This is a genomic window from Lapidilactobacillus dextrinicus DSM 20335 (genome assembly GCF_001436095.1).
GTDB lineage: Bacteria > Bacillota > Bacilli > Lactobacillales > Lactobacillaceae > Lapidilactobacillus > Lapidilactobacillus dextrinicus.
The window spans coordinates 115,637-230,979 of the sequence record NZ_AYYK01000008.1; the positions used below are offsets into that span (position 1 = coordinate 115,637).

Consider the following 115,343-nt stretch of genomic DNA (forward strand, 5'->3'; position numbering starts at 1 on the left):
TAAATAAGCAATCTTAATCGGTTCTGACATAATTAACTCCTTAATAAGTGTTCCATGAATTTACGCTAGTCTATTAATACTACTTTGTTTAAAATTATTCAACGATATTTGCTTAACGCGTGACGCATTAACAGGGAATTCCTGCATGAAGTCGGTTAAGTTAGCCAGACCGAAGTTATAGAAGTTACGACCGTGAATGTCTTTAATATAACCAATGAATTCATCGCGAAGCGTGCGGCTAGTTGCTAGATAATGTTTACCTTTAAAAATAAAAGGAAAAACAGTGTAGGCATTGTGATCGCGACAAGTTGACAGATCACGGTTAATAAAAATCACATCTTTTGAATGGTGATGTTTGCGAGCAAAGTCATGATTGTAACTAATATAAAATTCGTGTGGCTTTAAGGTCCCTTTAAAATTAGCCTCCTCGCCAATAATAGCGATACTACGATAAGTTGAAAGATCAGTTTCTCCTATATATAAAGTATTGGCAAATTGATTAGGGGTAACTTGATGAACCCAACGTGGTAAGCGGGGATGACTTTTAGCAAATTTGTAAATCTTTTTAATAACCTCAGGATCAACCCAGCGAAAATCAACCCGGGTTAAATTACGTTTCAATAACTCATTGAGATTAATCTCCTTAGTAAAGTCGATACAAATCATTTCATAATGATATTTCTCTACATATTCGCGATAGGCTTCAAAGGCATTGGGATAAAGATGAGTGGCATCGACGAAAATAGTTTCACCACGTTGCATCTTGTTATCGATTAAACTATATAGTAGATTAAAAGTCTGTTCATTGTATTCCTGGGGAATAACTTGTCGCGTTTTTCCCTGTTTTTCGTCGTAAATATATTTTAGATTCCCATAAAGTAAACGTAAATTATCTGTGGAAATCGTATAGGGTTCTAGATGATGGTGGCGAATAAAGGTTGATTTGCCACAACCAGGAACCCCACGTAATACGTATATTTTTTTCAAAATCAAAACTCCTACATAAAAGTTGTGCGTTTTAAATTGATCAAATTATTGATCAATGACGCAAAAGTGTCGTGATATAAACTCATTCCTATTTTACACAAATTAGCAGTCAGAATATATAGGCAAGTCTGCAAAAGAGGGATAATGGCTACTGACGTTAATGAAAGTAAGATAAAACATCGTCAAAGATAATGATTTAAACAAATAAAACCCGTCTAACTAAAGTTAAGTAGTTAGGCGGGTTTTAAAATTCTAACATTAATTACGCATATCTAATTCGGTATAGCCGCGTTTATCAAAGCGATTGCGGCTATGTGAATATTCGAAAGGTCGTCCGTTTTTTAGGTAAGCAACTTGCTCAACCTCTAAAACAGGGTCGGTTGGTTGACACTGCAAATATTTAATATCGAATTCGTCAGCACGAGTGGCCTGAATATTACGATAAGCACCAGCAATCTGTAAGCCTAAATCGAATTGAATATAATGATAGATAGATTCTTTTAAAATATCATCAGTTAAATTGGGGATCAAATCGACTGGCATAATGGTATGCTCGAGAATGAAAGGATCATCATCAACGATTCTTAAACGTACAATTTGATAGACAGGTTGCTGTGGGGTTAGCATTAAACGTTCTTGGATTTTTTTCTCAGGGAAGGCAACTTCAAAGGAAATAATCTGACTTTTAATCTGGCGATGTTGTTCAGCCATCTGAAATGAAAGACCCCGGTATTCATTAACCGGTGAAACATCTTTATTCCATAGAGGATGGTTTAAAATTTTGGTACCAAAACCACGTTGCGATGACACAAAACCTTCCATTGTTAAGATATTAATCGCCTTATTAATTGTCATACGACTAACACCAAACTCTGAAGCTAAATCAGATTGATTTGGGAGTAAGGTTCCGGTTTGATAGACATTGTCTTGAATGCGTTGTTTAATAACAGCAGCAATTGACTCGTATTTTGTCATAATAATTTCCTTAAAATTAATTTTACCTGATTATTATACCCCAGAACTAGCGCCTAGTTCTAGCAAGAATCCGATTAAATAGGCTATTCTGCGGTCATGATGGCTTGTTTATCTAATGACTTCATGAATGGGAACCATAGTAGTCCTACGATTATCACATCAACTAATTGTAAAACACCGCCCCAGATGGAATTGGTTGCTAACATACCACTGGCAAACACTGGCACAGTCCAGGGCACAGAAACACCTGTTGGTGCGGGAACTAAGCCCATTGCCATAACAGCGTAGTTTAGCGATGTGACAATTAATGGCGTAATAATCCAAGGAATAAAGATTGAAGCATTAAGAACAATTGGTAAACCAAAGATGACGGGTTCATTAACGTTAAAAATCCCAGGTGCTAAGGCTAAACGACCGATATCACGATATTGCTTACTCTTTAGCATGAATACCATAATTAAAACAACAGCTAAAGTCATGCCGGAGCCGCCAAGACCAACTGTGAAAGTTTCCATAAATGGTTTGGTAATAATGTGAGGTAAATGTTTGCCAGCTTTATAAGCGTCTAGATTATCTAACATTAATGTATTCCAAATCGGATCCATCACGGAGTTAACGATAATTTGGCCATGTAAACCAAAGAACCAAAGTAACTGAACAAAGAATAAAGCAATTAAAGTTGCTGGTAAACTTGCACCTAAACCAGTTAATGGTTTTTGGATAACTTCATAAATAACATCATTTAAATTGGTATTAAAGATACCAGTCATAATGGCATTAACAATTAAAAATACAGATAAAGTAATAATAGCAGGTATCATTGCAGCAAACGATTTAGCAACTGCTGGCGGTACACCATCTGGCATCTTAATTTGCCAACCTTTTTTAGTGATTCGGCAATAAATTTCGGCTGCAACAAAAGCAGCTAACATACCAACGAACATGCCTTTGGCGCCTAAGCGATCTAGACTCAAAACACCACTAACTTCAACACCCTTATCTGTTGTAGCGGTAAAGGGTGTCAATAATAAGAAACTGGCAAATGAAATAGCGCCACCAAAAATTGCTTCAACATCATAAGACTTCGATAAATAATAGCCAATACCAAATGTAACAAAGACAGTCATAATACTCATGGTTGCGTTTTGACCATTACCAAATAATTGGCTTAAAGTTCCTTGAGTATTCTTACTAAAGAATGGTAAATTATTGATGACGACAATTATTGAACCAAACATCGTCAAAGGAAATGAAAGCATGAATGCATCACGTAAAACTGTTAAATAACGATTGCTGCCAAGCTTACTGGCAATCGGCATGATTTTTTCATTGAGAAAATCAATAAATTTATTCAAGGATGTTCAACACCTTTCTAATTTTTGTAACCGGTTAACAAATAAAAGGTTAGCATTTTAAAATAGAAAAGTCTATACTTTTAATTGTAAAAGATTGATTTTATTTTTAAAGCTAATCAGCTATAATGAAATCATTAATTATTGCGGAGGTCTATATGTCAAACACAACATTAAGAAAAGATTTTTTATGGGGTAACTCTGTTTCTAGTATGCAAACTGAAGGCGCCTACAATGAGGGTGGTAAGGGTCCATCTGTTTATGATCTAATCGAACCAGGTGAGCATCGTTCTGATTGGAAAGTAGCGACTGACGATTATCATCGATATGCCGAAGACTTCGATCTAATGAAAGACTTAGGAATGAATTGTTACCGCTTTCAAATTTCTTGGAGCCGTGTGCAACCAGATGGCGAAGGCGAATTTAATGAAGAGGGTATTCAATTTTATAGTGATTTTATCGATGGTTTAATTGAACGTGGAATTGAACCTATGATTTGTTTGTATCATTTTGATATGCCGTTAGCTTTAGCGCAAAAATATCATGGTTTTATGGATCGTCATGTTGTTGATGCGTTTGTTCGTTACGGTCAAGAAATGATCGACCGTTTTGGTGATAAGGTGAAGTACTGGTTAACCTTTAACGAACAAAATCTTTATTCAACACCAACCGCGCCAACTTACGCTGGAGCATTGGATACGCCGGGAACTTTGGAAAATATTTTAACGATTACCCATCATGTCATGTTGGCTCATGCTCGTGTTGCCAAGTATTTACATGAACAAACGAGCAATGAAATTGGTGGTATGTTAGCTTATACAGAAATTTATCCGGCAACTTCAAAACCAGAAGATAATTTCTATACAGAACAAATTAATCAATTTTATAACTATAACTTGTTAGATGCTTTTACTGGTCGAGGCTATGTGCCAGCTTTCTTAAATATCATTGCGCAAAACAATTTTGATATCATTAAACCTGGTGATTTGGCGATTGTTCAAGATCAATACAATGACTTTATGCCATTTAGTTATTACCGCTCAACCACTTTAAGTGCTGAAAAAGTCCAAGATTTAGCCGATTTATTAACGAATGCTGATGATTATTTCCAAGATAATCCGAACTTAAAAACAACTGAATGGAATTGGCAAATTGATCCATTAGGATTCCGTAATATCATTGTTAAAATTTGGAATCGTTATCGTAAACCAATTTTCCCAATTGAAAACGGAATTGGTGTTATTGAAGAATGGAACGGTAAAGATGAGATTCAAGATGATTATCGTATCAAGTATCATCGTGACCATTTACAAGCATTAAAAGACGCCGTTGCTATTGATGGCGTTGATGTTATTGGCTATCTCGGCTGGGGTTTGATTGATATCTTGAGTTCGCAAGGTGACATGCGCAAGCGTTATGGCGTGGTTTATGTTAATCGAACGAACCACGATTTACGTGATTTAAAGCGGATGCCAAAGAAGAGCTACCACTGGTTGCAAAAAGTTATTGCTAGCAATGGTGAAATTCTCTAAATTTTTTACAGTAAAACTTTAATATTAAGATTGTTAACTGGACTAAGTTGTTTAATAATTGAATTAATGAAGCGGTTTTATTTTGAGAGGAGTGTCATTCTTGGAACCTTTATTTCTAGATCCATATTTTCAAGAAAAAATTTGGGGCGGACGCAAGTTAGCAACTGATTGGGGTTATCAAATTCCTGATGGTGACATTGGTGAGTGTTGGGCAATTTCTGCTCATCCTCATGGTCCCAGTACTGTTAAAAATGGTCCCTATAAAGGATTGAATGTTGCTGAACTTTGGGAACAACATCGTGAACTTTTCGGTAATGCTAAAGGCGATGTTTTTCCATTATTGACTAAAATTTTGGATGCTGAAGATAGTTTATCTGTTCAAGTTCATCCTGATGATGCTTATGCAGAAGAACATGAACATGAATTAGGTAAGACTGAATGCTGGTATGTTTTAAGTGCGGAGCCAGATTCTTATTTAATCTATGGTCATCATGCTCAAACTCGCGAACAATTAAAAGAAATGATTGATAACGGTGACTGGAAAGATTTATTACGTCATTATCCAGTTAAAAAAGGTGACTTCGTTTATGTTCCTAGTGGTACGATCCACGCTTTAAATAAGGGCATTGTCGTTTTAGAAACACAACAAAGTAGTGATACGACTTATCGTCTATATGATTACGACCGTGTTGATGCAAAAACTGGTCAAAAGCGTGATTTACATTTACAACAATCAATTGACGTTACCACCGTACCCCATGTTGATCCTAAATTGAATATCACTGAAAAAGATTACGGCGATTCTTATGTTAAAACATTCGTTACAGCGCCGTTATCACCATTCTTTAGTGTTTATGAATGGCGCGTAAACGGTGAACTTGATTTACAACGTGAAGCTGCACCATATACGTTAGTTTCAGTTGTTGATGGTAAAGGCTCAATAACTTGTGACGGCCAAACTTTCAACCTTGCTAAGGGCGATCATTTTATCTTGCCATTTGCCATTAAATCATGGCAATTAAAAGGCAATATGCAAATTATTGCCAGTGAAGCTGGTCTAACAGACTAAGAAAAAGAGATTAAGATAATGTCTTAATCTCTTTTTTGTTGACAGTAGTGATGTTAGTTTTGGGTAAACTGAACAATGCTATCGTGTAAAATTTGTGTCGCGCCATTACCGGCCTGCTGATCATAATAATTTGTAAAACGCTGATCGGCTAAATATAATTCAACTAAGCCGCGGTGAGCTTCGGCTGAATAGGTTGGCCAGGTATAACTCAACCAATGACGATGGAGTTGATAAATTTTCTGGGCTTGTTCAGTTGTAACGTTATGCTGCGTAGTTGCTTGTTTAAGCAAACTAATTAAATTATTTTCAGTTACCTGCATGTCATGAAATTGTGCTGCGGTTAAATTGGCGTATTGTTGATTGGTCTGGTCGATTTCTTCTTTACTATATTTTGTACGAATTTCTGCACCAAATTGGGCTTCGTTATCCGCTATTTTTTGTTGTTTAAAAATTTCGAATTGTTCTTGATCGGTCATTTTGTCTACTCCTTGATTGATTGCTAGTTGCTGTTGAACAGCCTTTATGGTTAAGGCTAGTTCGTTTTGTTGTTGCTCTAGTTTTGCTAATTGTTGTTTTAAATCGTTATCACGCTCTGTAGGGGGCTTTTTAAGCAGCTGCTTAATTTCTTCTAATGTAAATGATAGTGAGCGATATGTCATAATTTCGTGTAATCGCTGGACTTGTTTGCGATCATAAAGACGATAATTTGCATCGTTAGTAGTAGCAGGTTTAAGTAAATTAATTTGGTCATAATAACGTAGTGTTCGTGTACTGATACCGACTAATTCAGCTAACGCTTTAATTGTATAAGCCATCTTGTCAGCTCCTTTCATAAATAGCATAGTGGTTAACGTAACGTAAAGGTCAAGGATAATTTATTAATAAATATTAGCACGAAAAATAAAAACATCGTTTCAACTGTTAATTAACAGTGAAGCGATGTTTTTTTGACAACTGATTACCAGTTTAAATGGGACCGAACTTTAGCTAATGTAACATCAGCCGTACTAGGGAAATTAATTTTAGCTTCATGAAGTAAACCTTTATCACCAATACCAACAGAAATTTCATCAGCGGCATTGATACTTGCAATACCAGCGGCAGAATCTTCAAGACCGATTACAGTCGTTGGATCAGCATTAAGAATTTTAGCAGCTTCAGCAAAAATATCAGGTGCTGGTTTGCCTTCTTTTACTTTACTTGGGTCAACAACACCAACAAAGTAATCAGAGATTGCTAATTTTTCTAAGATGAAAGGCGCATTTTTTGAAGCAGAAGCAATACTCATACTTAAATGATTAGCTTTCAATTCATCTAAAAACTTACGCATACCAGGTAAAACATCATCTGGCGTTAAGGTGCCAATTAATTCTTGATAGTGGTCGTTTTTACGCTTTGCTAGCGCTTCTTTTTGTTCTTCAGTGTAATTGTCTGCAACACCTGCAGAATTCAAGATAAGCATTAAACTGCTCATTCTATCGATACCCTTAATTCCTGATTCTAATTCTGGTGTCCAAGGAATTTTCAATTCTTCAGCAATTTGTTGCCATGCCTGCGAATGGAATTTGGCTGTATCTGCTAAAACACCGTCCAAATCAAATGCAAATCCTTTAATGTCGTCAAAATGTTTCATTTATTTATTCCTCTCCGCCAACTCAACTGTTTGTGATTGACCTTGTTTTAATTTAATCTCGTTTCCCTGAATATTTATTTTTGTATCTTGATCCGCTTTAATGATAACGCTTTTACGAGTTAAATTAAAGTTAAAAAGCACACCACGAAAATGTTGAGTAAAACATAAACGTTGCCAAGACTTTGGAAGTTGAGGATTAATCGTGATTTGATTACCACGTAAATCAACGCCAGCAAAGTTTGTTTGAATGGTAGCTAAGGTCTCGCCCATAACCCCGATATGAATTCCCTCGGCAGTAGTGCCACCTTGAATGTCGTCATAATCGGATTTAATAGCTGTTTCTAAAAATTCAGTTGCCCTTTGATTATCACCAAGAATTACATCAATTCCAGAAAAAACAGGACGAGATGTTGTAGATCCGTGAACCGTTCGTGCTAAGTAGTAGTCGCGATTAGCAGTTAACCAATTTGAGGGTAGTTGATAACCAAGTTGATTAATTAAATTTTTGGTCGCCTTGACACCGAGGTTATAAATTAACATTAGGAAATCAGCTTGTTTATTAGCCTGATAGTCGTTTGAGCTTTTACCTTCAGCCTTCAATAAGCGATCAATTCGATGGATATCACCGTATTTTTTGATATATGCGGCGAAATCTATTTCTTTCAAATCAAAGTAACCAGCGTATTGCTCCACAACACCTTGTTGATTTACATATAAGGCGAGATTATTTGCGACATTGTAGGCCTTTTGAAGTAGGGCGGCATCAAATTGAGTTTTTGTTGCTATTTCATTAAAGTTAACCTGTGGGTTATTCTTTAGGCTTAATAGCCAGTTTAAGGACCAGGTTAGCATAATATTAGTATATGCATTATCACGAATACCAGCAGTGTTAGCGTTTGGATAAGCTTCGTGAAATTCATCGGGACCCATTATACCGGTTAAATGATATTTACCATCTTCTAGATGAACTTTGTTAAGCCAGAATTTAGAAGTCTCCATTAACACATTTAGTCCACCGTTATTCAGCAAACGATAATCATTAGTTAAGTGTGTGTAAATCCATAGATTATAAATAATTGCTAGGGAAACGTGACGTTGTAATCGTGAATTATCAGGAATCCAAGAATTATCAACGGGGTTTAAGTGAATTATTTGAGCTTGTTCGTCACCATACATACCTGATTGCCAAGGGTACATCGCACCAGCTTCGTTTTCTAAAGCAGCATTATTCTTAGCAGCTGTCAGACGCTTAAGGCGATACTGTAAGATGTCATAAGCGGTTTCTGGTTCATTTGCGGTGTAATAAGGAATAACGAATAATTCATCCCAAAAAATATGACCGCGGTAACCTTCACCGGTTAACGCTCGGGAGCCAACTGAGGCATCAAGATATTGATTGGCATTATGTTGGGCTGCTTGATGAAGATGAAAAATATTTAAACGAATTAACTTTTGCAAATCCTTAGTGGTACTTTTAACTTGAATATCATTAGTAGACCAAATTTTTTGCCAATAACTTTGACTTGTATTCAGAATCTTATTATAGTTTGCGCGATTTAATGATTGGAGTACGGTTGCAATTGGGTTATTATTCTCATAGCTAGTTGCTACGGCCATTACTCGATCCATAATTAAGGGTTCACCGGGAATCATTGCAGCTGTAATCGTATCGACAACTTTTTGATGTTGATAATTAGTTTGGGTCGAAAAATGATTGGAGTGCAATGTTGCACCAACAACTAAATCGATTTTTGAAGTTAATGTTCGGGCATGCAAATAATGATTATTTGTTTCAATTACTTGAAATTCTTGAGAATTAAAGTCACGATATCGTTTGACGTTTTGATTAGTGATCGTACCGTCGATAATTGCTGATGCCTTAAGAGAGGCGTGAAAATCTGTTATTACTTCAATATGTTCTACAAATTGATGATAATGAATAGGATCCACAGCTTTTGTTGTAGTTACCTGTACATTACCTTGAACGAGTTGGAAGATGCATTTCTCAGTTAAAGTGCCATCTTTCATATTTAAGATAGAATCACGAATTATGGGATTGAAGTCGATCTTTTGATCATCAATTTCTAGTTCAAGTAATTGGGGATTAGGTAAGTTTACTAGGTCTTCATTGATAATGTTCTTCCCGGCCAGTGGTGTTGTTGTTTGATTAAAAACGCCTGCAACGTATAATCCGGGATAATGATTTTCATTGAATGTTGACATAATTGGTGCTCCACGCCATCCTAAATAACCATTACCTAGAGTTAACAATGATTCTTGACCGTAAGATTCAGCATCACTGGATTGAGTATTTTTATATTCGATTTGCCAATCGTTGGTCATTTTTTAGCCTCCTAATAATTGCGTATTAAAGAAACATAATTTCAAGCATAAGCAGGAAAATCTGAATGATTAAAAAAGCGTCATTCAGATTTTCTAAATTATACGAATGAAATTTTAATTTGTAGAGAATTTAAAATATTAATAAATTAACCGTTGACGGCTTCCTTAAAAACATTTTTCTTTTGTGCATCTCTTGCCTTGTCGACATCGGCATCAGTGAAGCCCCAAAGATAGACACAAGTAAAGGAAATGATTAGGGTAATGGCACTGGCAATAACGAAAGCCCAAATGTTGTTGGGATTTGTCTTGGAGAAGAATGAAGGGAAACCGATTAAAGAACCGGTAAAACCGAACATATCTATTTTCATTAATCCGGCCACTAAACCACCAATAGCACCACCAATATTAGACATCCAGAAGACGCGACCATATTTCAAGTTAATACCATACATAGCAGGCTCTGTAACACCTGCAAAACCTGATAAGGCACCGGCTAATGCTAACCCTTTAATATTGGCACGTTTTGATTTGGCCCAGACTGCCAATGCGCCAGCACCTTGGGCGATCATTGTAAAGTTGACTAAAGCGTTTAAGACAGAATGACCAGTTGATGCGATATCGTTAGAAATTAGTGGTACAACCATCCAATGTAATCCAAAGATAACTAAACATTGATATAAACCACCAATAATGAATCCAGCAACGGCCTCGTTAGTAGTAACTAAGAAATTAATAATTGTTGCTAATCCGGCAGAAACTAATGAAATAACTGGTCCGAAGATAACCAAAACGGCTGCAGAAACAATGAATACAGTGAAAAGTGGCTGAAAAATTGAGCGTAAACTTAATGGCAATACCTTCTTAAACCAATTACCAACCGGACGGGCCAGCCAAGCAGCAAAAATAATTGGAAAAATTGAATAAGTATATTGGGGAATATGGACAGGGATACCGAAGAAATTTGCATTAATTGGTAAGCCTAGTAATGTTTGCATTCCTTTTGTTGAAGCGGATTGTAATGCGACAATACTTGGATGGATTAAAACGCCGGCAATTGCAGCTACAATAATAGGATCTGATTTTAGTTGCTTAGCTGCTGTATAGCCAACTAAGATTGGCAAGAAATAAAATGCTGAATCACCCATAGCGTTAATTATGATATAAGTGGTTGACTTAGGATCAATCCAATTTAAGTTAAAGGTAAATAAGGTTAAAAATCCTTTTAAAATACCGGAAGCTGCTAATAAACCAATAATAGGAATCATTGAACCGGTAATTGTACCAATTAATAATTGAAAGCCACGTGTAATCCAACCCCACAGATTGTTTGGCTTTTCAGATTGAGCAGCCTTTGTTGCGGCAACAGCTGCTTCTGTTGCTTTTTGATCCACAACACCAGCGCCTAGTTGTTTAATAACAGCATCATAGACATCAGGAACCGCTGGACCAATAACCACTTGATATTGGCCTAAACCGGCGTTATATAATGCACCCGCAACGCCATCTAGGGCTTGAATTTTGTCTGTTTGAGCCTTTTTTTCATCTTTTAAGTAAAAACGCAAACGAGAAATGCAATGAATAACTTTATCAACGTTATCTTGACCACCGACATATTCGATGATTTGTGAAGCTAGCTGTGTATAATCTTTTTGTGCCATAATATTTTCCTCCAATCAAAAACTACTTTGCTGTAGCCTTACCTAAAATTTCACCAGATTGGCAAGCCCCATAATTAATATTTAAACTAGCCAAAGCATCTTTAGTATTTGTGACTAGAACTAAAATAGTATTGTCTAGATTTGCAGTTTTAATTTTATGCCAATCAACATCGACTAAGGGATCGCCTCCCCTAACTAATTTTCCTGGTTTTATTTTTAATTCAAATGGTTCACCGTTTAATGAAACTGTATCGATACCTAAATGAATTAAAATCTCTAGGCCATCATGGCGTTTGATACCAACCGCATGGCCTTGTGCTAAAATGATTTCGCCAGCAACAGGGGCGTTAACGGTTACCTCGGACGTATTAGGAATAACACCAAAACCGTCACCCATCATTTTTTTGGCAAAGACAGGATCAGAAACGGTCTCAAGTTTAACGACTTCACCTGTTATTGGTGCATAAATTTGATTATCATTGGTAGTTTTTTTACCAAAACCAAACATATTATCAGTCCTTTCATTCATGACGACGAGCAAATTCAACACTGCTGAATTTATCAGCTCGATGTCGTGATTCTGTATAGGATAAAATATGATTATCTGCAAGCCGTGTCTCACTACGCACGACAACAATGGGAATGTGTTTGTCGATTTCTAAAAAATGTAAGTCATCATAGTCAGCAAGTTCTACTGTAATGTGTTTAATGGCGTAATTAATTTTTAGTCCCAGGTCATGTTCGAAATAAAAGAATAATGAATTTAAGGCCGCTTGCTTGGGAACAATACCAGTGACGTCGGTATTAATATAGTCATAATCGAGAACAGTAGGAAGATCATTAACAATTCGTTTGCGAACAATCAATTGTGTTGCAATATTCGGCGCACCGAATAATAAATTTTTTGGTACGTCAGTTGGTTCTTCGATTTTAATGATCTTGTTTTCTGAGTGAAGATGGTTACTCGTAACGAGTTCTTTATAACTTTCTATTTTTGAGAAGGGGAACATAACCCGATCCGAATTTAGAACAATACTTCCTTTGCCACGAATTGTTTGGATATAACCTTCATCAAAAAGTAACTTAATTGCGCGACGAACAGTTTCACGAGATACACCGTATTTCATGACTAATTTAGTATCACTAGGTAAAAGATCACCTTCTTTAAATTTCTTAGCTTGAATATCATTTAATAAATCATGATATATTTGTAAATATTTTTTCATACACCTGCTCCCCTAAAAGCTATCCTAGCGCATAATGATAAGGCTTACAATAAACGACTCCTTGCTTTTGTTGTTAAAAAATAGACAAGTTGGTCACGGAGAGGTGTAACTCAAGGAACTAAACTAGACAAGTTTTTTTAATAAAAATGAATTTGGAATATAAAAAAAGCGTTTCAAACAAATTTGTTTGAAACGCCTTAGACATTAAAAATTAATTTAAAATAATCGTTGATAAAGTTCTGTAATCGGATTTTCGTTATTAGTTGCATCTAAAATTAAATTAGCGTGTTTTTTTACTTCAGGAATACCGTTTTGTACACTGACGCCTAAACCAGCTGCTTTAATCATACTAAGGTCATTACTGTTATCACCAATTGCGATCACTTCTTCAGGTTTAATTTGTAATTTTGCAGCCAGTTCTAAAGCTGCGCGACCTTTGTCAATGCCGGCAGGATTAAATTCAACATAGCGATTTGATGAAAAAGTAACCGTTAATGGTGTTTCAACTTTTGCTAGAGCGCGTGTTTTGAAGTCCGCTAACTGCGTCTGGTCTGTGTTTTCCATAATGATCTTAACAATCGGTGTTTCTTTGAACTGATTTAAGTTTGGCTCATCAAAATCATGATATTGGACTTGACGTGTCTTTAAGTAATTCAGTTCATCTGCTGATGGTTTATAAATGTAAACATCATTTAGTGTATAAACATGGATACCTAAGTTTGGTTGTTGCAGCGCAAGCAGATAGAGTTGATTAGCAATTGACCAATCTAAGTAATGATTAACCAAGACTTGGTTCTGGTAATTATTGACGATAACACCACCATTATAAGAAATAACATATTGGCCATCTTGGTTAACGGTACCTATTTTTTGTAATAAGTTTTGCATTGAAGCAAAACCGCGCCCACTATTGGGAACAAATTTTACTCCTTGGGCTGTTAATTTTTGGATGCTTTGAAGGTCCTGTTGCGAGACACTACCATCATCACGTAATAATGTTTCATCTAGATCACTAACAATTAATTTATACATAGCATATGCTCCAATTTAATTTATTAATTACAACGATAATGCATTAGTCGTGAAGGTTTGAGTTTGGGTGTTAAAGAGCCAATTAATTAGTTGCTGACCAACAATAGGGGTTCTTTCAATAATGAATTGGGCAATAACTGAATTGGTGTATTGTTCACTAAACCAGTTTGGTTGAATAACTAGAAGAATTGTCAACGCTAAAAAAATAATGAAGTAGGTGACAATTACAGCAATCAACGCACCGCCTAAACCATTAGCCTGTTTGATGACAGGCAGCCAAGTAATGGCTTGAGACAGACGAGCAATCCAACCAATAATAATTCGGCCAGTAATAATGATCATTGCAAAAGCAATAGTTTGCGCAATGAAATGGGCGAAGGGATCGGTTGGATCTCCTTGCTTAGAGACTGTTAACAACCAATCACCTAAACTTGAGTCATAATAAAGGCCCAACAAGAAAACAAAGAAGGTACCAATCGTAAATAGAATTTCTTTGACGAGTCCGCGTTGATAGCCTCTAACGAGGGCCAGTAATAATAGAATTGCAATAATAATTGAAAGTATCATTGTTTACTCACTATCCTTATTTTATACCCTTTAGTTTAACAGTGATTACTTTTTTTGTAATCAAGCCAGAGACTTATTTTTAGTAGCATGCCGCATAAAATTGAATTTTTCAAAAATGAAGTAACGAACTTATTTAAGCACGAGATAATTTTATCTCGTGCTTTTTTAAAACGGTTGGTGATTTAGTTAGTTTATGGTATTTTAAAAAGATTATTAGGGTAATTTTTGTAGGTAAAAGTTGTGAAGTAGGGGGAGGTTCATATTATGGAACAAACATCAAGTTATCAAAATTGGCAACGCCGTATCGGCTTATTGTTATCTAGTCAAACCGTGTCAATGTTTGGCTCAATGGTTAGTGGCTTTGCGGTAGTTTGGTACATTACATTGCGGACGGGATCAGGACTATGGGTAACGTATGCAACTTTAGCCAATACGATCCCTTCTGTCATTATTTCACTTTGGGCAGGTGTTTGGGCAGATCGCTACAACCGGAAATATTTGGCGATGTTAGCAGATTTTGGTATTGCTCTAGTGACATTATTAATGGCAATCTTGTTTGCCATGGGTATTCGTGACTTGTGGTTATTGTTGCTTTTGTTAGCGGCCAGGTCCGCAGGTAATGGGATTCAATCGCCGTCGGTCAATGCTTTGATTGCTGATATTGTTCCTGAGGGTCACCTTAGTCGCATTAACGGAATTTATAATACTCTGAGTTCTTTTTCGCAATTAATGGCACCAGCCATGGGCGGCGTGATCTTAGCAAATTTTGATTTACGGTTTGCTTTTGGGTTGGATGTTGTCACGGCTATTATTGGAATTTCAATGATGAGTTTAATTAAATTGCAGCAGCGAAAAGATACGCGCGTTCAAGCGAGTGTTTTAACGGAAATGTTGGCTGGTTTACATTATATTAAGATGAAACCCATGATTTTAGGATTAATGGTGGCGTATTTTATCTTTTTCATCTTATTAGCGCCAGCAAGTGTGCTTTCGCCAGTTTTTGTGGAACGTGCCTATGGGAATAATGTGATGTTTTTAACCTGGTCGGAAGTTGCTTGGTCATTAGGTACGGTAATAGGTGGCGTTTTAGTAGCTTTGAAGAAAGTTATTAAGGATAAAATTGGTGCGATTGCTTTTGTGATGATTATTTGCGGTATTGTCTTTGGTTTAATTGGTTTTGCACCAACAATTTGGTGGTATTGTGTGATTATGGCCTTAGGTGGATTGGCCTTTCCATTGTTACCAACTGCGGATACTACACTGATCCAGGAAAATGTTGAAAATAATTATATGGGACGCGTATTTTCCGTATTTGGGATTTTTGTTGGTGCAACCACGCCAATTGGTACACTCTTTTTTGGTCCGTTAGCAGATGCTATTAATATAAAATGGATCTTTTTAGGAACGGGAATCTTAAATATCATCGTTGGTGTTATCTTTTTAACGGCGATGTCGAAGTATCGCCACCAAGAGTTACAAAAGTATCAGCAATAGTCTTTTTAGTGCGCATTAAAAAAATAATCATTTTCGAGTGCTTCACATATGTAAAACATACACAGATGCGTTATACTGTTTTTTGTAGGAGGTTGCATGTGATGAAAATAGATGTCAAAGCCTATTTAAAAGTGAATGGGTTGACAATTTATGAAGTTGCAAAGCGCAGCGGTTATGGCTATACCACATTACACAAATCATTTAATAAATCGCAAAGTAGTGCGACACCAATTAATATTCGTGATTTGGATGCCTTAGCACAAGCACAGCATCAAGCAATGTGGGAAGTGCTGAAAGAACTGGAAACCCATTACATGGATTAATCTCTTGACTAAAATTTAAGGCGTTATTAAGTATACGGGGGGTATTCTTATGGCTAATTCATTTTATTCAAATTCAAATGATCCATTCGATCGCGATATGGATGATATTTTTAATCAACTGATGGGAAGACTAAATGGTCTTAATTCGGAGTCTCATTATTTAGTTAATGGTCGTGAAATGACACCGGAAGAATTTGCACAATATCGTGCTACTGGTCAATTACCAGCAAGCAAACAGAATCAAGTTCCTATTACAACAACACAACAACATAAACAAAAGAAAGATGGAATTCTCGATAAACTCGGTCGTAATCTAACCGAAGAAGCTCACGAAGGTCAATTAGATCCCGTTATTGGTCGGAATAAAGAAATTCAAGAAACAGCTGAGATTTTAAGTCGTCGTACTAAGAATAATCCAATTTTAGTCGGTGATGCTGGTGTAGGTAAAACGGCTGTTGTTGAAGGCTTAGCACAAGCGATTGTGAGTGGTGATGTACCTGCTGCTATTAAAGACAAGGAAATTATTTCAATTGATATTTCCGGTCTTGAAGCAGGTACTCAATATCGAGGCTCATTTGAAGAAAATATCCAAAATCTTATTAAAGAAGTTAAAGAACAAGGCAATATTATCTTATTCTTTGACGAAATTCATCAAATTTTAGGTGCAGGATCTGCTGGTGATGGTGAAGGCAGTAAAGGTTTGGCCGATATTATTAAACCAGCATTAAGCCGTGGTGAGTTAACGGTTATTGGTGCAACGACGCAGGATGAATATCGTAACACGATTATGAAGAATGCAGCTTTAGCTCGTCGTTTCAATGATGTGACAGTTAATGCGCCAAGTCCTGAAGATACGTTAGCGATCTTAAAGGGAATTCGAAGTTTGTATGAAAAACATCATCATGTTGAATTACCAGATGATGTTTTAAAGGCTTGCGTTGATTATTCAATTCAATATATTCCACAACGTTCATTACCTGATAAGGCAATTGACTTGTTGGATATGACAGCTGCTCATTTGGCAGCTAAGCATCCAGTTACAGATAAAGTTCAATTAGAAAAACAATTGCAAGAACAAGAAGCTAAGAAGCAAAAAGCTGCAGATAATGAAGATTTTGAAGCAGCTGCCAATGCTAAAGAAGAAATTGAAAAAATTCAAAAGAAATTAGCCGATGAAGATAGCACAGAAGAGGTTGTTGCTAAACCTAATGATGTTGCTGCAGCAGTTGAAAGATTAACTGGAATTCCAGTTTCTAAAATGGGTGCAAGTGATATCGAACGTTTAAAGAGTATTAACGAACGTTTGAAAGGTAAAGTTATTGGCCAAGATGAAGCCGTCGATATGGTTGCTAAAGCAATTCGTCGTAATCGAGCTGGATTTGACGAAGGCAACCGACCAATTGGTAGTTTCCTCTTCGTTGGACCAACTGGTGTAGGTAAAACAGAATTGGCTAAGCAATTAGCATTAGATATGTTTGGTAGTAAAGATGCGATTACCCGTTTGGATATGAGCGAATATTCTGACCAAACTGCGGTTTCTAAGTTGATTGGGACAACAGCGGGTTATGTTGGTTATGACGATAATGCTAATACCTTAACCGAAAAAGTTCGGCGTAATCCTTACTCAATCGTTTTATTAGACGAAATTGAAAAAGCTAATCCACAAGTTTTAACATTGTTATTACAAGTTATGGACGATGGTCGTTTGACTGATGGTCAAGGTAACGTCGTTGACTTCAAGAATACCATTATCATTGCTACTTCTAATGCAGGGTTCGGCAATGAGAGTTTAACTGCTGATAAAACGAAAGATGAAGATTTGATGACTCGTTTGGCACCATTCTTCCGTCCAGAATTCTTGAACAGATTTAACGGTATTGTTGAATTCAGTCACCTGAACAAGGAAGATTTACACCAAATTGTTGATTTAATGATTAGTGATGTTAATAAAACTTTAGCTAAGAAAGATATTACGTTAACAGTTAGTGAAGCTGCCAAAGATTGGTTAGTCGAAAAAGGTTACGATGAAGCTATGGGAGCTCGGCCATTACGGCGAGTAATTGAACAACAAATTCGTGATAAGGTGACAGACTTCTATCTCGATCATTTAGACGCTAAAGGATTACAAGCAGACGTTGAAGATGATACGATTGTAATTACGGCTAAGTCAGAAACTGAAGCTAAGTAAAAATAATTTGCTAAAGAGATTTGTTGTTTAAACTATCAAACCATTTAAAAAAGCTACGAACAATATTATTGTTCGTAGCTTTTTTAGCAATCGTTAAGTCTTTTCTAAAAATAACGTAGGTAATCGCTAAGATAATTTTTATATTGGGTAATTTATTTTAGTTACTATTTAGAAAAATAAATAATAAAGACCGCTCAAACCAATAAATCCGTAAATAAAGGGTTTAAGTGTTGTTAGATCCCAGCGAGTAGATAACCTCGTAGCAATAATAGTACCAACAGCTGCCGCAATCATTCCCACAATAATATAAGGGATGTCGGGTGCCGTTAAAATTCCTCCGGCAATACGAATGCCAGTGATATAAAAAGCATCAATTAAGAAAAATCCCTGAATATTGCCAATATAATCCGGCATTGAACTTGATAATGATAAGAAGTATAACGCCATTAATGGACCACCAATACCAAATAAGCCATTGAAAAATCCAGAAATAATCATGAAGCACCCTGCAATATACCAAGGATATTTAGCACTACCTGCGCTTTTAGAAAGAATAAAATAAAGACTAAGTGAAACTAATAGTCCGCCTAACATAAGTCGCAAAACGTGTGTATCTAGTACACTGCTTAAATGTACTGACCAAGTTGCAACTGATGCATAAATGATAAAAGGAATTAAAACGCGCTTCCATTTAAATTCATGACGATAACGAATTGTAAGGGCTAAAACACTGCTTAACATAATAATGCCACCAATTCCGGCCGCTTTGTCCATGGGAAGAATTGAAGGGAAGAAGATCATCATAATAATGACAGCACCAAATCCGGTTAGTCCTTGAACCAATCCGGCAATTAATGCTGGGAAAATAATTAAGAGCCAAATCATCAAGCTTTACCTCCTTTCTGTTTATTAAATGTTCTCTATCTAGTCTGAACATTTAACGGAATCGTGTCAATGGTTATTCCAGAATAGCGAGTCAGTCCTGGTAAGTACTAAAATTCTTGTTATAACGTGGCTATTGTTAGCCTTAAAAAAGTTTGATGATTCAGGAGATTAAAATGTCAGAAAAATTGATTCAACACTTATCATCCGCCAGTTGGCCTCATTATCAGGAAAGTTCCAATTCTGCGGCATGGGGTATTTTTGAACAACAGCGCTTAGTAGCAGTTATTGAAACATTACCTGACGAAATTAAAAATTGTGACATTTCAAGCCGATGCTGAAAGTGATGCTCAAGCATTCATTGAGTTAGCAAAAGAGCAAGCGCAACTAGAAAATCGTCAATTTATTACCATTGCAGCAACAACTTAGCTGAAGTTATTTTTGAAAAATGGATTTAGTCAAGATGCCGGAACATTAACCTGGTTACGATCAAAACCAGAACCAATCAAGACACTAGAGATTCGTCCGGAACTGGAAACGGATTTTAATGATGTTGAAACGATGATTAATCAAGCTTTTTGGAATAAATTTCAACCAAGTAGTATCGAAGCTTATTTATTGCAACAATTAAGAAAGAGCGCTATCTATTTGCCAGAACTTAGCCGCATTACTATTGTGAACGGTGAAGTTGGTGGCGGGATTTTTTATTCTAAGGCTGAGATCCAAACTAAAAATCAAAAAGTGTCAATTTTAACTTTTGGGCCTTTAGGTGTTGCGCCAAGGTGGCAAGGGACTGGGATTGGGATTGGGACGCAACTATTAAAAACAACGTTGGCACTAGCTAAACAGGCTGATTATCAAGGTGTAGTGATTACCGGCGTGCCTAATTATTATCGACAACATGGTTTTCAACCGACAGTTAATTTTGGAATTACCCTTCCAGATGGAACAACGCCAGATTTTTTAATGGGTTATGAATTGCAGCAAGGTGGTTTAAGGACAATTCCGGGAATTTACCAAGAAAATGAGTTTTTCGAAAAGTTATCACTAACTAAAAATGATCATTATAACGAGCGTTTTAACCAGCGACCAGCACAATGGTTTCCTCAACAACTATAAAAAGCCTAAGGTACAACAAAATAAGTTGTATCTTAGGCTTTTTTTACTGTTAATTGATCACTGCTTAAAGCAACCAATCTTCAGGATGATCCAATGAAGATTGAAGGCGTTGAAAGAAATGACTAACATGATACGCATCAGCAACGGCGTGATGAATAGTAAAGGATAGCGGCATGATTCTTTTTCCTGCTTGAACGACATATTTGCCAGCTTCAATAACCGGTAAATAATTAGGGAGGCCATTAAAAGTTAAAGGCGTATAACTATTAAAGTGTAGCCAGGGATTCATATTAATCATATAGGCATTTTCAGGTTGGTCAGCCTTAATCATAGCACCATGTTGAGCTTGGTATTGCTTAAGATCGGTTAAATAATTTTCGTGAAAGTTTGATAGATTAGCATCGTAAGTAGTCCACATACCAGAAATAGTCTGGTTATCTTCATGAAAAATTAAATAGGACGGTGTTAGGTTGGTGTAATGACCTAACTGTCCATCGCGTTGAGCAATCATGAATTCAGGCTGTTCACTAATTAAATGAGTAATCAAATATAAGTAAACTGCAAAAAAATGATAGTGATGTTGCTTAGCGGCCAAATAAGTAGCCGTAATATTCACGTCCATGTTAATGGTAAAGCCAGTCGGCATCATTTTAGTAAAGTAATAAAAATAGTCACGTCTAGACCAAGTTTGTAAATCAATTGGGGTAAATTCTAATGTCGTTAGTTATTTTCTCGTAATGGTTTATTATAACCGCGTTCTCCAAAGGGCTGTAATTTTGTTAACCATTCTTTCTTTAAATTTTTTAATTCTAGCCGAAGATTTTCTACATCGTCTGTTTTTTCTTGCCATAAAACTTCTAAATTAAAAGCGGTTTCGCCGTATTGATCCCAAGCATGTTGTAAATCGGAGTCTCGGTAAGCATGATTGTTTAAATTCATTTTGTAATAGTCCCAGCGATTTTTAGTATTGGGAACAGCCTCGATATAGATTTTGTGATTGATTTGATTGGTTAATTGAATAACGCCATAATAGGTTGATTGTAATTTGTAGGATTGAATAATTGCTTTTCGATCTTCTTTTTTCATTTTTTTCTCCATATTAAAAAGTTCGCCAGTAGCGGCGGTTGTCGGTGGAACTGGTAATAATTCGGCATCTTGATCCGAGCCAAAAACGGCCTGATATTGAGCAAGATATAATTGGGCTTGCTTGGCTTTTTCTCTAAACGTAAATTTTTGGTGGCGAATTGTTGAAGGACTAACTTGTAATTGTTTGGCGATATTACTATCTTTAATCGGTTGCTTGAAAACAGTCAGTAACTGTTGTTGATTTTGAGTGAGGGTATTATATTTTTCTGGTACGGATAACAATGCTGACAAGGCACCATTATGTTGCTCAGCTAGATGGTTATTAATTTGCTCCTGCTTAAAAAAAGTCGCAGAACAATAATTGCAACTGTAAATCTTGCGGATTTGACGGTAGCCTTGAACTAGTTCATCAATAGTAAAATCTGTTGGATTCATTTACTCACCTCAATTCAAATTATTATGTATTGTTTATTAATAATGTCAACATTTATCCAAAAATATATTTATCCAAAAGATTAACTAAATTTCGTTAAGGCATTTAATTGGGGTAACACTATTTTGTAAAATAAGTTACAATTAGGGCGTACAGGTCAAAATAAAACGTTAATAATAAATGAGACCTTGTTAAAATAAATTTAATCTGCTTGGAGGCATTAATTAATGACACAATTAGTTAATAATGATTTTGCTGATGTGATGTTAAATCGTCACTCTGTTCGTAAATTTGATCCTAGCGTTAAAATTTCTCGGGATGAGCTACAAGAAATAATTGCTCAGGCAACCACAGCACCTTCAGCTTGTAATTTACAGTCATGGCATTTTGTTGTAATTGATACACCTGAAGCTAAAGCACAATTAAAAAAAGCAGCACTGAAATTCAATTATCCACAAATTGATACAAGCTCTGCTATTATTTTTGTGGCCGGTGATACACAATCACATAAAGTTTATCGCGACGTTTGGACGAAAGTTTATGAGGCAGGTAAAATTGATAAAGCTAAACTTGATTCAATTTTTAATACCTTCTTGCCAATGTATGAAAATGCAACACCAGAATTTTTGAAACTTGATGCTACTATTGACAGCTCAATGGTAGCCATGCAGTTACTATTAGCTGTTCGTGCTCATGGCTATGAAGCTAATGCTTGGTCAGGCTATGATTTCAAAACGATTATTCCTACGCTTGGTTTAGATGAGCAGCGGTTTGTACCAATTATGGCAATTTCAATTGGTAAACCAGCAACAGATGAAAAAATTTTAAAGACTGATCGTTATGATGCTAAAACATTGACGGAGTTTTTATAATATAACAAAGCACCATTAAAATAAGCCACCAAATTCGAATTACACGTTCGAGTTTGGTGGCTTATTTTAATGGTAAGGATCGAGAAAACTGTCATAAACGTCGTTATAACGGATTAAAAATTTTAAACGTGTGCGAGACGTAACCAAGCTAAGAGCAAAATGGCAACCGGAATTAAGATTGAGCTAGTTCCCAAATAAGGAATCACAACGGCAACAATTACAGCACCAATGGTAAATGAAATAAAGATGAGTAAGGTTGTAATCAGGCGATGCTTGGCAGCTACTTCACGATAAGCTAGTGTATCCCATGAGGTTTCCGCTAAAGTACGCAAATTACCGGTCATCATTAATGGTGTAAAGGGAACGCCATCTAGTTGGTGAAATGCTTGTAATTCTGCGGCAGCGGCAATTGATAAAATAATAGTTGCAGTAAAATTTGAAATATGAGTTCCTAAAAGAGCCACTAAAATTAATAGCAAGGCTTGGTATAGCAGAATAGCTTGGCGACCTTTTGTTCCATGGGTCTTAAAAAGGTGATTCCGCTGAAAGATACGAACTAGCAGTGTACCGGCAAAAAAGGCCAGTAATGAAATTGCATAACGCCAACATAAGTTGAGTTGTCGTTCACCTAAGCGAATTCCTAGCAGAATTAAATTACCTGTTTGCATACCAGCAAAGACTTTTCCATGTAGCAAGTATGAGTAAGCATCCATACCACCAGCCGTCATGGTTAGTAATGCGCCAAACAGTGGTTGTTCATATGCCGGAATTTTTTTTTTCATGAGACAATATACTCCAATTATTTTTAATGAAAGATCAATTTCTATCGTATCATGAATTTAGCAATTTTTAATAAATTATTGAGAGTTTTTATTTCCGCGAAATGTATCCGGTTGCCTAGAAAAATAGCGGTATCATAGGCTGCGCCTTAATTGCTTTTTAACAAGATCTTCAGTATTATGATAATTGTTATAAGAAATATAGACAATCAAACAATAACTTTTTAATTATAAGTTAGCGTTGATCAAGGAGCTGCTATTATGTCGAAAATACTTGCTATTAACGCCGGAAGTTCATCATTAAAATGGCGTCTAATTGAAATGCCAACTGAAAAAGTTATTGCCAAAGGTTCTGCTGAACGAATTGGACAAAAACTTGGCAAAATTAAAGTCGTTGCCAATGGCGAAAAAACTGAACGCGAATCACCGGTGCCAACACATCATGATGCTGTTGAAATGCTACTTAAAATGTTAACTGAAAGTAAGATCATTAACGATTTCTCAGAAATTACTGGTGTGGGTCATCGGGTGGTTGCTGGTGGTGAGATTTTCCATCAGTCAACGTTAATCGATGAAAGGGTATTAACTCAAATCGAATCTTTAGCCGAATATGCACCGTTGCATAATCCAGCTGAAGCTGAGGGTATTCGTGCTTTCATGGCCGCTTTACCTGGCGTTCCAGAAGTAGCCGTTTTTGACACCTCTTTCCACCAAACGTTACCTGCAGTTAACTACCTATATAGTATTCCGTATGATTACTACAAACAATTTGGCGCTCGTAAATACGGTGCCCATGGGACTAGTTATCGATATGTTTCTCAACGAGCTGCAGAATTAGTTGACCAGCCATTGGCTGACTTAAAAATGATCGTCGCTCACTTAGGTAACGGCGTTTCACTAGACGCTATTAAAGATGGTCAATCTTACAACACGAGTATGGGTTTTACCCCACTAGCAGGTGTAACAATGGGAACTCGTTCAGGTGATATTGATGCTTCGTTAGTGGCTTTCTTAGAGGAAAAATTAGATTTATCAGTTGAACAAATGACTGATATTTTAAATACAAAATCTGGCTTACTAGGATTATCGGGTATTTCTTCCGACATGCGTGATTTGTTGGCTAAAGAGACAACTAACGAACGGGCTAAAATTGCTATGGACATTTTTATTGATCGAATTGTTCAATACATCGGTGCCTATACTGCCCAGTTGAACGGATTAGATACTTTAGTTTTCACAGCTGGTATTGGTGAGAATGAAGCACCAATTCGCAGTCGCGTTTGCCGATCTTTAGGCTATCTTGATGTCGAAATAGATGAAAATCTTAATAAGGCAGCTCGTGGAACAGAGCAATTGATTAGCACACCACAATCTAAAGTCAAAGTTTTGGTTGTTCCGACAGATGAAGAGCTGATGATTGCACGAGACGTTGTTGAATTAGGCAAAATTAAATAATATTAGCAAAAAGATCAGATAAATTTTATCTGATCTTTTTTCACGTATTAGTTCTTACAGCAGTTCAAATTATAAATTTCTACACTGTAAGCGCTTGACGAAATATTACAGGCTGGTACAATTTGACTGTTGCGTTTTAGTGATATCAGAGCTTATTAAAAAATAGGAGTGTCAAAATGACTGCAAGAATCATTGAGGGTGAGCACTACCGCTTTACGATTATTACTGATTATTTATTAAGAATTGAGTGGTCAGATAATAATCAATTTGAAACTCGACCAACTTATTTTGCTCGGAACCGTAACTTTGCTACACCAACAACGGTTCAGGTTTTTCATGGTCGACAAAATCACGAATTAGAAATCGAAACGGCCGGTTTTCATTTGTATTATGAAGGCGGAGCTTTTTCAGCAAAAACATTGTGGATTGATGCCAAGTATAAGTATGAGACACATTTCAGTCGGTGGTTATACGGCCGAGAACCAGTTGGCGGTAATTTGTTTGGAACCGCGCGAACTTTGGACGAAGCTGATGGTGAAATTCCCCTGGAAAATGGTGTTATTTCTCGTCATGGATATGCTTTAATTGATGATTCGGATAATAATGTTATTTTGTCCAACCAAGAATTAGGTCCGCAAAATCATGACCAAACTGATTTATATTATTTTGCTTACGGTCGGCGTTATCAGGCCGAAATTCGTGATTATTTCAAATTGTCAGGTGTACCGCCAATCTTGCCGCGTTATGCATTAGGAAATTGGTGGAGTCGCTTCTATCCTTATACGCAAGAGAGTTATCAGGCCCTCTTTAATCGTTTTGAAGCAGAAAAGATTCCTTTCTCAGTGGCCGTTTTAGATATGGATTGGCATAAGACAGAGGTTCCTGAAGATCAAGGCAGTGGCTGGACTGGATATACATGGAATCAGGACAAGTTTCCTGATCATCAGGAATTACTTAACTGGTTGCATCAACGTGGTCTGAAAGTTACGTTAAACGTTCATCCAGCGGCAGGTATTCGTTCGTTTGAACAAGGTTATTCTGACGTTGCTCAACATTTAGGTTTAGATGCTGATACAAAAGAGCCTGCTGTTTTTAACATTAAAAATTCCTCATTTCGTAAAAGTTATTTCGAAGATATTCATCATCCTTTAGAAACTGAAGGTGTTGATTTTTGGTGGTTAGATTGGCAGCAAGATCGCTATTTTGATACTGAAGGTTACGACGTTTTAAAGGCATTAAATCATTATCATTACTTAGATAATGAAGCTCGTCATCCCGGTGAGGGCTTAATTTTATCTCGTTATGCTGGTCCGGGTAGCCAACGTTATCCAATTGGCTTTTCTGGCGACACTTGGATTAGTTGGGAAACATTAAAGTTCCAACCATACTTTACTGCCACGGCAAGTAATATTGGTTACACTTGGTGGAGTCATGATATTGGTGGTCATATGATTGGTAGCTATGATCCAGAATTGCAGACGCGGTGGCTACAATATGGTGTTTTTAGCCCGATTAACCGACTGCATAGTTCAGACAACCCTTTTTCTGGTAAAGAACCTTGGAATTATCCAATTGAAAATCGCCAAGTAATGGATCACTTCTTGAGATTGCGCCACCAATTAATTCCGTATTTGGACAGCGAGAATATTAAGACCCATCTTGAAGGAACGCCGTTAGTCCAACCAATCTATTATTTATATCCAGAGATGGACACTTATTATTATTATCGAGATGAGTATTTCTTTGGTAGCCAATTATTAGTCTCTGCAATGGTCGAACCACTTCATCAACAGTTACAGCAAGCTAAGGCTAGAACTTGGCTTCCTGAGGGAACTTGGTATGATTTCTTCACGCATCAAGTTTATCAAGGTGAACAAGAAGTTAACTTATATCGTTCGTTAGCACAATATCCGGTGTTGGTTAAACAAGGCGGTATTTTACCACTAACACCAACTGTAATGGATAATTTACAAATTTTACCTGAGCAGTTATCCGTTCAAATTTTTGGTCAGGCGGATAATGAATATGTGATGTATGAACATGTCGGCACTGAAATTGCAAAAACAATTTTTACATTGACTGCAAATGGTGAACTAACCGTTCAAATTGATGATCCGGAACAGATTATTCCCCACCAACGTAAAATTAATCTAGCCATATTGGCTATTGCTGATCTAAAAATAATTAATCAAACTAAGCTAAATATTACGACTACACAATTAACGCCAGCACTAAGCTTAGTCGATCAAACGACTGCAGCACTGCAAATGATGAAGATCCCTTATGAATTAAAGCGTCAGATTTATAATTTTGTTAAAGCAAATGAAAGTAAACCACTTAAGATTCTTAATTTTATTAGTACGCAAAATGATGCAGCATTAGTGGATTTCTTTACAGGTTTATTAGCGCAAAAGTTTTAAGCGTTTCATTGTACTTTGTGACAGCCTTCTTTTATCATAAGATATGTAAGATCAATTATTAGGAGGTCGCAAAATGAAGTATGCGAAAACAAAAGAGGTTTTAAATCAGCTTGTAGCTGATTTGAGTCAAATGTCAATGGTTATTCACCAAACGCACTGGTATATGCGAGGTGAAGGTTTCTTAACACTACATCCAATGATGGACGATTTCATGGATGACGTTAATGATCAGCTCGATGTTGTTTCAGAACGCCTGATTACTTTAGATGGCGCGCCTTACTCCACCTTGCAAGAGATGGCCGATCATACAGAAATTACCGATGAGCCTGGGAACTGGGATCATAGTATGCAAGAGCGTCTAGCTATCCTAGTTAAAGATTATCGCTATTTGGCTGACCTTTATCAAAAAGGAATCGAGGTTTCAGGTGAAGAGGGTGATGACGCCACTCAAGATATCTTTATCGGGTTCAAGGCGGCGACTGAAAAACGAATCTGGATGATTCAAGCCCATTTAGGCAAAGCGCCTGAAATTGATGCTTAGATACTAAAATAATAGTTTTAAATCATAATGATAATATAACAGTCTGATAAGAGGAAATAGTTCTCTTGTTAGGCTGTTTTTTAGTTGAAGATTATGGATTATAGCTAAATAATAAATCTTCAAGAAAGTTCATATTAGTATTCCTGAGTAATGTGGGATAATTAATAGATGTAATAAGAAAGGAATTGCAACCATGAAAGAAATTGTTGCGGGAATCGTCGCTCATGTTGATGCTGGTAAAACCACACTATCAGAAGCAATGCTCTATCAATCAGGTGCTTTACGCAAGTTGGGACGTGTTGATAACGGGGATGCTTTTTTAGATCCAAATGACTTGGAAAAAAAGCGAGGCATTACCATTTTTTCACATCAAGCCAGTATGCAGTTTAACGAACTAAAACTAACATTGCTAGATACGCCGGGACATGTTGATTTTGCAGCACAAACTGAACAAGTTCTAAGTGTTCTGGATTATGCAATTTTAGTGATTTCAGCAACAGATGGCATCCAGGGTTATACACGAACATTGTGGGAACTGTTGGCGCATTATCAAGTGCCGACATTTATTTTCGTGAATAAATTGGATGCGCTTGGTGCTGATCAACAGCAAGTTTTAACTGAACTGCAAAATGAGCTATCAACCAATTGTGTAGCTCTAGATCTCGATTTGCAAAACGACGTTACAACGGGTGAGCTAACGGCTGAAACATACGAAGAAATAGCATTGTGTGACGAAAGTGCACTAGATGAATTAATGAACACTGGAAAAATATCTGACGAAAAGATTCAGCAACTAATTGCCCAACGTCAATTATTTCCAGTTTATTTTGGAGCTGCTTTAAAGTTAACTGGCGTTAGCAATCTATTGGCAGGTCTTGAACATTGGAGTAAAGACAAAGCGGCGAATGCTGATTTTGCAGCACGAGTTTTTAAAATCTCGCATACTGATAAAGGTGAACGTTTAACTTGGCTACGGGTTATGGGTGGCACGTTGCGAAATAAGACTGTACTACTGGATGAACAAAAGGTTAATGAGATTCGTATTTATAATGGTGTTAAATTTACTTCAGTTCCAGAAATTCGTGCTGGTGAAGTTGCGGCAGTTACTGGGCTTACTGCAACTTATCCTGGCCAAGGTCTAGGCGCGCTGGTCGATAATAGTCATCCTGTGATTCAGCCAGTGTTGAATTATGCCTTAGAACCACAGGAAGAAGATATTCAGGCTTGCCTTGAAGCACTGCAACAATTAGAAGATGAAGATCCGCAATTACATGTAACTTGGTCGAAGAATTTACAAGAAGTTCATGTGCAAATTATGGGCCAAGTTCAACTGGAAATTTTGCGACAGCTATTATTAGATCGTTATCAACTTAATGTTAGTTTTGGAAAGGGTCATGTGCTCTATAAAGAAACAATTACGGCTCAAGTTGAGGGTGTGGGTCACTTTGAACCATTGCGCCATTATTCGGAGGTTCATTTATTAATGACGCCAGCACCAGCTAATAGTGGCTTACAGTTCGCAACAGAATGTTCGCTAGAAATGCTAAGCAAAAATTGGCAACATCAAATTTTAACCAGTTTACAAGCTAAGGAACATCTAGGCGTATTGATTGGTGCGCCAATTACAGATATGAAAATAACACTTATTTCCGGCCGTGCTAGCAATGTTCATACGGTTGGCGGTGATTTTCGTGAGGCAACTTGGCGAGCAGTGCGTCAAGGATTAATGATGTTAAAAGCGACAAACCAATGTCAATTGCTAGAACCGTGGTATCGTTTCCGCTTAACAATTGATCAAAGTCAAGTCGGTCGTGCTATGAACGATATTCAACGCATGCATGGTGAGTTAGATTTATCGACCAGCGAAATGCGGACTAAACAAGCATCAACAATGACGACGTTAACTGGAACAGCTCCAGTTGAACAAATGCAGGCATATGCGCAAGACGTTCAGGCTTATACCCACGGACTGGGACAACTGGAATGCTTTGTAGAGGGCTATCGGCCGTGCCACAATGCTGATGAAGCAATCGAGCTGGCGCAATATGATCCAGTAACAGATTTAGATAATGTGCCGGGTTCTGTTTTTTGCGCTCATGGTGCCGGTTATCCAGTGCAGTGGGATCAGGTTCCCCAAGCCGCTCATGTGCCTTACACATATTCTCATAAATAACTACTTAAACTAACATAAAAATCTTTTGATTAAAATCTTATTACCTTTAATAGCAACGTTTAGAATAAAGTTGTATAATAATTTTATTCTAATAAAAGTAGGGGTAAAAGTATGGCTGAATTTACGCATTTTTATGAAACTTTCCAACCATCGCATTATAATCTTTACATCGATATTAATCGCGAGACGAAATTAATTAGTGGTCTAAGCACTATTATTGGTGAAGCAAAGACAACTGAAATTGCTATTCATCAAAAATATTTGACGATCAATTCAGTAAAAGTTGCTGATCAGGATGTTCCTTTTACAGTAAATAATGATCAGGATGCCATTAAGATTACTTTGCCAACGACTGGTGAGATAACAGTGGCTATTGACTATACGGCGCCATTAACAGATACGATGATGGGAATTTATCCATCATATTATGAATTAGATGGTGTTAAAAAGCAGTTAATCGGAACGCAATTTGAAACTAATGCTGCTCGTCAGGCTTTTCCATGTGTGGATGAACCTGAAGCAAAAGCGACTTTTGATGTGGCCATTAAGTTTGATGAACACGAAGGTGAAACTGTTTTAGGCAATATGCCTGAGATCAAGACAGAAAACGGCGTTCATTATTTTGACACAACTGTGCGAATGTCGACCTATTTGATTGCCTTTGCTTTTGGTGACATGCAGGCCAAAGAGACAACAACAAAGAGCGGTGTCAAAGTTGGTGTTTTTGCAACTAAAGCTCATAAGGCTAACGAATTAGATTTTGCTCTGGACATTGCGAAACGTTCCATTGAATTCTATGAAGATTTCTATCAAACGCCATATCCGTTGCCACATTCTTGGCAATTAGCGCTTCCCGATTTTTCTGCTGGTGCGATGGAAAACTGGGGCTTAGTAACTTATCGTGAGGCTTATTTATTGATTGATCCTGATAACACGTCATTAGATACTAAGCAAGTTGTCGCCACTGTCATTGCTCATGAATTAGCTCACCAATGGTTCGGCGATTTAGTTACGATGAAGTGGTGGGATGATCTATGGTTGAACGAAAGTTTTGCCAACATGATGGAATATGTTGCAGTTGATGCTTTAGAACCTGACTGGCATATTTGGGAAGTTTTCCAAACTTCTGAAGCAGCGGCAGCATTACAACGCGATGCAACCGATGGTGTTCAATCTGTCCATGTTCAAGTCGAAGATCCCGCAGAGATTGATTCACTTTTTGATGGCGCGATTGTGTATGCTAAGGGTGCGCGTCTGTTAGTTATGGTTCGTGCTTTAATTGGCGATGAAGCTTTACGCCAAGGTTTGAAAAATTACTTTATGGCGCATCAATACGGCAACGCCACTGGGGCCGATTTATGGTCCGCTTTAGGCGAGGCTGCTCATCTTGATGTAGGGGCAATTATGAACTCATGGTTGGAGCAACCTGGGTATCCAGTTGTCACTGTTGCTGTGGTTGATGGACAATTAACCTTATCTCAAGATCAATTCTTTATTGGTGAAGGTCAGGATATTGGTCGTCAATGGCAGATTCCATTGAACAGCAATTATGCGATTGCCCCACAAATTTTCTCAGATAAAACGATTGTATTAGGTGACTACCACCAATTACGTCAAGAAAATGGCATGCCATTCCGTGTTAATGTTGGTAATGACTCACACTTTATCGTGAAATATGATGCTGATCTAATGCACGATATTTTACAACACGCTGATGAATTAACAGCTATTGATCAATTACAAATTTTACAAGATCAACGTTTATTAGCCGAAGGTCGCCAAGTTAGCTATGCTAGCGTCGTGCCGTTGTTGTTACGTTTTGCAGATAATCAATCGAATATTGTTAATGCGGCGTTATATCGATTGGCTAATGATCTGAAGAAGTTTGTTGAACCGGATTCCGCTGAAGAAAAAGCGTTGAAAGCATTCTTTAACAAGTTAAGTGTTAACCAAATTGCCCGTTTAGGGTGGTTACCAAAAACTGGTGAATCTAATGATGACCAGCTAACACGACCATATATTTTAGCGGCAACACTTTATGCTGAGAATCCTGATTCAATTGCTGCTGCTCACCAATTGTTTGTGGATAATCAAAATAGTTTAGAGACTTTACCAGCTGATATTCGGCCATATATTTTGCGCAATGAAGTACAACACTTTGGCAATGCTGAGTTGTTTACGCAACTATTAACCGCTTATCGAACAGCAACGGACAGTAGTTATAAAGCTGGTTTAAGCGCAGCTATTACCAGTACAAGTGATCAAACTCAGATTGCTGACTTAATTGAAAAATTTGAAGATGCTGATACGATTAAGCCGCAAGATTTACGTGGTTGGTTCCGTTATGTTTTAGCCAACAAAGATGCCCAACAAGCAGCCTGGGACTGGATTCGTGATCAATGGGGTTGGCTTGAGGAAACTGTTGGTGGTGATATGGAATTCACGACTTATATCACAGTAATCGCAGGAATTTTCCATACGCCACAACGATTAGCTGAGTTCAAAGCATTCTTTGAACCCAAACTTGAGGCGCCAGGTTTAACGCGTGAAATTACCATGGATACTAAGGTGATCGAGACGCGTGTTAACTTAGTTGAAAGCGAAAAAGGTGAAGTCAATGCGGCGATTGCTAAATTAAGTTAATCTATTTTTGATTAGAATGGAGTTCGAGGCGTAATAATGCTTCGAACTCTTTCTATTATTTTGATGAACAAAATTTATCTAGACGAATTTTTAATAATTTGATCACAGATACTAATAAAAATCTAATAAAAGTTCTATAATAATAGAGAACGATAATCCCAAGGAGGACAATTATGGCAGAAATGACGCATTTTTATGAACTATTTAAGCCTGAACACTATGATTTGAAGATTAATATTAATCGCACTAAGAAATTAATTACGGGAACATCAACGATTACTGGTAATGCCACTCAAGCAAAAGTTGCAGTTCATCAAAAATTTATGACAATTGAAGCTGTTAAGGTTGCCGATCAAGAGGTACCTTTTGAGCTTAATGATGATGCCGATGCAATTTGGATTGATTTACCAAAAAGCGGTGACGTTACAATGACGATCACTTATTCAGCACCGTTAACAGATACCATGATGGGCATCTACCCATCTTATTACGAACTTAACGGTGAAAAACAAGAAATTATTGGTACGCAATTTGAAGCTGCTGCTGCCCGTCAAGCTTTTCCATGTATTGACGAACCAGAAGCTAAAGCAACTTTTGATTTGGCAATTAAATATGATGAAAAACCTGGCGAAACGATTTTAGCTAATATGCCAGAAAATCGTTTTGAAGATGGCTATCATTATTTTGATACGACTATGCGTATGTCAACTTACTTAATTGCCTTTGCCTTTGGTGACTTACAAAGCAAGCAAACTGAAACTAAGAGTGGTGTTAAGATCGGCGTTTTCACTACTAAGGCACACGCCATGAACGAATTGGATTTCCCATTAGATATTGCTAAACGGGCAATTGAATTCTTTGAAGATTTTTATCAAACACCATATCCGCTGCCACATTCATGGCAACTAGCACTACCAGACTTTTCTGCTGGTGCGATGGAAAACTGGGGCTTAGTAACTTATCGTGAATCTTATTTACTGTTTGATCCTGATAATGCTTCAATGTCAACTAAGCAACATGTGGCCACTACTGTTACCCATGAACTTGCACACCAATGGTTTGGTGATTTAGTCACGATGAAGTGGTGGGATGATCTTTGGTTAAATGAAAGTTTTGCCAATATGATGGAATATGTGGCCGTTGATGCATTAGAACCAACTTGGCATGCTTGGGAAACTTTCCAAACACTTGAAGTACCACGGGCATTGCAACGTGATGCGACTGATGGTGTTCAATCTGTCCATGTTCATGTAGAAAATCCAGCAGAAATTGCCGCTATTTTTGATAGCGCAATTGTTTATGCAAAGGGTTCACGGATGTTAGTTATGGTGCGTTCATTAATTGGCGATGATGCTTTACGTAAGGGTCTGAAGAATTATTTTGCTAAACATCATTACGGTAATGCAACTGGTGCTGATTTATGGCAAGCATTAGAAGATGTCTCTGGACAAAAAATTGGCTCAATTATGGATTCATGGTTGGAACAACCTGGTTATCCAGTTGTGACTGCTGCTGTTGTTGACGGTCAATTAACCTTGAGTCAAAAACAATTCTTTATCGGTGAGGGTAAAGATGAAGGTCGTTTGTGGCAAATTCCTTTACAAGGCAACTATGAAGAAACACCAACAATTATGAATGAAGCAACTATTCAATTAGGTGATTACCAAACACTACGTCAAAATAATAGCAAAGCTTTCCGTTTAAATGTTGGTAACAACTCACACTTCATCGTGAAATATGATGATACTTTGATGGCTGACTTGTTAAGTGAGGTAGATTCTTACGATGCCATTTCGCAATTACAAATTATCCAAGATATGCGTTTATTAGCGGAAGGCCGGCAAATTTCCTTTGCAGAGGTATTACCGTTATTACGTCGTTTTGCTAATAGCCAATCTGCCATTGTTATCTCTGGCTTGTATCGTTTGGCAAATGATCTACAACAATTTGTCAGTGCCGATAGTACAGAAGAAAAGAACTTGCAAACATTCTTTGGCGAATTAAGTGCTGAACAGGTTGAACGTTTAGGCTTTGCTAATCGTGCCAGTGATACAGCTGATGATTTAGTAATTCGTCCAGAAGTATTGAAGGCTGCTTTGTATGCTCAAAATAAAGCTGCACTCGCCGGTGTTCATGAGTTGTTTGTAGCCAATCAAGCTAATTTAGCTGCTTTACCAGCGGAAGTTCGGGCGTTAGTTTTAACAAATGAAGTGAAGAACTTTGGTAATGCTGAACTATTTGACCAATTATTGACAACTTACGCTAAATCTAGCGATGCTAGCTTTAAGGCAGATATCCAAGTAGCATTAACAAGTACAACTGATGAGCAATTCATCGGTCAAATTATTGTTGCTTTAGAAAATGCCGATATCATTAAGCCGCAAGATTTACGTGCTTGGGTGCCAGCATTGCTCAATAATGATGCTAGTCAACAAGCAACTTGGGATTGGTTACAAAGTGATTGGAGCTGGCTCGAAAAGACTGTCGGTGGCGGCATGGGCTTTACAACCTATGTTAATGCTGTTGGTCAAGCCTTTAAGACACAAGCTCGGTTAGTTGAATATCAACAATTCTTTGGCCCTAAGATTAACACGCCTGGTTTAACGCGTGAGATTTTAATGGATAAGAAAGTCATTGAAGCACAAGTTGATTTAATTGAAAGTGAAAAAGCTGCAGTTAATACAGCCGTAGCAAAAGAGCTTTAATAGCATAATAAAAAGGACCTGGGATTATCCCAAGTCCTTTTTATATGTTGTCATTTAGTCAGTTATTGGCTGATCAATAATTTGTTGATTTTGATCGAGTAAGTTACGTACTTCATCTGTTGATTTCGTCTCCATTAATTGGGCGCGCAAATCAGCTGAATGAGGAATACGTTTCACATAAATTTTGAAGAATCGTTTCAGCGATGGGAAGCGTGGTGAATCATAGCGGGTAGCAAAATCATCGAATAAATCTAATTGCAGCCGTAATAGATTAACTAATTCTGCCGGCGTATGTTGATGAGGATGTTCTTCAAAAGCAAATGGATTGTTGAAGATGCCGCGGCCAATCATGACGCCATCAACGCCAGGGTGTTCGGCAGCCAGTTGATTAGCAGCATCGCGGTCGCTGACATCGCCGTTAATGGCTAACAAGGTATTTGGTGCAATTTCATCACGCATTTTAACTAATTCGTCAATGAATTCATAATGTGCAGGAACTTTACTCATTTCCTGGCGGGTTCGAACATGGACAGTTAGAACTTGAACATCTTGTTGTAATAAGAAAGGAATCCAAGTTTTAAATTCGCTGGTTTCACTATAACCTAAACGCGTTTTTACGCTAACAGGTAGACCAGCCTCTTTAGTTGCCGCAATGACTGCTGCAGCATCATCGGGATGGCGAATAAGATCACTTCCACCGTGATTTTTAATAACGGTAGCGTCTGGGCAGCCCATATTGATATCAATTGCTGGATATCCCATATCTTTAACAGCAAAAGCAGCTTTGCGGAAAGCTTCGGCTTGATTACCCCACAGTTGAATCACTGGTTTTATTTTTTCTTGATCAGAAATATAAAGACGTCCTTGCGCTGAAAATTTAGCAAGTGGGTGAGTGACGCTTAAGGCGTTAACAAATTCAGTATTAATAATATCAGGTGCGGCGGCAGTTTCAACAACTTGGCGAAAGACAGCATTAGTGACAGCTTCCATTGGTGCGAGGCTTAAAAATGGTCGCTGTTCTTGGTGGGCCTTGTCGGCAATTGCCTGCCAATATGGAGATAATTCCACGGTAAAAAACTCCTTACTAATTAAAAGTCATCAATCAATTTTAACACGAAAGTAAGGTTGGGCAAGTAAGGCGACTTTTTAAAGTCGGGGTTAATTAATCTAGCTGATTGTCATAACCAGTGACGTGCTCAACAATAGTTTGAATACCTTCCATCAGAGGGCTATTAGCATCAATTCCAGTTTCGGCAAATTTATCGGTCCACCATTGTTGACGAATATGGCGTAGTTGGGGCATTAAACTGCGGCCTAAGTCGGTTAAATTGATCGTAACAGATTTACCTTTGCCATTACCCTTATCTAAATAATTCAGTTTTTGCATTCGATTAATTTCGCGTGCGGTTAAACTTTTATCAATAACTAACCGCTCAGAAATTTCTTGTTGATTAATATTAGGATGATCGTTAACTGTTAATAGAATACAAGTTGCGGTTGGATTTAAGTCTAATTTTTTGAAATCATTGCCAGTATCCTTGTAATATTGACGATGTAGTATTGAAATGTCTTGAGCAAGGTTGCCTAGATTATCCATATAAAAAGCCTCCACGAAATAGTCACTTATCTTAAAGACGTGTTCTTAAAAATAACTACCAATAGCGTAACGTATTTTAGTTGACAATTCAACATACACGCGATATTCTGTTTTTAAGTTGATAATTCAACATGACAATGCAACATATAAAATTTTAACGTATTATCTACGGATTTGGGGGATTTTTCATGACAGAAATGAACGGCGCAAAAGCCATTACACAATCATTAATTAATCATGATGTTCAATATGTATTTGGTATTCCTGGTGCTAAAGTTGATCAACTATTCGATGATTTACAATATAGTAAAGATCCTAAGACACCTAAATTAATTATTGCGCGTCACGAACAAAACGCAGCTTTTATGGCTAGCGGTATTGGTCGATTAACTGGTAAACCAGGAATTGTAGCTGTCACTTCTGGACCAGGCGTGACGAATTTAGCAACCGGACTTGTAACAGCAACTGCAGAAAATGATCCAATTGTAGCCATTGGTGGTCAAGTTAAGCGCGATGATTTAGCGCGTCTAACACATCAGAGTATTGCCAGCACGGCATTAATGGCACCAACAACTAAATTTACGGCTGAAATTCAAGATGCTAATAATTTATCTGAGGCATTTTCCAATGCTTATCAAATTTCAATGCAAGCCAAAAAAGGCGCTACTTTCTTATCGGTTCCACAAAATGTTTTGAGTGATACTGTAACCAGACCGGTGATGAAAGCACCTAAGCCAGTTCGCCAAGGTATTCCTGATCCAATAGATTTGAAAAAATTAGCCGACGCAATTCGCTCTGCCAAATTACCGGTTATTTTAACCGGAATGCGGGCGTCTGATGATGAAACTGCTGCTGGCATTCGTCACTTCCTAAAGAAAGTACCATTACCAGTTGTTGAAACTTATCAAAGTGCAGGCGTTATTTCTCATGATTTAGAAGATTCTTATTTTGGTCGAGTAGGTTTATTCCGTAACCAACCAGGTGATTTACTTTTGAAGAAGAGTGACTTGGTGATTGCAGTTGGCTATGATCCGATCGAATATGAAGCACGGAACTGGAATCATGATCGTAAGGGACAAATTATTAATTTGGATAGCGTCTTGCCAGAATTGACGGCTGATTACCAACCTGATTTGATTTTGCAAGGTAATATTGCGGCTTCACTAGAAGCAGTTAGCGATGCCTTTGCTTTAGGATTTACACTTTCCGCTGAAACAAACACATATTTAGATAGTTTACGTCATAAGCTTGAAAAGCGCGATGTACCACCAGTATCAGATAATAAAGATTTGGTTCATCCATTAAGTATTGTTCAAGAGCTACAAAAACGAGTTGATGATTCGATGACTGTAACCGTTGATGTCGGTAGTCATTATATTTGGATGGCGCGTCATTTTCGTAGCTATGAACCACGTCATTTGCTGTTTAGTAACGGGATGCAGACACTTGGTGTAGCGTTACCTTGGGCTATTTCAGCGGCATTGGTTCGACCCAATACTCAGATTGTATCTGTTTCTGGTGATGGTGGTTTCTTGTTCTCCGGTCAAGAATTAGAGACAGCTGTTCGCGAGCACTTAAATATTGTGCATTTAATTTGGGATGACGGTTATTATGATATGGTCCGTTTCCAAGAAAAAGCTAAATATGGTCGTGAATCTGGTGTTAAATTTGGCCCGGTTGATTTTGCTAAATATGCTGAAAGTTTTGGCGCAACTGGTTTACGAGTTGATCGCGATCATTCACTGAGCGAAGTTTTAGATCAAGCTTTTGCAACGGATGGTCCAGTGGTTGTTGATATTCCGGTTGATTATGCTGATAATGCTGAATTAGCTAAAGAAATGTTACCTGATAAGTTTAATTAAGGTTAATCAAGGAGTGATAAATGTGAAGGATCAACATGTTTTATATCAACACAGTACCTTAGCAACATTAGTTCCAGGTCTATTAAAGGGTACTTTGACGATGAAAGAACTGTTACAGCATGGCGATACCGGTATTGGAACTGGCGAAGGGTTAGACGGTGAACTAATAATTTTAGACGGTCAGCCTTATCAAGTTCGCAGTACAGGTGAGGTTAATCTCGTGGCCGCTGATTTTAAGCTTCCTTTTGCCAATGCGCACTTTGCCCACTTTGAACCATTAATGACGGTTAAAAATTTAACAGGTGTTCAATTAGAAAAGCGAGTTTTCGCGGCGACACATTATCAAAATATTTTTTTCGCACTGAAAGTTAGCGGTCACTTCAAACAAATTAAAACTCGAGCAGTGGCTAAATCAGAACCGCCTTATCCAACTTTATTAGCAACGGCTCAGGCACAACAAGTTTTCAACGCTGATGGTATTGCAGGAACTTTAATTAGTTATTATGCGCCGCAGTTATTCAATGGTGTTGCCGTTGGTGGCTACCATAGCCATTTTTTGGCAGCTAACCACGATTTTGGTGGTCATGTGTTGAATTACACCGTCGATAGTGCAGACGTGCAAATACAAGCTTTTACGAGCTTAGAACAACATTTTCCAGTGGATGATCCAGATTTTATGGCTCATGATTTTGCGGCTGATAATATTGCTGACGATATTGAGCAATCAGAAAAATAATTTTTCACTGGGGAAATGTGTTGGCTTTAATAACTTATTAAAGCCATTTAAAGAGCATCAACAAAATATTTTTTGTTGATGCTCTTTTTATCCGCACAAGTCTATTTTTTTTGATACACTTTGAGTTAGAAATATATCGTTTAATTTAATATAGAATAAAAAGTGAGGGTTGTGCGGTGAGAGATGCGCGAACAATGGTAGCAGAAATGGCATCGGAACGAAACCGGCTGGTCATTGATACTTGTCTATTAGCCGGTCGGATTATGATTGAGAGTGGTTCGGAAATGTACCGTGTTGAAGATACTATTACCAGGATTGCGCGCAATGCTGGTATTGATAATAGTGTTGTTTATACAACGCCGACTGGTTTATTCTTCAGTATTAAAGGAGCGGCAGTATCAGAATTGCGGCAGATTACTTCCCGCACAATTAATCTGGAAAAAGTTCAGCAAGTGAACACGTTGTCGCGTCAATTTGCCGACAAAAAAATTAGTCTACGAAAATTACATGATACACTTGAACATATTGATCAAAACACTCTTTCTTTTCCAATATGGCTACAATGGATAGCTGCTATGGTAGTTAGTGCGATGATGATGATTCTTTTTGTTGGTGTGTATGATTGGGCTGATTTCGTGATTACAGGAATTATTGGTGGTTGCGGCTTCTTAGCTAATTATTATATTAATATTTGGACGCGGGTTAAATTTTTGAGTGAGTTGATCGCATCGCTAATTGTGGGCACTTTGGCCGTGTTGGCTGTTCGCTTTCATCTCGGATTAGACATGAACAATGTTCTAATCGGGGGAATTATGCCTTTAGTTCCAGGTGTGCCGTTGACAAATTCGTTACGTGATATGTTTGCTGGACATTTGCTAACAGGCTCGATGCGAGCGCTGGAAGCGATTTTAACAGCTTGTGCAATTGGTGCGGGAATTGGTTTAGTCTTTCGGATTTTCTTTTAGGTGAAAATATGACAATTTGGATGGAATTGGTGGTACAAACCGCCTTTAGTTATATAGGAACAATTGCTTTTGCAATTATGATTAATATTCCTCGTCGAGCATTAAATGCTTGTGGTATCTGTGGAATGATGGGATGGCTGACTTTCTGGCTGTTGTATCGTGTCGGGAGTGGGCGCATGGTTGCTAACGTGCTGGGATCGTTAATTTTAGGAATTATGGGATTATATTTTGCTCGCAAGAAAAAAATGCCGGCTATCTTATTTAATATTCCAGGAATTGTACCGCTAGTCCCTGGTGCAACAGCTTATCAAGCAGTTTATGAGATGGTCTTGGGCAGTGTCAATAAGGCTATCATTTACAGCGTTAGAATATTACTAGTAGCAGGCGGTATTGCGGTTGGCTTCATGTTGACATCACTTCTCAGCGAAATTATGACGAAGATTAGGCAGCATCGCATGACTATTAAATAGTTTTGAGTTGTGGTAAACTAAAAACATGCGATGAGTCGTATACCTCGTTTTACGAGATGAGTGGGATATCTTCTGCTATTAGCAGCTCGCCGGATATGCGAGTTGATATGTTTGGGGAATGTTGTGGAGCAGAACCCGAATGCTTGATCGATGATTAAGTATCACGCAAAAAGGCTAGAACATTATGTTCTAGCCTTTTTTGTGTGGTTTAAAAATAATTATTTATTGGTATTTAAGAAGTAGCGTTTTAATCGTTGAGCAGCCGGTTGTGGGGTGGTATTAGGTAAGACGACTTTTAAGTCACTGGTGAAAGTTTGCTTGAGATTTAAAAGTCGAGTGTGCTCGTTTAAAAATGGGGTGACACTTTTTTTAAACAATAAAGAGACTTGTTGGGCATCTTGGATAATTGAAATTAAGGTTTCAATATGGGTGCTAACAAAACGAACATTGGGTGTAAAACCGGCTTGTTGACATAGAGGTAAAACGGCGCTATGCAAGCCAGAATCTTCAGGCAGCATTACAAATTCAGCAGTACTTAGAGCTGCTAAATCAAGTGGGTCAGCTTGCCAACGTGAATTTGCTGGCACAACGGCAACTAATTCATCTGAAGTAATTAAAGCCTGCTGTTTAAAAGTGTTAATAGCTGGACTATCACGCACAATCGCGATGTCAGCTTGATTATGCTGTAATTTATCAAGGATGACATCATTTTCGCCTTCGTACAATTGTAAATCGATTTGTGGGTGATCTGCCATAAAACTTGCTAAGACGGCAGTCATATTATATTGAGCTAAAACGGGAACAGCCGCGATTTTAAGTGTACCACGCTCCAAGTTTTGAAATTCATTTACTGTGTTAAGTAATAATTGCTGTTGAGTAAGAATGGTTGCCGCATAATGTTGAATTTGTTTGCCAGCGTCGGTTAACTTAATACGCCGTCTATTTTCTCGATTAATTAATTGGAGATTCAATTCTTTTTCTAAATTAATAATTTGTTTAGATAATGCTGATTGCGTGATATTTAATAAGACGGCCGCTTGAGAGAAGCTTTTCACTTCGGCAACTTTACTAAAAGCCGCTAATTGTTCGAAATTCATTTATTGACCTCCACGTGGAATAATCTATTCCTAATTGGCATAATACGCTACCTAGATAGAATTGTACCGCCTTAAATCGGCAACTACAATAAAGTTAACATGTTTGAACTGACTTTTGGTGGAGGTACTGTTATGAAAAAAATTATTGTCGGTATCACAGGCGCGTCAGGTACAACTTATGCCATTTCACTTTTAAAAGCATTACATGATTTGCCGGATATTGAAACGCATTTAGTCATGAGTAAATGGGCTGTGAAAAATTTAGAGTTGGAAACTGACTTAACTTTAACCCAAGTTAAAAATTTAGCCGACCAAATTTATAACATTAATGATCAAGGCGCAGCGATTGCCTCTGGTTCGTTTTTAACTACAGGGATGGTTATTCTACCGGCTAGTATGAAAACCATTGCTGGTGTTGCCTATGGCTTTGCCGATAACTTAATTGGTCGTGCTGCCGATGTTTGTTTAAAAGAACGTCGCAAATTAATCATTGTCCCTCGTGAATCTCCGTTGAGCACACTACATTTGGAAAATATGTTGAAATTATCGCAAATGGGCGTGGAAATTATCCCGCCGATTCCTGCCTTTTATAACCATCCGCAAACAATTGCCGACCTCGTTAATCACAACACGATGAAATTGTTAGATGCATTAGGCGTACGTAACGAATTCAGTCCTCGGTGGCAAGGTGATCAAAATGAGCGTTAACGAAATTAAAACTTTTGCAGTTAAGCAAGCTGGATTTGAAATTGTTGCCGAATTGCATCGGGCCAGTCAGGATATTACGATTTTATTTACTGGCGGTGATGTACCTCACTATGGGGTTGCCACGGTGGTTTCAGCTAACCAAGTACTTCAGAGTTATCGATTTGCTAGCCGGCCAGGTCATCATCATGAGGAATATGTTTTAACCGAGCGTTTAGGTAAGATTATTCAACCAGCTTTACAGGGGAATGGCGTTATTATTGCTGGTGTGCATGTTAATGATATTACGTCAGAACAGATGCAAGCTACGTTTAAAATGACTGATGAATTAGGGCAACAAATAAAAAAATGGTTATTAACTCATCCAGTTGCCAAACCTCATGAAACCTTTGCTAAATAAAAAGACGTTACCAACTTGAATAGCTGGTAACGTCTTTTTGAACAATAATCATTCAGTGATTAGTTAATTTGTTCTGTTGGAATTACATTTTCATGCCCATTTTTTCGTAAGAATCCATTCCGGCCATCCACAAATCTTTAACATCAATACCACGTTCTTTGGCGAAGGCTTTGGCTAAAGTATCCATATCCATCAAATCATAAGTTTTAGGATGTTCAGGATCAAAGGCCTCGATTTGGGCCATCATGCCGCCATCTTCATGCTCAATAATATGACAGTGATACATGTAAACGCCAGGTAAATTGAACCAAACTTTAATCCGAACCGTTTCGCCGGGGTTAACGCCAACCGTGTCTTTGAAGCCATGCTCGTTAGGATAAGGCTCATGTCCGTTTCGTGATAGAACTAAAAATTGACAACCATGCATATGGAAGGGATGAACCATACCCCCGGTCATATCATTGGTATTGGTAATATCCCAAATTGCCACATCGCCGACTTTTTGTTTAGCATCGATCCGTTGCATGTCGAATTTTTTACCGTCTAGCATTACTTCCTCATCCATTCCAGACATGACGACTTTTTTAATTGGCAAATTAGGAGTGGGTTCAGGATTAGGAATATCAACTAAATGATCTGGAATAACGGTATTATCTGGTTGATAATCACCAATTCGGAAATGAACAATTGGCACATCGTCCGAATACAAAGTGACGACGTCGCCATTATGATAATTGCCAAAATCAACAATGATTTCAGCTCGCTCAGCACAGGTCAACATTAATTTTGTTAATTTAACTGGTGCTGGTAAAATGCCACCATCAGAAGCAATTTGGGTGAAAGTTAAATCATCACTAAAATGTAACCGCCATTCACGTCGATTGGCACCATCTAAAATACGTAGTCGTACTTTTTGGGTTGTGACATCGAAGTAAGGATTAACAGTGCCGTCGATTAAAGCCGTTGGTCCTTGAACGCCATCGGGATCATAATCGGCACGATAATCCCATTGATTATTTTCGTGAAAGCGGCGATCTTGAAGAACTAGCGGAATATCATCAACACCATAATGACGAGGGAATGGTAATTTAGCTTCAACGTCATCTTGGATAATAGTCATGGCAGCTAAACCATGCCAAACTTGCTCAGCAGTTGATGGACATGGGTGAGCATGTAACCAAGTTGTTGCCGCTGGCTGATCCAAAGTGAAGTCGATTTGTTTAGTTTCGCCTGGATAAACTGGTGCATGACAGCCACCGTCGACAATTGGACCAGAAACATTTAAGCCGTGCCAATGGAAAGTTGTTAATTCGGGTAATTCATTTTTTAAGGTGATATGAATGTGTTTGCCTTTTTTAAAAACGGGTGTTTTACCTAAGAGACTCGTATTATAACCCCAAGTTTTAGTTGGCAAACCGGGTAATAATTGGGTTTCACCAGCTTTAGCAACTAAAGTGTAATAAATATCAGTTTCAGTTTCGCGATCAGGCTTTAATAATGGCGGCACATTTAAACGTTGCTCAGGAACTTTCATTCGTTCCAATGGAACATAACCACCATCATGCGTATTATAAGCAGGTTCATCAAAGAAATAATCAGTGTAAACTTTTTCGGTTTCTTCAGACATTGTGATTCCTCCTATTATTAGCAAATACTTAGAATGATTCTAAATTGTCTGTGCCTCTTGATTATAACGCAAGAAATTTTAGATGGCAGGTTGAACGATTTTGAAAAATGAGGTTTTAATAATCAGTGCAATTTAGTCAGCTTTTGTTTCAAAGATCTGAATTAATTGTTGTTGTGTATCAGTTAATAAGGTTGAATTCCGATAAACCAACGAAATAACAAATTGCGGTAAGTGATCGTCTAATAGATCCAAGGCAACTAGCTCGTCGCGATCGGTAATGGCGGTTTCGGTTAATAAGCTGATGCCCATTCCTTGAGCAACTAAACGTTTTAATAATTCAACGTCGTTAGCCTGATAAACAATGGTTGGTGAAATGTGATGAGTTGCTGTTAATTGATCAAAAACTTGGTGATGAACGAAACCGTCACCTAAGACTAAGAAGGGTTCATTTTGCAAATCAGCAAAATGAACTTTTTTTCGTGCTGCCAAAGGAGCGTTTTTAGCAACAATAATTTTAAAGTCGTCTTGCGCCAAAACTTGTGATTGCAGTTGGGCTGTTTGAATGGGGGCTAGGGATCCTAGTAATGATAAATCTAATTGGCCTTTTTTTAATTGTTGAAGAAGATCGTTAGAGCCTGCTTCGACAGTTTTTAAGCCGGTTAATAATTGTTTATTAATCAGATGGTCAACAAATTTTAGAAAATAATAGTTGGCAATAATAGGCGGCAAACCAAATTTTGTAACTTTTTCGCGGGCGTTGGCCAAATCTAGTTTAGCAATATTTAATTCATTAATGACGACTTTAATATGGCGATCAAACTGTAAACCGCTGGGCGTTATGATGATTTGCTGATGAATATTGCGGTCAACAAGCGAAACAGCAAATTCTTCTTCTAGACGTTTAATAGCGTAAGAGATAGTAGGCTGACTAACTTGGAAATATTCAGCCACATTACTGTAACTTTTTAAGGCCACCAGTTTATCGAAGTAAATCATATCTTGTAGTTTCATTGCCAAACTCCTTTAAAAATAAAATAAAAAAATATTACCGCAGAAAAATTATTTATTGCCACATTGGTAAGAACCTTATTATAACGCATTTTTAAAACTCGTTATAAGTATTATTTATAACTACTGTTGCTTTTGACTATAAATATTTACGGGTTCTACAATGACCTTGCAAAATGAAATCAACAGATTAACCAAAATAAAATTGAGGAGATTATCAAAATGAAACAATCAGCTCAAGAAATTATTAATAACCCATTTTTGAATAAGGGAACGGCTTTTACTCAAGCAGAACGAGATAACTTAGGTTTAGCTGGCTTAGTACCAAGCTACATTCAAACAATTGATGAGCAAGCACAACAAGCTTATGCTCAATATCAAAGTAAAACATCAATGTTAGAACAACGTATCTTTTTAATGTCAATTTTCAATGAAAATCGCGTGCTATTCTACCATTTATTTGGTCAACATATTGCCGAATTCATGCCTGTTGTTTATGATCCAACAATTGCAGATACGATTGAAAATTACAGCGAACTTTTTGTACAATCACAAAATGCTGCCTTCTTATCAATTGATGAACCTGATAAAGTTGAATCAATTTTAAAGAATGCCGCTGGTGATCGTAAAATTCGTTTGATTGTTGTTACTGATGGTGAAGGAATTTTAGGCATTGGTGATTGGGGCGTTCAAGGTGTTGATATTTCAGTTGGTAAATTAATGGTTTACACAGCCGCTGCTGGAATTGATCCTAGTGAAGTGTTGCCTGTTTCACTTGACGTTGGGACAAATCGTCAAAGTCTATTAGACAATCCTTTATATTTAGGTAACCGTCATGAACGGGTTCGTGGTCAACGCTATGAAGAATTTGTTGATCAATTTGTTCGTTCTGCTGAAAAACTATTCCCTAATGTTTATTTGCATTTTGAAGATTTTGGTCGTAGTACAGCTGCTAAAATTCTTAAGAAGTATCAACAAGATAATGTTGTTTTCAACGACGATATTCAGGGTACAGGTATTATTGTGCTTGCTTCTGTCCTAGGTGCCTTAAACATTTCTAAACAAAAAATTACTGATCAAGTTTATCTTTGCTTTGGTGCTGGTAGCGCTGGTGCTGGTATTACTTCGCGCGTAATGGCAGAAATGATGCAAGCTGGTTTATCTGAAGAAGAAGCACGTTCACATTTTTATATGGTTGATAAACAAGGTCTCTTGTTTGATGATATGACTGATTTAACGCCTGAACAAAAACCATTTGCACGCAAACGAAGCGAATTTGCCAATGCCAATGAATTAACTAATCTTGAGGCTGTTGTCAAAGCTATTCATCCAACTATTCTGGTTGGTACATCAACTCAACCAGGAACATTTACAGAAGAGATTGTTAAAGAAATGGCAGCTCATACAGAGCGTCCAATTATTTTACCATTATCTAATCCAACGAAATTAGCTGAAGCTAAAGCTGCTGATTTAATTAAATGGACTGATGGTCGTGCGTTAGTTGCAACAGGTATTCCAACTGATCCTGTTGAATATAACGGCGTTACGTACGAAATTGGCCAGGCAAACAACGCACTTGTTTATCCAGGATTGGGCTTAGGTGTGATTGCTTCAACAGCTAAAGTGCTTAATGATCAAACCATTAGCAAGGCTGCTCATTCATTAGGCGGCATCGTTGATCCTGACCAACATGGCGCTGCTATTTTGCCACCAGTTTCTAAGCTAGATGCTTTCTCACAAACTGTTGCACAGGCTGTCGCTCAAGATGTTCTTGATCAAAATTTAAATCGCGAACCAATTGCGGATGCTAAGTTTGCGGTTGCCAATGAAAAATGGGTACCAGAATATTCAAACTTAGACTAAATTGATTTAAAAATAACGGATAATTAAAGGGGTATTATTATGACTGCGTTTTTAACTTCATTATCAAGCGTTGGCGAGATTGTCTTAGTCATCGCATTAGGTTACTGGTTACGGACTTCCGGCAAGTTGGATGAAAAATTTAAAGGTAGTATTTCATATTTAATTATGAACATTGCTTTGCCAGCTTCAATCTTCACATCAGTTTTGGAAAACTTAACTCGGGGTAAATTATTTAGTTTAGCTTCTGGTTTGGAATATACGTTTACTAGCTTCTTATTAGGTTATGTTATTGCTATTCTGGCTGCAAAATTACTTAAAATTCGCCCTGGTCGTCGCGGCACGTTCATCAACATGTTCGTTAACGCTAATACAATATTTATTGGCTTACCATTAAATATTGCGATGTTTGGTAAGGTTAGTATGCCTTATTTCTTGATTTACTACGTGATGAACACCATTTCAACTTGGGCAATTGGGGTCTTCTTTATTTCTAATGATGATCCAACAGTTGCTAAGGGTGAAAAGAAGGGTAAAAAAGAATTTAACTGGAAAAAACTTTTACCAGCACCATTGATGGGCTTCTTAGTTGCTTTAGTTTGGTTACTGTTGGATTTACCATTCCCAGCATTCTTCCAAAGTACGTTCTCAATGGTAGGCAGTATCGTTACGCCAATGTCACTAATCTATATTGGTATTGTCTTAGCTGATGCTGGATTAAAGTCAATTCACTTTGATAAAGATACAATTGGGGCGTTGGCTGGCCGTTTTGTGATTGCACCAATTATTATGATTTGTGTGATGTTAGCTTTTAAGAATATGGGCCAATCAATTCCAGCGCTAGAACAAAACACCTTGATTATTCAATCTGCTGCACCTGGCTTAGCCGTTTTACCAATTTTGGTTGGCCAAGCACATGGTGATGTCGAATATGCGACTAATGTGGTTACAACAAGTACTATTCTATTCGTTATTGTAATGCCAATTTTGATGCAAATCATTCAATTCATCTAATTGATTTTTAACGCATTTTATAGCGATTGATTTAATGAACAAGCTGAATTAAAAACTAAAAAAAGAGCAACAACTTAACCACGTTAATCAAGTGGTTAAGTTGTTGCTCTTTTCAATTAGGCGCGGGTTTTATCACCAGGCAATAATTCGTGAGTGGGAATGTTACGAAAAGGATCTTGATGCCGATAGCGAGGGATGATGTGCAAATGACAGTGCATGATGGCTTGCCCACCAGCAGGATTAATATTAACGTCAAGGTTATAGCCATCAGGATGATATTTACGATCAATAAAATCCTTAGCAGCAATGACGAGCGCGTACATGTCTGCCATCACGTCTTTAGGAACATCAAAGAAAGTCGGATAGTGTTGTTTACAAATAACTAAGGCATGTCCTTTTGAAACAGGGCGTGTATCAAAAAGCAAACCAGCAGATTTGTTTTCAAGTAAATAATGGCGATTTTCAGGTTGACAGAAGGTACAATTTGGATCAAGCAAATAGTTCACCTCAAATGGTTTAATTCAAAATTAAGTCAGAAAATTTCTTTTCCGTTTAGCAGGAATGTTTATAATTACCAAGTAAGCCTGTATAATTAATTTATGAACATGGTAATTAAGCGAAGGGGAGGTTGCAATGAAGGATGAAGATAAGTTAGTGATACAAGCTGGTTTTACTGCGGATGGCCGATTATGGATTGACCGTAACCCTGAGGCTGATTCAGAGATGTTAGCGAATATTGCACGGGCGCTTGTCCATCTCATTGCCCCAGACCTAAATAAAGAGCAGGCGGAAAATCTTTTTAACAGCCTACTTTTAGAACTAGCGTTACCCATGAACGAGGTTGAAAATGATCATGATGCAGTTATGAAAGAGTTGTTTCAATCCGATAATAAAACCAAACCTGTTAAAGATAATGTCATTCAATTTAAACCACCAACTAAATAATGTGTCATAGCAGCGTAAGAGAATTATTAATGATTCCCTTACGCTTTTTTGTCTATTGGTGCAGTCCTTGTTTATGTTGATGGATCATTGCCTCATAATAGCGATGAAACCAACTGGAGAGCACTTCTTCAGAAACATTAAATTCTTTAGTTGCCTGTCTAGAAAACTCTTTCCAAGCAGCTTCACGGCCCGCTTCATCATCTTTAGGTAGATGGCGGATTTTATTCATGTACGCCCGTACCATTCGACTATATCGCATCTTGTCGCGGTCAGACATATTAATGAATTGTTTACGACCAGCAGCAGACATTTGTCCCACATCATTTAACTCTTCGCGTTCGCGGGCATTAGCTAAGAATGAACGAATGGGAATAATGATATACATGACCATTGCAACTCGTGGTGCAAAATAACCTAAGATAATTAACGCTACAATAATAATATAGATCAAACCACCGTTGCGGTTGCCGTAAATATTGTTGTAAACACGATGCAGATCTTCATGAGATTGATATTCATTTTTGATAACACCATTAGCTAAGCGGTGAAAAACAATCGTAATTAGTAAGTACAAGATACCGTAGAGCATAACTGTCGAACGAATGGGATCAGTACTCATCAACCGTGTAAAAGTCGGTACTAAAGATAGCAACATCAAAAACATTAAGTCCATGACGACATCACGATTAGTGACATGGTCAACTTCTTCAAAAGTAATGGCGTGCTGATACCATAAATTAGCAACGAAACAAAAACTGACAATATAGATTCCAACTGAACGAAAGAGTTGCACGTAATCAACAGTGCCATTAACGACATGAATCGGCAATTCTAACACAATGATGGTAATGATAATCGCAATAATGGCATCACTAAATGCATCCAAGCGTTTTTTTAATTTCTTCATAAAAATAATCCCCCAAGTAATCATGGTCAGAACCATCATAGCAGAAAATGGAGGAAATTAAATAACAAAGACCCAATAAAGTGCTGTTGATTAACCTCTAAATAATTGGGTGAGCCAAAAGCCAATTATTGAAATTAAGGCAATGATGACCCACCAATAACGGGCGAAGAAATCCCAACCGGTCAGACCTGTTTTCTCCGGATTTTTTTCAATTGTTGAACTGGAAACTTAACCAAGTACCAATTCGTCGAGACTAACATTGAGGATGGTGGCTAGTGCGACTAACTTTTCTAAGTCAGGCGTACCATCGCCATTTTCCCACTTAGAAACAGCTTGCCGTGAAATAAATAGTTGATCCGCTAATTCTTCTTGCGATAAGTGTCGCTTGAATTTAAGTAAAAGTCGAGCAACATGTTTTTGATGAATGCACTTTTTAAACTATTAAGGCAACTTCTCGTAGCAATTTCAGCAACTGGTGTGATTAAATAGGGCTTAATAAAGCTGCGTCGTTATAACGATGATGAAATAAAAGCCAAGCTCAAAAATTGAGCTTGGCAAGTTTGTTAACTGTAAATATTGCGTGACTATTTAGAATTTTTCTGCAATTTGTTTAGCGTCAGTAATAGCAGCGCTCATGATTTCATCATGGCGCTCAGGGGCATAATCGATACCTTCAATTGCAATCTTTTGAACTGTAGTAACACCTAAGAAAGTGAGTAATCCAGAAATATATTGCGTTGCAAAATCATGGCCGGCATAATTACCACCAGCAGATTGAATATGGACAGCATTCTTACCTGTGGCTAAGCCAACTGGACCATGATCAGTATACTTAAATGTTTTACCAGCAACACAAATTGTATCTAACCAATTTTTAAGTTTTGAAGGAAGACCCAAATTCCATAATGGATTAGCAATAACGAGTTTATCAGTGTCGAGAAATTGTTGAGTCAACTCATTAATCCGGGCAATATCCTTTTGTTGGGCGTCGTTTCGTTTAATGATGAGAATTCCGCACCATTAGCTAAAGCACCCCAGCCATCGAGGATATCTTTATTAATTTCGGGAATGAAATCACGATAGAGATCAAGTTCGGTGATCTCATCATTAGAATTTTTGGCATGGTAAGTTTCCATAAATTCAGACAATACCTTAACCGTTTTTGATTTATCAGCCCCATAAGGATGGGCCTTAATAACTAATACTTTTGACACCATGAACCTCCATAGCTGTGAAATAACTAACAAAAATTTAAACATGTAAATAATAGCGCTATTAATAAAACAAAGCAATAGATTTCTTACTAATTGTAAGAAATGTTAATTTTTTTTAAATTGTTAAAATTCATCACAAAAAAATTAATCAGTAAAACCTATCTGTCATGCTTGCAAAGGAACATTAATTCAACTAATCTAAAGATAATTAATAGTTGGAGGTATCATGATGAAAAAGCATTGGTGGCAAGAAGCAGTTGTCTATCAAGTCTACCCCCGGAGTTTCCAAGATACGAATCATGATGGGATTGGCGACTTGCAAGGCGTAATTCAACATTTAGATTATATTAAAACGTTAGGTGCTGACGTAATTTGGCTTAACCCAATTTATCAATCACCTAATGATGATAACGGATATGATATTTCAGATTATCAAAAGATCATGAAAGATTTTGGAACAATGGCTGACTTTGAAGAATTATTAGCCAAAGCTCATCATCGTGGCCTCAAAATTATGATGGATTTAGTTGTTAACCATACATCTGATGAACATCGTTGGTTTGCTGAGAGTCGTTCTAGTCGTGATAACAAATATCGTGATTATTACATTTGGCATGATCCAGTTGATGGACATGAGCCTAACGATTGGCAATCATCTTTCAGCGGTTCTGCTTGGCAACTTGATGAAAAAACTGGCCAATATTATTTACACCTTTTCTCAAAGAAACAGCCAGATTTGAATTGGACTAACGCCGACATGCGGCAATCTATTTATCAAATGATGGCTTGGTGGTTAGATAAGGGTGTGGATGGCTTCCGAATGGATGTCATTAACTTGATTTCTAAACCCCTTGATATTACTAAAGGTGGTGCCGTTGCTAACGGACCGTATGTTCACCAATACCTACAAGAAATGAACAAGTCAGTTTTAAACGATGACCGTTTAATTACCGTTGGTGAAACGCCAGATGTAAAACCATATGATGCCATTAATTATGCTGGTTTTGATCGACATGAATTAAATATGATTTTTCAGTTTGAACATATGGGTGTTGACCAAGATCCTGAACTTGGTAAATGGCGTCCCAAACCTTATAAATTGTCTGAATTGAAACAAATTATGAGTAAGTGGCAAGTAGAGTTACATGGCAAAGCATGGAATTCACTTTATTGGAATAACCATGATCAGCCAAGAGTCGTTTCTCGCTTTGGTAATGATACTACTGAGGAATATCGCGTCCTATCTGCCAAAATGTTGGCTTTAACGCTACACTTCATGCAAGGCACGCCTTATATTTATCAAGGTGAAGAACTAGGCATGACCAATAATTATGACTTCAATTCAATTACTGATTATCGTGATATTGAGGCAATTAATGCTTATCGCGATTTAGTTGAAAATCGTCATGTTTTGTCTAATCAAGAATTTATTGATGCAGCGCATAGGATGTCTCGTGATAATGCCCGGACACCAATGCAATGGGATGATCAAATCAACGCTGGATTTACTAAAGAGGGTGTTGATCCTTGGATTGCAGTTAATTCAAACTACACGACAGTCAATGCAAAAAAAGCTTTAATGAATCCGAACTCAATTTACTATTTCTACCAGAGAATCAATGGCTTGCGTCATCAGTTCCCAGTTATTGTTGATGGTAATTATTCACTGTTATTACCAAACGATGAGCGTCTTTGGGTTTACAAACGCAATGACAATAAGCAAACATTACTGGTAGTCAGCAACTTTACTGATGAAACAGTAACTTGTGATTTGCCAAAGTTAGCAACAATTCATGAAACCCTGATCTCTAATTATGCTGATAATCAAGGTCAAACATTGCGTCCATATGAAGCAAAAGCGTATCTTTATCCAAATCGCCAAGTCGATCAACAACGAACAGTCTTTGATTTTTAATTCGTGATTAAATTTAGACAAACAAAAACCCACCAGCGGGCAACTGGTGGGTTTCTTTTTTATGGGGTTTTGTAGAGGAGGTCTCTACTGGTCATTCTTGTCTTTGGAGGAGTAAGAATGAAATGAAAAAGTTGGGTCATTACTATGGGCTAGCTTCAAAGGAAGGGGTAATCCTTATCAGCTATGAGTACAATATAACGGGTAAATGTGAAGAAATTGTGACGAAAACCTTAAGCAAATCAAAATCAGACTAACGACCGATACGGCGTTACGACTATTGTCATATTAAAATTTCACGGCTTATTGATTCAGAGGATCTAATTAAATCCTATCAAAATATGATGAAATCAATGTTGTCTAAAGATACTAGAGCAACGATTATTATTGACTTGTAATTTTTTGAGAATATGCCATAATCTATTTAGAAATATTTCTAAATAGATTCAAAAAAGTATTTTTGAAGTTCGATTTTTGTTAATATTGGCAGAAGTAAGCAGTAATAAGATATGATGGTGTTAATAGAGGTACAGGGGGAGTGGGGATTAAGATGTTATCTTTACAGCATTTAACTAAGTCGTTTGGCAAGATGAAGGCCGTTGATGATGTCACATTTGATGTGCAACATGGCAAAATTTTGGGATTAATTGGGCAAAATGGTGCCGGTAAAACAACAACTTTTCGAATGATTTTAAACTTTATTGAACCAGATCGGGGCCTGATTACTTGGAACGATCAGCCATTTACGCAAGCTCAATATGATGAATTAGGTTATCTTCCTGAGGAGCGCGGACTTTTTCCTAAGATGACCGTTGAAAACCAAATTGTTTATTTTGCGGAGTTGCGGGGCATGAAACGAGCAGACATTCGGCGCGAAATACCACGTTGGCTAGAACGCTTTGAGGTGAAGGCTAAACCTACAGACAAAATTAAAGATTTATCTAAAGGTAATGCTCAAAAAGTACAGTTAATTGCCACGTTAATTCATCAACCGCAACTGGTTATTTTAGATGAACCATTTAGTGGCCTTGATCCTGTCAACGTCAGTATTTTGCGTGAGGGGATTTTAGAATTAAAGAAACAAGGAGCGGCGATTATTTATTCTGATCATAATATGGACAATGTTGAGCAGGTGAGCGATCAATTAGTCATGTTACGTTCAGGTAAAATGGTATTGCACGGTACCGTTGATGATGTACGGCAAAGCTTTGGTCGGGTGAAATTATACTTAGAATCAGGTTTGTCTGCAGAACAAGTTCGAGCTATTGAGGGCGTTATTGAGGTTAAAGAACAACGTCAACGGCTTGAATTAACTTTAGCCGATGAAACTGTCGGGCAGAAGATTTTCACTTTGGCCACGGCAAATGGTTATATTCCTGAATTTAATCAACAACCACCAACACTTGAAGAGATTTTTAAAATGAAAGCAGGTGCTCCTAATGCATAAATTTAAAACTGTTTTCCGTCAAGTTTATTTAAAAAATTTGCGTAGTGGGGCGTTTATTTGGATGGTCTTAGCGCCAATCGTTATTGCAGCAATTGGCGGATTGATTGGCTTCTTCATTGCTAAAAGTCAAGAAGACGTGACCGTGGCATTAGTTACGCCACAGACTGAGTTGCAACCAGCATTAAATCAGATTAAAGTTGCGGATTTGAAGATTAAAAAATCAATCAAAACCGAGGCGGCAGCCAAAAAAGCACTTAGCCAAGATAAAATTGACGGCTACGCTACAGTAAGAACTGTTAAAAACAATTTACAGGTCAATTATATTTCTCGGACAGACAGTCAAAGTTTGCCTTTTACAGAATTAAACTCACAATTCACGCAACTTAACTTACAATATCAAGCTCAGCGGTTACAAATGAGCTCGGCTCAGTTAGCTACTTTATTGCAACCTGTTCAGACTAAACAAAAGTCGGTTTCTTTTAAGGATGGTAAGCAAGTTGCGCGTAATGATAATCAACGCGCAGTGAATGTCGTTATGGCTACTGCTACGGCTGTGATCATGATGATGTTCATTATGAGTTATGCCGGTATGATTGCCAGTGAGGTGGCTTCTGAAAAAGGAACGCGCATTATGGAAATTATCTTGTCCAGTATTGATGTTAAAACGCAATTTCTTGGTAAGATTTGTGGTATTTTCGCACTGATTTTGACACAATTATTAATTTATGCCGTGTTATTTGTGGGCGGACGTTCTTTTGTTAATCAAATTATTGCAAAACAGTACCCACAAATTAAGGCATTATTGGCGTCTTTACAATTGCCAAGTTTTTGGTCAACGCAAATTTTAATAACCATTGCATTTTTCATTATCGGAATTTTAACCTATACTGTTTTAGCGGCGATGTTAGGATCATTGGTCTCAGCAGTTGAGCAAGTTCAACAAGTGATTACACCGATTAGTCTCTTTGCGGTATTTGCTTATGTCATTGGTTTAATGGCGGCGAACGGTACTGATAATTTCATCGTTAAAGTAACGGCTTATATTCCATTGCTGTCACCAATAGTAATGCCGGTGCGTTTAGCAACTGAAGCTGCAGGCACGAGTGAAGCGTTAATTTCGTTGGCTATTTCAATTGTTGTCATGATTTTACTTTATTTCGTCTCATTGACACTTTATCGTGCTAACGTGTTAGTTTATTCTGATGGTAATGTTTGGCAATCTATGCGGAGTTCATTTAATATTTTAACTAATCGTAAGCGCAAGAATTAGAGGATTTTATTTTGAAACGGCAACCAAATTCAAACACGACTTTAATTATTTATATTGCGATCTTTATTTGGAGTTTAGGCGGCTATTTAGTTGTCAAAGACTATTTAAAAAACGGTGTTCTAAATGGACCAATGGTTTTATTGCTGATACTAGGTATTTTATTGACGACACTAGCAATTTTCCATCCACGTAAAAAATAAAAATAACCCCGGACAATTTTGTCCGGGGTTATTTTTATTGAAACAGTTCTAAATAATCGCCATATCCAGCGGCCTTTAATTCCGAAACGGGAATAAACTTTAGGGCCGCAGAATTAATGCAATATCGTAAACCACCTTGGGCTTGAGGACCGTCAGTAAACACATGACCTAAGTGAGAATTAGCTTGTTTACTTTTGACTTCTGTTCGTTCCATGCCAAAACTGGTATCGCGTAATTCTTTTAATTTAGTGATGGGTTTGGTAAATGAAGGCCAACCACAACCAGCATCATATTTATCTAGCGATGAGAATAATGGCTCGCCGCTAACCACATCAACGTAAATACCGGGCTCATAAAACTCATCATATTGTCCGCTAAACGGTGTTTCTGTCTGTGCCTCTTGCGTGACGGCGCGTTGTAACGGTGTTAGCTTATTTTTTTGTTCTTGAAAGTTAGAATTATTTGCCATTTTTTACCACTCCTTTTGGATTAGTACGAAGAGTATTTCAAAAATAACTAAGAAGCTAAATCGAGATTTTGCTCGTTAAAGGTATTGCCATGTTCTAAGTCGCCGTACTGATAGCCACGTTTAAACCAATTAATTCGCTGTTGACTAGTACCGTGGGTAAAGCTGTCTGGGACGACATAACCTTGATATTCTTTCTGCAGGGTATCGTCGCCAATTGCATTAGCTGCAGTGAGTGCTTCTTCAAGGTCACCTTCCTCTAAGATCGGTTGACCCTGATATGTTCGTCCAGCTAAATATTTAGAGAAACATCCGGCCAAGTAATCAGCTTGTAACTCTAGCCGAACACTATACTGGTTATACTCTGTTGTTGAAACACGATCTCGAATTTTATCAACTTGATCAGAAATGCCTAGTTCATTTTGAACATGGTGACCAACTTCGTGAGCGATAACATAGGCCATTGCGTAATCACCGGTAGCACCGTACTTAGTTGATAATTCATCAGCAAAACTCAAATCTAGGTAAACATTTTGATCTGCAGGACAGTAAAACGGTCCGACTTGAGAGCTGGCTTGACCACAAGCAGAGTTGACACTATTACTAAATAGCACCAACTTAGGGTTTTGATAAGCGGTATTTCTATTTGTGAATTCTTGATTCCAGTAGTCCTCTAAATGAGCAAATACAACTGCTGCAAATTCTTTTTGCTCAGTGTAATCTTTAGTGACGGTATTTGTCGTCTCATAAGCTGTTGGTGCAATATTACCACCTAAAGTATCAGTGACTGTTCCCAGATTGCCACCGGAAACAAAGAAAACTATCAGTGCAATCACTAATGCACCAATTCCTCCACCAGCAGTAGCGACTTTTCCGATAGATTGACCGCTGCTGCCAGAACGATCTTCTACATTTGAACTTTGTCGGTTGCCTCGCCAACGCATTGTCTTCCCCTCCTTTTTATCTCACCTTTAATTTTAAATGATAAGGCAAGCTAGGCCAAAGAATATGAATTAATTATGCTGATAACCGTTATCTAAAAAAAATAATAATCAAAAAATTAGAAAATAGATATTTTTTCTAATCTAAAACCATGAAAATAAATATATTTTTAGAACATGTTATTTAAAAACGTTATTATAACAAGATTTTTCGATAAAACTACAAAAAAATAAAAATAAATAATATAATTTTATTGACATTAAACTCTAATAATTATATTATTTTAACAACTTATAAATTGAACGACTTGGCAGTAGATAACAGGGAGGAATAGTTAAATGAAATGGAAGAAAAAAGGTTTGTTAACAGTTGCTTTGGTTAGCGTTGCACTATTAGCAACGGCTTGTGGCAACGATAATAAAGCATCAAGCAAGACCGGTTCAGCAAATAGCCAGTATAGTTACGTCTATAGTACTGACCCGGATAACTTTGATTATACAGTAACTTCACGAGCTACTAATAGTGGACATTTAGTTAACTTTGTTAATGGTTTATTAGAAAATGATAAATACGGTCGTTTAACTGGGGCAATGGCCAAATCATGGGATGTTAGTGATGATGGTAAGACTTATACTTACCACTTACGTAAGGGAATTAACTGGGTGGATAGTCAAGGCAATGTTTACGATAAAGTGACAGCTCAAGATTTCGTTACTGGTCTGAAACATGCGGTAGCCGCTAAATCTGAGACTTTATATGTGGTTCAGGATAGCATTACCGGGTTAAGTGACTATGTTGCTGGTAAAACTTCAGATTTTTCTAAAGTAGGTGTTAAGGCTCTAGATGATAATACCGTTCAATATACGTTGAACCAACCAGAAAGCTACTGGAATTCTAAATTAACTTATGGGGTGATGTTCCCAGTTAATGCTAAGTTCCTAAAGTCACAGGGTAAGGACTTTGGTAAAGCTTCTGCTGACAGTATTCTTTACAATGGGCCTTATATCTTGGCTAACTTTACATCTAAGTCAGTCATTGAATATAAAGAAAATCCTAATTACTGGGATAAAAAAGATGTTCATATCAAAGATGTTAAGTTGACTTATGATGATGGTAGTAATCCGGATGGTTTGTACAAATCATATATTAAAGGCGACTATTCTCAGGCTCGTGTTTATCCAACATCGGCTGATTACAAGAATGTCTTGAAACAAAGCAAGAATGATATTGTTTGGTCTGATCCGGATGCAACGACATATAACTTTACATTCAATTTGAACCGTCAAAGCTATAATGATACTTCTAAGAAGACAACAAAAGCTAAAGAAGATACAAAGAAAGCGATTTTGAATCGTAATTTCCGTTTAGCTGTTCAATTTGCTTTTGATAAAAAATCTTATAATGCTCAAGCAACAGGTAGTGATGCTGCTGAAAAGTCTTTGCGTAACACAATGACGCCACCAAACTTTGTTCAGATTAATGGACAGCCTTACGGTGATGCTGTTAAAACAGACTTAACTAAATTAGATAGTACTGCCTTTGGTGATATTGATCTCAGCGATGCGCAGGATGGCACTTACAATCCTACTAAAGCTAAGGAATATTTCGCCAAAGCTAAGAAAGAACTAGAAGCAGAGGGTGTATCGTTCCCTATTCATTTAGATTTACCAGCTGAGCAAAAAGCAGCCTTGAATTTAAATAAGGTTAAATCGTTTAAGAGTACAGTTGAGAAGAATTTAGGGACTGACAACTTAGTGATTGATATTCAGCTGTTGTCTGAAGATAAGTATCTTGCAGCAACTTATCAAGCTGCTACGGCTGCTGCTAGTGACTTTGATATTAGTAATGCTTCTGGTTGGAGCCCTGATTATGATGATCCATCTTCATATTTAGATATTTATAATCCTGATACTGGTGCTCAATTAACGACAATTGGTTTGAACTTGGGTAAGGGTAATTCCAGTGATACAGCTGCTAAAGAGGCGCTCGGTATGGACGAATATGTTAAGCTGCTAGACAAAGCAAGCGCAATTACTACAGATACCAACGCTCGTTATCAAGCGTATGCTGAAGCTGAAGCTTGGTTATTAAATAGTGGTATTCAGATTCCGGTTAATTCATTAGGTGGAACACCAAGTGTAACTAGAGTCGTACCATATACAGTAGCTTATGCACAATCCGGACTCTATTCGGGAAGCTCTACTAGCATGGTCTTTAAAGGTGTTAAATTACAAACTAAACCTGTTACAACAGCGCAAAGTAATAAAGCACGCAAAGCGTGGGAAGCAAAACGCGCAGAAATTGCTAAAGAAACTGCAGACAAATAATTAACGCTAGTTAATTATGAGTGAATGATGAAAAGGGATGGGGAATTTCCCCATCCCTTTTTCTATCCTGATGCTCGATTTCTGTACGCTAGTTATCTTGAGATTTTAACCTGATTTTTCTAACCTATTATTTAAAATAACGATTATTATAATTGCTCATTGAGCTCTAATAAAAAAATAACTAACTTGAATATTTAAGGTGATCATTCATCATTTAATCATTAAAAAATGTTCAAATAGTATTTTTTAAGTGAGGATGTTATGCTTTGTTATGATAACGATGATAACGCTTATCGATAACGGCGTTAATTAAATGTATCGTCAAATACTATTGACATCAAACTCTAATAATTGTATTATTTTACCAATTTCTAAAACGATTAAGTATTTCGTTTCTCAAAGGAAATTTGGCAAGTTAGAAGAATAAATATAGGTTGGAGGTATTTTTATATGAAGTGGCAGAAGAAGGGCTTGCTCACTGCAATGTTAGTGGGGATCGCTTTAATGGGAGCAGCTTGTGGTAATAAATCCAGCTCAAGTAGTAGTAATAGTAAGACTAGCGAGTACAATTATGTTTACTCAACAGATCCAGATAATTTTGACTATACTGTAACATCACGGGCAACTAACAGTGATCACTTGGTTAACTTTGTTAATGGTTTGTTAGAAAATGATAAGTATGGTCGTTTAGTTGGGGCCATGGCTAAGTCATGGGATGTTAGTAAGGATGGTAAAACCTATACCTATCATTTACGTAACAACATTAACTGGGTTGATAGTCAAGGCAACCCTTATGCCAAGGTCACGGCTAAAGATTTTGTGACCGGGTTGAAACACGCCGTTGATGCTAAATCTGAAACTTTATATATTGTTCAAAATAGTATTGTTGGTTTGAATGATTACGCGAGTGGTAAAACCAAAGACTTCTCTAAAGTTGGGGTTAAAGCTTTAGATGATAAAACCGTTCAATATACTTTGAATAAACCTGAAAACTATTGGAATTCTAAATTAACCTATGGCGTTATGTACCCTGTTAATGCTAAATTCTTAAAATCACAGGGTAAAAACTTTGGTAATGCTTCAACGAACGGTATTCTTTACAACGGACCATTCATTCTTTCAAACTTCACTTCTAAATCAGTCATTGAGTATAAGAAGAATGCCAATTATTGGGATAAGAAACACGTGTATTTAAACGATATCAAATTAACTTATAACGATGGTAGTAACCCGGATGGCTTGTATAAGTCATACATTAAAGGTGATTTCACACAATCACGTGTTTATCCAACGTCAGCTGATTATAAGAATGTTGTTAAGAACAGTAAGGATAATATCATCTGGGGCGACCAAGATTCTTCAAATTATGGCTTTGTCTTTAACCTAAATCGTCAAAGTTATAACGCAACTTCTAAGAAAACTACAAAAGCTAAAGAAGACGCAAAGAAAGCAATTTTAAATCGTAATTTCCGTTTGGCTATTCGCTTTGGTTTTAATAAAGCTGCCTATAATGCCCAATCAACTGGTAATGATGGTGCTGCTAAATCATTACGTAATGAATTAACACCACCAAGCTTCGTACAAGTTGATGGTAAAGATTATGGTGATGCTGTTGCCAAAGATTTGGCTCAATATGACTCAGCAGCATTTGGTAATGTTAATTTAGCTGATGCGCAAGATGGCACCTACGATCCTGCTAAAGCTAAAGAATATTTTGCTAAGGCTAAAAAGGAATTACAAGCGCAAGGCGTTTCGTTCCCAATTCACTTAGATTTACCTGCTGATCAAAAAGCGGCGTTGACGTTAAATAAAGCTAAGTCATTCAAGAGTACAGTTGAAAAGAACTTAGGCAAAAATAATGTTGTCGTTGATATTCAATTGTTATCTGAAGATAAATATCTAGCAGCAACTTACCAAGCAACAACTGCTGCGGCTAGTGATTACGATATTAGTAATGCTTCAGGTTGGACACCAGATTTTGAAGATCCTTCTTCATATTTGGAAATCTACAATCCTAATTCAGGTTCTAATTTAATGAATTTAGGCTTAGATGTTGGTGCTTCTAAGACTGCCGGTGATGCCGCAGCTAAGAAAGCAATTAATATGTCTGAATATGGTGATTTATTAGCTAAGGCAGATGCGATTACCGATGATACTAATGCTCGTTATGCCGCTTTTGCTAAAGCCGAAGCTTGGTTATTAAATAGTGGTATTCAAATTACAACGAACTCACAAGGTGGTACACCAGTCGTAACAAACGTTGTTCCTTATACAGGTATTTATGCCCAATCTGGTCTGTATTCATCAAGTAATTCTCAACCAGGCATCAGTGCATCTTATAAAGGTGTTAAGTTACAAGCTAAGCCAGTAACAATTACCCAACAAAATAAAGCACATAAAGCTTGGTTAGCTAAGCGTGCAGAAATCGCTAAAGAAGAAGCTTCTAAATAATTAAGCACTATTAAAGATGGAGGGGAGAAGGCTAGCGTTTTACTAGCCTTTTTTCGTAAATATAACAAGGAGGAGACAATTGATATGAAGAAATACTTATTTTTCCGGATAATCCGATCAATTGTCAGTATCTTTTTAGTAACAACGTTGACTTATATCATCATTTATTCGTTAGTGCCAAGACGCGATGTTTTCAAAAATGATGCTATGGTCAGCAAACTAAAATCAGATCCTGATAAGTTGACCGACTACATGGATAATGCTTATAGCAAGATGAACTATATCGAATATTTAGATACAAAATCATTAATTGCAAAAGCCAGCACTAAGGACAAAGAAGTCACTTCTGCACATACGGCTGAAAATAAAAAAGCAATTGATGCCTGGGCTAAGAAAAATGGCTTTAAGGTTCATCGCTATGAAGAGAGTAAGGATTATTACGCCACGCGTGACTTGCCCTTATTGGAGCGATTAGGCCGTTTTTACGGCAATCTAATTGAGATTGATCATCCTTGGGCAGTGAAAGATCCTAAAAATCCTAATTTAAAACGTTACTTACGTTTTGAAAATGATAAATTAGCAGGATTTGCGTTAGTCGGTTCAGGAACGAAGTACAGATATCAAATTTACTTCAATAGTTCCTTCCCCTTTATCCACCAAAATATTATTCATATCAATTTAGGAACCTCTTATCCAACTTATGCTGGATTACCTGTTTCTAGCGTATTAGGCCAACGTCAAGGCCAAGCTGTTTCAAAAGAATATACTTTCTCTAATGGTCAAAAATTAAATAGTTCTGATAATATTTACTCACGCCAATATCAACCTGTTGCTAAGCAAGATGACATGGCCAGAGAACGTTACGGTGATTACTACACTAAGACGAGTCAGAACTATGCGGATCCTTCCATGATTGGTACCTCATTCAAATCAGGAATGATCGCCTTATTGATTACTTATATTATCTCGATTCCGATGGCGATTTTGATGGCACGTTTCAAAGGTCGACTCTTTGATAAAATTGGTACTGGGATTGTCACTGTTTTAATTTCTGTACCAAGTTTGGCCTTCATATATGCTTTCCGTTATGTCGGTAGTGCTGCATTTGGTTTCCCAGATTCATTCCCAACATTAGGGGCAGAAAATATTAATTCTTGGGTATTACCAACCTTCATCTTAGGCTTCTTATCAGTTTCTAGTATGGTGATCTGGTTCAGACGTTATATGATTGATCAACAATCATCGGACTATGTTAAGTTTGCTAAAGCTAAGGGACTTGACGATGGCGAGATTTATCGGAAACATATCCTCAAAAACGCGTCAATTCCAATTGTCCAAGGTATTCCTGGCCAGATCATTGGCTTAATTACTGGGGCAACAATGACTGAAACGATTTTCGCAATGCCTGGTATGGGTAAAATGTTACCTGACTCAATCATTGCTCATAATAACCCGCTAGTAATTTCATTAGTCTTCATTTTCACAACAATTGCAGTCTTCTCTGTGCTATTAGGTGATATTTTGATGACGCTAGTTGATCCACGAATCAAACTTGAGACGGGAGATGATTAACAGTGGCAGACACAACAAATAAATTAAACCATGATGATGATTTCACACTTGTTGAAGTTGATAATCGGATTACCGAAAAGATCGACACACCTAAGTACTCTTACTGGGGGTCTGTCGCTAAACAATTCTTCTCTAATAAAGTCACAATTGCGATGCTGATTTTGGTTATCATTATCTTATTGATGTCGTTTATTCAACCACTATTTAGTGGTTATAACTTAATGGATGTTTCTAAGGTTAATGATTTTGCTGCTCGTTACAATTGGCCTAATGCTACCTACTGGTTTGGTACTGATGCTGATGGTAAGTCGTTATTTGATGCCATTTGGGCAGGTGCACGAACTTCAATCTCTATTGGTGTGATTGCAACTTTAATTACGACTTTTATTGGGGTCGTTGTTGGTGCCGTTTGGGGTAGTTCTAAGAAAATTGATCGATTCATGTTGGAACTTTACAATATTATTTCTAACGTGCCTTTACTGTTAATTATTATTGTTTTGTCTTATACCTTTGGTAATGGTTTTTGGAATTTAATCTTTGCCATGACTGTAACGAGTTGGTTAAGTACGGCTTACTTCATTCGGGTTCAGGTTATGATTATGCGTGATCGCGAATATAATGTGGCTTCACGAACATTGGGTACACCAATGAATCGTTTAATCATTCGTAACATCTTGCCATATTTAACGTCAGTTATTGTGACACAGATTTCTCAACTATTACCTTCGTTCATTGGTTACGAAGTATTCTTATCATTCTTAGGTGTTGGTTTGAGTCCAGACGTTCCTTCTTTAGGTCGTTTGATCTCTCAATATTCGCCTTACATGACAAGTTATTCTTACTTATTCTGGTTACCAGTTTTAGTATTAGCGATGATTACAGTCTCACTGTATATTGTTGGTCAGAACTTAGCTGATGCCTCAGATCCAAGAACTCATATGTAGAAAGGAGAACATTTATGTCTGACGATGCAAAAAGTATTTTAAGCGTGAAAGATTTATCAGTCGGCTTCAAAGTTCGTGGCCGCAAATTAAGGGCCATTCGTAATGTTTCTCTGGAACTACATGACCAAGAAATATTAGCGATTGTTGGTGAGTCTGGTTCAGGTAAGTCGGTTTTAACTAAAACCTTTACCGGGATGTTAGAGTCCAACGGTGGGATTACTCACGGGACAATTGATTATGATGGCAAACGCCTCAGCGATTTAAAGAAAGACAAGGACTGGATTGGGATTCGTGGTAAGGAAATTGCGACTATTTTCCAAGATCCCATGACTAGTCTTGATCCTATCAAAACGATTGGCTCACAAATTTCTGAAGTTATTATCAAACATCAAGGTAAATCCGCTAAAGAAGCCAAAAAACTAGCGATTGATTTAATGGCTCGTACAGGAATTCCTAATGCAGCTGACCGTTATAACGAATATCCATTTGAATATTCTGGTGGTATGCGACAACGGATGGTTATCGCCATTGCCTTGGCTTGTCGGCCTAAGGTTTTGATTTGTGATGAACCAACGACAGCCTTGGATGTTACAATTCAGGCGCAAATTTTAGATTTGATTAAAGAATTACAAAAAGAATATCATTTCACGACGATTTTTATCACGCATGATTTGGGTGTTGTGGCTTCAATTGCCGATCGCATCGCCGTTATGTACTCCGGTCAAATTATCGAATATGGTAAGGCTGATGAGATTTTCTATAATCCGCGCCACCCCTATACATGGAGTTTATTGTCATCATTACCACAGTTAGCAACACGTGGCGGTGAATTATTCTCTATTCCGGGTACGCCACCATCTTTGTATAAAGATATTAAAGGTGATGCTTTTGCACCACGTAATCCTTATGCGATGAAGATTGACTTTGAAGAAGAGCCGCCAATGTTTAAAGTAACAGAGACACATTATGCTAAAACTTGGTTGCTTGATCCAAGAGCACCAAAAGTTGAAAAGCCTAGTTTAATTCAGAATCTACACCAACGTTTCTTGGATATGCAGGCTTCAGATGCTGCTGCAAAACTAGAAATGGGAGGTGGCTCAGATGACGATGAGTAAAGATAAGGACGTATTACTTTCAGCTAAAGATTTGGAAATTTCTTTTGGCTCTGGTAAGAATAAGTTTGTCGCAGTCAAAAATGCCAACTTCGATATTTATCGAGGCGAAACTTTTGCCTTAGTAGGTGAATCAGGTTCTGGGAAGACAACTATTGGTCGTGCCATCATGGGTATTACACCAACTAGTGACGGCGACATTATTTTCAATGGCGAAAAGATCAATAAGCCTAAGCTAAGTAACGAAGAAAAACATAACTTAACGCGAAAAATTCAAATGATTTTCCAGGATCCCCAAGCGTCTTTAAATGAACGGGCCACAATCGATTATATTATTTCGGAAGGTCTTATTAATTTTCATCTGTTCAAAAATGAAAAAGACCGCGTTGATAAAGTGACGCAAATGATTGAGTCGGTTGGGCTATTGCCTGAACATTTATATCGTTATCCGCATGAATTCTCTGGTGGCCAGCGGCAGCGGATTGGGATTGCACGGGCATTAATTATGGAACCAGAATTAATCGTCGCTGATGAACCAATCTCGGCTTTAGATGTGTCAATTCGGGCGCAAGTATTAAACTTGCTGAAGAAATTCCAACGGGAAGACAATTTAACTTATTTGTTTATTGCCCATGATTTATCAGTAGTGCGCTTTATTTCTGATCGCATCGCCGTGATTCACTTAGGACAAATTGTTGAACTGGCAGAAACGGAAGAATTATTCACTAATCCAATTCATCCGTATACTCGAGCACTTCTTTCGGCAGTGCCGGTACCAGATCCTGCCTTAGCTAAGCAAAAGAAATTAACGGTTTATGATATGAGCGTACACCATTATGAGACCGATAAACCGAAATTTGTTGAGATTAGACCAGGACACTTCGTCTGGGCTAATCAACAAGAAGAGGATCTTTATCGCAATCGTTTGGCTAAAGCACATGCTCATTAGCCATTAAAAAAGAGTTGGCCATTATAGGTCAGTTCTTTTTTTATTGTTGAATCTGGGTACTTTCTGAGAAAAAATAAAAATCTTTAATTAAAATGCTTGACAGTCGATTTATCCTCAGGTAAAGTTAAGCCAATATAAAAATTCATTTTGTAAACAAATTGAACGAGTAAGTAAATTGATTAAGACTGTACAGAAAACTTGTATTTGATGAGAGCAAGGTAGTTATGATCTTTTGAAAATGGCTCGGTGATTGGCATCGCTGAACGAAAGTAAAGTGATGATGGCTTGGCACTCATTATCGTGCACGCGTATCGAAGTATTCCGGATGCTTCCGTACGTTGGCGAGGAGTTAACTGCAAAGCTGGCTCGAATTAGAATGGTAATCACGACAGAGTTCGTTTCTATTAATTTAGAAACGGGCTCTTTTTATTTACAAAAATTTTTATGAAGATTGAAATTAATGGGGGAAATTAAAATGAAACAAACAATTAAAAAAATATTAGCAGGAACAACAGTTTTATTAGCAGGATTGATTGTAGCAGGTTGTGGCAAACAAGCCGCGGCTAAAAATACAACAACTGTCAAGGTAGGTATCATGAGTTCTGATGAAGACATTTGGAAACCGATAGCAGCTAAATTAAAAAAACAGAATATTAATTTGGAATTAAAAGAATTCTCTGACTACAACACACCAAATAAAGCTTTAACAGATCATCAAATTGATCTAAATGCTTTCCAACACTACAACTTCTTAAATAGTTGGAATAAAGCACATAAAACAAATATTGTTGTAGTTGGGCAGACCTATATTGCGCCATTAAATCTTTATTCAACGAAGATTAACAGTCTAAAAGCAATTAAAAAAGGCGATGAAATTACTGTTCCTAATGATGCCACTAATGAAGGTCGGGCATTAAATGTGTTAGAAGAGGCTAAATTAATTACTTTGAAGAAAAATGTAGCATTGCCTACGGTTAAAGATATCGTTAAAAATCCCAAACATTTAAAAATTACCGAATTAGAAAGCGATCAGACGGCGCGCTCCTTATCAGATGCCACTGCTGCAATTGTAACGAATGATGTTTCTGCTAATGCAGGATTAAAGTTAGATGACGCAATCTATCAAGAAACAGTCAATGAACGCTCTAAACAATGGATTAATATTATCGCGGCTAACAAAAAAGATCAGAACAACAAGGCCTATAAAAAAGTTGTCAAGGCTTACCAAACAGCAGCGACAGCTAAAGCAATTGTCAAAGTATATAAAGGTACGGCCGAACCGGTTTGGACTAACAAGTAAATTTATGCTAGTTTACGTAGAATGTATTAACAATTGTAACAAAGAATTGAAGTACTTCGTGTAAACACAGAAAAGAGCGGATTTGAAAAGTCTGGATAGTTACCTGAAAGGATAGATGATTTTTGAGTGATCAACCAATTATTGAATTAAAAAATATTGATGTGATTTTCAAAGAGCCTGAGCGTGAAGTTCGAGCAGTTGATGACGTACAGTTGTCAATTAATAAGGGCGATATCTTTGGTATTGTTGGCTATTCTGGTGCCGGGAAGTCAACATTAGTGCGAGTGATCAACCTTTTACAGCGCCCAACTAATCAAGCGGCAGTGGTTAAAGTTAATGGTGCCGACTTATTAAAACTTAACGCTAAGGAGTTACGAACTAAACGCCGTAAGATTGGCATGATCTTTCAACATTTTAATTTGATGAACGCGTTGACGATTGCCGATAATGTTGACTTTGCTTTAAAGAAATCTGGCTTATCTAAAGTAGAACGACAACAGCGTGTTGCTGAACTTTTAGAACTAGTTGGCTTAGCTGATAAAAGTCATGATTATCCAAGTCAATTATCCGGTGGGCAAAAACAACGGGTCGGGATTGCTCGAGCGTTGGCGAATCGTCCAGATATTTTAATTTCAGATGAAGCAACTAGTGCACTGGATCCTAAAACTACTGCTTCGATTTTGGGCTTATTAGCAGATTTGAATCGCAAATTAGGATTAACCATTGTATTGATTACCCACGAAATGGACGCGGTTAAACAAATTTGTAATCGCGTTGCAGTTATGGATGCAGGTAAAGTAATCGAAGAAGGAGACTTATTACAAGTTTTCAGTCAACCGCGTGCTGAATTAACGAAAGATTTCATTGATACCACCACACATATTCAATCGTCTCTTGCTGTGGTGGAACAACAAGCAATTGTGCAAAATCTTCAACCAGGAGAGGTACTAGTTCAATTGGGCTATGTTGGTGCAGCAACTGATCAACCACTCATTACAACGTTATATAAGCAATTTAATGTGAGTGCGAATATTTTATTCGGTAATTTGGAGATTTTACAAGATACACCGGTTGGACAATTATTAGTTGTTCTATCAGGAACACCTAAAGAAACACAGCAAGCTTTACGCTTCATGCAGGAAAACGATGTTCAAGTGACAGTGCTTAAATCTGGTGATAAGGGGGGCAACTAAATGCTTAATTTTTTAAATCAAGTGATGCCTAATGTTGTTGAGAATTGGAGCGGCGATACTGGTATGGTGACAGGTATCTGGCAAACACTTTATATGACCTTTTGGACGACACTAATTGGTGGTTTAATTGGCCTAGCATTAGGCGTAGCGTTGGTTATTTATGATGAGCAAGGCATTATGGCTAATAAGGCTGTTTATAGTATTTTAGATAAATTTGTTAATGTTTTTCGCTCGATTCCCTTTATCATCTTATTATCTGTTGTTTTTCCAATTACGCAGTTCATTGTTGGCACCACCATTGGACCTAAAGGCGCGTTAGTACCGCTAATCATCGGGACAGCTCCTTTTTATGCACGTCAAGTACAAAACACCTTGGTACAAATCGACCCCGGTGTTATCGAATCAGCTGAAGCATTGGGTTATGGACCTTGGACGATTATTACTAAAGTATATTTGCGAGAAGGATTACCGGATTTAATTCGGACTTCGGTTTTAACGATTATTTCAATTATTGGTTTAACAGCAATGGCAGGTGCGGTTGGTGCTGGCGGTCTAGGCTATATTGCCGTTAGCAAAGGCTACCAACGTTATCAAAATGATATTACGATTGTGGCAACGCTGTTGATTTTAGTGATTGTCTTTATTATTCAAGGCTTGGGCGATTTATGGGCGAAAAAAATTGATCATCGCTGAAAGTTGATCATTAATTTTGAATCAACTATTAAGCAGAAGAGTATTGTTATTAACCTGCTTAAATTGACAATGTTCCATGTGTAACCATTGCTAATTTAAGCAGGTTTAAAATGGCCAAACAAAAAAATAACCTAGCAAATTATTTATTTGCTAGGTTATTTTTTGACTTATTTAAACTTGATAGCGTTGTTTCTGGAACTCAACAATCTTGGTAATCAGTTCTGCTGGCAGAGGTTGATCATAAGGTAATTGAATGGCACCTTTACTCGTCTTATAAGCCTTGAGATCATCTTCAAAGGCAATGATTGGTTGTGGTGTCGGATAAAAGCCCAAATGATTTTTTGCGGCGGCAAAATAAACGAGTGTATGACCGCGCCAAAAGCTAGGCATATCATAAGAAATACGTTCAGTTGCTTTAGGCAATAATTTTTTAAGCAACTCGTACATTTCGGTAGCATAGGAGCGGTGTGCTTCGGGAACCGTTGCTAGATAATCTGTAATGACCGTCATTATCATTCTCCTTTTCTTGGTGCCAGGTGTAGTTGATAGGGTGCTAAAAAACTATTTTGCCAGTCTTGTTCAGTTTTAATTGCTTGACCAGTCAGCACAATACAAGCGTGTAATTCTTGAAATCCCCGCAAAGTTAGTGGCGCCAATTCAGGCATAATCAATTTTTGTGCACCGTCATAAGTCTTCGGTAGTTTAACCTCTAGGCGTTGGAACAATCGCCGCGCATAAGCGTCAACAATAAAAGTATCTTTACTGAGAACGTATAACATAATGGTGTCAGCTGTTTCCCGACCAATCCCAGATAATGCCAATAACTCTTGACGGATTCTTGATGCGGGTAATGTTCGTAATTGCGCTAAATCATCATGATAGGTGTCAAAATAATGACACAAATTTTTAATGGTCTGGGCTTTACGAACATAAAAACCGGCACTATGAATGATTTGTTCTAATTCTGAATTAGATAGTTGGCGAATATTAGCTGGCAAAAAGTCGGTTGTTTGTTGCAAAGCCGCTAATGCATAATCAACATTTTTCCAATTAGTATTTTGAATTAAAACGGCGCCCCAAACGATTTGCCAATCAGTTCTTGCCGGCCACCAGCCGGTACTGTCCAAATGATCATATAAAATATTGTAAAGTTCTACGAGTGTTATTTGCTTTCTAGCCATGTCTTTATTCTAATCTGTTAGCTCAATAAATGCTATTAATGACCGTTGAGAAAAGCTATTTGAAATAGCGCAACTTTAAAAAATAAGCCCAGATAACAATTGATTGAATCTTGTTATCTGGGCTTATTCTGCTTTATTTATTGGGAAATAGTAATGGATCTAGTGGTTTAGACATATTGTCCATGTTAATTCTTGGTCCGGTAACATTAGACAGCAAAATGAGCGCATTTTGACCATCGGGACTAATATGAACCCGTGATAAAAAGCCAACACCAGCACCATTAGTACCCTTATAAGTTAGATAATTATAATAACCACCACCGTAATGGCTAGTACTACCATCAACGAACAGTTGTTGATGTAACTTAGATAAAGTACCATCAAGTAAACTTTTTTCAACGCGGTATAAATCATGTGCACTCATGTAAATTTGACCTGTACCTAATTCGGAATGTTGCTGGGCAGCATTAGTGACAGCTGGATTTAAATAAGGTGTTTCTGGATCCATACCAGTCTTAAAGTAGTATCCTGTTGCCGATTCATAGCGATTAGGCAGTGCGTAAGCAAACGCGGTGTGTTTCAAGTGGAGCTTATTAATAATTTGCTTTTGAAATAGGTGAGGATAAGTTTGGTGACTAACTTTTTCAATGATACCAGCTAGTAAAATGAAATTAATCGCCTGATAGCGCCATTTATAATGCATATTAGGATTAAAAACAGTTTTGGGAATATCGTTGGCGATCAATTGCTGATTAGAAGTAAAAGTTGTGTTATTAAAGCCGTGCGGCGTAGACAACCCTGAAGTCATATTCAAAAGTTCGCGCAAGGTAATCTGATCAGCACCAGGAACTTTGGGATAATACTGACTAAGGTGATCAGTCAGTGCTACCCGGCCCAGTTCAACTTGTTGCATCAATAATGTGCCGGTCATACCTTTTTGAATCGAATTAATTTCAAAGCCGGTATTCAAAGTGTTAGCCTGTAATTTAGCAAAATTAGCGTAACCGCTAGTCCAAGTTGCCACTATTTTTCCATGATAAACAACTTCTGCGGTGCCTAAATAATGATTCTTTTTGGCGACAGCATTTAATTGTGTTTGAAAAAAATTAGGTAGAGACAATTTTTGCGCTTTTTGATTGGCCGTTTGTAACTGCTGCTGTTGCTTTTTTAATTGTTGTTGAAATAATTGACGTTCAGTAATAGCAGTTCGCTTTTTACCATAGAAATAGCCTGCTAAGCCACTAAAACCAGCAATTATCAAAACAAGAATCAACATTAAAATTGTGAACTTATCAAAATATCGACGTCGTTTTTGGCGTCGATATGTAGTCCTGGGCGTATAATTCGGGGTCATGGCTAATGGCTACCTTCTTTTTGTGGCAATGCTTGCTGCCAGTTTTTAGTGTAAAAGTAGGATTTTAAATGATAGTGCGGCTGTGCTTGTGGTTGTGTTAAGAATGGTTTAACGGCTTCATCCATCTTCAACCAACCCAACCAGCCTAAGTGAATTGTATCTTCCATCATGTAATCGTCGCGCGAATCGCTCGTCATATCAAGAATATGATTAAAACCCTGACTATTTAATTGATATTTTAATTTGCTGGCTGTCTGTTTCAGCATTGGTAAAGATAAGCCAGTATAACGTGACCACTTTTGATTGATAGGTGGAATCACGAATAATACATTAGTATGCATTTGTTTAAATTCACTGAGTAATAATTCGAGATCGCTATATTCTGGTGAATAACGATAATCAAAGTGCTTTTGGCTACCTCGTAGGGCATTAATACGCGATCCGCGTAAACGTTGGGCGTAGAAATGATTATCAATGCCTAAATCATTATTACTAGTATGCTTTTGAGCCAATTGAATAGCGGTGGTTGTGAGTATTTGGTTGGAATCTTTAGTAGGTAATTGACGCTCCCCTTTTTTAACGCGCTCCCAGTGCCGATCTAATTTAATTTTTGAGAAGAGTGCATCTTCATTACGTAACATGCGACGACGATATTCTAGAAATAGCTGTTCAGAATGGGAGATTTCCTGGCCGTCGGCTACCTTTTGCAAAGCATTAGTCATAACACTACTAGATTGACCAGAAGGCATACTTAGCAGTCGGTTAGCGGCATAACGCGTTGAAGCAGAATCTTTAGCTGTTAATAACCAATCAATTGCTTGAAGTGGTGAATAGAAATAACCAAAAGCATCAGGCGTTTGACCGTGTTTAGTGAACCACTGTGGTGAAATGATGAAGACTATTTTTTTGCCTTGTAATTGTCGATGAACACCTTGTAAGGCAAAGAAGTGATTAAGTGATTGACTGCCTGCACTACCCAAAAGAAATGGTTGATAAGAACGATGATATTTAGCAGCCAAAACAGAAGGATGTAGCGGATCCATACGTAGTAGTTCTGATGAGCCCATGAATGGGACGTAATTTTTAGAAAAGGCGGCTTGTTTGAGCATTGTGCCGTGGTAAACATTGGTTGAAAGTGAGACGGCACTGCGTTTGAGATCAGTGTTAGTGACACGACGATGATTTAAGGGGAGTAGAAGAATTCCCCAGACCAGGACAGCAGCAATAATAACTGGTCCAAAAATCAGCCAAAGTTTTTTTGTGCTTTTCATTTTAAAGTTTGAACCTTTGCAATAATTTTGTTAGGTGTTTCCCATTCTGAACGTTCAAATTCAGAAACAGGCACATCAACATTAAGTTCAGTTTGAATTTCTAGAAGTAATTGAACAGTTGCCATGGAGTCTAACAAGCCTGTTTCAAACAAGTTCGTATCGCCTTTTTCGCTAAGATCCTCATCTGTTAAATCTTTCAAAATTTCATAAATCTTTTCTGCATCTGTCATTATAAATCTTCCTTTCAAAATTAAAATAATTGTGGATTAGAACCAAAGTTTGTCTAAGAAACCGGAGAAAATTAAGAAGCTGAAACAAACCACGTTAAAGGTTAGAAAAATCGCAAAGTACTCGGTAAAGCGATTATGTGGAATTTTGTCCTGATGTTTCTTTTTAAAGCGTAGCCAGTAATCGTTAATGATAATGGCACCAGCATGGAACAAACCATAAACGATGTAATACCAAGTTACGCCATGCCAAAAGCCCATAATCAAAAAGTTTACGAGATAAGCTAGTTGGGAAATACGGACACGATTTTTTAACCAGCGGTGTTTCATAATCCAAAAGGTGAAACGCATGAAAATGAAATCACGGAACCAGAAGGATAAAGTCATATGCCAACGATTCCAGAATTCTTTGATGTTGTGAGAGGCAAAGGGTTTATTAAAGTTTTGCGGTGTTTGAATACCCATGAAATAACTGATTGAGATGGCAAATAAACTGTATCCAGCAAAATCAAAGAATAAATAGAGACTGTAAACGTACATATAGGCTAATAAATACCAGGAAAAACCAGTACCACCAAAGGCTAAACGTTGGCCTAATGCCAAGTGGGTGACAACTGGTAATAAGCGTGTTCCTAAGTAATAACCAATGATGTATTTATAAAGAAATCCTTGGAACAGATAAAAGACGGCCTTATTGATGTTCTGCAAGTAAACGTCACGTGCAGGTGGATTTTCGTAGTCTTTTAAGAAGCGACGATAGCGATCAATTGGTCCTGATGAAATTGTCGGGAAGAACAATAAGAAGTGTAAATATTGACTAGCCGAAATTTCCTTAATCGTACCATCGCGCAATTCCATTAAGACCTGGACGGTTTTAAACGTTAGATAACTAATACCTAAGAAGCCGAGATTAAAACCATGATTAGCAGGAAATAGCGGTGTTAACTTAACGATGGCCAAAGGAATAATACTTAGAACGATCATCGTTACAAAAACACTGGTTTGATTTTTTTTCTGTTGTCGATAATGAGCATAGCCGATTGTTAACAAGACTTGAAAAATGGTGTAACCAATTAAGGCAATACCTTGGTGCCAATGATTCCCACCAAAAGTAAAAATTAAGAAAACCAATGAAATTAAGGATTCATAGATTTTGAGTCTTTTACCGTAGTACAAGCCAATAATCACTGGCAATAAGCCGCTAAGAATAATCGCAAAGTAAGTAGGGTTACTATAAGGTTGTAAGTTGATCACTGTGAGTTAACCTCCTGTATCAAGGCCTTAATGTCAACTTTGTCATTTGCAGATAGTGGTAATTCATCTCGATAAACAAAGCGTTGCGGCATCATATAGGGCATAATGTTGTCGGTCAGTTCCGCCTTGATCGCTTTAGTTAGCTCTTTTTCAGAAGTGGTTGTTTCATTAGGGGCAATGATGGCAATCAATTGCACCACTCGATGATCGGCGTTATAACGAGGAACGACAACACCTTGCTTAATTAAAGGACTTTGGCGTAAATAGAAGTTAATTTCTTCTAATTCAATTCGGTAACCATTGAATTTAATCTGAAAGTCCATCCGACCACGGTAAAATAATAAATCATCTTCACCAAAGAAACCGAGATCCCCACTATGGTAGGCTTGTAAGTTAGCCTGCTTTTCAAAAGCTGCGGCTGTTTTTTCAGGTAAATTCAAGTAGCCTTTTGAAACGCTAGGGCCACTAATTAAGATTTCGCCAACTTCAGTATGGTCAACAGGCTTAATTGCAATATGAGTATCATGCTTAACGTGACCAATGGGTAGACGTTCATATTTTTCTAGAATGGCTGGTGTAATTTCAACGCCGGTTACAGCAACCGTCGCTTCAGTTGGACCATAAGTGTTGTAAACATGAGCTTCTGGGAAACGGGCTAATAAAGTAGCGGCGGTTTTATGACTTAATTCTTCACCGCAGAATAGGAAATGCGTCAAGTTTGGATAATTTTCACTGTTGAAATCTTTAAGTAATAGACACATTTCAACTAGTGAAGGTGTTGAGATCCAGACGCCTAATTCAAGCTGTGGTAATGTTGCAAATAGTTGCTTGAAATCTTCAGTAATAGCTCGTGGTAGAGCTTTTAGTGTGCCACCAGTGACAAGTGTTGGGTACAACCCCATCACCGAGAGATCGAAAGAAAATGGTGCCTGTGCTAAAACACTAGGTTGTTGTGGCCACTGAAAATCAGATACCAGCCAATTAACAAAGCTTAATAAATTATCATGAGAGATTTGTACGCCCTTCGGTTTACCAGTAGTACCGGAAGTGAAAATAATATAAAAATTGTCGTTACCCTGTACCGGTAAATTATCCTTTAAAGTGGCGACAGGTGTTAATTGCTGAATCGTTGCTAAATTAATAACGTCAATATCCAAATCCATAGGTAAAGATTCAATCGCAATGATCAAGGGAGCATGCGCGGTATCTTGAATCATTAATAGTCGTTCTTTAGCAGAATGGCTATCAACCGGAATGTAAGCGTGGCCTGTTTTAACTGCGGCCAAAAAAGCAACCAACATTTCAAATTGTTGACCACCATACACAATAATGGGAGCCTTTGCGGGTAGTTTCTTGGTTATTAACAGTTCTGCTAGTGCATTTGCCCGTTGTACTAGCTCGCGATATGAATAATTAGTTCCCAAATAATCATAAGCACTTTGTTCAGGTGTCTTAGTCGCAATGTCGTCAATTGCTGAGATAATATTTGTAATCATATTTTATTCAGTCCCCTAATTTAGAATTCGTTATAAATGAAGTGACTACCATTCACGCCAACGTAACTGTAGAGGTAGACCAGCATAAAAATAATGACGAAGTAAAAAAGTGTTTTTAAGATGAAATTACGTACTTGATGTTTTTGTGGATCTTTATTTTTGTCTGTCATTTTCATCCCCCTAGTTCAGATTTAATATTTAGAACTAGCTTAAGGCAAATCTTGCAATTTTTCGTGGGAACGGTCTAACAATTTACAGAGGTCAACTAACAATCTTGTAAGATTTACTGAAAATGCCATTAAATTTGTGTTGAATCTGTCGTTTATTTTCAAAAATATAATTTACTTGTATTTTTTTAAAAATATGACATAATCTATTTAGAAATATTTCTAAATAGATTATGGAAGTGAGTAAATGGGCCTCTCGGAATCCATGAAGGTATTAGCTGATCCAGTTCGGCGGCAGATTATTGAGAAGTTAAAGTCTGGTCCTAAAACAGCTGGTGAAATTGCTGATTCGTTTGAATTAACTAATGCGACAGTTTCTTATCATTTGAAATTGTTGAAGAAAGCTGGCTTCATTGCCGAAATGAAGGATAAAAATTTTATTTATTATTCGTTAAACAGTACCGTTTTCGAAGATATTTTAACTTGGATCTATCAAGTTGGGGGAAAGAAACATGATGAATAACACTAAAAAAGCGCTCAATTTAAAGCGGGTCACGATTTTTACTTCAATTATTATTCTGCTACCCATTTTTTATGGACTTGCTGTTTATAATGAACTACCAACACAGATTGCTATTCATTGGGGCGTTAACAATCAACCTAATGGCTGGGCTAGTCGGCCGATGGCTGTTTTTGGTATTCCTATTTTAATGATGTTAATGCAATGGTTTATGATTGGAACCTATGCTATTAGTGCGCGGTCTAAGGGACGTGCGCGTAGAATGGAAGTTGTAACTTTCTCGATCATACCAATTTTAACGATTGTTTTATACGTGGTGACGTTAGCTATCGCTATGGGAATGAAGCTAAATGTTGGCAAAATTACCACATTGCTTATTGGGGTCGTGTTTGTTGCTATGGGTAATTATTTACCAACAGTGACTTATGAACAGCAAGTAGGGTCGCGTCACTATCCCAAGCCAAGTAGTGCTCAGAATTGGGCTGTTGCTAGTCGGTCGATTGGTTACACGATGTTTTTCGGCGGTCTGTTAATGTTAATTAGTTTATTATTTCCAATGTTGGTTTCTGCCATTGTTGTAGCAGTGATTATTATTTTGCTCGTGTTATTCTCAATCCGTGGGGCAATGCGTCATGATGACTAATAATCTGTTTGTCTAATGATCTGATAGATATTGGTGAGTTCACGGGCAAAATAAGTATTCTTAGGATAGACGAAATAAATTTCATGAGTAACGGGTGTCTGGATAAGTGGAATTTGAGCGATTTGGTCTTGCTTGATTAAAGGCAAGGCCATTTTTTGATACATAAAACTAATGCCGACATCGTTTTTGACTAGTTCTTTAATCGCTGCGATATTAGCAATTTCAATAATTTGGTTAAAATCAGTTATTTGTAAGTTAGCTGCTTCTAAAATATTGCTAAGGATGTGTCGACTACCAGAACCATTTTCACGAGTAATGATTGTTTCACTTAATAAATCTTCTAACTGATAGCTTTGCGGCTTATCAAGCAAATGATTGATTGTTGCACAAACCGGAATATAAGCTTGGGATTCAAGCACCTGATAACCAAATTCATGCTTGTCAAAATTACCTTCAATTAAAGCAAAATCTGCTTGACCTTGGCGCACTAAATCTAGCGCGCTAGCAGTATTAGCTACTAAACAACGCAATTGAAAAAAGTCTTCAGAGTCTTGAAGTTCTTGAATTAAACGCGGTGCTAAAAAATCACTCAACGATAAAGTACAAGCAAAAGTTAGATTTCTAGATTCAGCATGACTGGCTTGTTTTTCGATGAATTTTTTAGTTTGGGCATTTAATGATTGGACGAATTCAGCAAGTTTTAAAGCTCTTGAGGTCGGCTGAATATGGTGACCAACATGATTAAATAAACGATAGCCAACTTCGCGTTCAAGTTTTTGAATGTGTTGGGTAACAGTGGGCTGAGAAATAAACAATTCTTCAGCAGTTTTAGTGTAAGAACCGGTTTTAACACAGCTTAAAAAAGTTTGGTATTTGTGATCTAACATGAATAGCCAATCCTATCTATTGAGTTATGTAATGGTAACATTTGTTATTATTATTTTTTTTAACGAAATAATTCTAGTATAATCGGATAAGTCTATTTTTCCTAGTATTATGGGCGCTTGGTTAATTGAATTATTGGAGGAAGAAAATGTTACATGAAATTGCGGTTCAAATGAAATCAAAAAGTTTTTGGTTAGCGGCATTAATGACGTTGGCCTGTTCTATTGCCGGCACATTATTGGCAGGATTACCTTATTTAAATTTAGTTGGGGCATTAGTTATTTCATTAATTTTGGGGATTGTCTTTCAAACAGCACCAAAAGCTGTTAATGAAGCTAAATCGGGAATCGGTTTTATTTCAAATAAGTTTTTACGTTTGGGAATTATTTTATTAGGATTTAAATTGAACTTATTAGCACTGTTAGCTTCTGGCGTTAAGACGATTGTTTTGGCAATTTGTATTGTCACATTAACGGTTTTGCTAACTTATAATTTGGCGAAACGGTTTGGCGTTGAAAAACAACTAGCAATTTTAACAGCTTGTGGTACAGGTATTTGTGGTGCGGCAGCTGTTATGGGGATTTCACCACAATTGGAAGTACAACCTGATGAAGAAGAACGTAAACGTGAAAACGAAGTTCTAGCAGTAGCTGTTGTTTGTATTATGGGAACTGTTTTTACACTACTAGAAATCGGCTTACGGCCAATTTTACACATGACGGATGTTCAATTCGGCGTTATGACAGGTGGCTCTTTACACGAAATTGCCCATGCCGTTGCAGCTGGTGGTGCCAATGGTCCTGTTAGTTTAGATACAGCAATTATTACGAAGTTATCGCGAGTATTATTATTAGCACCTGTCGCAGCGATTGTTGGTATTTGGTACAGTAAATCTACTAGCAAGGCAACTGTTGAAACTGGTGTACCAGTAACAAAGAAAAAATTACCTATGCCTTGGTTTATGTTGGGCTTTTTACTATCAAGTTTGATTGGTACATTTTTACCTATTCCCGCAAACGTGATTGCTTGGTTGGTTAAATTAGCTTATATTTTCTTAGGAATGGCAATGGCAGCCTTAGGAATGAACGTGAATTTCCAAGTTATCTTTAAGCGTGGCAAATCAGTTTTCCTAGCTTCATTTATTTCTTCAGTTGTATTATTAGGCTTTGTTATTGTTGCTGCTAAATTATTCTTCTAAATATTTTTAATCAATAAATATATTTTTAAAGCTTGGAAAAGGTTAACAAAACTTTTTCAAGCTTTTTTAATAATGATGATCGTTAAACATTCGTGATCATTGAGCAAAATGGTTTCTGAGACGGGGATGGAGTAGAATAAGAGCGTTATTAAAAGTATGACTAGAAAAGATTTCTAGGGTTGCTGGAGGAAGAAAATGTTAGCAGTGGGCTTAATGTCGGGAACATCATTAGATGGTGTTGATGCGGCATTAGTAGAAATTACTGGCGTTAATGAAACAACACGGTTAGAATTACTTAAATTCAATAGCTATCCTTTCACAGAAGATGTTAAAGCACGAATTAAAACAGCATTATCTGTTGAGACATCTAACGTTGAAATGATTTGTAGTCTTAATTTTGAACTTGGTCAATTATTTGGCGAAGCCGTTGTTAAAATTTGCCAAGAAGCGGGTATTAGTAGTGAAGAATTGGGTTTTGTTGCTTCGCATGGACAAACGATCTATCATTTGCCACGTCCTGAAAAAACTAATTTAAGACCATCTACCTTACAAATTGGTGAGTCCGCAATCATTAGTGAAATTGCAAAAACTTCTGTCGTGTCTGATTTTCGTTATCGTGACATGGCTGTTGGTGGTCAAGGAGCACCAATTGTTCCTTACTCTGAATATATTTTGTACCGCAGCACTGAAAGTACACGAATTTTGCAAAACATTGGTGGAATTGGCAATGCCACAGTAATCCCTAAAAATGGTCAGTTAGATCAATTGACGGCTTTTGACACAGGCCCAGGCAACATGATTATTGATGAATTATGTCGGCGCTTTTACGGTCAAGAATATGATCGAGATGGTGCTCATGGTGCCAATGGTCAAGTAGATCAAGAAGTTTTGCAATCATTATTGAAACATCCTTACTTTACAAAGGCTTTTCCTAAAACAACAGGCCGGGAAGACTTCGGTACAGAATATGTCACGAAGATTCTAGATGACTATCAGTTAGCACCAGATGATTGGATTGCAACCGCCACAGCTTTAACTGCTGAAACGATTGCACAAGCAGTACGTCAATTTGCCGATGGTCAAACTGAATTAATTGTTGGTGGTGGCGGCAGTTATAATCCAACCTTAGTTAAGATGATTAAGGTAGCACTGCCGAATATCAAAGTGATGATTCAAGAGGATTTGGGCTATTCTTCGGATGCTAAAGAAGCAATTGCGATGACGATTCTAGGTAATCAAACCATTCAACGACAACCAAGCAATGTGCCGAGTGCAACCGGAGCTAGCAAACCCGTAATTCTTGGTAAAGTGACTTATTATTAATAGATTAATCAAGACATTTTTAAGATTTGAACGTCCATGATTGACAGTTTTTCTTTTAGCATAGATAATACGCGTAGCGTGTTTATAAGAACAATAAAGTTTGGAGAAAAGTCATGGCAGAAGTTAGATTTAATAGCGTGTTTGATATTATTGGTCCAGTCATGGTTGGGCCAAGTTCTTCTCATACTGCCGGTGCAACGCGGATAGGACGAGTTGCTCGGAATATTTTTGGTGAACAACCAGAGAAAGTAACAATTTATCTCTATGGTTCTTTTGCCAAGACTTACCATGGTCACGGTACAGATATGGCCTTAGTGGGCGGTATTTTAGGCATGGATCCTGATGATACTGATTTACGAAATTCCTTAAAGATTGCCTATGAAAAGGGCATTAAAGTAGGTTTTGTCCCTAAAACGGATCTAACCGAGCACCCCAATACTACCAAGATTGTCTTAAAAAATAGTGAGCATAAATTAACAATTGTTGGTGAATCTATCGGTGGAGGAAATATTCGAATTGTCGAAATTGATGGCTTTAAAGTGTCCTTATCAATGAGTCATCCTACCTATGTTGTTATCCAAAACGATGTGCCCGGTGTTGTAGCGTCAGTAACGGATTTATTGAATCGGGAGCATATCAATATTAGTACCATGACCGTACGGCGTAATGGTAAAGGCTCACAAGCTATGATGATTATTGAAGTCGATGAGATTCGTCATAGTATTGAAACCGAATTAAAAGATTTACCAAATATTTTAAGCGCACGGTATTTTGAATAGGAGGGATACGATGTTTTATACAATTAAAGAGTTAATTGAGCAAAGTAAGGCGTATCCTTCTGTGGCTGAATTAATGATTGCTACTGAAATTGATAATACTGGTCGCAATAAACAAGAAATTCGGCAGTTAATGGAACGTAATCTTGAAGCCATGGAAGCTTCGATCAATAAAGGCGTTGCTGGTGTTAAATCATTAACTGGTTTAACTGGTGGTGAAGCCAAGAAGATGGATGATTATTTACAAGCGGGTAACTTTCTGTCCGGTGATTTAGTGGTAACCGCAGTTCGTAACGCCATAGCGGTTAACGAAGTTAATGCGGGAATGGGCTTGATTTGTGCAACACCTACTGCCGGTTCTGCCGGGGTATTAGCTGGCGTATTATTTGCGATTCGGGATCGTCTTGGCTTGAGCCATGATCAACAAGTTGATTTTCTATTCACTGCGGGTGCCTTTGGATTAGTTATTGGGAATAATGCTGGTATCGCCGGTGCAGAAGGCGGCTGTCAGGAAGAGGTCGGTTCTGCTAGCGCCATGGCTGCCGCCGCTGCAGTCTTAGCTAGTGGTGGGACTGTTGAGCAAGCCAGCTATGCTGTTGCCATTACATTGCAAAACCTAATGGGGTTGATATGTGATCCGGTTGCTGGTTTGGTAGAAATTCCTTGTGTTAAACGTAATGCCATGGGTGCTAGTCAAGCGATGGTTTCCGCAGACATGGCGTTGGCTGGGCTGACTTCGGTTATTCCCACTGATGAAGTTATTGAAGCGGTTCGCCGTGTTGGCGAGCAAATGCCAAGTGCCTTCAAGGAAACCGCAGAAGGCGGTATGGCCACCACCCCAACAGCTTTGCGCCTAAAAGAAGAAATTTGGGGCACCGACGATAAATAAATATTTAAAAACTGTCGATAGGTAATAACGTCATTTTGGCAGGAGATCGACAGATGAACGTAATACTGATAGAATAGGGATTGTTAAGATACTGACAATCTTTATTCTGTTTTTTTAATTATTTTCGTTAGAACGACAGATTTGATAGTGCGAAGTCTGTGGTTATAAGGAAAGTAGGGCTCGGAGTTTTTATCTAAAGAGTATTGAATGTAAATTAGCTTCCTTCACCCATAAAAATTTTGTTAATATAGGTTTTTATCTAAAGAGTATTGAATGTAAATATGGCTGAACGTAAATCAGGTCACTGGAAAAATCTAGTTTTTATCTAAAGAGTATTGAATGTAAATAAGTGCAAACAACGAAAACTTCGCAAACTCAAACGCGTTTTTATCTAAAGAGTATTGAATGTAAATATTTACAACTCTTACTAAAATACAATGAGGCAAAAGGTTTTTATCTAAAGAGTATTGACTGTAAATCAAAAATGACACCATGACACTACCCGACAACCTCGAGTTTTTATCTAAAGAGTATTGAATGTAAATTTATATGAATGATACTAGCTCGACTGGTTTTGGGTGGTTTTTATCTAAAGAGTATTGAATGTAAATACATCATGAAAGAATCGCTTCTTCAAGCGATGCAAGGTTTTTATCTAAAGAGTATTGAATGTAAATTCGTTATCGTATGAACACAAAACTATATCAAACAAAGTTTTTATCTAAAGAGTATTGAATGTAAATATCGTTGGTTTTCCAGAACTACCGTATAGCTGAAAGTTTTTATCTAAAGAGTATTGAATGTAAATTCAATATCAGTAAGTATGAAAACATTAACTGGACAAGTTTTTATCTAAAGAGTATTGAATGTAAATGAAAGAAAACGCTAATCATTTCGCGCGACGAATAAAGTTTTTATCTAAAGAGTATTGAATGTAAATGAAAGAAAACGCTAATCATTTCGCGCGACGAATAAAGTTTTTATCTAAAGAGTATTGAATGTAAATATCTAAAGTGGAAAACGCGTTCCTTTGGAGCAAAAGAGTTTTTATCTAAAGAGTATTGAATGTAAATACTAATGAGTTAGAACGATTTAAGACTGAATACAAGGTTTTTATCTAAAGAGTATTGAATGTAAATTCTGTTTCGCGGTATGCGTCTTGTATTTGCAAAATCGTTTTTATCTAAAGAGTATTGAATGTAAATGCATCAATCGCTGGCGTGGAAGTGTCAGGGTCAACGTTTTTATCTAAAGAGTATTGAATGTAAATTTTGATTTGTCAGTTGTCAAGTGGTTTTAAGAATGGGTTTTTATCTAAAGAGTATTGAATGTAAATAATAAAAACTGAATTGTCGTGATTGGCACACCTTGCGTTTTTATCTAAAGAGTATTGAATGTAAATTGCCAAGCCGTCATTTCAATATTGAAATATTGTTCCGTTTTTATCTAAAGAGTATTGAATGTAAATAACGAATTACGTTTATACGCTAACGAGGTTTACAACGTTTTTATCTAAAGAGTATTGAATGTAAATTCATATCAATAATTTTTATGTATTAAATCATAAAAAGTTTTTATCTAAAGAGTATTGAATGTAAATTATGAAAAAGAAAACGCAAATCATTTTGCGCAACGAATGTTTTTATCTAAAGAGTATTGAATGTAAATCTTTTTAGTACTCTTACTCCGGGCTGTGGCTAAGTTGTTTTTATCTAAAGAGTATTGAATGTAAATATCAATTGTTGATTAAGCCAACCTTTTTCGATGCTTTCGTTTTTATCTAAAGAGTATTGAATGTAAATTGTTATCCAGATCATGCATAGTTTGATTGAGCTGCGGTTTTTATCTAAAGAGTATTGAATGTAAATTCTGGATAATCAATTCGTTCACGGAAAGTTGCACCGTTTTTATCTAAAGAGTATTGAATGTAAATACGTGAAGCGTCACAATATTGCCAACGCGTCTATAGTTTTTATCTAAAGAGTATTGAATGTAAATTTTCGCAATTTGCAATAGAATTTGTGCGTTCAGAATAGTTTTTATCTAAAGAGTATTGAATGTAAATTAGTAAAAATGTCACCCCCGCAAATCACGAAGCGACAGTTTTTATCTAAAGAGTATTGAATGTAAATTACTTCCTGATCCTTGATAATATTAAAGAACGTGACGTTTTTATCTAAAGAGTATTGAATGTAAATATGGATACTCAACATAGCGTAGTGGAAATGTTGAGCGTTTTTATCTAAAGAGTATTGAATGTAAATTATTTTTGCGTTGTCCGTCCAAAATAATGGAGGCTTGTTTTTATCTAAAGAGTATTGAATGTAAATAGCCACAATCGGTGTAGTAACCTTAGACGTCATGGTGTTTTTATCTAAAGAGTATTGAATGTAAATATAGTTCAGACGGCAAAGTTGGGTTTAGTACAACTGTTTTTATCTAAAGAGTATTGAATGTAAATTAACCTCGTATGCTGAAAAAGCGGGCGTTGAATTGGGTTTTTATCTAAAGAGTATTGAATGTAAATCACGTAATGATATGTTATCATTTGCCATTTGTTGTGTTTTTATCTAAAGAGTATTGAATGTAAATCCAATACGTTCACAATGACACTCATATTTTATATTGTTTTTATCTAAAGAGTATTGAATGTAAATTCTTTAGACCAAATCGCGAACCAAGTTGGAGCAGACGTTTTTATCTAAAGAGTATTGAATGTAAATGATAATCCGAAGCGTCAATACCTTGTTCACGATCTTGTTTTTATCTAAAGAGTATTGAATGTAAATACAGTTGCAATCGTCGCATCACTTGATGTCCAAGTAACGTTTTTATCTAAAGAGTATTGAATGTAAATATTGAGATAATGATTTGCGTACGTCTTTACCAAACATGTTTTTATCTAAAGAGTATTGAATGTAAATAACTTCATACTTAGATGTGTTTCGCAAATCAAATTTGTTTTTATCTAAAGAGTATTGAATGTAAATTGTGGACCTGTCTTACCAGCTTGCGCGACTGAATAACCGTTTTTATCTAAAGAGTATTGAATGTAAATCTGACATACAACATAGCTGATATTGACAATGGTTTCGTTTTTATCTAAAGAGTATTGAATGTAAATTACGACGCGATTATTAAAGTAATCAAAAACGCGGGAGTTTTTATCTAAAGAGTATTGAATGTAAATCACACCAACGCGAATTGGGCAATTCCCGAACAATCAGTTTTTATCTAAAGAGTATTGAATGTAAATGATGAAATGGTCTTTCGAACAATGTATCGAACAATTGTTTTTATCTAAAGAGTATTGAATGTAAATTTCATAAATTTTTGAGTTGGAATTTTTGTCGCTTTGGTTTTTATCTAAAGAGTATTGAATGTAAATATCAATTCTTGTGCCAAATCAAAGAATAAGTTATTAGTTTTTATCTAAAGAGTATTGAATGTAAATCAAGGTTTCTCAAACATTATCTCAACGCCTGACGCTTGTTTTTATCTAAAGAGTATTGAATGTAAATTTAACACGACCGGCGCTAGTGTATTGCCACAGGTCAGTTTTTATCTAAAGAGTATTGAATGTAAATTACTTGTAGTATCTGATACATTCCAATCAGATTGAGTTTTTATCTAAAGAGTATTGAATGTAAATATATGCGACAAAATCGCCGGGCGATTTCACGCAATTGTTTTTATCTAAAGAGTATTGAATGTAAATGAAGGTTCGGACAAGCCGATTACGTTAAAGGGTTACAGTTTTTATCTAAAGAGTATTGAATGTAAATGATGTTGATACTGGCGAGCCATCAAAGCTAATGCCGTTTTTATCTAAAGAGTATTGAATGTAAATTGCGTCAAGCTATGTACCATTTTGAAGACTTTGCAGTTTTTATCTAAAGAGTATTGAATGTAAATAAGTTCCGCGCAATGGGTGATTATCAAGTCGCAACAGTTTTTATCTAAAGAGTATTGAATGTAAATTTCTATAATAAAATCTTAATTGAAGTTAAATAAATGTTTTTATCTAAAGAGTATTGAATGTAAATGATTAACTTTGACCAGGTCTATCAGTGGTTACTCCACGTTTTTATCTAAAGAGTATTGAATGTAAATCGGTATCAATAACTGCGTATTCATTGACGTTATTAGGTTTTTATCTAAAGAGTATTGAATGTAAATTTCAACCCTGGTAGATTAGCCAAGGCACTACCCACGTTTTTATCTAAAGAGTATTGAATGTAAATGTAGCAATATTAAGTGTACTCATGGCGACAGAAACTGTTTTTATCTAAAGAGTATTGAATGTAAATAAACCAAGTTGAGCATTCTGCGGACTAACAATATCGTTTTTATCTAAAGAGTATTGAATGTAAATAACAATCACCGGGCGCTTTCAGTCAGTTATGAACCGTTTTTATCTAAAGAGTATTGAATGTAAATCTCAAACATCTGAGTCACCTTGCCAATCTCTATGTTGTTTTTATCTAAAGAGTATTGAATGTAAATAATAGCTAAATTGTGAAGTAAGTACGGAACAACATTGTTTTTATCTAAAGAGTATTGAATGTAAATCGGTGAGTATCAACTGACCAATCTACATCAGTAAAGTTTTTATCTAAAGAGTATTGAATGTAAATAGCGATAAAATTAGCGGTTATAGTTTTTGGCAATCGTTTTTATCTAAAGAGTATTGAATGTAAATAAGAAAGAAATGCAACGTATCGCTGATGAGCAAGACGTTTTTATCTAAAGAGTATTGAATGTAAATAACGGTAAAATCGCCAAACTGGTAGCTAATTTAGCGTTTTTATCTAAAGAGTATTGAATGTAAATTCGATTGGTGCGTCATCAGTTAGAAAGGCATGCCCAGTTTTTATCTAAAGAGTATTGAATGTAAATTCAGGACTTTTAACGTTTCTAACCTGAATAGCTGGTGTTTTTATCTAAAGAGTATTGAATGTAAATATTGAACGTTGGTTAGGATATGACATCTTGGGTTGAGTTTTTATCTAAAGAGTATTGAATGTAAATGAAGATGGTTCAGACCGCGTTTTGGGCTATGTAACTGTTTTTATCTAAAGAGTATTGAATGTAAATACGACAGGCTGGGAAACAACAATTCCAAGCGTAACTGTTTTTATCTAAAGAGTATTGAATGTAAATAAGCTTGCAAACTCAATAATCTCGTTGCGCTCGTTGGTTTTTATCTAAAGAGTATTGAATGTAAATATTTAATGGATCAAATCGATAAAACGCCAAAAGAAAGTTTTTATCTAAAGAGTATTGAATGTAAATAGACTACTCGTCATCTTTGAGTAATCAACGCCAAGTTTTTATCTAAAGAGTATTGAATGTAAATTCGGCAACACGAATACCAAATTCCTTGACCAAATCATGTTTTTATCTAAAGAGTATTGAATGTAAATTTTATTGCACGTTTCTTGCAATCTACCAACCAAGTTGTTTTTATCTAAAGAGTATTGAATGTAAATTCGGCAACACGAATACCAAATTCCTTGACCAAATCATGTTTTTATCTAAAGAGTATTGAATGTAAATTTTTTAAGGCTTCACCCATATCGCTTGCTTCAGCAGTTTTTATCTAAAGAGTATTGAATGTAAATCATTTAGCGTCCTGAATATTAACGTAGACTCGCTTCGTTTTTATCTAAAGAGTATTGAATGTAAATAAACTTAACAATGTGTTTATTGGCTTTTCGCCATTTCGTTTTTATCTAAAGAGTATTGAATGTAAATAAGTTAATGAATTTCAGTAGCCGTGGTGGTCATAAGTTTTTATCTAAAGAGTATTGAATGTAAATAGGATTTCTTTGATGCTATTTCAAAGACCGGTACGGTTTTTATCTAAAGAGTATTGAATGTAAATTTGAAGTTGTTCAATATCAATATTATCCACTCGATTGTTTTTATCTAAAGAGTATTGAATGTAAATTAGCTACCACCACTTCGGGGTTGGCGAATCCAAACATGTTTTTATCTAAAGAGTATTGAATGTAAATCAGCTTCGGTAGTTCAACAATCAATGAACATTTGTGTTTTTATCTAATAAGTTTTGAACATTCATTGTTAAATAAATTGCAAGAATAGTATAATGAATTTATAAGTGAATTTATGATCAATCGGTGAACGGTTATTCTCGATGTGGGAGTGTGATTTATTGATGAGGGCAATAACTGGTGGGGATATTAACTATTATTTTGTGTGTCAGCGTAAGTTGTGGCTATCAACACATCAAGTGAGATTCGAAGCTGAGAATGAGCGGGTTCAACTTGGAAGTGTGTTGGATCAGGAGAGTTATCAGCGTGAGCATCATCAACGAATGATTGACGGTGTTGTTGCGATTGACTTTATTCAAAACTGGAAAATAGTGCACGAGGTAAAACAGTCACGCGCTATCGAAAAAGCTAGTGAATTCCAACTTAAATATTATATGTATTATCTAAAGAAAAAGGGTATAGCAATTGATCAGGGGGTTTTAGACTATCCAAAGTTAAAAGAACGAATTGAATTACAACTCACACCAGAAGATGAGTTAGAAATCGATCAGGTTTTACATGCGATTAAGACAATAATTAATCAAGATGAGATGCCACCAAGAACAAAGAAAAATATTTGTCGTTCATGCGCCTATCAAGAATTTTGCTTTAGTTAGTCTATTTAGGGGTGAAGGCTGAATGGAAAGCTACTATTTGTTTAGCAATGGTGATTTAAAACGTAAAGATAATGTGGTTCGATTAACACGGCAAGATGGAAAATATAAAGACTTAAAAATTGAATTAACTCGGGATATTTTTTTATTTGGCGAAGTTTCAATGAATACAAAATGCTTAAACTTTTTGTCGCAAAATAATATTCCCTTACATCTTTTTAACTATTACGGTTACTATACAGGGAGTTTTTATCCGCGTGAGGCTAATGTTTCAGGGAAATTGTTAATTAGGCAAGTTGCAGCGCAAACTGATAAAAAGAAGAGGCTTGAATTAGCACAAAAATTTGTTCAAGGAGCTGCACGTAACTGTTATCGTAACTTAAGTTACTATCATGGTCGGCATAAAGATGTTGGTGAAGCAATGAATCAGATGAAAGCACTCATTAAATTAATTCCACGAACAAATGACGTTCAAGAATTAATGGGTGTTGAGGGTAATTTACACGCTATTTATTATTCTGCTTGGCCAGCAATTTTTAATATCGATACCGGGTTTACGACAAGAGTCCGTCGCCCGCCAGATAATATGGTTAACACATTGCTATCGTTTTTGAACATGCTAACTTATAGTGTTTGTTTATCGGAAATTTATGTTAGTCAGCTTAATCCCACGATTAGTTACCTTCACGTTCCGTCTGAACGACGTTTTTCTTTATCACTAGATATTTCAGAGATTTTTAAACCATTATTAGTTGATCGCCTAATCTTTACATGTGTTAATAAACAAATCGTTACTGAATCAGATTTTGAAAATGGCTCAAATAATTGTTATTTAAAACAAGGTGCCCAAAGAAAAATTTTGGAACAATTTGATCAAAAATTAAAACAAACGATTATGTATGAACCTTTAGGTAGGAATGTATCTTATCGGTATTTAATTCGTTTAGAGTGTTATAAACTAATTAAAGATTTACTTCATGACGAACCATATAAACCATTTACGATGGGGTGGTGATAAGGATGTACGTCATTATTGTTTATGATATAAGTTTAGAAAATAAAGGCGCACGCGTTTTAAACCGTGTCTTCAAAATCTGTAAAAAATATTTAACGCATGTTCAATTATCTGTTTTTGAAGGTGAGTTAACACCAGCAAAATTGACAAAACTTAAAGCAGAGTTAAATCAGTATATTCGTGACGATTTAGACTCAATTATTATTTTCACGAATCAACGTTCAGAATGGCTTAAAAAAGAATATTTGGGACAAGATTTATCTGAGCAAACATCGGCCTTTTTCTAAGACAATATAAAAATGAAGCACTGTAAATAATGTCGCAATATGATAAGATAGACAACGTTAATCTAACGATTTTGTTGGAATGTAAAAAAGTATTTCTTTAATATGGAAACTTGCTTATCTAATTAGTGTGGGATGTTTGTAGTGTTATGTATTTTAATATAAAAAGTCGCTCATTAAATGAGCGACTTTTTTATTAGAATTAGTTCTTGTGTTTTTCTTAATAAAGTGTATTATATAGTTGTAGTTATTTAAAGAATTACTTAGGATCAAAAACAGAGGTGGTAAGCATTGAGATTTACAGTTGAATTAACTTTAAACTCAACAAAAGAGAGTATCCTTCTTGCGCCGGGTTATCAGTCTTCGCTGGTTTCATTACTAAAGTCAGCATTAGAAGTAGTTAACCCAGAGTACTTCAAGGATTTATATGAGAATGGTAATCCGATGAAACTGTACACATTTGGTGTTTATTTTCCTAATGCCAAATTCACACATGAAGGTGTTGAACTGGAGGGTGAGAATGTTAAGTTAATTTGGAATTTTTCCTGCATTGAACCACGAATGGCAATGGTGTTTTATAACGGCATATTGTCAATTAAACAAACCGTTAATCAGCATCCGCGTCGATTAATTGGTTCAACACTGATCACTGATGTGAAAATTCATCAAATTAATTTACCAACTATTACCAGTAACACAATCACAATTAGAACACTTTCACCGATTGTATCACGCGATCATCAAGCTAAGGATAAGGATTGGTTCTACTCATATAAAGACCCAGAGTTTATTCAAATGCTTAAACGAACGATGACGACCAAATATGAATCTTTCTTTGGTAGACTAACTCCAGCAATTATTGATAATTTTGAGGTCACGCCTATTCAGCCTAAGAAAAATGTGGTGAAATCTTATGAGAAGTGGGTCGAATGTTCGGCTGGTGTGTATGTTTTAAAAGGCCAACCAGAGTTATTAGAATTAATTCGTGATGGTGGGTTAGGCAGTCGTACTGGACTGGGGTTCGGCATGGTTGAAGTGATTTAAATTAAGAGAAAGGAGATTTAGTTAATGGAACAAGCTGAAACCATTCAATTTACTATGAATGATTGGTTAAGTAATGCTGGGATTGTTGGCCTTCATAATATTTTGGCTAATGCTGATTTAAGCCCGCGTGAAAATGAGAACGTTTTATCTATGGATACCACTGATTTAGATGATTTTGCACATTATTATTTTAAATTCTTTTTGGATCAGTATCAGTCCTTATCTAGTTATGCCAAAATTATGGCTTATCAAGAAAAGTTCAATCATTGGCAACAGACTGATTATGAAGACTTTAGTGCTGAAGATTATGCCGATTTTAAAGATTATATTCAAAATACACTTAAATATTACGCTAAAGCGAATAGCTTTAAGAAAATCTATCCGTTGGTAATTAATCATTTGGATGTTATTCAGGCAACAAAAGAGTTACCCAAGCTGATCAATTTGACACAAAAAAATAATTTTAAGGTTAAGCGTCCTGAAATTATTGAGTTAATGAAGGAAATATCGCAGCAATTAAAGCCGATTTATGATTATTTTACGGCACCTGATGCTAAAAAATATTTCCCCGTTTTAAGTACGCTATACACAGTTGTTAATAATACTTGGACTAACATATCTTATTTTAATCGTTCTAATAAAGAACCAGATTTTTATATAGCATATGAAAAAACGTTTGTTGATCCAGTACGTGAATATTTAACTATCGATCATTCAAAAGATAAATATCACTGTAGTAATTGCAACCGCCCAGTCACTAAAACGGATTTATCCTATACTTTTTTAAATGATATGGGATTTGACACTGCACGCAAAACTTCAAACGTTTGGGATTTCAACAATGATTTAACGATTTGCCCAATTTGTCAGTTGATGTACAGCTGTTCTTCTGCTGGTTTTAATTTTATTTATGGGCATGGACTTTTTGTGAATAGTAATAATAATATTGATGAATTGATCAGTATCAATCGAAAAATTAATCAGGAAATCTGGCAATCATCAGATGATAAGCGGCAAGTAACTCCGTACGCGGCGATGATTCGTACGTTAACGGAACAGCAACTTAAGGATAAAGAATATGTTTTGGATGATGTTCAAGTGATTGAATATGAGAATGAGCATTATCGGTTTAATATTTTGCCACGGAATATTGTTCGTTTATTTAAAAAAGACGCCGCTAGTTTTAATCGATTACGCGGCGCTAACTATTCGCTTAATGGTACGCGACATTATGTTTATGAAGAGGTCGCCGACCATGTTTTAAATAGTCAAAATTTATATTTATATGTAAACCAAATTTTAAAAATCTATTTAAGTCAACCAACTGCAGTATTTATTCAGGCGGAGCAAGTTGATGCCTTATTAAAAATTAATCATGATTTTTTGGAAGGGATGAAGAATTAATGACTGAAGAAAAGGTAACCGATTCCACAGCAATTGCCGATATTCGCAAGCAAGGCTATTTTTTGCAGAAAGCATATGAGGGCAACAATATTAAAAAAGTTAATGGTATCGCTCTAAAGTTATTAGATGACTTACGAGCTAATAATCGTGACTTATTTATGAATCGAGTTTTGAATTCATATATGTATGCTAATAAACCAATTCCACAATTTTTTGATCAAATATTTGATTCTGATGAGCGATTTCAAGAAATTGGCTTGGCTTTTACAGCTGGCTTGATTGCTGTAATTCCAGGTAAAAATGAAGGAAAAAATAAGGAGGCAGAATAATGATGAATAAAAAAGGATTGACCGCAACAATTATTTTTATAGCCGAAAGTGCTAACTATGGTGAAAGCTTAGGTAATATCGCTAATCTTAAAAAAATGACTCGAGGTAATGGTAGCCAATATACTTATATTTCACGTCAAGCATTGCGTTATAACATTGTTGAACAGCTGGATGAACCGTTAGCAAAATTATCCCAAGATGGAGATAATTCCAAAGCAGTTATTCAATTTGATAAAAATGCATCAGTGACAGATTTTCCGGAATTAGATTTCTTTGGTTATTTGAAGACAGCTAAAGAATCTAGTGGCTTGAAACGATCAGCTAAGGTTAGATTGTCTAATGCTATAGCTTTAGAACCTTACTTGGGCGATACAGATTTCTTAACGAATATGGGATTAGCCGCACGATTGCGTGCAGAAAAGGGTAATGATGCCAACAATTCAATTGCTCAATCACAAATTCAACGTTCATATTACCGTTATACAATAACAATTGACTTGGATCAAATTGGCATCGACGCAGTTGATGGTACTAATTTAGATAATGCAGAAAAATCTCGTCGAGTTCAAAAATTATTAGATACGATTGCCTTTTTGTATCGTGATATTCGTGGTCGTCGTGAAGATTTGAAGCCATTGTTTATCGTAGGCGGGGTTTACGATATTAAGAATCCAGTCTTTGAGAATATTGTCACTGTAGATAAGAACAGTATTAAAGTTAAACCAATTTTAGAGGCAGAAGAAAGTTTACCAAATGAAACATTTACGGGTGTTGTATCCGATCAATTTGATAATGATGAACAATTAAAAACTGAGTTAAAGGCGGGAACAGTTGGTAGTGTAATCAAGAACCTTAAGCAAAAAGTTGGCGACTACTATGAAGGCAATTAGATTAAAACTTTATCAAGAAACTGCTAATTATCGTCTGCCCGCTAGTTTTGATTTGAAACAATCCTACCCACTACCACCATATTCGACGGTTATTGGAATGGTTCATTCGTTATGCGAGTTTACAACTTATCAACCGATGAAAGTTAGTATTCAAGGTAAACATTTTTCTCGAGTTAATGATTTATATACACGTCACCAATTCAAGCCAGGAGTAAAATTTGAGGTAGGGCGTCATCAACTAAAAACTAGTGAAGGCTTTGGAATAACTTCTGGTCCAGGTCATACAGAAATGTTGGTTGATGTGAATTTACTGATTCATATTATTCCTGAAGATCAAAGTTTAGTTCCAGTAATCGAAAAAGCATTTAAGGCACCAATTGAATATCCATCATTAGGCCGCCGCGAAGATTTGGTTAAAATTGACAGCTGTGACGTTGTTGAAGTTGAGGAACGCGAGTTAGACGCCGATACGGCAGAAGATTTAAATATCGATGCTCAAAACTCTGAATTAAGTGCTTATGTTCCTTATGAATTAATTAATGGTGAAGACGGTTTAATTGACGCTAGTAAAAATAGCTTTACAGTTGCTGGAACAATTTTTAACTTACACAAAAGTTATGAATTAGTTGGTATAGGTAAGGGAAAGAGCAAAAAATACCGGCGACAATGGCGTAATGAAACAGTAGTGTATACTTCTAATTTTAAGGTACAACCTGAAGAAAGTTATTTATTGGATACAGATACTAATCATATAATCTTTCCAGTTTAACAGTGGAGGCAGTTATGAAGTTTTTAGCTAAGTCAAAAGATAAGGCTGGTCATGAGGAAACAATTGTTGAACATACTAATGAATTGCTAAACCAACTTGCTTATTTGAAAACATTATATCCGCAAGCTTTATCCAGTGAAGGCTGGGAATTACTCGAAGTTGCTTGTGTTGATCACGATTTAGGAAAAATGAATCTTAAATTTCAGGAAAAACTTCAAAGTCATCAGACAATGTTAGCTGGAGAAATACCTCATGCGTTGCTAAGTATTACATTATTGAACAGAAAGCAGTTAGAATCTATTTATGCAAAGAAGGATGTCTCGGCTTTATATAAGGCTATTGCTTTCCATCATTATCGAGATTTAAGTAAGTATAATTCTCTGGATTATAAAACTGAGAGATTGAAGCTTAATGAAATGGCTTTAAAATTTCCGTTTAGCCAGATTAAGAGCAAACATCAATTACTTTTAGATCCGGGTGAAACTACTCCACCGCCATCAAAGTATTTTAATTTAGAAACACGAGCAAGAAATAATGATCGTTTTCTTAATTATGATCTGTACGTCATGTTGAAAGGGCTTCTGAACCGTATTGATTACGCGGCAAGTGGCCATTATGATGTTGAAAAACCAGCCGGTGCGTTACAGCCAGCCTTATTGAAAAACACATTGCAAAAATGGCGTGAGCATAATCCTAATGCTGATTGGAATAAGATGCAACGCTACGTACTCGAGCATCGCCAGGATAATCTGATTATTCGAGCACAAACGGGTATGGGAAAAACTGAAGCAGCATTATTGTGGGCCGCCGATGATAAAACCTTTTTCACATTACCTTTAAGAATTGCAATTGACAGTATTTATACACGTTTATCAACCAAAGTTTTTACTCAGAAAACAGCTCCAGATAATATTGGTAAGCTAGATTCGGATACGGATGAGTTTATGCTCAGCTTGGCTGGGCAAATGGATTCGGACGAGTTAGAAGTATATGGGGCACAATTAAAAAGCTGGTCATTGCCCTTAACGATTACGACATTAGATCAGGTCTTTAATTTTGTTTATCATTATATTAATTTTGAAATGAAGTTAGCTACGCTTAGTTATAGCAAAGTTATTATTGATGAAATTCAAATGTACGATGAGAATTTGTTGGCCTATATTATTTATGGGCTAGGTGAAATTCTACGAATGGGTGGTCATTTTATGATTATGACCGCAACTTTACCAGAATTCGTTGTTGATTTGTTGTGTCAAAATAAAGACTTTAGGGATGTTATTGAACAAACCGGCCAGCTACCTTATAAGAAACCTGAACCATTTATTAAAAACGACGCACCGCTACGTCATAATATTAAAATTGAGCGAAATAACATTAATGCTGAAAAAATTTTAACTGTATTTGACCATAATAAGGTGTTGGTTGTCTGCAATACGATTCAGTGTGCAATCAAAATATATAATGAAATCCTGACCAGTGGTATTAATAAAGATAAGGTTCATTTAATCCATAGTCACTTTATTCATGCCGACCGAATGAAAAAACAAACTGAGATTTTAGAATTTGGTGATATTCATACTCATGATGACGGTATTTGGATTGGTACACAGATATTGGAAGCGTCACTAGATTTAGATTTTGATGTTTTATTGACGGAGCTATCTGAACTTAATGGACTGTTTCAACGAATGGGGCGTTGTTATCGTAATCGTGATACAGCACCGTTAGGAACTAATGTTTTTGTGTTTGTAGGGACTGATGATATCTATCCAAGTGGAATTAAGTATGTTGTTGATGCAGGCTTCTTCAAACTATCGCGCATGTTTTTAATGCGACAAGGCGACGGTCCTCTTAACGAAGCAACTAAGATGAACTTAGTTGAAACGACTTATACAACGGATAATATTAAAGAATATTCCAGTCAATATTATCAGCGTTTAAATAAAACGATGGTCTATTTACAAGACATTGCTAATGACGGTAAAACAAAAAGCGAAGTAGATATGTTATTTCGCGGTATTGATTCAAAGAACGTTATTCCGCAAAGTGTGTACGTTGAACATGAAGAAACAATTAGGCAAGCATACGAGATACTGACAACACCGATGCGTGAATTAAGTAAAAATGGTAATGAAAATCCTAGAAATATGAAATCAGCGGCGATTGTCACGATAAAGAATTTTTTAGTGCCAATTTCTAACTATCAGTATAAAAAACTCAAAGATAACAATCGGATTGACCTTGACCGATTAGCAAAAAAGCAAAGCAATTTTCATTATTTGATTGCTGATGTTCCATATGATGATGAAATTGGTTTGCAAATGCCAACAATTAATGTTAATGATTTTGTTAACGAATATTCCAATATTTTTTAGCTAAATTTTGTTTTAAATATCTGTCGATGTTCATTACCGTAAATTTATCAAGAGATCGACAGACATGGAAAACATTGTTATTTTAGGAATTGTTCAGTAAATATTGGACTGAGCAATTCTTTTATAGATAAATTTTAAAGATTGACAGATTCTATGCTGCGGTTCCATCTAGAGTAAGGAGTTTTGGAACCGTGGTTTTTATTTAAAGAGTATTGAATGTAAATAAATTTCCTTAGCTTAATCTTCATCAGTGTTTACTTCGTTTTTATTTAAAGAGTATTGAATGTAAATATGATTAAATCCGGGCAATTAAGGCGTCCAAAGAACGTTTTTATTTAAAGAGTATTGAATGTAAATTCCCGTGACATTGAAGTTAATACGTATTCCAACATGGTTTTTATTTAAAGAGTATTGAATGTAAATAAAGTTAATCGATATTGAAACTGACGAAGAAGAAGGTTTTTATTTAAAGAGTATTGAATGTAAATCCTTGCCAAACACGATTGCCATATATGCCTTATCAGTGTTTTTATTTAAAGAGTATTGAATGTAAATAGACGATATGCAACGCGTCACCGGTGCGAAAAACGGTTTTTATTTAAAGAGTATTGAATGTAAATCATGCTTTTTGGCAATCAGTGGTTGCTCAGTTATTGGTTTTTATTTAAAGAGTATTGAATGTAAATTTCAGTGTGCTTGTTGTAACATCACTTTTCTGAAACGTTTTTATTTAAAGAGTATTGAATGTAAATACTAGCATTTGAGCAGTGTCTGCGTCATAAATATTCGTTTTTATTTAAAGAGTATTGAATGTAAATTACCTCCTTATTTCTTTAGATAGCTATCTTTAAATCGTTTTTATTTAAAGAGTATTGAATGTAAAGCTTGAACGGAGAATTGAGCAAATGCAAGATTGGGTTGTTTTTATCTAAAAAGTATTGAATATAAAATGAAATACCCATATGGAGGCGAGGGGACCTGATGCCATTTTTTTAACATCATTGAATCACTAGTCTAGTAAGGTCTAATCGTATTTCTTTTGCGAAATATGTAAGCGTGTTAAACTTTGGTTAGAAGGGGATGTATTTGAAAAATATGGCGCCGTCATCGGATAATAATTATCCCCATCTGTATGAATAATGACCAATAGGAGGGAATCGCTTATGACTAAAGTAGGCAAGGAACTATTAATGCAGTTAAAAGAGGCGACGGGACCTTTTGTAACAATTATGCTTAATACTCCCGCGGATCATCAAGGTGTTGAAAAAGCACAACTTAAATTTAAGAATTTTGCTAAAGAAGCAAAGAAACGTTTTGAAAAAAAATATCCTGATGCTAATTGGGAAAGCTATCAAGCCAAACTAGATGCATTAGCAACAGATCAGTCTTTTTGGCGTAGTGCTTCAACAAGTGTAGCGATCTTTTTAACAGAAAGTGACACATTGGTTCATCACTTAAGTATTCATACGGATGATCAGTATTATGTTGGGGACACCCCCTACTTATTAGCGGCCATTCGTAATTCGCAATTCAACTACACTTACTATTTGCTGGCATTGAATCGTGACTCAATGAAGCTCTACTTTGTTGATAATGAGCAAATTAGCTTAGTTGATTTACCAGATGGAGCACCGATTGACGTCCCAACAGCATTAGGCGAAGAAACACGTGACGGTAGTTTAAGTTACACTTCCCAAGGGCGTGGTACAGGATCTAAGGAAGGTGTTACTTATCACGGTGTTAATACTAAGGATGAAGAAGTAGAGATCGACTGGAAGAATTATTATCAAGCTGTTGATACTTTCTTACGCAGTGACTTAGATAACGAAGCTGGCTATCCGCTGTATCTTTTTGCTTTACCTGAGAATCAAACGATGTTTAAGAAATATGCGAAAGCAGATTTCTTCAGTACAGATGCAGCAATCAGTATGTCACCATCAACGTTAACTGATAACGAGATTGGTGAGAAGGCTATTCCAGAAATTGCCAAACAATTAGCTGAAAAAGAAGTGACTGAGTATCAAGATTTATTAAATGGAAAGTTCATTGAACAACTGGTTGATATTGTCCCAATGACAGAAGATGGTCGCGTAGCTAATTTGTTTATTGCCACATCTAATCTGGTTGATGGCTATGGTGAAGATCCTGATGCTGAATATGATCGGCGTCAAGTCTTGAATACGATGACGATTAATGCCCTCAAGAACAATGGTGAAGCTCATATTCTTGATCAAAAGGCCGTTCCAGGTGAAAAGAGTTTATTAGCGGTATTACGCTATTAAGTATTGAAATAAATAAAACATCTATCAAAAAATCCTCTAAGGCTGTGTTGAAGCCTTAGGGGATTTTTAATTAGATATTAGTGCTTTTTCAATTGTTTACTGTACAGTTGTTCTAAATGAGGGCGTTTTGTATCAATGATGATTTTTGCTTCTGCAAAAATTGAATTTAGTAGTTTATTGGTAACAAAGCGCCATTGTTGTTTGGTTTCATTTTTGGAATTAAGGATTTCTGGAGCTAGTAGTTTTAAAGTCGTGAGCCAATTTTGTTCAATGTTATCAATTTGGTCGGCGTCGATATTTTTAAGGATGGTATATAACGAGTCTAAAAATTCTTGTTTGGTGGCATCATCAAGACTGGTTAGCCAGTTAGTAACTGTATGTTGGGTGAATTGAGACAGTTCATTTGGTGCAGCAATTAGTTGGAAGTGATTATTTTTAATTTGCCAAGTGAAGGGATCATGCTGCTTAATACCAGCGCCATTACTTTTAACCACTTGATAATTTGCCTCGGGTTCTAATAACAAGCCAACGATTGAAGCTTCCGGAATGAATTTGTGGATTTTAACTTTGATCGTTAGTGGCAATGGTGTCTTTAAACCAGGACCGTCAATACTATAAGCGCCCTTTAGTACTTGTTGCGCCATTCCTTGACTATGAATAGCAGCATAAGTAGCAAGATTACCACCTTTAGAATGACCACCAATGTAGAAACGCCCTGGGTGTAATCGAGTCATGCGTTGATAATACTGTAGTGCCGACTTTTGGGAAGGAATTGTTTCTAGAAAAGTCATGTTAAAGTCTTCCTTCCAGTCAACTAGCGTGGAAGTTGTTCCGCGAAAAGCGACGAAATATTGTTTAGGCGCAAATTCTAGCGTGACAGCACTAAATTGTTCTTCGGCTTTAACATTAGTTTTTGTTTCCCAATTATGCCATTTTAAGTTTTGATAACGGCGACTTTTTTGCAGTGCTTGCAATAATTTCAAGTTTGCCTGAGGATTCCAAGTTTGTTTAATCGCGCTTTTAAGAAGTTTTTGATCATTAATTGCTGCAAATTTATAACTAGGCTGACGTTCTAAAATCGTGTAATCAAGGTAAGCCAGTTGGGCTAGAATCGTCGCATCCAACTCGTTGAAGGGCATTTGAGCAAAAGTTTGCGGACCAAAATTTTCAAGGTAATTAATAATGTTTTTCAATGCTGTCACCTCGTGGCCTAATAAGATTTGTCACTATTAGTATAACTGAATCCAAGCTTAAATCGAAGAAAATCGTCGGGTGATCTATAACGGAACCGGTTGAAATGATTTGAGTTTTTTCTAGAGTCCGATATAAAAAAGTGCGAGCAAATTAATTTGCTCGCACTTTAATCGTGGTTATTTATTAGTCATGTAATTGGAATTTCAAATTCATTTTTGGTTCACCAAAGGCTAACATCTGACCTAATAAGGTATTGGCATTTTTTTGATACAAGTCAGCCATTTGATTATTAATATCGCCTAGGTAAGCTTGGATGTCGGTGTGGGACTTGTATGCTTGATCAGCTTCGATTTGTAAATGGCGGCAAGCAGCAACAGTATTTTGTTCGAAGATATTTTCTTCATCTTCATACAAATCAAAGTTACTATCACCAATTAAAGCCATAATGTTTGTTAACCAATAAATATTGTTAGGGTTCAATTCAGTGGTTGTATTCTTATAATTTTCTGGTGTATCAGTAACGTTAGCATAGAATGGTACAACGGCGTTAAAGGTATTAGGACCAAATGCTAACCAATGAATACCGGCAATTTCTGCAGGGACATCATTCCGAATTTGGAGGATGTGTAATTCTTGGTTACGATTGATACCGATTGGCCGTAATAATTTCTTTTCTTCAGCAGTTCCTAATGAACCGTATGCATCATAAACAGTGTTTTGATAATGTGAACTCAAGACAAATTTAACATCTTCAATGCTAATCTTCTTGTCTGTTCGACAAATGAAAGGTAAGTCTTGATCAAAAGGATCAGTATCAAATTCAGGATTGAAGTATTTTTGGCCATACCAAGCACGAGGATTGTTATAGCGGGTATCTTTAATTGTGGCACTGCCAAAAATATGACGTAAGTTAACTTGGTCGCGATCTGGATTTAAGTGATACTTTTCAATTAATTCAGGTAAGTCGGCTGCAAACATTGTATCGTCAGAATTGAAATCAAATTCAGCAATGTTGAAACGGTTAGGTGCAACAACGTAGGCATCATCAGGAATACGGATAGCAGCCCAGTGATGACCAGCGATGGATTCGAAGTACCAAACTTCATCTTTATCAGAGAAGCAGATACCGTTAGTTTCATAAGTACCATATTTCTCTAATAGCGCACCTAAACGTTTGACACCTTCACGAGCAGAATTGATGTAAGGCAACGTTATAACGACGAAATCTTCTTCACCAAGACCGTCTTTAGTTAATGGATCAACGCCTAAAATACGTGAATTAGTCGTGATTGTTTCGGTAGCAGTCATGGCAACATTATTAGCGTTAATACCAGCAGCAGCCCAAATACCGCTTGAAAGATCAGCTTCAGGTGTTGAGGTGTAACGTAATGGATTATCTGGTAAATCTAGTTCAACCGGACTTAAAACGGCTTTGTAATGTTTGGGTTGTTCGTTAGGATTAACAACAACAAATCTTTGGGGGTCAAGAGGACCAGCACCGTCTTCGTTACGGGCGATCAACGTTGAACCATCGATGGTTGCGTCTTTACCAACTAAAATTGTCGTACAGGAACCTTTTTTACGTTTTATCATAATTATCATTCCTTAGTAGAGATGTTTGTTAATAATTGTAGGTCAATTTTGATAAAAAATAAAGATAACCAAACGTTCGTTATTAAATTGTCACGTTAGTTTCATTTAATCACAAGTATAAATTGATGATGTTAGGCTCGATTAGAATAAAACGAAGTTGTTAATTAGGAAATACAGTTGTTATTATATTTCAACAAGATAACAATTTTGTTGAAAGCCGTTAGTTGGTCTGTTGTCAGTGTATAATATTACACGATTAACAAGTAATACCAACTGATGAACAGGAAGATTTTTAATGAAAAAAGGGATTTTATTAGTAAATCTGGGCACACCGGAACAACCAAAAGCAGGTCCGGTACGTCGTTATTTACGTAAATTTTTAGGAGATCGCCGAGTTATTGATATGCCTCGTGTGCCTTGGTGGCTGATTTTAAATTTAATGATTTTACCGACACGGCCTAAACATTCTGCTGAATTGTACCAAAAAATTTGGTCCGATGAAAAAGGATCACCGCTGTTGTACTACACTCAACGCCAAGCAACTCAATTACAAGAGAAGTTTCCTGATCAAATGGTACGTTACGCGATGTGTTATAGTAAGCCATTTGTGCCAGATATCTTAAGCGAGATGATGGCGCTGGGCATGGAAGAATTAACCGTAATTCCGATGTACCCGCAATATTCACAAACAACAGTTGCACCGGTTTTTGATCAGGTTAGCGATTATTTTAAGGATAAAGCTAATATTCCGCAAATTTATTTCCAACAGAGTTTTTACCGTGAACCACTTTATATTAAGTACATGGCTAATCAGATTAAGGCAGAATTGGCTCACGAAAAATATGATAAGATTATTTTTTCTTATCACGGGATTCCGCAGAAATACGTTAAACATGGTGATCCATATCCCAAGCAATGTGATGAAACCACTCGGCAAGTTATGGAACTGATTGGTGACTTCCCGTATCTACAAACTTACCAATCAAAATTTGGCCCTAGTGAATGGTTAACACCGGCAACCGCGGATATTATGAAGAAGTTACCTCAACAAGGTAATAAACGTATTCTTGTTTTAACGCCAGCGTTTGTTGCAGATTGTTTAGAAACACTTGAAGAAATTGAACATGAGAATCGTGATTATTTCATGAAAAATGGCGGCGAAATTTTTACTTATCTACATCCGCTTAACGATAGTCCCGTTTTTACTGACTTACTTGAAAAAATCGTCCTTGACCATGAAACGGTTAAAGAGCATCACTAGTCGAAACTTCATGCTTATTAGCACGGTAGTTTGAATTAGGGAGGGCTATTTATGGCGAAGAATAAAGTTTATCAATATACAGCTGTAATTAAAGCTTCAGAAGTGGGTAAGGGTGGCGCTTATGTGGTTTTTCCTTACGATATTCGGGAAGAGTTTGGGCGTGGTCGTGTCAAAGTCCATGTCACCTTTGATGGTGTCCCTTATGATGGCAGTATTATTAATATGGGCGTTAAAAATCCCGATGGCTCAATTTGTTATATTATTGGTGTCCGCAAGGCAATTCGTGAGCAACTCCATAAAACAATTGGAGATTCATTAATAGTTACCGTTCAAGAAAAAGCATAAAAAAAGTGCCTTAGACAATCATTGTCTAGGGCATTTTTTAAATACTTTCCTCAGTCATTTAAGCTTTTTAGATAATGTACTAAATTCTTATTTCAAGTATTTTTCCCAATCAGGAACCTCTTGGAACTGAGCTCGTTCAAATTGATCTTTCATATCAAAGGGTACGGTTCCATCGATAACTAATTTTGAAGACATACCGCGGAAACGAATTGATTTAGGATCATATTCAGGCCGTTCAGATGGATCAAGTGGGTGATTGCGCATCCCTTGCAAGACCATTAGATCTTGGTCAGCTTGGAAACGTGTATTCATTGTCCAAATCACGTCATTCATGTCGAAAATATCAACATCATCATCAACCAGAATAACCGTTTTTAATTCTTTAAAGGCCGAAAAGGCTAGAAGAGCTGCTTGACGTTGAATACCTTCATCAGCCGCATTTTCTTTATGGATTTGCATAATGGTCATTAATTTGCCACCACCTGCTGGTGGATTATAAACATTTAACACTTTGCCAGGAATAGCACGTTCTACTAGCGAGAGAATACTTGCTTCCGTAGGGATTCCGGCCATACTAACGTGTTCTTCGCTAGGACCGATAACGGACTGCATGATAGGATTTTCTTTGCGATGAGTGACGGCGGTAACTTTAATCACTTGTAAAGCAGGATTAGCGTCACCATCATAACCAGGAAATTCCGGCATAGCTTTACCAGTATGGGTGTTGATATCTTCTTGGATACGTTCATTGGGCATAATATAACCTTCCAACGTATATTCAGCACGGGCAATGGCGTTTTCGTCAACAGTAATACCTTTAACTAATTCAACGGGTTGTTGTCGGATAGCACCAGCGACACCTAGCCCGTTGTAACCAAAAGGTGTGGTTGGTGGTTCAAAGGTTGCACCAATGGTAATAGCCGGATCAAGACCAATGCTAATGGTAATTGGCATTGGTTGATTAGCTTTTTCATATTCTTCAGCAAAGGCGCCAATATGACGACCACCCGGCATAATATAAATGCCGATTTTATCTTTATCTTCGAGCACCATGCGATGAATTGTGACATCACTCTTAGATTTATCCATACTTGAACCAGCAACAACGCCGACAGTAATATAAGGACCGGCATCCCGAGGCGTATTGGTTGGTGCAGCGACTAATTTGCGAATGTCAAAGTCTTCATCAGTTGCACGATGGATAACTTCGTGAGCTGGTGCGTCTTTTTCCTCAACCATCGTTGGCCAGACGGGTTTAGTAACAGCTTCGTTTAAAAACTGACCTAGAGTTTGATAATCATGATGGAACATTAAGCCGACGCGTTTACGGCTAGCCATTAAACCAATTAATACTCGAGTATCGTTAAAACCCTTGACATTGTTAAACATCATGGCTGGACCTTCCTGTGTTGGTCGTACAACTGTACCACCAGCGCCGATGTAACGATAGACACCAGCCAATTGGGCATCAGGATCAACCTCAACATCTGTTTCATGATATTGCCCGTCATGTTGCTGTAATTCTGCTAAGACTTTGCGTAAGTCCCATTTTTCTAAGCTCATGAATGATTCAACTCCTTTTTACTTTACAACTTCATCATAAAAGGACCAGTTAACCTCATCAATTCAAAAACGAATGAGTTAGATGACAAAATGGAATAGTAGAATATTTATAGCTAGTTTTTAAAATTAGTTTTAGCTAAATTGATCAGTTCAACAAGGACTGCTGTTTATCGACGAAACATGTTACAATGTGAACAGAGGGGTGATGCAGGCATGTTTCATAATATTGATTTGAAAAGTTTAAGTGAGTTGGAGCTAGATGTTTATAACTATATTATTAGTCATCCTAAGCAGGTTCAGCAATTAACAATTCGCCAGTTAGCTAGTGAGGCGCATGTTTCAACAACGACAATTAGCCGTTTTTGCCAAAAGATGAACCTTAGCGGCTTTTCAGAATTAAAATATGTCATTCGCGATGAGTTACACGCGGAACAACATGTTTATCCAAGTTACGACATCAGTACACCTTTAACAGATTTCTTTACTAAAGTTTCACGCGATGAATTTGACCAAAAGATTGATCAATGCGTCAAGATGATTCAACAAGCTAAGTTAGTCGTTTTTGTAGGGATCGGCAGTAGTGGTAGTTTGGGCGATTATGGTGCGCGCTTCTTAGCTAACGCCGGCGCGTTTGCCTTATCAATTAAGGATCCATTTCAACCATCATTACGCAATGATACGGATTTAAGTGAGACCTTGTTTATTGTTTTATCGGTTTCGGGAATGACTAAAGAGATTATTATGCGTTCAGGTGAGTACAAACAAAATGGCGCAAAAATTGTTGCAATCACCAACCATGAGCATTCCCCCATTACGACTTTAGCGGATTTGACTATTTCATATTATATGCCGGAACGTAATGCCGGCGATCACGTAAATATGACAACGCAAGTGCCAGTGGTCTACTTGCTCGAAACAATGGCTAATCGCTTTGCTGAAAGCTGATCAGCCGTCCAATAGAAACATGTTCCTTAATTGGAACATGTCTTTTTTTGTCTGATTTGTACCAAAACTGGCTGAATACCTTTTAATTTTTGAGGCAACCCAGTATGATTATTGGTGAGCTATGAAATCGCTTACAGAAATTATTTTATTCATAAATTTTTTATATGGGAGTGTGGTTTAGATGCAAAATTTTATTAACCAACGTATTTTACCGCCAGTTATGAAGTTTGTTTCAACTAAACCGATCAGCGCTTTGAAAAACGGTATGCTTTATGTCATGCCATTTACGATCGTTGGTTCGATTTTCTTGTTACTTGCGAATTTACCAGTTCCAGCGTGGTCAAACTGGATGGCCTCAACCGGAATGGTGCCATACTGGAATGTCGCTTATAATGCTTCTTTTGCAATTATGGCATTGTTTGCAGTTATCGGTATTGCGTTCTCTTATGTTCACGATGAGGGCTACGAAGGATTGCCTGCAGGCATGATTGCCGCAACTTGTTTCTTAATGGTTATGCGTCCATCTAATGGCGTAACAATTGGTGAAAAGGTTGTCGCAACACCTGCTCAAATGGCTCAAACAACTTTTATTGATCGTGATTGGTTGGGCGGCAAAGGTATGATTGCTGCAATTCTAATTGGTTTAATTGTCGGTATTGTTTATAGCTGGTTCTTGAAAAAGAACATCACAATTAAATTACCTGACCAAGTGCCACCTAATGTTGCATCATCATTTACAGCATTAATTCCTGCAACTGTTTTGATCACTGGTTTCATGTTAATCTATCTCTTCTTTGACAAAGTAACACATTCAACAATGACTGAATGGATTTATAAGGCTATTCAAACACCATTGCAAGGCTTAACAGATTCCTTCGGTGGTATGTTAGCTATTGCCTTCTTAGTACCATTCTTATGGTTCTTTGGTGTCCACGGTGCCACAATTGTTGGTGGTATTATGGGACCTCTTCTACAAGCTAATGCTTTGGATAACCAAAAGATTCTTGATTCAGGTAAAGCTTTAACTGTTGCTAATGGTGGCCATATTGTCACGCAACAATTAATGGATCAATTTATGACGGTTACTGGTTCTGGTATGACAATTGGCTTAGTTGTCTTCATGGTCTTCTTTGCTAAATCAGAACAATGGAAGACTTTAGGTCGTTTGTCACTTGTTCCTGGTGTATTTAATATTAATGAACCAATTTTATTTGCTGCACCAGTTGTTATGAACCCAATCTTAGGTGTTCCATTCTTCTTAGCACCAATGACATCTGCAATTTTAACTTGGGTTGCTATGCGATTAGGTTGGATTCCACTATTTGGTGGGACATTAGTTCCTTGGACAACACCACCAATTATTTCTGGATTTTTAGTCGGTGGTATCAAGATTGCCATTTGGCAAGCTTTAATGCTTGTTTTAACCTTCTTCATTTACCTACCATTCGCACGCAAACAAGATCAAATCTTATCTGCGCAAGAACATGGTGAAAATACAGAAGAAATTATTAACGAAGCTGAAGCTAAATAATTAACACACATAAGCCGGTCGCTGCGTTTTACGCTGGCCGGTTTTGTTGATAATGGTGTAAAATTGATGACGAAAGCGCTAAAATTATAAAAATTGAGAGGTTAACAATGACGAAATTAAGAAAAGATTTTCTTTGGGGCGGTGCAGTTGCTGCTCACCAATTAGAAGGCGGTTGGCAAGAAGGTGGCAAAGGAGTCAGTGTCGCTGATATTATGACAGCTGGTGCCAATGGAGTTCCACGTCGTATTACTAATGGTGTTTTACCGGGCGAGAATTATCCTAATCATGAAGCAATTGACTTTTACGGTCATTATAAAGAAGACGTGAAGTTGTTTGCTGATATGGGCTTTAAGTGCTTCCGGACGTCAATTGCTTGGACACGGATTTTCCCTAATGGCGATGATGCTGAGCCTAATGAAGCTGGCTTGAAGTTTTATGATGATCTGTTTGACGAAATGCATAAATATAATATCGAGCCGGTTATTACTTTGTCACATTTTGAAATTCCTTATCATTTAGTTACAGAATATGGTGGCTGGTCTAATCGTAAGTTGATTGATTTCTTCGTTAAATTTGCGGAAGTATGTTTCAAACGCTATCAAGGTAAAGTTAAGTACTGGATGACCTTTAACGAAATCAATAATCAGACTAATTATGACAGTGACTTCGCGTTGATGACTAATTCTGGCTTGACTGTTCAACCAGGCGAAGATATGGAAAGAACGATGTATCAAGCTTCTCACTATGAATTAGTTGCCAGTGCGTTGGCCGTACAAAAAGGCCATGAAATTGATCCTGACAATCAAATTGGTTGTATGATTGCGATGGTTCCTATTTATCCGCTTACTTCTAAACCAGCTGATATTATGATGGCTGAAAAAGCCATGCAATCACGTTATTGGTTCACCGATGTTCACTGCAATGGTCGCTATCCAAGTTGGATGCCAGTATTCTTTGAACGTCATGGTTATAATCTTGATATTACCGAAACAGATTTAGATGTCTTAGCCGAAGGTACGGTTGATTACATTGGATTTAGCTATTACATGTCTAATACAATTGAAGATCATGATGACAGCCCAGAATATCACTATGTAGAATCAAACAATCACACTAAGAACCCATATTTGGAAGAATCTGAGTGGGGTTGGGCAGTTGATCCAGAAGGCTTACGCTACGGTATGAACTGGTTCAACGATCGTTATCATTTACCACAGTTCATTGTTGAAAATGGTTTTGGTGCGGTTGATAAAATTGCTGAAGACGGTAAGATTCATGATGATTATCGGATTGATTATTTACGTCGTCATATTGAACAAATGAAGTTAGCTGTTGAATATGATGGTATTGATTTAATGGGTTATACACCTTGGGGCTGTATTGATCTTGTTTCTGCAGGAACTGGTCAAATGTCTAAACGTTACGGTTTTATCTATGTTGATAAAGACGATGAGGGCAATGGCACCTTAGCCCGTTCACCAAAAGATTCATTCTACTGGTACAAGAATGTTATCGCCAGTAATGGTGATGAATTATAAACTGACTTCCCAACTCAGTTTTCATGACTAATAGCTTTAATACGCGTATATCGTATTAGAGCTAGCCCATATATTAGAAAAACCGCAACTGATTAATATCAGTTACGGTTTTTTTATTACTATTATTTATTTAATAACGAACCAACCAAACAAGGTAAAGATCGCCAAGGTCAATAAGTTTAACGCTGTGAAACGAATTAAGAATTTACGACTATCAATGGTACCATAGCGAGTATATTGTTTAAAGGCCAATAGATTAGCCATAGAACCTACTAAAGTACCAAGTCCACCAATGTTAGCACCATAAAGTAATGCGGCGACATGATGGGTAAATTTAGCAAATAACACCGTTGTCGGGACGTTAGAAATGAATTGGCTAACCCCAATCGCACCGAAATAAACCGACGAAGGTGTTGTCACAAGACTAGCAATCGTTGTTTTGACGATGGCATTTTGACTAACGTCGCTGACAATAATGAAAAATCCCAAAAAGGTTAAAATTGTCGCATAATCTACTTTTGACATAATATTTGGTTTTAACGCAGTTGCCAAAACAGCTGTAACAATCGTACCCACCCAAGACGGAATAAAGCCTAGAACACCAGCAAAAACGATTAACGCAGCAATTATAGCAAGAATTGTCGGACGAGGGGGAATATAAATTTTCTGCGTACTAATGTGATCGATTGGTGTTGGTTTAAGTATAAAAGTATAGGCCGACGCCATAACGACACTAAAGATCGCAATGGGGATTGTCCAAGAGAAAAAATGCATCGCGCTAACGTGAAACTTAGCGAGAACAAAAATATTATGTGCGTTGCCAAACGGCGTTATAGCGCTGCCGAGATTTGCTGCCATCGTAATTAAAGTTACTGGCAGAATTTCGGGTAGCTTATATTGCTTAGCAACATAAAGATACAACGGAACTAAAGTTAAGACAGCGACATCGTTAGTTAAAAACATGGCACTTACGAATCCTAGAGCCAAGAATAACCAAACCAGTTGTCGTGTATTATTTGCATATCCAGTTAAGCGATAAGCACAATAGTCGAGGATGTGTAGATAATTAAAAATCTGAATCAAAATCATCATCGCAGTGAGTGACCATAAAGTATCAAAGTTAATATCGGCTAACCTTGGTCTTGCCATAATCAAACTCAATACTGCAAGAACGGCTGTAATTTGTAAGAGCCGATCCTTCAAGATCGATTTAATCATATTTATCAGATAAAATCCTTTCAACGTGAGTCCAACATTCCTATTTTGCGCCTTAAAACCGCTGTCAGCAACCCTTTTTTGTATTTTTAATCAATGATAACGCTTCTAATTTATAATGATTGATGACATTAATTATTAAGACAGCCGCTAGCTATGGTATGATCGTTAATAAGACTGGAATCATGGGGTGTAGTGTATATGACATCAATTGCACAGCAAGTGGCACAATTTTTAACTTGGTCACCGATAAAAATTAATCAATTTCGGCAGACTTTGTTAGTTTGGTATGATCAAGAAGGCCGACAATTACCGTGGCGAGTTGATCAAGAACCATATCATATTATGATTAGTGAATTAATGTTACAGCAAACACAGGTTCAAACCGTTATTCCTTATTATCAAAATTTTTTAGCTAAATTTCCGACAGTTGATGATTTGGCGGCGGCAACTGAAACTGACTTGCTAAACGCTTGGTCTGGATTGGGTTATTATTCGCGTGCTCGTAATCTCCAAAAAGCTGCTCAACAAATTGTAAACGACTATCAAGGCCAGTGGCCACAAACAGCTGTAGAATTACAAAATTTAGCAGGAATTGGCCCATATACTGCTAGTGCAATTGCTAGTATTGCTTTCAATGAACCAGTGGCCGCAATTGACGGTAACGCGTTTCGAGTTTTTGCTCGATTGCTAGAGATTGATCTAGATATTACCAAACCTAAATCACGGTTAGTTTTTCAAGAGGTTGGGAATCGATTAATTGATCCTAAACGGCCTGGCGAGTTTAATCAGGCTATTATGGATCTGGGCTCAAGTTATATGACAGCTAAAAATCCTGATAGTGCTCATTCACCAATCCGCGAATTTAATCAAAGTTGGCAAAATGGCACAGAATTGAACTACCCCGTTCGAACCAAAAAAGCTAAACCAGTGCCAATTGATTATTACGGATTGGCTATTCATAGTCCGGCAGGTTGGCTGTTTGAAAAACGACCTGAAAAAGGTATGTTGGCGCATTTATGGATGTTTCCTTTGATTAAAGTAGAAGCACTTGACGATGTGTCTGGCGATTCTGCTTTAGAGAAGTTAGCGGTTGTTTTTGCCGAACAGTCTGGGTTGGAACTGAATTTTCAGCCAACCGAACTAAAACCAATCACGCATACCTTTACGCATCAAAAATGGCAAATTACGATTGTCACGGCTGAATTAAAAACCGCAGAAAATTTGGAATTCTTCCCGGGACAATGGGTTCCGCAAGATAAAATTGCCGAATTACCCATGCCGACAGTTCAAGCTAAACTTAATCAACGCTTGTTTAAGTAGTGCGATTTTTAACTGCTAATAAGATTTTAGAACGTCCACAGATTATGCTGGACGTTTTTGTTTGCATTTAAAATTTACTTACTTTACATTAGTAATTGCAGGGGAGAGAACGCGTCCTACCTTAAAACTTGCCTATTAAGATTTGGTAGAGCGCAATTATCCTAGGAGGCTTTTTTATGGTAAAAGTACTAATTTTAGGTGCAAATGGCCAGATTGCTCGCTTAGCTACGGCACAGTTAGTTGATGCGAAGGCGGATTTACGTTTATTCTTGCGTAACGCAAATCGTTTGCAAAGTGAGAAGACAGGGCGTGCAGAAATTATTGATGGCGATGCTGCTAATGTTGCTGATTTAACGCAAGCAATGGCAGGCGTTGACGTTGTTTATGCTAATTTGGCTGGACACAATATTGAACAACAAGCTAAAAGTGTTGTGGCAGCAATGACACAAACGGGAATTAAACGTTTGATTTGGGTTTCAACTTTGGGAATTTATGATGAAGTTCCTGGTAAATTTGGTCAATGGAATCACCAAATGTTAGATGATGGCTACTTGCCAACTTATGCTGCAGCAGCCAAAGTAATCGAAACATCTGAGCTTGACTATACAATTATTCGGCCGGCTTGGTTGGATAATAAAGATGAAGTTGATTATGAGTTAACTCAAAAAGGTGAAGCATTTAAAGGGACTGAAGTATCTCGTAAGAGTGTGGCAACTTACATCGTACATTTGATTAATAATCCTAGTGAACAAGTTCGTCGTTCCGTAGGGATTAATAAGCCTAATACTGATGGTGATAAGCCGGCTTGGTACTAATCATTAGTTTAATTATTTTCAAAAATAAAATTTCGTGTTATACTCAAGACAATTTTTGACTAGAAATGAGGGATCCGTCCGTTGAGAATCTAACTTAATTCTTGAAATAACTTAATAGGTGATATTCGCACAACTAAAGTGTGGCTTATTAAGATTACTTTCAGAATTAGTTAGAGACTCACGGGCGAGGTCCCTTTTTGTGTGCGCGAATTGATTAAATGTGTGCTGCAATGTTGACCAAACCTCAAGTACTAATTCTGAAATATTGAATGCTAATAATGAGGTGATTTTATGTCTAACATTGAAATTAAAAATTTAACATTTGGCTATGATAGCCAGGGGACATTACTATTTGATCAAGCTAATCTAAATATTGATTCGTCTTGGAAATTAGGGTTAATCGGTCGTAATGGTCGCGGCAAAACGACGTTAATGCGCCTGTTACAAGAACAATTACCATATCAAGGACAAATTACTAAGCAACTTGACTTTACTTATTTTCCGCAAACCATTGCTAATCCTGATCAATTGATGTTTTATGCCATCCAAGAAATTTCTGATGCAGAGCAATGGGAAATTGAACGTGAATTAAATCTTCTCGGTGTTGATCCTGATATTTTATGGCGTCAGTTTGCTAGCCTTTCTGGTGGCGAGCAAACTAAAGTTTTGTTGGCACTTTTATTTATTAATGAAACTGATTTTCCATTGATTGATGAGCCAACTAATCATTTGGATATGACTGGGCGCCAACAAGTTGCCGATTACTTAAACAAGAAACAGCAAGGTTTTATTGTAGTTAGTCATGATCGTCATTTTGTCGATAGTGTGACCGATCATATTATGTCGATTGAAAAGAGCCAGATTCTGTTGTACCAAGGAAATTTTGCAACTTATGAAGTACAGAAAAAATTAAATGACGATTTTGAACAACAACAGAATGCTAAATTAAAAAAGAATATTTCGCGTCTACAACAATCAGCAGCTAAGAAAGCAAGTTGGTCTAATTCTCGGGAAGCCGATAAACATCATCAACGAACAGCACATGTGGGTAATGAACAGCGCTCAGTTGACAAAGGGTTTATCGGTTCGCGGGCTGCCAAAA

At 36.9% G+C, this 115,343-nt stretch carries 98 protein-coding genes, 2 pseudogenes and 2 CRISPR repeat arrays (2 of these 102 running past the window's edge); of the genes and pseudogenes, 60 read left to right on the forward strand and 40 right to left on the reverse strand.

Annotated features, from left to right (window positions below; genetic code table 11):
- The 4 genes from FC84_RS04980 to celB form a co-directional block, all read right to left on the reverse strand.
- On the reverse strand, positions 1-30 hold the 5' portion of the coding sequence (locus FC84_RS04980) for a type 1 glutamine amidotransferase (RefSeq protein ID WP_057756376.1). Its footprint begins 657 nt before the window's first position; only the first 30 of its 687 coding nucleotides appear in the window; its start codon is at positions 28-30; its stop codon lies beyond the left edge, outside the window.
- 30 nt (positions 31-60) lie between these two features.
- On the reverse strand, positions 61-987 hold the full coding sequence (locus FC84_RS04985) for an AAA family ATPase (RefSeq protein ID WP_057756379.1): 927 nt from the start codon (positions 985-987) through the stop codon (positions 61-63).
- Between the two features lie 258 nt (positions 988-1,245).
- Positions 1,246-1,962 (reverse strand): GntR family transcriptional regulator, encoded by a 717-nt coding sequence (locus FC84_RS04990; protein WP_057756382.1) that lies wholly within the window; start codon positions 1,960-1,962, stop codon positions 1,246-1,248.
- 83 nt (positions 1,963-2,045) lie between these two features.
- The gene (gene celB, locus FC84_RS04995) at positions 2,046-3,317 is read right to left on the reverse strand and encodes a PTS cellobiose transporter subunit IIC (protein ID WP_057756385.1); all 1,272 of its coding nucleotides are present in this window, start codon (positions 3,315-3,317) and stop codon (positions 2,046-2,048) included.
- Positions 3,318-3,472: 155 nt separating this feature from the next.
- Between celB and FC84_RS05000 the strand changes: the two genes are divergently transcribed.
- Positions 3,473-4,846 carry a glycoside hydrolase family 1 protein gene (locus FC84_RS05000; protein ID WP_057756388.1) on the forward strand — a complete coding sequence of 458 codons (1,374 nt, stop codon included), beginning with the start codon at positions 3,473-3,475 and terminating at the stop codon, positions 4,844-4,846.
- A 100-nt stretch (positions 4,847-4,946) separates the two neighbouring features.
- Complete coding sequence (gene manA / locus FC84_RS05005; RefSeq protein WP_057756391.1) at positions 4,947-5,915, forward strand: mannose-6-phosphate isomerase, class I; 969 nt, start codon at positions 4,947-4,949, stop codon at positions 5,913-5,915.
- 53 nt (positions 5,916-5,968) lie between these two features.
- On the opposite strand, the gene FC84_RS05010 is transcribed toward manA, so the two are convergent.
- The 8 genes from FC84_RS05010 to FC84_RS05045 all read right to left on the reverse strand — a co-directional run bounded on the left by FC84_RS05010 (position 5,969) and on the right by FC84_RS05045 (position 14,374).
- On the reverse strand, positions 5,969-6,730 hold the full coding sequence (locus FC84_RS05010) for a MerR family transcriptional regulator (protein WP_057756393.1): 762 nt from the start codon (positions 6,728-6,730) through the stop codon (positions 5,969-5,971).
- A 143-nt stretch (positions 6,731-6,873) separates the two neighbouring features.
- The gene (pgmB, locus tag FC84_RS05015; RefSeq protein WP_057756395.1) at positions 6,874-7,548 is read right to left on the reverse strand and encodes a beta-phosphoglucomutase; all 675 of its coding nucleotides are present in this window, start codon (positions 7,546-7,548) and stop codon (positions 6,874-6,876) included.
- Positions 7,549-9,891 carry a glycosyl hydrolase family 65 domain-containing protein gene (locus tag FC84_RS05020; RefSeq protein WP_057756397.1) on the reverse strand — a complete coding sequence of 781 codons (2,343 nt, stop codon included), beginning with the start codon at positions 9,889-9,891 and terminating at the stop codon, positions 7,549-7,551. It abuts the gene before it with no gap.
- Positions 9,892-10,037: 146 nt separating this feature from the next.
- Positions 10,038-11,549 (reverse strand): PTS transporter subunit EIIC, encoded by a 1,512-nt coding sequence (locus FC84_RS05025; protein WP_057756399.1) that lies wholly within the window; start codon positions 11,547-11,549, stop codon positions 10,038-10,040.
- 22 nt (positions 11,550-11,571) lie between these two features.
- Positions 11,572-12,057 (reverse strand): PTS sugar transporter subunit IIA, encoded by a 486-nt coding sequence (locus FC84_RS05030; RefSeq protein WP_057756401.1) that lies wholly within the window; start codon positions 12,055-12,057, stop codon positions 11,572-11,574.
- 13 nt (positions 12,058-12,070) lie between these two features.
- Positions 12,071-12,775, reverse strand: coding sequence for a trehalose operon repressor (gene treR, locus FC84_RS05035; protein ID WP_057756402.1), 705 nt, complete (start codon positions 12,773-12,775; stop codon positions 12,071-12,073).
- A 216-nt stretch (positions 12,776-12,991) separates the two neighbouring features.
- Complete coding sequence (locus FC84_RS05040) at positions 12,992-13,807, reverse strand: Cof-type HAD-IIB family hydrolase (RefSeq protein ID WP_057756405.1); 816 nt, start codon at positions 13,805-13,807, stop codon at positions 12,992-12,994.
- A 27-nt stretch (positions 13,808-13,834) separates the two neighbouring features.
- On the reverse strand, positions 13,835-14,374 hold the full coding sequence (locus tag FC84_RS05045) for a CvpA family protein (RefSeq protein ID WP_057756409.1): 540 nt from the start codon (positions 14,372-14,374) through the stop codon (positions 13,835-13,837).
- A gap of 264 nt (positions 14,375-14,638) precedes the next feature.
- Here FC84_RS05045 and FC84_RS05050 point away from each other — a divergent pair, with 264 nt between their 5' ends.
- From FC84_RS05050 to FC84_RS05060, 3 genes are all read left to right on the forward strand, one after another.
- Positions 14,639-15,868, forward strand: coding sequence for an MFS transporter (locus FC84_RS05050; protein ID WP_057756412.1), 1,230 nt, complete (start codon positions 14,639-14,641; stop codon positions 15,866-15,868).
- A gap of 101 nt (positions 15,869-15,969) precedes the next feature.
- Entirely contained in the window at positions 15,970-16,191 is a 222-nt protein-coding gene (locus tag FC84_RS05055) for a hypothetical protein (RefSeq protein WP_057756415.1), read from the forward strand.
- A gap of 49 nt (positions 16,192-16,240) precedes the next feature.
- Positions 16,241-18,379, forward strand: a complete 2,139-nt coding sequence (locus FC84_RS05060; protein ID WP_057756418.1) for an ATP-dependent Clp protease ATP-binding subunit — start codon at positions 16,241-16,243, stop codon at positions 18,377-18,379.
- A gap of 168 nt (positions 18,380-18,547) precedes the next feature.
- On the opposite strand, the gene FC84_RS05065 is transcribed toward FC84_RS05060, so the two are convergent.
- On the reverse strand, positions 18,548-19,264 hold the full coding sequence (locus tag FC84_RS05065) for a sulfite exporter TauE/SafE family protein (RefSeq protein WP_057756421.1): 717 nt from the start codon (positions 19,262-19,264) through the stop codon (positions 18,548-18,550).
- A 285-nt stretch (positions 19,265-19,549) separates the two neighbouring features.
- On the opposite strand from FC84_RS05065, the gene FC84_RS08975 reads away from it, so the two are divergent.
- Together FC84_RS08975 and FC84_RS05070 are read left to right on the forward strand one after the other, a co-directional pair.
- Positions 19,550-19,690 (forward strand): hypothetical protein, encoded by a 141-nt coding sequence (locus FC84_RS08975; protein ID WP_157051855.1) that lies wholly within the window; start codon positions 19,550-19,552, stop codon positions 19,688-19,690.
- A gap of 12 nt (positions 19,691-19,702) precedes the next feature.
- Positions 19,703-20,380 (forward strand): GNAT family N-acetyltransferase, encoded by a 678-nt coding sequence (locus tag FC84_RS05070; protein WP_057756424.1) that lies wholly within the window; start codon positions 19,703-19,705, stop codon positions 20,378-20,380.
- 64 nt (positions 20,381-20,444) lie between these two features.
- Here FC84_RS05070 and FC84_RS05075 read toward each other — a convergent pair whose 3' ends face one another.
- Both FC84_RS05075 and FC84_RS09160 read right to left on the reverse strand, forming a co-directional pair.
- A complete protein-coding gene (locus tag FC84_RS05075; RefSeq protein WP_057756427.1) occupies positions 20,445-21,080 on the reverse strand; it encodes a chloramphenicol acetyltransferase in 636 nt (211 codons plus the stop codon).
- Positions 21,081-21,100: 20 nt separating this feature from the next.
- Positions 21,101-21,901, reverse strand: coding sequence for a GIY-YIG nuclease family protein (locus FC84_RS09160; RefSeq protein ID WP_318655622.1), 801 nt, complete (start codon positions 21,899-21,901; stop codon positions 21,101-21,103).
- A 225-nt stretch (positions 21,902-22,126) separates the two neighbouring features.
- On the opposite strand from FC84_RS09160, the gene FC84_RS05085 reads away from it, so the two are divergent.
- Positions 22,127-22,771 carry a nitroreductase family protein gene (locus tag FC84_RS05085; protein WP_057756430.1) on the forward strand — a complete coding sequence of 215 codons (645 nt, stop codon included), beginning with the start codon at positions 22,127-22,129 and terminating at the stop codon, positions 22,769-22,771.
- A 122-nt stretch (positions 22,772-22,893) separates the two neighbouring features.
- On the opposite strand, the gene FC84_RS05090 is transcribed toward FC84_RS05085, so the two are convergent.
- Entirely contained in the window at positions 22,894-23,553 is a 660-nt protein-coding gene (locus tag FC84_RS05090; RefSeq protein ID WP_057756433.1) for a YoaK family protein, read from the reverse strand.
- A gap of 258 nt (positions 23,554-23,811) precedes the next feature.
- Between FC84_RS05090 and FC84_RS05095 the strand changes: the two genes are divergently transcribed.
- From FC84_RS05095 to FC84_RS05120, 6 genes are all read left to right on the forward strand, one after another.
- Positions 23,812-25,005: an acetate/propionate family kinase gene (locus FC84_RS05095; RefSeq protein ID WP_057756436.1), complete on the forward strand. Its 1,194-nt coding sequence runs from the start codon at positions 23,812-23,814 to the stop codon at positions 25,003-25,005.
- Between the two features lie 176 nt (positions 25,006-25,181).
- On the forward strand, positions 25,182-27,425 hold the full coding sequence (locus tag FC84_RS05100; protein WP_057756438.1) for a glycoside hydrolase family 31 protein: 2,244 nt from the start codon (positions 25,182-25,184) through the stop codon (positions 27,423-27,425).
- A gap of 73 nt (positions 27,426-27,498) precedes the next feature.
- Positions 27,499-27,966, forward strand: a complete 468-nt coding sequence (locus FC84_RS05105; RefSeq protein ID WP_057756441.1) for a Dps family protein — start codon at positions 27,499-27,501, stop codon at positions 27,964-27,966.
- 193 nt (positions 27,967-28,159) lie between these two features.
- A complete protein-coding gene (locus tag FC84_RS05110; RefSeq protein ID WP_057756444.1) occupies positions 28,160-30,139 on the forward strand; it encodes an elongation factor G in 1,980 nt (659 codons plus the stop codon).
- A 111-nt stretch (positions 30,140-30,250) separates the two neighbouring features.
- The gene (locus FC84_RS05115) at positions 30,251-32,782 is read left to right on the forward strand and encodes a M1 family metallopeptidase (protein WP_057756447.1); all 2,532 of its coding nucleotides are present in this window, start codon (positions 30,251-30,253) and stop codon (positions 32,780-32,782) included.
- Positions 32,783-32,955: 173 nt separating this feature from the next.
- Entirely contained in the window at positions 32,956-35,487 is a 2,532-nt protein-coding gene (locus tag FC84_RS05120; protein WP_057756450.1) for a M1 family metallopeptidase, read from the forward strand.
- A gap of 54 nt (positions 35,488-35,541) precedes the next feature.
- Here FC84_RS05120 and FC84_RS05125 read toward each other — a convergent pair whose 3' ends face one another.
- On the reverse strand, positions 35,542-36,555 hold the full coding sequence (locus FC84_RS05125; RefSeq protein WP_057756451.1) for a tRNA dihydrouridine synthase: 1,014 nt from the start codon (positions 36,553-36,555) through the stop codon (positions 35,542-35,544).
- 94 nt (positions 36,556-36,649) lie between these two features.
- Complete coding sequence (locus FC84_RS05130) at positions 36,650-37,084, reverse strand: MarR family transcriptional regulator (RefSeq protein WP_057756454.1); 435 nt, start codon at positions 37,082-37,084, stop codon at positions 36,650-36,652.
- 188 nt (positions 37,085-37,272) lie between these two features.
- On the opposite strand from FC84_RS05130, the gene alsS reads away from it, so the two are divergent.
- The 4 genes from alsS (at position 37,273) to FC84_RS05150 (ending at position 41,117) form a co-directional block, all read left to right on the forward strand.
- Positions 37,273-38,946: an acetolactate synthase AlsS gene (alsS, locus tag FC84_RS05135; RefSeq protein ID WP_057756457.1), complete on the forward strand. Its 1,674-nt coding sequence runs from the start codon at positions 37,273-37,275 to the stop codon at positions 38,944-38,946.
- A gap of 22 nt (positions 38,947-38,968) precedes the next feature.
- Positions 38,969-39,682: an acetolactate decarboxylase gene (budA, locus tag FC84_RS05140; protein WP_057756460.1), complete on the forward strand. Its 714-nt coding sequence runs from the start codon at positions 38,969-38,971 to the stop codon at positions 39,680-39,682.
- A gap of 206 nt (positions 39,683-39,888) precedes the next feature.
- Positions 39,889-40,647, forward strand: a complete 759-nt coding sequence (locus FC84_RS05145) for a threonine/serine exporter family protein (protein ID WP_057756675.1) — start codon at positions 39,889-39,891, stop codon at positions 40,645-40,647.
- 8 nt (positions 40,648-40,655) lie between these two features.
- The gene (locus FC84_RS05150; RefSeq protein ID WP_057756463.1) at positions 40,656-41,117 is read left to right on the forward strand and encodes a threonine/serine exporter family protein; all 462 of its coding nucleotides are present in this window, start codon (positions 40,656-40,658) and stop codon (positions 41,115-41,117) included.
- A 218-nt stretch (positions 41,118-41,335) separates the two neighbouring features.
- On the opposite strand, the gene FC84_RS05155 is transcribed toward FC84_RS05150, so the two are convergent.
- Complete coding sequence (locus FC84_RS05155) at positions 41,336-42,214, reverse strand: LysR family transcriptional regulator (protein WP_057756465.1); 879 nt, start codon at positions 42,212-42,214, stop codon at positions 41,336-41,338.
- Positions 42,215-42,346: 132 nt separating this feature from the next.
- Between FC84_RS05155 and FC84_RS05160 the strand changes: the two genes are divergently transcribed.
- Together FC84_RS05160 and lpdD are read left to right on the forward strand one after the other, a co-directional pair.
- The gene (locus FC84_RS05160; RefSeq protein ID WP_057756469.1) at positions 42,347-42,922 is read left to right on the forward strand and encodes a UbiX family flavin prenyltransferase; all 576 of its coding nucleotides are present in this window, start codon (positions 42,347-42,349) and stop codon (positions 42,920-42,922) included.
- Positions 42,912-43,319 (forward strand): prenylated flavin chaperone LpdD, encoded by a 408-nt coding sequence (gene lpdD, locus FC84_RS05165; RefSeq protein WP_057756472.1) that lies wholly within the window; start codon positions 42,912-42,914, stop codon positions 43,317-43,319. The genes FC84_RS05160 and lpdD overlap by 11 nt, the downstream gene beginning before the upstream one ends.
- Before the next feature lie 82 nt (positions 43,320-43,401).
- On the opposite strand, the gene FC84_RS05170 is transcribed toward lpdD, so the two are convergent.
- Both FC84_RS05170 and FC84_RS05175 read right to left on the reverse strand, forming a co-directional pair.
- A complete protein-coding gene (locus FC84_RS05170; protein WP_057756475.1) occupies positions 43,402-44,946 on the reverse strand; it encodes a multicopper oxidase family protein in 1,545 nt (514 codons plus the stop codon).
- Between the two features lie 132 nt (positions 44,947-45,078).
- Positions 45,079-45,957 carry a LysR family transcriptional regulator gene (locus tag FC84_RS05175; RefSeq protein ID WP_057756478.1) on the reverse strand — a complete coding sequence of 293 codons (879 nt, stop codon included), beginning with the start codon at positions 45,955-45,957 and terminating at the stop codon, positions 45,079-45,081.
- Between the two features lie 201 nt (positions 45,958-46,158).
- On the opposite strand from FC84_RS05175, the gene FC84_RS05180 reads away from it, so the two are divergent.
- Complete coding sequence (locus FC84_RS05180) at positions 46,159-47,817, forward strand: malolactic enzyme (protein ID WP_225733104.1); 1,659 nt, start codon at positions 46,159-46,161, stop codon at positions 47,815-47,817.
- 39 nt (positions 47,818-47,856) lie between these two features.
- Positions 47,857-48,828, forward strand: coding sequence for an AEC family transporter (locus tag FC84_RS05185; protein WP_057756484.1), 972 nt, complete (start codon positions 47,857-47,859; stop codon positions 48,826-48,828).
- Between the two features lie 116 nt (positions 48,829-48,944).
- On the opposite strand, the gene FC84_RS05190 is transcribed toward FC84_RS05185, so the two are convergent.
- The gene (locus tag FC84_RS05190) at positions 48,945-49,325 is read right to left on the reverse strand and encodes an HIT family protein (protein ID WP_057756487.1); all 381 of its coding nucleotides are present in this window, start codon (positions 49,323-49,325) and stop codon (positions 48,945-48,947) included.
- Between the two features lie 136 nt (positions 49,326-49,461).
- Between FC84_RS05190 and FC84_RS05195 the strand changes: the two genes are divergently transcribed.
- On the forward strand, positions 49,462-49,773 hold the full coding sequence (locus FC84_RS05195; protein WP_057756489.1) for a hypothetical protein: 312 nt from the start codon (positions 49,462-49,464) through the stop codon (positions 49,771-49,773).
- A 52-nt stretch (positions 49,774-49,825) separates the two neighbouring features.
- Here FC84_RS05195 and FC84_RS05200 read toward each other — a convergent pair whose 3' ends face one another.
- The 3 genes and pseudogenes from FC84_RS05200 to FC84_RS05205 form a co-directional block, all read right to left on the reverse strand.
- Positions 49,826-50,680, reverse strand: a complete 855-nt coding sequence (locus tag FC84_RS05200; RefSeq protein ID WP_057756492.1) for a TMEM175 family protein — start codon at positions 50,678-50,680, stop codon at positions 49,826-49,828.
- A gap of 231 nt (positions 50,681-50,911) precedes the next feature.
- Positions 50,912-51,106 (reverse strand): annotated as a pseudogene (locus FC84_RS08900) (helix-turn-helix domain-containing protein); the annotation flags it as partial.
- A 162-nt stretch (positions 51,107-51,268) separates the two neighbouring features.
- A pseudogene (locus tag FC84_RS05205) lies at positions 51,269-51,894 on the reverse strand (FMN-dependent NADH-azoreductase).
- Between the two features lie 229 nt (positions 51,895-52,123).
- Between FC84_RS05205 and FC84_RS05210 the strand changes: the two are divergent.
- The 4 genes from FC84_RS05210 (at position 52,124) to FC84_RS05225 (ending at position 56,723) form a co-directional block, all read left to right on the forward strand.
- Positions 52,124-53,809, forward strand: coding sequence for a glycoside hydrolase family 13 protein (locus tag FC84_RS05210; RefSeq protein WP_057756494.1), 1,686 nt, complete (start codon positions 52,124-52,126; stop codon positions 53,807-53,809).
- A gap of 547 nt (positions 53,810-54,356) precedes the next feature.
- The gene (locus tag FC84_RS05215; RefSeq protein ID WP_057756498.1) at positions 54,357-55,253 is read left to right on the forward strand and encodes an ABC transporter ATP-binding protein; all 897 of its coding nucleotides are present in this window, start codon (positions 54,357-54,359) and stop codon (positions 55,251-55,253) included.
- A complete protein-coding gene (locus FC84_RS05220; RefSeq protein ID WP_057756501.1) occupies positions 55,246-56,523 on the forward strand; it encodes an ABC transporter permease in 1,278 nt (425 codons plus the stop codon). Before FC84_RS05215 ends, FC84_RS05220 begins: the two co-directional genes overlap by 8 nt.
- A gap of 11 nt (positions 56,524-56,534) precedes the next feature.
- Positions 56,535-56,723: a hypothetical protein gene (locus FC84_RS05225; RefSeq protein ID WP_057756504.1), complete on the forward strand. Its 189-nt coding sequence runs from the start codon at positions 56,535-56,537 to the stop codon at positions 56,721-56,723.
- 34 nt (positions 56,724-56,757) lie between these two features.
- On the opposite strand, the gene msrB is transcribed toward FC84_RS05225, so the two are convergent.
- Both msrB and ypfJ read right to left on the reverse strand, forming a co-directional pair.
- Positions 56,758-57,192 carry a peptide-methionine (R)-S-oxide reductase MsrB gene (msrB, locus tag FC84_RS05230; RefSeq protein ID WP_057756507.1) on the reverse strand — a complete coding sequence of 145 codons (435 nt, stop codon included), beginning with the start codon at positions 57,190-57,192 and terminating at the stop codon, positions 56,758-56,760.
- A 47-nt stretch (positions 57,193-57,239) separates the two neighbouring features.
- The gene (ypfJ, locus tag FC84_RS05235; protein ID WP_057756510.1) at positions 57,240-58,133 is read right to left on the reverse strand and encodes a KPN_02809 family neutral zinc metallopeptidase; all 894 of its coding nucleotides are present in this window, start codon (positions 58,131-58,133) and stop codon (positions 57,240-57,242) included.
- 336 nt (positions 58,134-58,469) lie between these two features.
- Between ypfJ and FC84_RS05240 the strand changes: the two genes are divergently transcribed.
- The 9 genes from FC84_RS05240 to FC84_RS05280 all read left to right on the forward strand — a co-directional run bounded on the left by FC84_RS05240 (position 58,470) and on the right by FC84_RS05280 (position 70,672).
- Complete coding sequence (locus FC84_RS05240) at positions 58,470-60,458, forward strand: peptide ABC transporter substrate-binding protein (protein WP_057756511.1); 1,989 nt, start codon at positions 58,470-58,472, stop codon at positions 60,456-60,458.
- A gap of 450 nt (positions 60,459-60,908) precedes the next feature.
- On the forward strand, positions 60,909-62,909 hold the full coding sequence (locus FC84_RS05245; protein ID WP_057756514.1) for a peptide ABC transporter substrate-binding protein: 2,001 nt from the start codon (positions 60,909-60,911) through the stop codon (positions 62,907-62,909).
- Between the two features lie 84 nt (positions 62,910-62,993).
- Positions 62,994-64,481 (forward strand): ABC transporter permease, encoded by a 1,488-nt coding sequence (locus tag FC84_RS05250; protein WP_057756518.1) that lies wholly within the window; start codon positions 62,994-62,996, stop codon positions 64,479-64,481.
- Positions 64,482-64,483: 2 nt separating this feature from the next.
- Complete coding sequence (gene oppC, locus FC84_RS05255) at positions 64,484-65,425, forward strand: oligopeptide ABC transporter permease OppC (protein WP_057756522.1); 942 nt, start codon at positions 64,484-64,486, stop codon at positions 65,423-65,425.
- A gap of 14 nt (positions 65,426-65,439) precedes the next feature.
- Positions 65,440-66,540 (forward strand): ABC transporter ATP-binding protein, encoded by a 1,101-nt coding sequence (locus tag FC84_RS05260; protein WP_057756525.1) that lies wholly within the window; start codon positions 65,440-65,442, stop codon positions 66,538-66,540.
- Positions 66,533-67,486, forward strand: coding sequence for an ATP-binding cassette domain-containing protein (locus FC84_RS05265; RefSeq protein WP_057756678.1), 954 nt, complete (start codon positions 66,533-66,535; stop codon positions 67,484-67,486). Before FC84_RS05260 ends, FC84_RS05265 begins: the two co-directional genes overlap by 8 nt.
- A gap of 475 nt (positions 67,487-67,961) precedes the next feature.
- Positions 67,962-68,786: a MetQ/NlpA family ABC transporter substrate-binding protein gene (locus FC84_RS05270; RefSeq protein ID WP_057756528.1), complete on the forward strand. Its 825-nt coding sequence runs from the start codon at positions 67,962-67,964 to the stop codon at positions 68,784-68,786.
- Positions 68,787-68,908: 122 nt separating this feature from the next.
- On the forward strand, positions 68,909-69,979 hold the full coding sequence (locus FC84_RS05275) for a methionine ABC transporter ATP-binding protein (RefSeq protein WP_057756531.1): 1,071 nt from the start codon (positions 68,909-68,911) through the stop codon (positions 69,977-69,979).
- Positions 69,980-70,672, forward strand: coding sequence for a methionine ABC transporter permease (locus FC84_RS05280; protein ID WP_057756534.1), 693 nt, complete (start codon positions 69,980-69,982; stop codon positions 70,670-70,672).
- A 171-nt stretch (positions 70,673-70,843) separates the two neighbouring features.
- Here the strand turns inward: FC84_RS05280 and FC84_RS05285 are convergent, their stop codons facing one another.
- From FC84_RS05285 to FC84_RS08905, 8 genes are all read right to left on the reverse strand, one after another.
- Positions 70,844-71,182 carry an iron chaperone gene (locus tag FC84_RS05285; protein WP_057756537.1) on the reverse strand — a complete coding sequence of 113 codons (339 nt, stop codon included), beginning with the start codon at positions 71,180-71,182 and terminating at the stop codon, positions 70,844-70,846.
- A 2-nt stretch (positions 71,183-71,184) separates the two neighbouring features.
- Positions 71,185-71,853 (reverse strand): endonuclease III domain-containing protein, encoded by a 669-nt coding sequence (locus tag FC84_RS05290; protein ID WP_057756540.1) that lies wholly within the window; start codon positions 71,851-71,853, stop codon positions 71,185-71,187.
- Positions 71,854-71,986: 133 nt separating this feature from the next.
- Positions 71,987-73,129, reverse strand: a complete 1,143-nt coding sequence (locus FC84_RS05295) for a serine hydrolase domain-containing protein (RefSeq protein ID WP_162257968.1) — start codon at positions 73,127-73,129, stop codon at positions 71,987-71,989.
- 80 nt (positions 73,130-73,209) lie between these two features.
- Positions 73,210-74,478: a D-alanyl-lipoteichoic acid biosynthesis protein DltD gene (dltD, locus tag FC84_RS05300; protein ID WP_057756546.1), complete on the reverse strand. Its 1,269-nt coding sequence runs from the start codon at positions 74,476-74,478 to the stop codon at positions 73,210-73,212.
- Positions 74,475-74,708 carry a D-alanine--poly(phosphoribitol) ligase subunit DltC gene (gene dltC, locus FC84_RS05305; protein ID WP_057756549.1) on the reverse strand — a complete coding sequence of 78 codons (234 nt, stop codon included), beginning with the start codon at positions 74,706-74,708 and terminating at the stop codon, positions 74,475-74,477. Before dltC ends, dltD begins: the two co-directional genes overlap by 4 nt.
- Before the next feature lie 36 nt (positions 74,709-74,744).
- Positions 74,745-75,959 carry a D-alanyl-lipoteichoic acid biosynthesis protein DltB gene (dltB, locus tag FC84_RS05310; RefSeq protein ID WP_057756552.1) on the reverse strand — a complete coding sequence of 405 codons (1,215 nt, stop codon included), beginning with the start codon at positions 75,957-75,959 and terminating at the stop codon, positions 74,745-74,747.
- Complete coding sequence (dltA, locus tag FC84_RS05315; RefSeq protein ID WP_057756555.1) at positions 75,956-77,455, reverse strand: D-alanine--poly(phosphoribitol) ligase subunit DltA; 1,500 nt, start codon at positions 77,453-77,455, stop codon at positions 75,956-75,958. Before dltA ends, dltB begins: the two co-directional genes overlap by 4 nt.
- 20 nt (positions 77,456-77,475) lie before the next feature.
- The gene (locus FC84_RS08905; RefSeq protein ID WP_083479545.1) at positions 77,476-77,625 is read right to left on the reverse strand and encodes a teichoic acid D-Ala incorporation-associated protein DltX; all 150 of its coding nucleotides are present in this window, start codon (positions 77,623-77,625) and stop codon (positions 77,476-77,478) included.
- Between the two features lie 244 nt (positions 77,626-77,869).
- Between FC84_RS08905 and FC84_RS05320 the strand changes: the two genes are divergently transcribed.
- On the forward strand, positions 77,870-78,145 hold the full coding sequence (locus tag FC84_RS05320) for an autorepressor SdpR family transcription factor (RefSeq protein WP_057756557.1): 276 nt from the start codon (positions 77,870-77,872) through the stop codon (positions 78,143-78,145).
- Positions 78,135-78,785, forward strand: a complete 651-nt coding sequence (locus tag FC84_RS05325; protein ID WP_057756559.1) for a DUF1648 domain-containing protein — start codon at positions 78,135-78,137, stop codon at positions 78,783-78,785. Before FC84_RS05320 ends, FC84_RS05325 begins: the two co-directional genes overlap by 11 nt.
- Here the strand turns inward: FC84_RS05325 and FC84_RS05330 are convergent.
- Positions 78,782-79,672 carry a LysR family transcriptional regulator gene (locus FC84_RS05330; RefSeq protein ID WP_057756560.1) on the reverse strand — a complete coding sequence of 297 codons (891 nt, stop codon included), beginning with the start codon at positions 79,670-79,672 and terminating at the stop codon, positions 78,782-78,784. The two genes, FC84_RS05325 and FC84_RS05330, sit on opposite strands and share 4 nt — an antisense overlap.
- A gap of 146 nt (positions 79,673-79,818) precedes the next feature.
- Here FC84_RS05330 and FC84_RS05335 point away from each other — a divergent pair, with 146 nt between their 5' ends.
- The 14 genes from FC84_RS05335 to FC84_RS05400 all read left to right on the forward strand — a co-directional run bounded on the left by FC84_RS05335 (position 79,819) and on the right by FC84_RS05400 (position 100,918).
- Positions 79,819-80,868, forward strand: coding sequence for a YeiH family protein (locus tag FC84_RS05335; RefSeq protein ID WP_057756562.1), 1,050 nt, complete (start codon positions 79,819-79,821; stop codon positions 80,866-80,868).
- Positions 80,869-81,063: 195 nt separating this feature from the next.
- A complete protein-coding gene (gene anmK / locus FC84_RS05340; RefSeq protein WP_057756564.1) occupies positions 81,064-82,191 on the forward strand; it encodes an anhydro-N-acetylmuramic acid kinase AnmK in 1,128 nt (375 codons plus the stop codon).
- 113 nt (positions 82,192-82,304) lie between these two features.
- Positions 82,305-82,970, forward strand: coding sequence for an L-serine ammonia-lyase, iron-sulfur-dependent subunit beta (sdaAB, locus tag FC84_RS05345; RefSeq protein WP_057756566.1), 666 nt, complete (start codon positions 82,305-82,307; stop codon positions 82,968-82,970).
- 10 nt (positions 82,971-82,980) lie between these two features.
- On the forward strand, positions 82,981-83,856 hold the full coding sequence (gene sdaAA / locus FC84_RS05350; protein ID WP_057756568.1) for an L-serine ammonia-lyase, iron-sulfur-dependent, subunit alpha: 876 nt from the start codon (positions 82,981-82,983) through the stop codon (positions 83,854-83,856).
- A gap of 185 nt (positions 83,857-84,041) precedes the next feature.
- Positions 84,042-89,876: a CRISPR direct-repeat array (repeat unit 30 nt; unit sequence GTTTTTATCTAAAGAGTATTGAATGTAAAT).
- A gap of 161 nt (positions 89,877-90,037) precedes the next feature.
- A complete protein-coding gene (gene cas4, locus FC84_RS05355; protein ID WP_057756680.1) occupies positions 90,038-90,529 on the forward strand; it encodes a CRISPR-associated protein Cas4 in 492 nt (163 codons plus the stop codon).
- Positions 90,530-90,551: 22 nt separating this feature from the next.
- Positions 90,552-91,541, forward strand: a complete 990-nt coding sequence (gene cas1b / locus FC84_RS05360) for a type I-B CRISPR-associated endonuclease Cas1b (RefSeq protein ID WP_057756570.1) — start codon at positions 90,552-90,554, stop codon at positions 91,539-91,541.
- A gap of 5 nt (positions 91,542-91,546) precedes the next feature.
- Positions 91,547-91,828: a CRISPR-associated endonuclease Cas2 gene (cas2, locus tag FC84_RS05365; protein ID WP_057756572.1), complete on the forward strand. Its 282-nt coding sequence runs from the start codon at positions 91,547-91,549 to the stop codon at positions 91,826-91,828.
- Between the two features lie 288 nt (positions 91,829-92,116).
- Entirely contained in the window at positions 92,117-92,869 is a 753-nt protein-coding gene (gene cas6, locus FC84_RS05370; protein ID WP_057756574.1) for a CRISPR-associated endoribonuclease Cas6, read from the forward strand.
- A gap of 24 nt (positions 92,870-92,893) precedes the next feature.
- Complete coding sequence (gene cas8a1, locus FC84_RS05375) at positions 92,894-94,273, forward strand: type I-B CRISPR-associated protein Cas8b1/Cst1 (protein WP_057756576.1); 1,380 nt, start codon at positions 92,894-92,896, stop codon at positions 94,271-94,273.
- A complete protein-coding gene (locus tag FC84_RS05380) occupies positions 94,273-94,602 on the forward strand; it encodes a hypothetical protein (RefSeq protein ID WP_057756578.1) in 330 nt (109 codons plus the stop codon). Before cas8a1 ends, FC84_RS05380 begins: the two co-directional genes overlap by 1 nt.
- Positions 94,602-95,492 carry a type I-B CRISPR-associated protein Cas7/Cst2/DevR gene (gene cas7i / locus FC84_RS05385; protein WP_057756580.1) on the forward strand — a complete coding sequence of 297 codons (891 nt, stop codon included), beginning with the start codon at positions 94,602-94,604 and terminating at the stop codon, positions 95,490-95,492. The genes FC84_RS05380 and cas7i overlap by 1 nt, the downstream gene beginning before the upstream one ends.
- Positions 95,479-96,261 carry a type I-B CRISPR-associated protein Cas5b gene (gene cas5b, locus FC84_RS05390; protein ID WP_057756582.1) on the forward strand — a complete coding sequence of 261 codons (783 nt, stop codon included), beginning with the start codon at positions 95,479-95,481 and terminating at the stop codon, positions 96,259-96,261. The genes cas7i and cas5b overlap by 14 nt, the downstream gene beginning before the upstream one ends.
- A 14-nt stretch (positions 96,262-96,275) precedes the next feature.
- Positions 96,276-98,636 (forward strand): CRISPR-associated helicase/endonuclease Cas3, encoded by a 2,361-nt coding sequence (locus FC84_RS05395; RefSeq protein WP_057756584.1) that lies wholly within the window; start codon positions 96,276-96,278, stop codon positions 98,634-98,636.
- 194 nt (positions 98,637-98,830) lie between these two features.
- A CRISPR array of direct repeats spans positions 98,831-99,586; the repeat unit is 30 nt; unit sequence GTTTTTATTTAAAGAGTATTGAATGTAAAT.
- 213 nt (positions 99,587-99,799) lie between these two features.
- On the forward strand, positions 99,800-100,918 hold the full coding sequence (locus tag FC84_RS05400; RefSeq protein ID WP_057756586.1) for a baeRF6 domain-containing protein: 1,119 nt from the start codon (positions 99,800-99,802) through the stop codon (positions 100,916-100,918).
- Between the two features lie 77 nt (positions 100,919-100,995).
- Here FC84_RS05400 and FC84_RS05405 read toward each other — a convergent pair whose 3' ends face one another.
- Together FC84_RS05405 and FC84_RS05410 are read right to left on the reverse strand one after the other, a co-directional pair.
- Complete coding sequence (locus tag FC84_RS05405) at positions 100,996-102,111, reverse strand: Mbeg1-like protein (RefSeq protein ID WP_057756588.1); 1,116 nt, start codon at positions 102,109-102,111, stop codon at positions 100,996-100,998.
- Positions 102,112-102,295: 184 nt separating this feature from the next.
- Positions 102,296-103,705, reverse strand: coding sequence for a C69 family dipeptidase (locus FC84_RS05410; protein WP_057756590.1), 1,410 nt, complete (start codon positions 103,703-103,705; stop codon positions 102,296-102,298).
- 295 nt (positions 103,706-104,000) lie between these two features.
- Here FC84_RS05410 and hemH point away from each other — a divergent pair, with 295 nt between their 5' ends.
- The gene (gene hemH, locus FC84_RS05415; protein WP_057756592.1) at positions 104,001-104,966 is read left to right on the forward strand and encodes a ferrochelatase; all 966 of its coding nucleotides are present in this window, start codon (positions 104,001-104,003) and stop codon (positions 104,964-104,966) included.
- 51 nt (positions 104,967-105,017) lie between these two features.
- Positions 105,018-105,311, forward strand: coding sequence for a DUF1905 domain-containing protein (locus FC84_RS05420; RefSeq protein ID WP_057756594.1), 294 nt, complete (start codon positions 105,018-105,020; stop codon positions 105,309-105,311).
- An 87-nt stretch (positions 105,312-105,398) separates the two neighbouring features.
- Here FC84_RS05420 and FC84_RS05425 read toward each other — a convergent pair whose 3' ends face one another.
- A complete protein-coding gene (locus tag FC84_RS05425; RefSeq protein ID WP_057756596.1) occupies positions 105,399-106,874 on the reverse strand; it encodes a UbiD family decarboxylase in 1,476 nt (491 codons plus the stop codon).
- Positions 106,875-107,087: 213 nt separating this feature from the next.
- On the opposite strand from FC84_RS05425, the gene FC84_RS05430 reads away from it, so the two are divergent.
- From FC84_RS05430 to FC84_RS05440, 3 genes are all read left to right on the forward strand, one after another.
- A complete protein-coding gene (locus FC84_RS05430; RefSeq protein ID WP_057756597.1) occupies positions 107,088-107,819 on the forward strand; it encodes a MurR/RpiR family transcriptional regulator in 732 nt (243 codons plus the stop codon).
- Positions 107,820-108,000: 181 nt separating this feature from the next.
- On the forward strand, positions 108,001-109,350 hold the full coding sequence (locus FC84_RS05435) for a PTS sugar transporter subunit IIC (protein ID WP_057756599.1): 1,350 nt from the start codon (positions 108,001-108,003) through the stop codon (positions 109,348-109,350).
- Positions 109,351-109,457: 107 nt separating this feature from the next.
- On the forward strand, positions 109,458-110,888 hold the full coding sequence (locus FC84_RS05440) for a 6-phospho-beta-glucosidase (protein WP_057756601.1): 1,431 nt from the start codon (positions 109,458-109,460) through the stop codon (positions 110,886-110,888).
- Between the two features lie 126 nt (positions 110,889-111,014).
- On the opposite strand, the gene FC84_RS05445 is transcribed toward FC84_RS05440, so the two are convergent.
- Positions 111,015-112,112 (reverse strand): SLC13 family permease, encoded by a 1,098-nt coding sequence (locus tag FC84_RS05445; RefSeq protein ID WP_057756682.1) that lies wholly within the window; start codon positions 112,110-112,112, stop codon positions 111,015-111,017.
- A gap of 192 nt (positions 112,113-112,304) precedes the next feature.
- Between FC84_RS05445 and FC84_RS05450 the strand changes: the two genes are divergently transcribed.
- The 3 genes from FC84_RS05450 to abc-f form a co-directional block, all read left to right on the forward strand.
- Positions 112,305-113,426, forward strand: a complete 1,122-nt coding sequence (locus FC84_RS05450) for an A/G-specific adenine glycosylase (protein WP_057756603.1) — start codon at positions 112,305-112,307, stop codon at positions 113,424-113,426.
- A gap of 176 nt (positions 113,427-113,602) precedes the next feature.
- Positions 113,603-114,241, forward strand: coding sequence for an SDR family oxidoreductase (locus FC84_RS05455; protein ID WP_057756605.1), 639 nt, complete (start codon positions 113,603-113,605; stop codon positions 114,239-114,241).
- Between the two features lie 291 nt (positions 114,242-114,532).
- On the forward strand, positions 114,533-115,343 hold the 5' portion of the coding sequence (gene abc-f, locus FC84_RS05460) for a ribosomal protection-like ABC-F family protein (protein WP_057756606.1). Its footprint extends 698 nt past the window's final position; 811 of the gene's 1,509 nt are visible here — the first part of the coding sequence; it begins with the start codon at positions 114,533-114,535; the stop codon falls past the right edge of the window.

Coding starts and splice junctions, on each gene's coding strand:
- FC84_RS05145 (WP_057756675.1), top strand. CDS start 39,889: ATGGCATCGGAACGAAACCGGCTGGTCATTGATACTTGTCTATTAGCC.
- FC84_RS05425 (WP_057756596.1), bottom strand. CDS start 106,874: ATGAGCTTAGAAAAATGGGACTTACGCAAAGTCTTAGCAGAATTACAG.
- sdaAA (WP_057756568.1), top strand. CDS start 82,981: ATGTTTTATACAATTAAAGAGTTAATTGAGCAAAGTAAGGCGTATCCT.
- hemH (WP_057756592.1), top strand. CDS start 104,001: ATGAAAAAAGGGATTTTATTAGTAAATCTGGGCACACCGGAACAACCA.
- FC84_RS05400 (WP_057756586.1), top strand. CDS start 99,800: ATGACTAAAGTAGGCAAGGAACTATTAATGCAGTTAAAAGAGGCGACG.
- FC84_RS05050 (WP_057756412.1), top strand. CDS start 14,639: ATGGAACAAACATCAAGTTATCAAAATTGGCAACGCCGTATCGGCTTA.
- FC84_RS05100 (WP_057756438.1), top strand. CDS start 25,182: ATGACTGCAAGAATCATTGAGGGTGAGCACTACCGCTTTACGATTATT.
- FC84_RS05025 (WP_057756399.1), bottom strand. CDS start 11,549: ATGGCACAAAAAGATTATACACAGCTAGCTTCACAAATCATCGAATAT.
- FC84_RS05085 (WP_057756430.1), top strand. CDS start 22,127: ATGACACAATTAGTTAATAATGATTTTGCTGATGTGATGTTAAATCGT.
- FC84_RS05010 (WP_057756393.1), bottom strand. CDS start 6,730: ATGGCTTATACAATTAAAGCGTTAGCTGAATTAGTCGGTATCAGTACA.
- sdaAB (WP_057756566.1), top strand. CDS start 82,305: ATGGCAGAAGTTAGATTTAATAGCGTGTTTGATATTATTGGTCCAGTC.
- cas7i (WP_057756580.1), top strand. CDS start 94,602: ATGATGAATAAAAAAGGATTGACCGCAACAATTATTTTTATAGCCGAA.
- treR (WP_057756402.1), bottom strand. CDS start 12,775: ATGAAAAAATATTTACAAATATATCATGATTTATTAAATGATATTCAA.
- FC84_RS05320 (WP_057756557.1), top strand. CDS start 77,870: ATGGGCCTCTCGGAATCCATGAAGGTATTAGCTGATCCAGTTCGGCGG.
- FC84_RS05065 (WP_057756421.1), bottom strand. CDS start 19,264: ATGATTTGGCTCTTAATTATTTTCCCAGCATTAATTGCCGGATTGGTT.
- cas5b (WP_057756582.1), top strand. CDS start 95,479: ATGAAGGCAATTAGATTAAAACTTTATCAAGAAACTGCTAATTATCGT.
- FC84_RS09160 (WP_318655622.1), bottom strand. CDS start 21,901: ATGAATCCAACAGATTTTACTATTGATGAACTAGTTCAAGGCTACCGT.
- dltA (WP_057756555.1), bottom strand. CDS start 77,455: ATGATTACAAATATTATCTCAGCAATTGACGACATTGCGACTAAGACA.
- FC84_RS05420 (WP_057756594.1), top strand. CDS start 105,018: ATGGCGAAGAATAAAGTTTATCAATATACAGCTGTAATTAAAGCTTCA.
- FC84_RS05410 (WP_057756590.1), bottom strand. CDS start 103,705: ATGATAAAACGTAAAAAAGGTTCCTGTACGACAATTTTAGTTGGTAAA.
- FC84_RS05045 (WP_057756409.1), bottom strand. CDS start 14,374: ATGATACTTTCAATTATTATTGCAATTCTATTATTACTGGCCCTCGTT.
- msrB (WP_057756507.1), bottom strand. CDS start 57,192: ATGGCAAATAATTCTAACTTTCAAGAACAAAAAAATAAGCTAACACCG.
- FC84_RS05290 (WP_057756540.1), bottom strand. CDS start 71,853: ATGGCTAGAAAGCAAATAACACTCGTAGAACTTTACAATATTTTATAT.
- FC84_RS05105 (WP_057756441.1), top strand. CDS start 27,499: ATGAAGTATGCGAAAACAAAAGAGGTTTTAAATCAGCTTGTAGCTGAT.
- FC84_RS05250 (WP_057756518.1), top strand. CDS start 62,994: ATGAAGAAATACTTATTTTTCCGGATAATCCGATCAATTGTCAGTATC.
- FC84_RS08905 (WP_083479545.1), bottom strand. CDS start 77,625: ATGACAGACAAAAATAAAGATCCACAAAAACATCAAGTACGTAATTTC.
- FC84_RS05120 (WP_057756450.1), top strand. CDS start 32,956: ATGGCAGAAATGACGCATTTTTATGAACTATTTAAGCCTGAACACTAT.
- FC84_RS05335 (WP_057756562.1), top strand. CDS start 79,819: ATGTTACATGAAATTGCGGTTCAAATGAAATCAAAAAGTTTTTGGTTA.
- FC84_RS05040 (WP_057756405.1), bottom strand. CDS start 13,807: ATGTATAAATTAATTGTTAGTGATCTAGATGAAACATTATTACGTGAT.
- FC84_RS05395 (WP_057756584.1), top strand. CDS start 96,276: ATGAAGTTTTTAGCTAAGTCAAAAGATAAGGCTGGTCATGAGGAAACA.
- FC84_RS05260 (WP_057756525.1), top strand. CDS start 65,440: ATGTCTGACGATGCAAAAAGTATTTTAAGCGTGAAAGATTTATCAGTC.
- FC84_RS05330 (WP_057756560.1), bottom strand. CDS start 79,672: ATGTTAGATCACAAATACCAAACTTTTTTAAGCTGTGTTAAAACCGGT.
- FC84_RS05215 (WP_057756498.1), top strand. CDS start 54,357: ATGTTATCTTTACAGCATTTAACTAAGTCGTTTGGCAAGATGAAGGCC.
- FC84_RS05280 (WP_057756534.1), top strand. CDS start 69,980: ATGCTTAATTTTTTAAATCAAGTGATGCCTAATGTTGTTGAGAATTGG.
- FC84_RS05155 (WP_057756465.1), bottom strand. CDS start 42,214: ATGAATTTCGAACAATTAGCGGCTTTTAGTAAAGTTGCCGAAGTGAAA.
- FC84_RS05175 (WP_057756478.1), bottom strand. CDS start 45,957: ATGAAACTACAAGATATGATTTACTTCGATAAACTGGTGGCCTTAAAA.
- FC84_RS05060 (WP_057756418.1), top strand. CDS start 16,241: ATGGCTAATTCATTTTATTCAAATTCAAATGATCCATTCGATCGCGAT.
- FC84_RS05095 (WP_057756436.1), top strand. CDS start 23,812: ATGTCGAAAATACTTGCTATTAACGCCGGAAGTTCATCATTAAAATGG.
- FC84_RS05450 (WP_057756603.1), top strand. CDS start 112,305: ATGACATCAATTGCACAGCAAGTGGCACAATTTTTAACTTGGTCACCG.
- FC84_RS05090 (WP_057756433.1), bottom strand. CDS start 23,553: ATGAAAAAAAAAATTCCGGCATATGAACAACCACTGTTTGGCGCATTA.
- anmK (WP_057756564.1), top strand. CDS start 81,064: ATGTTAGCAGTGGGCTTAATGTCGGGAACATCATTAGATGGTGTTGAT.
- cas1b (WP_057756570.1), top strand. CDS start 90,552: ATGGAAAGCTACTATTTGTTTAGCAATGGTGATTTAAAACGTAAAGAT.
- dltC (WP_057756549.1), bottom strand. CDS start 74,708: ATGACAGATGCAGAAAAGATTTATGAAATTTTGAAAGATTTAACAGAT.
- FC84_RS05240 (WP_057756511.1), top strand. CDS start 58,470: ATGAAATGGAAGAAAAAAGGTTTGTTAACAGTTGCTTTGGTTAGCGTT.
- FC84_RS05160 (WP_057756469.1), top strand. CDS start 42,347: ATGAAAAAAATTATTGTCGGTATCACAGGCGCGTCAGGTACAACTTAT.
- FC84_RS05030 (WP_057756401.1), bottom strand. CDS start 12,057: ATGTTTGGTTTTGGTAAAAAAACTACCAATGATAATCAAATTTATGCA.
- lpdD (WP_057756472.1), top strand. CDS start 42,912: ATGAGCGTTAACGAAATTAAAACTTTTGCAGTTAAGCAAGCTGGATTT.
- FC84_RS05210 (WP_057756494.1), top strand. CDS start 52,124: ATGAAAAAGCATTGGTGGCAAGAAGCAGTTGTCTATCAAGTCTACCCC.
- dltD (WP_057756546.1), bottom strand. CDS start 74,478: ATGAAAAGCACAAAAAAACTTTGGCTGATTTTTGGACCAGTTATTATT.
- FC84_RS05055 (WP_057756415.1), top strand. CDS start 15,970: ATGAAAATAGATGTCAAAGCCTATTTAAAAGTGAATGGGTTGACAATT.
- FC84_RS05325 (WP_057756559.1), top strand. CDS start 78,135: ATGATGAATAACACTAAAAAAGCGCTCAATTTAAAGCGGGTCACGATT.
- FC84_RS05000 (WP_057756388.1), top strand. CDS start 3,473: ATGTCAAACACAACATTAAGAAAAGATTTTTTATGGGGTAACTCTGTT.
- FC84_RS05200 (WP_057756492.1), bottom strand. CDS start 50,680: ATGAAGAAATTAAAAAAACGCTTGGATGCATTTAGTGATGCCATTATT.
- cas2 (WP_057756572.1), top strand. CDS start 91,547: ATGTACGTCATTATTGTTTATGATATAAGTTTAGAAAATAAAGGCGCA.
- FC84_RS05245 (WP_057756514.1), top strand. CDS start 60,909: ATGAAGTGGCAGAAGAAGGGCTTGCTCACTGCAATGTTAGTGGGGATC.
- cas8a1 (WP_057756576.1), top strand. CDS start 92,894: ATGGAACAAGCTGAAACCATTCAATTTACTATGAATGATTGGTTAAGT.
- cas4 (WP_057756680.1), top strand. CDS start 90,038: ATGAGGGCAATAACTGGTGGGGATATTAACTATTATTTTGTGTGTCAG.
- FC84_RS05430 (WP_057756597.1), top strand. CDS start 107,088: ATGTTTCATAATATTGATTTGAAAAGTTTAAGTGAGTTGGAGCTAGAT.
- FC84_RS05185 (WP_057756484.1), top strand. CDS start 47,857: ATGACTGCGTTTTTAACTTCATTATCAAGCGTTGGCGAGATTGTCTTA.
- FC84_RS05110 (WP_057756444.1), top strand. CDS start 28,160: ATGAAAGAAATTGTTGCGGGAATCGTCGCTCATGTTGATGCTGGTAAA.
- FC84_RS05220 (WP_057756501.1), top strand. CDS start 55,246: ATGCATAAATTTAAAACTGTTTTCCGTCAAGTTTATTTAAAAAATTTG.
- pgmB (WP_057756395.1), bottom strand. CDS start 7,548: ATGAAACATTTTGACGACATTAAAGGATTTGCATTTGATTTGGACGGT.
- FC84_RS05170 (WP_057756475.1), bottom strand. CDS start 44,946: ATGTCTGAAGAAACCGAAAAAGTTTACACTGATTATTTCTTTGATGAA.
- FC84_RS05440 (WP_057756601.1), top strand. CDS start 109,458: ATGACGAAATTAAGAAAAGATTTTCTTTGGGGCGGTGCAGTTGCTGCT.
- FC84_RS05435 (WP_057756599.1), top strand. CDS start 108,001: ATGCAAAATTTTATTAACCAACGTATTTTACCGCCAGTTATGAAGTTT.
- FC84_RS05130 (WP_057756454.1), bottom strand. CDS start 37,084: ATGGATAATCTAGGCAACCTTGCTCAAGACATTTCAATACTACATCGT.
- FC84_RS05195 (WP_057756489.1), top strand. CDS start 49,462: ATGAAGGATGAAGATAAGTTAGTGATACAAGCTGGTTTTACTGCGGAT.
- FC84_RS05150 (WP_057756463.1), top strand. CDS start 40,656: ATGACAATTTGGATGGAATTGGTGGTACAAACCGCCTTTAGTTATATA.
- FC84_RS05285 (WP_057756537.1), bottom strand. CDS start 71,182: ATGACGGTCATTACAGATTATCTAGCAACGGTTCCCGAAGCACACCGC.
- ypfJ (WP_057756510.1), bottom strand. CDS start 58,133: ATGCGTTGGCGAGGCAACCGACAAAGTTCAAATGTAGAAGATCGTTCT.
- FC84_RS05380 (WP_057756578.1), top strand. CDS start 94,273: ATGACTGAAGAAAAGGTAACCGATTCCACAGCAATTGCCGATATTCGC.
- FC84_RS05115 (WP_057756447.1), top strand. CDS start 30,251: ATGGCTGAATTTACGCATTTTTATGAAACTTTCCAACCATCGCATTAT.
- FC84_RS05270 (WP_057756528.1), top strand. CDS start 67,962: ATGAAACAAACAATTAAAAAAATATTAGCAGGAACAACAGTTTTATTA.
- FC84_RS05295 (WP_162257968.1), bottom strand. CDS start 73,129: ATGTTGATTCTTGTTTTGATAATTGCTGGTTTTAGTGGCTTAGCAGGC.
- FC84_RS05265 (WP_057756678.1), top strand. CDS start 66,533: ATGAGTAAAGATAAGGACGTATTACTTTCAGCTAAAGATTTGGAAATT.
- FC84_RS04990 (WP_057756382.1), bottom strand. CDS start 1,962: ATGACAAAATACGAGTCAATTGCTGCTGTTATTAAACAACGCATTCAA.
- FC84_RS05455 (WP_057756605.1), top strand. CDS start 113,603: ATGGTAAAAGTACTAATTTTAGGTGCAAATGGCCAGATTGCTCGCTTA.
- FC84_RS05020 (WP_057756397.1), bottom strand. CDS start 9,891: ATGACCAACGATTGGCAAATCGAATATAAAAATACTCAATCCAGTGAT.
- alsS (WP_057756457.1), top strand. CDS start 37,273: ATGACAGAAATGAACGGCGCAAAAGCCATTACACAATCATTAATTAAT.